Annotated in this window: 99 protein-coding genes and 2 pseudogenes (2 of these 101 only partly in view); 11 read left to right on the plus strand and 90 right to left on the minus strand. The window is 39.3% G+C overall.

Annotated features, from left to right (window positions below):
* The 33 genes from QYC40_RS17330 to QYC40_RS17490 all read right to left on the minus strand — a co-directional run.
* Positions 1-216: the beginning of a glutaminyl-peptide cyclotransferase gene (locus QYC40_RS17330; RefSeq protein ID WP_301991474.1), read on the minus strand. Its footprint begins 837 nt before the window's first position; only the first 216 of its 1,053 coding nucleotides appear in the window; the start codon lies at positions 214-216; the stop codon falls past the left edge of the window.
* 1 nt (position 217) lies between these two features.
* Positions 218-403 carry a hypothetical protein gene (locus QYC40_RS17335; protein WP_301991475.1) on the minus strand — a complete coding sequence of 62 codons (186 nt, stop codon included), beginning with the start codon at positions 401-403 and terminating at the stop codon, positions 218-220.
* A gap of 100 nt (positions 404-503) precedes the next feature.
* Positions 504-2,495 (minus strand): DNA primase, encoded by a 1,992-nt coding sequence (gene dnaG / locus QYC40_RS17340; protein ID WP_301991477.1) that lies wholly within the window; start codon positions 2,493-2,495, stop codon positions 504-506.
* A 65-nt stretch (positions 2,496-2,560) separates the two neighbouring features.
* The gene (locus QYC40_RS17345; protein WP_301991478.1) at positions 2,561-4,501 is read right to left on the minus strand and encodes a nucleoside-diphosphate sugar epimerase/dehydratase; all 1,941 of its coding nucleotides are present in this window, start codon (positions 4,499-4,501) and stop codon (positions 2,561-2,563) included.
* A gap of 272 nt (positions 4,502-4,773) precedes the next feature.
* Positions 4,774-7,173 carry a polysaccharide biosynthesis tyrosine autokinase gene (locus QYC40_RS17350; protein WP_301991479.1) on the minus strand — a complete coding sequence of 800 codons (2,400 nt, stop codon included), beginning with the start codon at positions 7,171-7,173 and terminating at the stop codon, positions 4,774-4,776.
* Between the two features lie 9 nt (positions 7,174-7,182).
* Complete coding sequence (locus tag QYC40_RS17355; protein WP_301991480.1) at positions 7,183-7,962, minus strand: polysaccharide biosynthesis/export family protein; 780 nt, start codon at positions 7,960-7,962, stop codon at positions 7,183-7,185.
* Between the two features lie 100 nt (positions 7,963-8,062).
* On the minus strand, positions 8,063-8,500 hold the full coding sequence (locus QYC40_RS17360) for a WxcM-like domain-containing protein (RefSeq protein WP_301991481.1): 438 nt from the start codon (positions 8,498-8,500) through the stop codon (positions 8,063-8,065).
* A gap of 23 nt (positions 8,501-8,523) precedes the next feature.
* Positions 8,524-9,480 (minus strand): glycosyltransferase family 4 protein, encoded by a 957-nt coding sequence (locus QYC40_RS17365; protein WP_301991482.1) that lies wholly within the window; start codon positions 9,478-9,480, stop codon positions 8,524-8,526.
* A gap of 30 nt (positions 9,481-9,510) precedes the next feature.
* Positions 9,511-10,443: an NAD-dependent epimerase/dehydratase family protein gene (locus tag QYC40_RS17370; RefSeq protein ID WP_301991483.1), complete on the minus strand. Its 933-nt coding sequence runs from the start codon at positions 10,441-10,443 to the stop codon at positions 9,511-9,513.
* A 26-nt stretch (positions 10,444-10,469) separates the two neighbouring features.
* Positions 10,470-11,513 carry a hypothetical protein gene (locus QYC40_RS17375; RefSeq protein ID WP_301991484.1) on the minus strand — a complete coding sequence of 348 codons (1,044 nt, stop codon included), beginning with the start codon at positions 11,511-11,513 and terminating at the stop codon, positions 10,470-10,472.
* On the minus strand, positions 11,513-12,646 hold the full coding sequence (locus QYC40_RS17380) for an NAD(P)-dependent oxidoreductase (RefSeq protein ID WP_301991485.1): 1,134 nt from the start codon (positions 12,644-12,646) through the stop codon (positions 11,513-11,515). The genes QYC40_RS17375 and QYC40_RS17380 overlap by 1 nt, the downstream gene beginning before the upstream one ends.
* A 10-nt stretch (positions 12,647-12,656) precedes the next feature.
* Positions 12,657-13,250 (minus strand): DapH/DapD/GlmU-related protein, encoded by a 594-nt coding sequence (locus QYC40_RS17385; protein ID WP_301991486.1) that lies wholly within the window; start codon positions 13,248-13,250, stop codon positions 12,657-12,659.
* Positions 13,247-13,957, minus strand: a complete 711-nt coding sequence (locus QYC40_RS17390; RefSeq protein WP_301991487.1) for a glycosyltransferase family 2 protein — start codon at positions 13,955-13,957, stop codon at positions 13,247-13,249. The genes QYC40_RS17385 and QYC40_RS17390 overlap by 4 nt, the downstream gene beginning before the upstream one ends.
* A 4-nt stretch (positions 13,958-13,961) precedes the next feature.
* Entirely contained in the window at positions 13,962-15,071 is a 1,110-nt protein-coding gene (locus tag QYC40_RS17395; RefSeq protein WP_301991488.1) for a glycosyl hydrolase family 28-related protein, read from the minus strand.
* Positions 15,061-16,236, minus strand: coding sequence for an O-antigen ligase (locus QYC40_RS17400; RefSeq protein WP_301991489.1), 1,176 nt, complete (start codon positions 16,234-16,236; stop codon positions 15,061-15,063). The genes QYC40_RS17395 and QYC40_RS17400 overlap by 11 nt, the downstream gene beginning before the upstream one ends.
* Positions 16,236-17,087, minus strand: a complete 852-nt coding sequence (locus QYC40_RS17405) for a glycosyltransferase (protein WP_301991490.1) — start codon at positions 17,085-17,087, stop codon at positions 16,236-16,238. Before QYC40_RS17405 ends, QYC40_RS17400 begins: the two co-directional genes overlap by 1 nt.
* Positions 17,088-17,090: 3 nt before the next feature.
* Positions 17,091-18,191 (minus strand): glycosyltransferase, encoded by a 1,101-nt coding sequence (locus QYC40_RS17410; protein WP_301991491.1) that lies wholly within the window; start codon positions 18,189-18,191, stop codon positions 17,091-17,093.
* Entirely contained in the window at positions 18,192-19,490 is a 1,299-nt protein-coding gene (locus QYC40_RS17415) for an oligosaccharide flippase family protein (RefSeq protein ID WP_301991492.1), read from the minus strand. It abuts the gene before it with no gap.
* 7 nt (positions 19,491-19,497) lie between these two features.
* The gene (gene wecB / locus QYC40_RS17420) at positions 19,498-20,619 is read right to left on the minus strand and encodes a non-hydrolyzing UDP-N-acetylglucosamine 2-epimerase (RefSeq protein WP_301991493.1); all 1,122 of its coding nucleotides are present in this window, start codon (positions 20,617-20,619) and stop codon (positions 19,498-19,500) included.
* A gap of 9 nt (positions 20,620-20,628) precedes the next feature.
* Positions 20,629-21,489 carry a glucose-1-phosphate thymidylyltransferase RfbA gene (gene rfbA, locus QYC40_RS17425; protein WP_301991494.1) on the minus strand — a complete coding sequence of 287 codons (861 nt, stop codon included), beginning with the start codon at positions 21,487-21,489 and terminating at the stop codon, positions 20,629-20,631.
* A 25-nt stretch (positions 21,490-21,514) separates the two neighbouring features.
* Positions 21,515-22,366 carry a dTDP-4-dehydrorhamnose reductase gene (rfbD, locus tag QYC40_RS17430; RefSeq protein WP_301991495.1) on the minus strand — a complete coding sequence of 284 codons (852 nt, stop codon included), beginning with the start codon at positions 22,364-22,366 and terminating at the stop codon, positions 21,515-21,517.
* Entirely contained in the window at positions 22,363-22,911 is a 549-nt protein-coding gene (rfbC, locus tag QYC40_RS17435) for a dTDP-4-dehydrorhamnose 3,5-epimerase (protein ID WP_301991496.1), read from the minus strand. Before rfbC ends, rfbD begins: the two co-directional genes overlap by 4 nt.
* A 13-nt stretch (positions 22,912-22,924) precedes the next feature.
* Positions 22,925-23,980 carry a dTDP-glucose 4,6-dehydratase gene (gene rfbB, locus QYC40_RS17440; protein WP_301991497.1) on the minus strand — a complete coding sequence of 352 codons (1,056 nt, stop codon included), beginning with the start codon at positions 23,978-23,980 and terminating at the stop codon, positions 22,925-22,927.
* 78 nt (positions 23,981-24,058) lie between these two features.
* Positions 24,059-25,468 carry a nucleotide sugar dehydrogenase gene (locus QYC40_RS17445; RefSeq protein ID WP_301991499.1) on the minus strand — a complete coding sequence of 470 codons (1,410 nt, stop codon included), beginning with the start codon at positions 25,466-25,468 and terminating at the stop codon, positions 24,059-24,061.
* 15 nt (positions 25,469-25,483) lie between these two features.
* Positions 25,484-25,981 carry an adenylyltransferase/cytidyltransferase family protein gene (locus QYC40_RS17450; RefSeq protein ID WP_301991500.1) on the minus strand — a complete coding sequence of 166 codons (498 nt, stop codon included), beginning with the start codon at positions 25,979-25,981 and terminating at the stop codon, positions 25,484-25,486.
* Positions 25,982-26,532: 551 nt separating this feature from the next.
* Entirely contained in the window at positions 26,533-27,381 is an 849-nt protein-coding gene (locus QYC40_RS17455) for a nucleotide sugar dehydrogenase (RefSeq protein WP_301991501.1), read from the minus strand.
* 25 nt (positions 27,382-27,406) lie between these two features.
* Positions 27,407-27,925 (minus strand): winged helix-turn-helix domain-containing protein, encoded by a 519-nt coding sequence (locus QYC40_RS17460; protein ID WP_301991502.1) that lies wholly within the window; start codon positions 27,923-27,925, stop codon positions 27,407-27,409.
* Positions 27,926-28,117: 192 nt separating this feature from the next.
* Positions 28,118-28,624, minus strand: coding sequence for a hypothetical protein (locus QYC40_RS17465; protein WP_301991503.1), 507 nt, complete (start codon positions 28,622-28,624; stop codon positions 28,118-28,120).
* Positions 28,625-28,822: 198 nt separating this feature from the next.
* The gene (locus QYC40_RS17470; protein WP_301991504.1) at positions 28,823-30,556 is read right to left on the minus strand and encodes a lipopolysaccharide assembly protein LapB; all 1,734 of its coding nucleotides are present in this window, start codon (positions 30,554-30,556) and stop codon (positions 28,823-28,825) included.
* Positions 30,557-30,972: 416 nt separating this feature from the next.
* Entirely contained in the window at positions 30,973-31,758 is a 786-nt protein-coding gene (locus tag QYC40_RS17475; protein ID WP_301991505.1) for a tyrosine-protein phosphatase, read from the minus strand.
* 124 nt (positions 31,759-31,882) lie between these two features.
* Positions 31,883-32,872, minus strand: coding sequence for a mannose-1-phosphate guanylyltransferase (locus QYC40_RS17480; protein ID WP_301991506.1), 990 nt, complete (start codon positions 32,870-32,872; stop codon positions 31,883-31,885).
* A gap of 2 nt (positions 32,873-32,874) precedes the next feature.
* Positions 32,875-33,399: an exonuclease domain-containing protein gene (locus tag QYC40_RS17485; RefSeq protein ID WP_301991507.1), complete on the minus strand. Its 525-nt coding sequence runs from the start codon at positions 33,397-33,399 to the stop codon at positions 32,875-32,877.
* 25 nt (positions 33,400-33,424) lie between these two features.
* On the minus strand, positions 33,425-34,705 hold the full coding sequence (locus tag QYC40_RS17490) for a replication-associated recombination protein A (RefSeq protein ID WP_301991508.1): 1,281 nt from the start codon (positions 34,703-34,705) through the stop codon (positions 33,425-33,427).
* Between the two features lie 197 nt (positions 34,706-34,902).
* On the opposite strand from QYC40_RS17490, the gene QYC40_RS17495 reads away from it, so the two are divergent.
* Both QYC40_RS17495 and QYC40_RS17500 read left to right on the plus strand, forming a co-directional pair.
* Entirely contained in the window at positions 34,903-35,997 is a 1,095-nt protein-coding gene (locus QYC40_RS17495; protein ID WP_301991510.1) for a lipopolysaccharide assembly protein LapB, read from the plus strand.
* A 298-nt stretch (positions 35,998-36,295) separates the two neighbouring features.
* A complete protein-coding gene (locus QYC40_RS17500) occupies positions 36,296-38,440 on the plus strand; it encodes a carboxy terminal-processing peptidase (protein ID WP_301991512.1) in 2,145 nt (714 codons plus the stop codon).
* Positions 38,441-39,984: 1,544 nt separating this feature from the next.
* On the opposite strand, the gene QYC40_RS17505 is transcribed toward QYC40_RS17500, so the two are convergent.
* The 6 genes from QYC40_RS17505 to QYC40_RS17530 form a co-directional block, all read right to left on the minus strand.
* On the minus strand, positions 39,985-40,302 hold the full coding sequence (locus QYC40_RS17505; protein WP_301991513.1) for a type II toxin-antitoxin system PemK/MazF family toxin: 318 nt from the start codon (positions 40,300-40,302) through the stop codon (positions 39,985-39,987).
* On the minus strand, positions 40,296-40,544 hold the full coding sequence (locus tag QYC40_RS17510) for a hypothetical protein (protein WP_301991514.1): 249 nt from the start codon (positions 40,542-40,544) through the stop codon (positions 40,296-40,298). Before QYC40_RS17510 ends, QYC40_RS17505 begins: the two co-directional genes overlap by 7 nt.
* A 555-nt stretch (positions 40,545-41,099) precedes the next feature.
* Complete coding sequence (locus QYC40_RS17515; RefSeq protein WP_301991515.1) at positions 41,100-41,540, minus strand: hypothetical protein; 441 nt, start codon at positions 41,538-41,540, stop codon at positions 41,100-41,102.
* A 24-nt stretch (positions 41,541-41,564) separates the two neighbouring features.
* Positions 41,565-42,008 carry a hypothetical protein gene (locus QYC40_RS17520; RefSeq protein ID WP_301991516.1) on the minus strand — a complete coding sequence of 148 codons (444 nt, stop codon included), beginning with the start codon at positions 42,006-42,008 and terminating at the stop codon, positions 41,565-41,567.
* Between the two features lie 25 nt (positions 42,009-42,033).
* Positions 42,034-42,513, minus strand: coding sequence for a hypothetical protein (locus QYC40_RS17525; RefSeq protein ID WP_286650893.1), 480 nt, complete (start codon positions 42,511-42,513; stop codon positions 42,034-42,036).
* Between the two features lie 30 nt (positions 42,514-42,543).
* Positions 42,544-42,945, minus strand: a complete 402-nt coding sequence (locus QYC40_RS17530) for a lipocalin family protein (protein WP_301991517.1) — start codon at positions 42,943-42,945, stop codon at positions 42,544-42,546.
* Positions 42,946-43,134: 189 nt separating this feature from the next.
* Here QYC40_RS17530 and QYC40_RS17535 point away from each other — a divergent pair, with 189 nt between their 5' ends.
* Positions 43,135-45,072: a sensor histidine kinase gene (locus QYC40_RS17535; RefSeq protein WP_301991518.1), complete on the plus strand. Its 1,938-nt coding sequence runs from the start codon at positions 43,135-43,137 to the stop codon at positions 45,070-45,072.
* Positions 45,069-45,698, plus strand: coding sequence for a response regulator transcription factor (locus QYC40_RS17540; RefSeq protein WP_301991519.1), 630 nt, complete (start codon positions 45,069-45,071; stop codon positions 45,696-45,698). Before QYC40_RS17535 ends, QYC40_RS17540 begins: the two co-directional genes overlap by 4 nt.
* 150 nt (positions 45,699-45,848) lie before the next feature.
* On the opposite strand, the pseudogene QYC40_RS18605 reads toward QYC40_RS17540, so the two are convergent.
* From QYC40_RS18605 to QYC40_RS17595, 10 genes and pseudogenes are all read right to left on the minus strand, one after another.
* A pseudogene (locus QYC40_RS18605) lies at positions 45,849-46,287 on the minus strand (recombinase family protein).
* Positions 46,288-47,040: 753 nt separating this feature from the next.
* Positions 47,041-48,549, minus strand: a complete 1,509-nt coding sequence (locus QYC40_RS17555; RefSeq protein WP_301991521.1) for an alkaline phosphatase family protein — start codon at positions 48,547-48,549, stop codon at positions 47,041-47,043.
* A 15-nt stretch (positions 48,550-48,564) separates the two neighbouring features.
* Entirely contained in the window at positions 48,565-50,046 is a 1,482-nt protein-coding gene (locus QYC40_RS17560) for a SusD/RagB family nutrient-binding outer membrane lipoprotein (protein WP_301991523.1), read from the minus strand.
* Positions 50,047-50,051: 5 nt separating this feature from the next.
* Positions 50,052-53,258 (minus strand): SusC/RagA family TonB-linked outer membrane protein, encoded by a 3,207-nt coding sequence (locus QYC40_RS17565; protein WP_301991524.1) that lies wholly within the window; start codon positions 53,256-53,258, stop codon positions 50,052-50,054.
* A 73-nt stretch (positions 53,259-53,331) separates the two neighbouring features.
* Positions 53,332-54,324 (minus strand): FecR family protein, encoded by a 993-nt coding sequence (locus QYC40_RS17570; RefSeq protein ID WP_301991525.1) that lies wholly within the window; start codon positions 54,322-54,324, stop codon positions 53,332-53,334.
* Positions 54,325-54,404: 80 nt separating this feature from the next.
* A complete protein-coding gene (locus QYC40_RS17575; protein ID WP_301991527.1) occupies positions 54,405-55,013 on the minus strand; it encodes an RNA polymerase sigma factor in 609 nt (202 codons plus the stop codon).
* 498 nt (positions 55,014-55,511) lie between these two features.
* A complete protein-coding gene (locus QYC40_RS17580) occupies positions 55,512-55,847 on the minus strand; it encodes a hypothetical protein (protein WP_301993727.1) in 336 nt (111 codons plus the stop codon).
* A gap of 30 nt (positions 55,848-55,877) precedes the next feature.
* Complete coding sequence (locus tag QYC40_RS17585; protein ID WP_301991528.1) at positions 55,878-56,144, minus strand: transposase; 267 nt, start codon at positions 56,142-56,144, stop codon at positions 55,878-55,880.
* A gap of 57 nt (positions 56,145-56,201) precedes the next feature.
* Positions 56,202-56,471 (minus strand): annotated as a pseudogene (locus QYC40_RS17590) (tyrosine-type recombinase/integrase); the annotation flags it as partial.
* A 163-nt stretch (positions 56,472-56,634) separates the two neighbouring features.
* Positions 56,635-58,782, minus strand: coding sequence for a mechanosensitive ion channel family protein (locus QYC40_RS17595; RefSeq protein ID WP_301991529.1), 2,148 nt, complete (start codon positions 58,780-58,782; stop codon positions 56,635-56,637).
* A 1,229-nt stretch (positions 58,783-60,011) separates the two neighbouring features.
* Between QYC40_RS17595 and QYC40_RS17600 the strand changes: the two genes are divergently transcribed.
* On the plus strand, positions 60,012-60,257 hold the full coding sequence (locus QYC40_RS17600; RefSeq protein ID WP_301991530.1) for a hypothetical protein: 246 nt from the start codon (positions 60,012-60,014) through the stop codon (positions 60,255-60,257).
* A 627-nt stretch (positions 60,258-60,884) separates the two neighbouring features.
* On the opposite strand, the gene QYC40_RS17605 is transcribed toward QYC40_RS17600, so the two are convergent.
* Together QYC40_RS17605 and pgi are read right to left on the minus strand one after the other, a co-directional pair.
* Positions 60,885-61,856, minus strand: a complete 972-nt coding sequence (locus QYC40_RS17605; RefSeq protein WP_301991531.1) for a toxin-antitoxin system YwqK family antitoxin — start codon at positions 61,854-61,856, stop codon at positions 60,885-60,887.
* A 366-nt stretch (positions 61,857-62,222) separates the two neighbouring features.
* Positions 62,223-63,869, minus strand: coding sequence for a glucose-6-phosphate isomerase (pgi, locus tag QYC40_RS17610; protein WP_301991533.1), 1,647 nt, complete (start codon positions 63,867-63,869; stop codon positions 62,223-62,225).
* Positions 63,870-63,940: 71 nt separating this feature from the next.
* Here pgi and prfB point away from each other — a divergent pair.
* Positions 63,941-65,024 (plus strand): peptide chain release factor 2 gene (prfB, locus tag QYC40_RS17615; protein WP_301991535.1). Its coding sequence is split into 2 segments (ribosomal slippage): positions 63,941-64,000 and positions 64,002-65,024, totalling 1,083 coding nucleotides; the frame shifts between segments, so codons are not numbered across the junction.
* 227 nt (positions 65,025-65,251) lie between these two features.
* Here the strand turns inward: prfB and QYC40_RS17620 are convergent.
* The 7 genes from QYC40_RS17620 to QYC40_RS17650 form a co-directional block, all read right to left on the minus strand.
* Positions 65,252-66,745, minus strand: a complete 1,494-nt coding sequence (locus tag QYC40_RS17620) for a PQQ-dependent sugar dehydrogenase (RefSeq protein ID WP_301991536.1) — start codon at positions 66,743-66,745, stop codon at positions 65,252-65,254.
* 10 nt (positions 66,746-66,755) lie between these two features.
* A complete protein-coding gene (locus tag QYC40_RS17625) occupies positions 66,756-67,658 on the minus strand; it encodes a Gfo/Idh/MocA family protein (RefSeq protein WP_301991537.1) in 903 nt (300 codons plus the stop codon).
* Between the two features lies 1 nt (position 67,659).
* Positions 67,660-68,985, minus strand: a complete 1,326-nt coding sequence (locus tag QYC40_RS17630) for a M20 family metallopeptidase (protein WP_301991538.1) — start codon at positions 68,983-68,985, stop codon at positions 67,660-67,662.
* 75 nt (positions 68,986-69,060) lie between these two features.
* Positions 69,061-70,776, minus strand: coding sequence for a RagB/SusD family nutrient uptake outer membrane protein (locus tag QYC40_RS17635; protein ID WP_301991539.1), 1,716 nt, complete (start codon positions 70,774-70,776; stop codon positions 69,061-69,063).
* A 20-nt stretch (positions 70,777-70,796) separates the two neighbouring features.
* On the minus strand, positions 70,797-74,321 hold the full coding sequence (locus tag QYC40_RS17640; protein ID WP_260039776.1) for a TonB-dependent receptor: 3,525 nt from the start codon (positions 74,319-74,321) through the stop codon (positions 70,797-70,799).
* A 137-nt stretch (positions 74,322-74,458) separates the two neighbouring features.
* Positions 74,459-75,616 carry a FecR family protein gene (locus QYC40_RS17645; RefSeq protein WP_260039777.1) on the minus strand — a complete coding sequence of 386 codons (1,158 nt, stop codon included), beginning with the start codon at positions 75,614-75,616 and terminating at the stop codon, positions 74,459-74,461.
* Positions 75,617-75,695: 79 nt separating this feature from the next.
* Complete coding sequence (locus QYC40_RS17650) at positions 75,696-76,238, minus strand: RNA polymerase sigma-70 factor (protein ID WP_301991541.1); 543 nt, start codon at positions 76,236-76,238, stop codon at positions 75,696-75,698.
* A 240-nt stretch (positions 76,239-76,478) separates the two neighbouring features.
* Here QYC40_RS17650 and QYC40_RS17655 point away from each other — a divergent pair, with 240 nt between their 5' ends.
* Both QYC40_RS17655 and QYC40_RS17660 read left to right on the plus strand, forming a co-directional pair.
* Positions 76,479-77,192 carry an SMUG2 DNA glycosylase family protein gene (locus QYC40_RS17655; RefSeq protein WP_301991542.1) on the plus strand — a complete coding sequence of 238 codons (714 nt, stop codon included), beginning with the start codon at positions 76,479-76,481 and terminating at the stop codon, positions 77,190-77,192.
* A gap of 98 nt (positions 77,193-77,290) precedes the next feature.
* Positions 77,291-77,890 (plus strand): hypothetical protein, encoded by a 600-nt coding sequence (locus QYC40_RS17660; RefSeq protein WP_301991543.1) that lies wholly within the window; start codon positions 77,291-77,293, stop codon positions 77,888-77,890.
* 12 nt (positions 77,891-77,902) lie between these two features.
* On the opposite strand, the gene dcd is transcribed toward QYC40_RS17660, so the two are convergent.
* On the minus strand, positions 77,903-78,439 hold the full coding sequence (gene dcd / locus QYC40_RS17665; RefSeq protein ID WP_301991544.1) for a dCTP deaminase: 537 nt from the start codon (positions 78,437-78,439) through the stop codon (positions 77,903-77,905).
* Positions 78,440-78,630: 191 nt separating this feature from the next.
* Between dcd and QYC40_RS17670 the strand changes: the two genes are divergently transcribed.
* Positions 78,631-79,269 carry a 4'-phosphopantetheinyl transferase superfamily protein gene (locus QYC40_RS17670; RefSeq protein ID WP_301991549.1) on the plus strand — a complete coding sequence of 213 codons (639 nt, stop codon included), beginning with the start codon at positions 78,631-78,633 and terminating at the stop codon, positions 79,267-79,269.
* Here the strand turns inward: QYC40_RS17670 and QYC40_RS17675 are convergent.
* The 26 genes from QYC40_RS17675 to QYC40_RS17800 form a co-directional block, all read right to left on the minus strand.
* The gene (locus QYC40_RS17675; protein ID WP_301991550.1) at positions 79,266-80,327 is read right to left on the minus strand and encodes an AI-2E family transporter; all 1,062 of its coding nucleotides are present in this window, start codon (positions 80,325-80,327) and stop codon (positions 79,266-79,268) included. The two genes, QYC40_RS17670 and QYC40_RS17675, sit on opposite strands and share 4 nt — an antisense overlap.
* A gap of 32 nt (positions 80,328-80,359) precedes the next feature.
* Positions 80,360-81,130 carry an enoyl-CoA hydratase/isomerase family protein gene (locus tag QYC40_RS17680; protein WP_301991552.1) on the minus strand — a complete coding sequence of 257 codons (771 nt, stop codon included), beginning with the start codon at positions 81,128-81,130 and terminating at the stop codon, positions 80,360-80,362.
* A 2-nt stretch (positions 81,131-81,132) separates the two neighbouring features.
* Positions 81,133-83,652 (minus strand): DUF5686 and carboxypeptidase-like regulatory domain-containing protein, encoded by a 2,520-nt coding sequence (locus QYC40_RS17685; protein WP_301991553.1) that lies wholly within the window; start codon positions 83,650-83,652, stop codon positions 81,133-81,135.
* Between the two features lie 177 nt (positions 83,653-83,829).
* Positions 83,830-84,018 carry a hypothetical protein gene (locus QYC40_RS17690; RefSeq protein ID WP_301991555.1) on the minus strand — a complete coding sequence of 63 codons (189 nt, stop codon included), beginning with the start codon at positions 84,016-84,018 and terminating at the stop codon, positions 83,830-83,832.
* A 230-nt stretch (positions 84,019-84,248) separates the two neighbouring features.
* On the minus strand, positions 84,249-85,631 hold the full coding sequence (locus tag QYC40_RS17695) for an NADH-quinone oxidoreductase subunit N (protein WP_301991556.1): 1,383 nt from the start codon (positions 85,629-85,631) through the stop codon (positions 84,249-84,251).
* Between the two features lie 19 nt (positions 85,632-85,650).
* Positions 85,651-87,099: a NuoM family protein gene (locus QYC40_RS17700; protein WP_301991557.1), complete on the minus strand. Its 1,449-nt coding sequence runs from the start codon at positions 87,097-87,099 to the stop codon at positions 85,651-85,653.
* 19 nt (positions 87,100-87,118) lie between these two features.
* Positions 87,119-89,041, minus strand: a complete 1,923-nt coding sequence (gene nuoL, locus QYC40_RS17705) for an NADH-quinone oxidoreductase subunit L (RefSeq protein WP_301991559.1) — start codon at positions 89,039-89,041, stop codon at positions 87,119-87,121.
* Positions 89,042-89,070: 29 nt separating this feature from the next.
* Positions 89,071-89,400: an NADH-quinone oxidoreductase subunit NuoK gene (nuoK, locus tag QYC40_RS17710; RefSeq protein ID WP_153512829.1), complete on the minus strand. Its 330-nt coding sequence runs from the start codon at positions 89,398-89,400 to the stop codon at positions 89,071-89,073.
* Positions 89,393-89,899, minus strand: coding sequence for an NADH-quinone oxidoreductase subunit J (locus QYC40_RS17715; protein ID WP_301991562.1), 507 nt, complete (start codon positions 89,897-89,899; stop codon positions 89,393-89,395). The genes nuoK and QYC40_RS17715 overlap by 8 nt, the downstream gene beginning before the upstream one ends.
* Before the next feature lie 3 nt (positions 89,900-89,902).
* Entirely contained in the window at positions 89,903-90,430 is a 528-nt protein-coding gene (locus QYC40_RS17720) for an NADH-quinone oxidoreductase subunit I (RefSeq protein ID WP_149527476.1), read from the minus strand.
* 6 nt (positions 90,431-90,436) lie between these two features.
* Positions 90,437-91,477: an NADH-quinone oxidoreductase subunit NuoH gene (gene nuoH, locus QYC40_RS17725; RefSeq protein WP_301991567.1), complete on the minus strand. Its 1,041-nt coding sequence runs from the start codon at positions 91,475-91,477 to the stop codon at positions 90,437-90,439.
* A 12-nt stretch (positions 91,478-91,489) separates the two neighbouring features.
* Positions 91,490-92,506 (minus strand): 2Fe-2S iron-sulfur cluster-binding protein, encoded by a 1,017-nt coding sequence (locus QYC40_RS17730; protein WP_301991569.1) that lies wholly within the window; start codon positions 92,504-92,506, stop codon positions 91,490-91,492.
* A 23-nt stretch (positions 92,507-92,529) separates the two neighbouring features.
* The gene (gene nuoF, locus QYC40_RS17735; RefSeq protein ID WP_301991570.1) at positions 92,530-93,885 is read right to left on the minus strand and encodes an NADH-quinone oxidoreductase subunit NuoF; all 1,356 of its coding nucleotides are present in this window, start codon (positions 93,883-93,885) and stop codon (positions 92,530-92,532) included.
* A 4-nt stretch (positions 93,886-93,889) separates the two neighbouring features.
* Entirely contained in the window at positions 93,890-94,417 is a 528-nt protein-coding gene (nuoE, locus tag QYC40_RS17740; RefSeq protein ID WP_301991571.1) for an NAD(P)H-dependent oxidoreductase subunit E, read from the minus strand.
* Complete coding sequence (locus QYC40_RS17745; protein WP_301991572.1) at positions 94,410-95,645, minus strand: NADH-quinone oxidoreductase subunit D; 1,236 nt, start codon at positions 95,643-95,645, stop codon at positions 94,410-94,412. The genes nuoE and QYC40_RS17745 overlap by 8 nt, the downstream gene beginning before the upstream one ends.
* Positions 95,646-95,659: 14 nt before the next feature.
* Entirely contained in the window at positions 95,660-96,163 is a 504-nt protein-coding gene (locus QYC40_RS17750; RefSeq protein ID WP_301991573.1) for an NADH-quinone oxidoreductase subunit C, read from the minus strand.
* Positions 96,156-96,710, minus strand: a complete 555-nt coding sequence (locus QYC40_RS17755; protein ID WP_149527482.1) for an NADH-quinone oxidoreductase subunit B — start codon at positions 96,708-96,710, stop codon at positions 96,156-96,158. Before QYC40_RS17755 ends, QYC40_RS17750 begins: the two co-directional genes overlap by 8 nt.
* Before the next feature lie 28 nt (positions 96,711-96,738).
* Positions 96,739-97,119, minus strand: a complete 381-nt coding sequence (locus QYC40_RS17760; RefSeq protein WP_301991575.1) for an NADH-quinone oxidoreductase subunit A — start codon at positions 97,117-97,119, stop codon at positions 96,739-96,741.
* Between the two features lie 115 nt (positions 97,120-97,234).
* A complete protein-coding gene (locus QYC40_RS17765; protein ID WP_301991577.1) occupies positions 97,235-98,977 on the minus strand; it encodes a tetratricopeptide repeat protein in 1,743 nt (580 codons plus the stop codon).
* A gap of 27 nt (positions 98,978-99,004) precedes the next feature.
* The gene (locus tag QYC40_RS17770; protein WP_301991578.1) at positions 99,005-99,952 is read right to left on the minus strand and encodes a PstS family phosphate ABC transporter substrate-binding protein; all 948 of its coding nucleotides are present in this window, start codon (positions 99,950-99,952) and stop codon (positions 99,005-99,007) included.
* Positions 99,953-100,231: 279 nt separating this feature from the next.
* Positions 100,232-101,113: an energy transducer TonB gene (locus tag QYC40_RS17775; protein WP_301991579.1), complete on the minus strand. Its 882-nt coding sequence runs from the start codon at positions 101,111-101,113 to the stop codon at positions 100,232-100,234.
* A 27-nt stretch (positions 101,114-101,140) separates the two neighbouring features.
* Complete coding sequence (locus tag QYC40_RS17780) at positions 101,141-101,698, minus strand: biopolymer transporter ExbD (protein ID WP_149527488.1); 558 nt, start codon at positions 101,696-101,698, stop codon at positions 101,141-101,143.
* Between the two features lie 9 nt (positions 101,699-101,707).
* The gene (locus tag QYC40_RS17785; protein ID WP_301991580.1) at positions 101,708-102,364 is read right to left on the minus strand and encodes a biopolymer transporter ExbD; all 657 of its coding nucleotides are present in this window, start codon (positions 102,362-102,364) and stop codon (positions 101,708-101,710) included.
* A 98-nt stretch (positions 102,365-102,462) separates the two neighbouring features.
* Complete coding sequence (locus tag QYC40_RS17790) at positions 102,463-103,296, minus strand: MotA/TolQ/ExbB proton channel family protein (RefSeq protein WP_149527490.1); 834 nt, start codon at positions 103,294-103,296, stop codon at positions 102,463-102,465.
* A gap of 419 nt (positions 103,297-103,715) precedes the next feature.
* A complete protein-coding gene (locus QYC40_RS17795; RefSeq protein WP_301991581.1) occupies positions 103,716-104,066 on the minus strand; it encodes a translation initiation factor in 351 nt (116 codons plus the stop codon).
* Positions 104,067-104,069: 3 nt separating this feature from the next.
* Positions 104,070-104,945 carry a diacylglycerol kinase family protein gene (locus QYC40_RS17800; RefSeq protein WP_301991582.1) on the minus strand — a complete coding sequence of 292 codons (876 nt, stop codon included), beginning with the start codon at positions 104,943-104,945 and terminating at the stop codon, positions 104,070-104,072.
* A gap of 225 nt (positions 104,946-105,170) precedes the next feature.
* Here QYC40_RS17800 and metK point away from each other — a divergent pair, with 225 nt between their 5' ends.
* Positions 105,171-106,424: a methionine adenosyltransferase gene (gene metK, locus QYC40_RS17805; protein WP_301991583.1), complete on the plus strand. Its 1,254-nt coding sequence runs from the start codon at positions 105,171-105,173 to the stop codon at positions 106,422-106,424.
* A 66-nt stretch (positions 106,425-106,490) separates the two neighbouring features.
* On the opposite strand, the gene fabD is transcribed toward metK, so the two are convergent.
* The 4 genes from fabD to QYC40_RS17825 form a co-directional block, all read right to left on the minus strand.
* Complete coding sequence (fabD, locus tag QYC40_RS17810) at positions 106,491-107,381, minus strand: ACP S-malonyltransferase (RefSeq protein WP_301991584.1); 891 nt, start codon at positions 107,379-107,381, stop codon at positions 106,491-106,493.
* Between the two features lie 34 nt (positions 107,382-107,415).
* The gene (locus QYC40_RS17815) at positions 107,416-108,645 is read right to left on the minus strand and encodes a pitrilysin family protein (RefSeq protein WP_301991585.1); all 1,230 of its coding nucleotides are present in this window, start codon (positions 108,643-108,645) and stop codon (positions 107,416-107,418) included.
* Positions 108,646-109,006: 361 nt separating this feature from the next.
* Complete coding sequence (locus tag QYC40_RS17820) at positions 109,007-111,835, minus strand: outer membrane beta-barrel protein (RefSeq protein WP_301991586.1); 2,829 nt, start codon at positions 111,833-111,835, stop codon at positions 109,007-109,009.
* 13 nt (positions 111,836-111,848) lie between these two features.
* Positions 111,849-112,592 (minus strand): hypothetical protein, encoded by a 744-nt coding sequence (locus tag QYC40_RS17825; RefSeq protein ID WP_301991587.1) that lies wholly within the window; start codon positions 112,590-112,592, stop codon positions 111,849-111,851.
* A 412-nt stretch (positions 112,593-113,004) separates the two neighbouring features.
* Here QYC40_RS17825 and QYC40_RS17830 point away from each other — a divergent pair, with 412 nt between their 5' ends.
* Positions 113,005-113,616 (plus strand): ribonuclease HII, encoded by a 612-nt coding sequence (locus QYC40_RS17830; protein ID WP_301991589.1) that lies wholly within the window; start codon positions 113,005-113,007, stop codon positions 113,614-113,616.
* A 30-nt stretch (positions 113,617-113,646) separates the two neighbouring features.
* Here QYC40_RS17830 and QYC40_RS17835 read toward each other — a convergent pair whose 3' ends face one another.
* Positions 113,647-115,343: the 3' portion of a YfhO family protein gene (locus tag QYC40_RS17835; protein ID WP_301991591.1), read on the minus strand. Its footprint extends 787 nt past the window's final position; the window shows 1,697 of its 2,484 coding nt (coding positions 788-2,484); the start codon falls outside the window, past its right edge; it ends in the stop codon at positions 113,647-113,649.

Below are 115,343 nucleotides of genomic sequence, written 5' to 3' on the forward strand. Positions count from 1 at the left end.
TTTTCTATCGAAAATATCTCCATCCACAGAATAAACAACAGAGTCTATCGCTACATCATTGAAGTTTAATTTGAGTTGTAATTTCTCGCCCTTCAAGACCTTCGATCCGGATTTTGGGTTCACAAACTCAAATTTACCTTTTTGTGTTTTACAGCTGTAGATGAATAGGAAAGGTATAGCCAGTACAAATCCAAAGTATTTAAGTTTTAGTTTCATATTAATAATTCAAAAATGCGTCTTTAATATACGTTAATTTCTTATCAATGATGCTGATCAAATCGAATCTGATCTGTCTCGTATAATTGTTCTCAAAAATATAAGCTTCTGCTGCGCGCGATAGTGCTTTCTGTTTGGTGTTCGAGATCAGCGTAAGTAGCGCTCTTTCGAACCTTCTCTTGAACAAAGATTAAGAATATGCCATCCTTTGCAATAATATCAACTTCCAGATGTTTATGACGCCGCTTGCTTCTCTCCTTCATCCCCTATCATTTTGCGGCTATCCATTACTTTACGACAATATTGCCTAAAAGGTTTCCTAGCAATTGCTCCCCTTCTTTTAGTTTCTGATATTTCGCCAATAGAATTTGCAAGTCTGCATCGTCGCTTGTATGCTTCAATTCTTCCCGAATTGTCTGCATTTGAACTTCTATCTTATTTTTCTTGATCCTATAAATAACTTGAATCACGAGGGATTTCAACTGATCGAGTTCCTCCGGCACAAAAATTTTGCGTTTGTCGTCATTCCAACTTGGGCTTAATTCGTATTTGTTGACTACAGAATCTACGGCTAAGGTGGAAACTTCGGGATTCTCATGTGAGAAAAATACTTTGGCTTCAGGAACTTGAAAGTTTTCAGCTTGTTTAGCAAACTCGTCGACAATTAGCTTGCAAGTTTTATCCATAATCTCGATATCGTCAAGACTAGCTAGCAAATAAGGAGCTACCGGGACATCCCCATCACCTTCCCAATGGACGAGTTCTCTGCCATAATTCAACAAAATCCGAACCAACTCCTTTTCAAGTCGAATCTCTGCAGATTCGACTTGAACGGGCTCTGCCGAAGGTGCTTCTGCGCCCATTGCCGCGAGCATCTCGACCGGGAACCATTCTTCGCTGCCAGGAGGCATGTCCATGGCTGCTGCAGCTTGGTTCTGCTGGGCCTGAGCCTCCTTCTTCTCTTTCGAACGCGCCTTTGCCAGGCGAATTTTATTGAGTTCTGATAGAAGAACGCGTTCCTCGATATCTAACAACGAGCTACATTGACGGATATAGACGGAGACTTTAATTTCATCAGGGATAAGTGCGATGCTTTCAACAACCTCACGGATTACCTCTGCACGTTTAATCGGATCTTCTTTCGCATCGCGAAGAAGAATATTTGTTTTATAGAAGACAAAATCTTCCTGATTCTTATCTACGTAAGATCGGAATTCACTGGCGCCAAACTTCTGAATATAGGAGTCTGGGTCATTTCCATCAGGGAAAAGCAGAACCTTTACATTCAAGCCCTCTTCAAGAAGCATGTCAGTCCCTCTCAATGAAGCTTTAATACCGGCTTCATCACCATCATAAAGTATAACGACCTGCTTCGTATACCGAGAAATCAGCTTTATTTGTCCGGTAGTCAAAGATGTTCCTGAAGAGGATACGACTTGTTCTACTCCGGCCTGATGACATGATAGCACATCGGCATAACCCTCTACCAAGAAACATACATCGTGCTCAAGAATTGATTTCTTCGCCAGATGAAGACCATAAAGGACATTGGATTTATGATAGATTTCGCTTTCCGGAGAGTTGACATATTTAGGGACTGTTTTATCCTTCTTCAGTGTCCTACCACCAAAACCAATAACACGTCCGGTTAGATTATGAATAGGAAAGATAACCCGACCTCGAAAGCGGTCGTATAAAGACTTATCGTCGCGTTCTACAGCAAGACCTAGTTCAGTCAAATATTCTTTCGCAAAACCATCCTTTGCCGCCTCATCGACCAAAGAAGTCCAAGCCTCCGGAGAATACCCTAGATCAAACTTTTTGATAATATCATCCCGATACCCTCTTTCGCGGAAATAACTCAACCCAATTGACTGGCCAAGCTCCGTTTCCCATAAGGTATGCTTAAAGAATTTTGATGCCCATTGATTGATTACATAGAGACTCTCTCTTTTATCTTGCGCTGCCATTTGAGCGGGCGAGCGTTCGACCTCTTCAATAGGTATGTTGTATTTGTTCGCGAGGTATCGGATGGCTTCAGGATAGGCATACTTTTCATGCTCCATCACAAATTTTAAGGAATCTCCTCCTGCGCCACATCCGAAGCATTTATAGATTCCTTTATTTACCGAAACGTGGAATGACGGCGTTTTCTCATTGTGGAATGGACAATTGCCAATTAATGAAGTTCCTCTTTTCTTTAAATCGACAAAATCCCCTACTACCTCCTCAATACGAGCAGTGTCCAAAACCTTTTCAATTGTCTCTTTCTTAATCATCTTTGTTGTACAAAGATAACGCTCCTTAAGGGAAATGAAAGGTTAAAAGACGCTAATTTTTGCGCCTATTTTGTGACGACAGCCTCTCCTACATTATCCAACTTGGAGAAGATGGAGTTTTTGGAAATATATTCCGGAACGATTTCTTTAACAAGCTCGACAAGTAACATAGGGTTATGATCCCCCGCTGGCGTCACGACCTGTTTACACAAATATTCAATTTTTTGCTTTTTCAGATCGACATCATCCGTATTGACGCGAGCAATCATAATCTTATTATGGTGAGTTTTGCTGGTATTTTCGTTGTCTGCAAGAAGCTCTTCAAAAATCTTTTCCCCAGGACGAAGACCGGTAATCTCAATATTGATGTCCTCCGGATATTTGTAGCCTTTTAATCGAATCATGCGAATTGCAAGATCAATAATCTTAACAGGCTTGCCCATATCGAACACATAAATCTCCCCGCCTTTTCCCATCACCGCTGCCTCTTGTACAAGCTGGCAAGCTTCAGGAATCGTCATAAAGTATCGTGTGATATCTTGATGGGTTACCGTCAAAGGTCCACCCTTCTTAAGTTGCTTTTCGAACAAAGGAATTACGGATCCGTTAGACCCTAGAACATTCCCAAAACGCGTAACGATGTAGTTCGTGCGGCTCTTACTATTCAGACCCGAAACATAAATTTCAGCGATGCGCTTTGTTGCACCCATGACGTTCGTTGGGTTGACAGCCTTATCGGTCGAAACCATGACGAACTTTTCAACGCCATATTTGTCTGCCATATCTGCAACATTTTTAGAACCCCAAACGTTTGTCAAGATGGACTCGTATGGATTCTGCTCCATCAACGGTACATGTTTATAAGCTGCCGCGTGGAATACAATTTGTGGCCTATATTGCTCGAAAATCGAATCCATAAATTGGCGATCTCTTACATTTCCGACCATGAACAAAACATTTTCCTTTTGGCAACTACTTCTTAGCTCTTGTTGTATATCATATAGCGCTGATTCCGCTTGATCCACAACAATCAGATGTTTAAAGTCTGTGAAAGCAATCTGACGCACTAATTCTGATCCAATCGAACCAGCTCCCCCGGTAACTAAGATTACCTTGTCACGCATCATCTCATGCACAACAGGGTTTTCCAGCTTTATCGCCTCCCGACCCAACAAGTCCTCTATTTTTAAAGTCCGTAATTGTCTGGTCGCCGCTTTGCCACTCAATAGCTTTGCTGAGGTAGGCATAATCTTAAGCTTTACAGGTAGAGGCTCTATTCTAGCAGATATCTTCGAAAGACGTTCTTTATTGTTATCATCCAATGCAATGATGATACTGTCGATCTGTATTTTTTTAACGAAATCGGGAGTCAATCTCTCCATATCGATAATCTTATACCCATTGATCATCTTCCCGATTCTATTCGGATTGTCATCCGCAAACGCCACTACTTTAACCTTTCGTCGAATTTCATTTCTGAACAAGTTTAAAGTCAATGTGCCCATGTTACCTGCACCGAAGATCATTACTCTTTCGACCTCACGTCCGCTAAAGAAAAACTTCTCATAAACTGTTCGGTAAAATACACGTGCAGCTACCAAACAAACTGTCGTAAAAAATGCATGGGTGAAGATAACTGCATATGAAGGTCTGAAGAATACGCTGATTGCATTAGATTCCTGAAAGATACTACGAACGAGAAAGGAGGTAAACATCAAAACAGCAAACGCTGTGAACACAGCTTTGAGCAAACCCCAAGCATCTCTCAATCCCGTTTGACGAACTATCCCACGGTAGGTTTTAAAATAAAGAAAAGAAAAATAATATGTGGCAAAGACGAAAATCGACTTCTTTACCATCAGTTGCATATCAAATCGTCCCTTAAAACTGTTAATGATGAAATTCGACAAGAAATAACAAAAGAGGACAATCAACAAGTCGATTAACAAAATAACCCACCTTGGGCTGTCTTTACGAAAATATCGTCTAAGTGAATTGCTGTTCATTATGTGTCCTAGTTCGAGGTCAATTTACCTTTGTGAATAAAAAATGAGGAAAGAAAAATAAAAACTTACCAAATATGAATAGCTTGGACAAAGTTAGTGCCACGATGCTGAAAAAGCGCAAATTCGGTACATTTCGATTTTAAGAGCGTGATAGTAAAAATCTTCCATGACTCCATTAAAACACCACTAATATTAAAGTTCTTGATGGCCTTTGAAAATAAACACTAAAAAAAAGAGGTAACGAAATGTTACCTCTTTCCTTCATAATATCTCTATTTCTGTTTTCCCTTGAATAACTTAGAGAATTGCTTCATGATTTTCGCTCGTAAAGAAACCGAACTCGAATCAATGTATCCATAGCCGTAGCCATAACCATAGCCATAACCGTAACCACGTGCAAAGTCAACATCATTTAAAACGACCGCCATGTTTTTCAGTTTACCATCTTCGTAAAGCTCCTTAGGAACATTTAAAAGACGCTTATCTAAATAATTCGCACGCGTTACATAAATTGTTAAATCTGCATTTTCAGCAATCAACAATGTGTCAGTAACCAAACTAACCGGTGCCGTATCAACAATCACAAAGTCATAATGCGTACGTCCATAATCAATCACCTCTTTGAAATGACCATTCATTAACAATTCCGCAGGGTTCGGCGCAATATAGCCTGAATAGATAATATCAAAATCATAAGGTGCTGGCTTCTTAATAATAATATTTTCAACCGGCATATCAGAGTTTATCAAGAATTGGGTGATACCTATATTGGTATGTTGTAAATGAGATAATCCTAAATAGTCTAAAACTTTCGGAGAACGGATATCTGCTCCAATTAATAAAACCTTTTTCCCTGACATGGCTAGAATCCTAGACAAGTTCGTTGAAACAAAGGACTTACCCTCTCCTGATGTAGTTGAAGTAACGAAAATAACCGCCGAATCCTTTTTAGTTCCTAGCATGAAAGCAATATTCGTCCGAAGGATACGGAACGCCTCTGCGAGAGAAGATCGGTCATTATCTTTAACAATTGGATCATCTGAGCTTGGCACTTCTCCAAGAATGGGTGCTGCAAATTTCTCTTCAATGTCTCGACGAGAATGTACTTTGTTGTCGAGAAGAAATTTCAGATAAAGAATTCCGAAAGGAAGTAAAAACCCTGCGATTAAAGCTCCAAGTAAAACTAAAGATTTCCGAGGTGATACCGGAATGCTAGATCCGTAAGCTTCATCAATTACTTTGAGAATTGCTGGTGTTGCGGAAGCTTGAATTTCAGTTTCTTCTCTTTTCTGCAATAAAAACAAATATAAAGATTCTACAATCTGTTGCTGTCTTGAAATATCTTTAAAGCCTCGTTCTTGGTTCGGTAATTGACTTAATTTGCCCTCGAATTTATTCTTCTCAGATTGAAGAGCATTCACATTAGACTGTAAAACCTGTCTATAATTAGACAAAGAAGATTGTAAAGAAGAACCTAATTCATTTATATTCTTATTTAAATTTTGAACAACCGGGTTATCTGGAGTTGCTGATTTCAATAAGTCATCTCGTTCTAAAACTAACTCATTATAACTTTTAACAGTTCCCTGTATTGAAGGATCTTCCAATCCGATATTTGACGGTAAAAGGTTACCTTGATTATTTCTTACGGCTCCTCCAACCATATCCGCCAAACGCAATTGCGTTTGATATTCGACCAATCTACGTTCATTTTCGGAAGCATTCTTCATATATAGTTCAGCTTCAGAGCGCATATCAACTAAATTATTTTGATCCTTATAGTCTGCAACTTTAGAGTCAGCCTTCTCAAGGTCATTAGAAATTAATTCTAACCTTGAATCAATAAAATCAGATGTGGCCCTAGAAACTCTTGTTTTATCTTCTGTTACATCTTTATTATATTGCTCAATTAAGGAATTCAAGATTAATTCTGATTTGAAAACATTCTCAGAATTCATGGAAAAATTCACTACAAAAGATTGTTTTTCTTTATTTGGAGTAATTTGTACAATTTTAAGTAAATCATCAACTGTAGTATTTACATTAGAAAAACTAATTAAAAGATCCCCTTGAGCTAAATTTTTAGATTGAGAAAGTAACATAATAGGACCTATAGGACTATTAAATTTTTGTCCAAAAATCACTTCTTTTGAACCGCCACTCTTTTCATCAACAGTTATTTTATTACCTTTCCATTTTATAGCCAATTCAAATGAAGCACTATCAAGTCTTGTATCTTTGGGATTTAAGATAACTAAACGAATAGGTGCTTGAGACTCTAAAACTTCTGACGTTTTTACATTTCCTTTAATATAATATTTTATATTAAATTTATTTAAGTCTACAACCTTTCTAAAAATCCTCCTAGATTTCATCACATCAATTTGGTCAGAAACATAGGCAGATGTTGTACTTCCAATTCCAGTTAGAGAGGCCATTTCAGCTAAACCGGCTAATTCACCTGTTGCCTTATTCTCATCTTGTAAGAGAATTTTTGCAGTTATATTGTAAATTTTATCTGCATAACGTAAATAAATTAATGCCCCAACAATACAGACTAAAACAGATATAACAAACCATTTCCAATAAAAAGCATATTGCTCAAATAGTTGTTTTAGATTTAGCTCTTGTTCTTCTTTCTGTTTTATTTGAGGATAAGGATTAGAGTTCATAAAGAAAAATTATTTTACAATTACTGCAATGATAGTAATAATTAAACCTGCAATTGAAACAAATATGGATGTATTCTGTGTATATTTTGAAGATTGAATTCTCGCATTATTTGGCTCGACATAAACTACATCATTCTGCATTAAATAATAGGCAGGTGAATTTAATGATTCACGTTTAGTTAAATCGATTCGAATCTCATCCTTTTTACCATTTATCTCACGTATCACTAATATATTATTTCGAACTCCATTAATAGTTAGATCACCAGCCAAACCTAAAGCTTCTAAAATAGTGATCCTATCATTAGTTACAGGAAAAGACCCTGGATTATTAACCTCTCCAAGAACCGTTACTTTAAAATTTCGAATTTCCAAACTTATACGAGGTTGATTAATATAAACCTGCACTTTTTTTCGCAGATAATCTATTGCTTCCGTCCTAGTCAAACCCTCGAGCTTAACTTCGCCGATCATAGGAAAATCTATATTCCCATCAATATCAATAGTATAAGTGGGAACAAAAATACTAGAAGTTTGAATATTTCCAGTGGATCCTTGATAAGGGGAAATTGGGTTAAATGGGGCTGTTGCACGAACATCGTCTGCATTAACAGAAATAGCTAAAATGTCTCCTGTTTGTAATTTAGGCACACTTAATTCAAAGGTGTTTTTAAGTAATGTAGAATCCGACTGGAAATAAACCAATTCTTTTCTGTTACCACAAGAATATATACTTAGAATAACCAAGCTTAAAAATACATATCCAATAATAGAACTTAATCTTAACATAGTTTCTTTATTTATCGATTGGTATTAGCAAAATCCTAACCAAAATTGCGTAAAAATACAGTTAAATATAAAATAAATAGCATTTTAATATTCTATTATTTTAGTCCAATCGGTTTACAAAATAGTCAAGTTGCCAAGTGTGATCGTCCAATTTGGCATTATCAATTCCATAATCAGCAAAAACCAATAATTCAGAACCCTCTTCTAATGCTTGAAAGGCAGTCGCATATCCTACTGGAACAGCCAAAACAGAAAGGCCATTTTCTTTTAAAACTACTCTTTCTACAGGTAAATCTTTATTTGCTTCTTCCCAATTATCAATCAACACTAAATCGACTTGAAATTTGCCAGATAGCACATAGAACCATCTCTTTTCAATCTGATGTCCACGCCAACCTCTTACCAAATCGGTATTATTATTTTTGATGATATAAAAACGCTTTACCTCTGACATGTCAAAATCATTAACGAATCGAATTTGACCTCTGACATCCTTTGCTATACCACCAGCAATCTGCTTAACTTTATTAATTCCCATTCTTCTTATCACTTAGATGATTTTTAAACCAAATATTTCCTTTTTACTTTTGTCTTTATAAAAAGATAAATGAAAGATAATATGCTTAATAATGCCACAGCAAACATAATTTGTGTATTATCCGGCAAATCTTTAACCTGAAGAACTAGCAATCCAATAACGAACTGAATAATGCCATAACTCGCAGAAACCCACAACTTATTTACCTTAGCCTCATTGGCCAAGTATTGGTAAAGGTGTGATCGATGCGCCTTAAATATATTCTCCTTGTTCGCCAATCTGCGAATAATGGTCCAAACCGCATCAATACCATAAACTGTTAAAAACAAGATATAGATTAAATTCCCAGTCGATAAAATCAGTAGACCCAAAGCAAATAATAAAATAAATGCGATAGCGACAGAGCCTACATCCCCTGCAAAACACTTCGCCTTATTCCTAAAATTAAAATAGGTAAATACCAATACCCCAAGCATGGTATATATTAGAAAATCCTGATCAATAAAACCAATTTCCATATTGGCGAGCAACAACAAACCACCGACTGCTAAACTGTAAGCAGCAGTAATACCATTAATGCCATCCATAAAATTATAGGCATTGATTACACCAACAACCACGATAAATCCAATTAATAGGAAATACCAAGGCATTTCAAAGAGATCCAATTGATAGGCCATTAAAAGAACTGATGTAAAATGTACTAACAGCCGGATTTTATTTGATAGGGTGAAGACATCATCCAAGAAAGATATAATAGTCATCATCGTCAATCCTAGAAAAAACCCAGGATATTCAAAACCAGAAGTGATAAAATAAGCTAATGCTGCGAAATAAAAAATCACGCCTCCACCTCTTAATGTTACTGTACTATGGGACGATCGTTCATTAGGTTTATCAATAATGTTAAATCGATCAGCTAATTTAAAATAAAGCAGCTCAATAATTAATAAGGTTATAAAAACAATAAAGTAAACCATTTTCAAATCTATTATATTTTTAAACTCTTGTTATTTGTAGGACTCTGAAAATGTTAATATAGTTTTCTCAATTCCTTCTTTAGCGGTTAAGGGCAACTTAGTAATTCTTAAATCTTTTTTAAGTTTATCATTAATTAGAATCAGGTTACCTGTCATTTTCTTTAATCTTTTACTATTTAAAGGAATAGGTATAATATCTCCAATCTTTGCAATTGTATTTACAAATATCTTTGGCACCTTTAGATTAAAAGGTTTCTTATTTAAAGTTTTTGAAATTACTTCAATTATTTCTTTGGTCGACAGTGCTTCATCATCTGAAATATGGTAAAGATTTAATTTTAATTCTGTATGATTTTTTATTATTTGTTCAATAAAAAAATTGAAATTTTGGATAGAGATAAATGAACGTTGGTTTTCGTAGGCAGTTAAAGGATAAGGGATTCCTTTAGCAATAAATTTATAAAGAAGCCCCAGGTTTCCTTTATCTCCCTTTCCATGAACCATAGGCGGCCTCAGAATAACCAATTGTTTTCCATAAGGAAGTTGTTGTTCTAAAAGCCACTTCTCTGCAGCAAACTTCGATTTACCATAAAAAGAAATTGGATGACAGGTTGATCCTTCAACTAATTTGTCTTTTGTACCATATTCTTCAACAGCTGCAATGGAACTAATATGAATAAATAGTTTGGCTTTGGAATTAAGAAATTCTGTAAAAAGCAATTTAGTATATTCAAAATTAACTAAATAGTAATCCTCCTCGGTCGCCTCACCCGCATGATCATGCGCCTTACCAATTAAATTAATAATTACGGACCAATTCTCATTCATTTTTTTTGGCCAATCCAAATGCCTAAGGGATAAGGTATCTACTTGGTATTTCATTTGACCTAAAAATTCAATCAAATTTTTCCCAATAAACCCGGATCCTCCTGCAATTAGAACCTTATTATCTAAACTTTCCATTGATTGGTAATAATTTTATATTGAAATTAAACTTCGCTTATAACCTGATTCCAAATTGCTTTTGATTCCAAACCAAAAATCTCTTCGATCCAACCTGTTAATGACATCGCATGGTAAACCTCTTTAGAAATTTCCTCATACCGCAAGCTAAAAAACTCCTTTGAATATTTAATATCTCTTCTTTCTAACACCCAAATATTATTGGGGTGATAAAAAGGATATTGTTTTATATTGGGATTTGTGGTAATCAATTTTCTTCTAGAACCTAAAACTTCCATGGTACGCATGGTTAATCCATTTTGTCCTGGATGATTAATATCTAGAATAGCTTTTGACTTTTCGTACAAGTTGATAATATCCTGATGTGATAAACTATTAAATGAAATCTTTGATTCATCAAAAGCCTTAAATTCCTTTTTTGTCAGTCGATTAAACCTAAAAAGTAATTTGCTAGGAGAAAAATAAAATGTAAACATTTTTAATCCATTTTTTTCGCACCAAGCTTTGGTCATTTCACTAATACGATATCTATCAGAATGAGCTGTACCCACGAATGCAACATCATATTCCATATTGGCATCCTCAGGAAAGCTCACTTTTGAATAATCATTAGCAAAAAACAAGGGCCTAAATAATAAATTATAGGTCTTTGCATCTGCACTGTCGAATGTGAATTTCCGATCAAAAAATGGAAGAATTTTTAAACCATTTGGATTGTTCTTAAAAGAATCGTAGGTGTAATAAAACAATTTAATTGAAGGATTTTTCTCTTTAAGAAAATCGATAAAAAATACGGGAACTGCTTCCCCTTTTATCAACAAGAAATAATCAAACTTCTTGTCTTTAAATCGTTCCATTAAACTCTTATAATAATTATTGATTTTTGTCTGCATGAGCTCTTTTTTAAATCGAATAATTGCCTTACTCATAAAAGAGTTTGAAGGTCTTTCATCCAATAAAACGACATGTGCTCCCAATCGTTCTAATTCCTCTTTAATTAGAACTTCATAATTAAAAAACTTAACAGAAATCAATAAGATATCCTTGTTCAGCAATCCCGAGCCTTCCATTATTTGTACAATCCCTTCGCTTTCATTTCGTCAATTGACTTCTGATATTGATCTTCTTGAACCTCCTGTGTATTTACCCAATCCGTAAAGTGTTTCAATCCTTCCTCAAAACTTACGCTTGGAACAAAGCCAAGTAAATTATTAATTTTACTTAAATCAGCATAATTATGGCGAATATCACCTAATCTGTAATTTCCAGAAACAGTAATAGGAACCTCAATTCCATAATTTTTAATTAATCCGTTAGCCACGGTTAATACATCTGTTGCTTCTCCCGTTCCAACATTGAAAACTTGGTTATTTGCCTCCTCCTTTTCAATTCCTAAAATGGTAGCAGCAACAACATCATCAATAAATACAAAATCTCTTGATTCTTTACCATCCTCAAAAATATTAATGCCATTTCCATTTTTTATTTGAGTGGAAAAGATCGATAATATTCCTGTATACGGATTTTTCAATGATTGACCTGGCCCGTATACATTCTGATACCTAAAAGCTACCGCACTTATTCCTAATGTCGGGCAAACGGTCATAATCATTTGCTCCTGGTTCTGTTTAGTAATTCCATAGACGGAAGATGGATGAATTTTAGAATCTTCATCTGTCCCAACCAATTGAAGGGCAGTGGATCCTGGGTATTGAACCTCAAATTCACCTTTATCCATATACTCTGCTGATCGATGGGAAGGATAAACTGCACCTAGTTCTTTACTAATATATTTACCTTCTCCATAAATAGAACGTGAAGAGGCAACGACTACTTTTTTAACCTGATGTTGTGTATTAACCAATAGGTCTAATAATAAGGCAGTACCGTTAATATTAACATCAACATACTTTTGCACCTCGTACATGGATTGTCCTGTACCCGTCTCTGCTGCTAAATGCACAACTACGTCTTGACCAATTAGCGCTTCTTTCCAACGCTCAACCTCCGTAACCGAACCTTCTATAAATTTCACCTTATCTTTAATACTAAGAAACAAAGGAGAAGTTTCTTTGGCGTTCTCACCGTGAATTTGTGGAGATAAATTATCAAAAACGGTAACAGTATGCCCTTTAGAAATTAATTGTAGAGCTAAATTAGACCCTATAAAACCAGCTCCTCCAGTTATTAAAATGTTTTTCATATTTCTATTTTTATATTTTTTCCCATTTTTGGGTTTCAAAATTAAACTTCTTTATTGGTTTTGCTGGAGAACCCACAGCAATTACATTTTCAGGTATGTTTCGTGAAACAACTGAGTTTGCTCCTATTATTGAACCTCTTCCAATCGAGACTCCAGGTAATACTGAAACAAATTCACCAATCCACACATTATCGCCTATTTCAACAGGCTTGGAAAACAATGGTCGATCCTTGGGAATTGATAAAGGAGAAGAATCATTTTCATCCCCAGAATAACTACCGTGTGAACAATCAGAAATATAAACCTTACTAGCTAGGAGCACATTCTTTCCGATTTTCACGCTTTCCATTGCTGTAATATGCACATAATCATTCATTTGAAAATTCTCCCCAAAAAACAAAGTCATATTATTGTTTTCCGGATATGCCTCAATGCGACATCCTATCCCTGTCGTAAAACCTTTCGTTACAGAAATAAACTTTTTCCCTCTAACATCAATTGGGAACCGAATAATACGAGCTTCTTTAAAAAGAAGTAGTGTTCGAACCTTATCAATAATTAAACTGAAAACTTTATTAATTGAGTACCTTCTAAATAAACTCATATCCTTTTTACTAATTGATTTAAGGAATAAATCCTTACCAAAATTTTATGAATAAAAGAATTATTGCTTTTTTCTCCACCTGTCGAGGCATTCTTTCCGTGTCTACGATATTTAATCAAAGGTTTATCGATTAACTTAACCTTATAATACTTTTCTCCAACTAGAGCTATCCAATAATCATGCGCACAAAGCTTTTTGTTTTCAGGAAAAGGCAAAAGTTTAGTTAGAATAGTTCGATTAAATGCCATGCAAGCTCCAATATATCGTGTTTTTATCCAATTATTAAAAAACCCTCTTTTTGTACCATTATTTGCGAAATGAGATCCCAAGGTAGGAGCCAAACTACTATCTGAAATTAATGCATCTGAAATTACCAAATCATAATTTTCAAGTTCAGAAAGCATGGTCTCAATTTTATCATCCATCCATACATCATCTTGATCAGAAAGGAAAATATATTCACCCGAAGCATTATTAATCGCATTTTCAAAATTGTTAGAATAACCTCGCTCACCTAAATTATAAATGATCTTAATTCTCGCATCATTATAACGCTCTACTAATTTTATAGTATTATCAGTTGAATTATCATCTGAAACAATTAATTCATCTGATTCCTTTAATTGAGATATAATTGAATCAATCTGTTCTTGAATAAACTCCTCTCCATTATATGTTGCTAAACATACTGACACCTTCTTTCTCATTAAATTATTTTATAATTGTGTTACTATTATCGATAATTTTATTTGATATTCCTCTATTTAAAATAGTTGAGGGCTTATTTTTCAAACTTTTAAAATTATTATCTTTTAACAAATTTGCTTTTGTATTTTGCTCAAAAACTACAGCCTCTGTATTTGAATTCACGACTTCAATTGTACAATTGGAAAATATATTATTATTACTGTAATCTCCAATAAGTATAACAGCATTTCCATTTTCTGTTTTGATATTACTGGCTGAAAAATGACTATCCCATGTAGTGTATAATTTTACAGCTTGCGTATTTTGATTACCTTTGGAATATAACCAACTATTTGAAACTAATAATCCTGCTGTATTTCTAGTTTGTATTGCATACTCTTCGCAAAGATCAATTATGCAATTATTTACTTGCAGACTTAAAGCACCTTCAGATTTCAAGCCAGTTTTTGCACCATATATAAGAACATTAGATAACATTAGGCCTTCTGATCGCTTTTCACTTTTTTGAATTTCTATCCCTATATCCATTGCAGAAATTTGCGAATCAGAAATATGATTATTTACACATTGTCCTGAAAAAACAAAACCCTTTTTAACTTTAGGATTTTGATTAGAATTAATCTCAACATCCACATTACGCAATTTTGCATTCCAAACATTTTGAAACATAATTCCATAATCAACATTCTGAAATAACAAATCAGTTAGCATTACATTTCGTATGTTAATTACACTTAAACCTATATTACCTTGCCCGTAAAAAAAAAGCTTTTCTAGGGTAACGCCTCCAGCACTAATCCTCATTGTATTATTGCTTGTAGATTGTAAAATTGTACTATATTTATCTTCTCCAACAATTCGAACTCCATGTTTAATATTAATTTCTTTGGAGATCAAGTATATTCCAGAAGGTATAAAGATCATTTTTCCTGGATTGTTGTCAATAGCTTTTTGGATAGCAGCAGAATTATCCACAGCACTAGTCCAATTTTTTGCGGGTTTTGCACCATAATCTACAACAGAAATGAAAGTGGAATTTTTATTTTGTGCACAAGAATGTGTAATAATTGTTAAAAATAAAACATAAAATGATATAACTTTTTTAAGTTCCATAATTTGCAAAATTAAGTCGATCTTCTTCTTCTTTTAAACGTATTAATACAACTATTGAAATTAATGTAATTGAAATACCAATCGGATTATTAATAAAAGGATTCGTGAAAGATTGTAAATAAACAAAACCAACACTTAAAACATAAGGCAAAGCTTCTTTTTTAAAAATTTTCAATTGAATATATTTTTTTACTAAGAATACAAACAAAAAAATCCAGAATGAAAGTCCAAATATTCCTTGTTTATGAAATATCTCTAAATATGAAATTTCCATATGTACAGGTCTGATTGGGACACCAATACCAAATCCATGACCTATAAAAAAACTCGGAATAGTAAGTGCATCTAATACTTCATTAATATTAGTTATTCTTATCATATCAGAATCTGATTTATCACCTAATGTATCGAAAAGTAATGGAAGAAAATATATGAAACTAACTACTCCTAAAACTATCGTAATGCTTTTTAATGAAATACTTTTATTTAAGAAAAACACATAATACGCAAACAATAATAATGCGGCAAGAATGAAGCCTCTAGTAAGAGTTAATGCTAAAGCGATGAATAGAATTAATGCAAAGAGCTTATCAAGTTTTTTGATAGAAAGAAGACAAAAGAAAAATCCAATCCCCAAATATAAAAACCCTTTGTATAAAAAGAAATATTCATTCCTGAACATTATTTCACTTCCTTCACTTTGCTGCTCATAAAAGGTTGTAAAATTTAACACTCCTAAAAACAATGCTAAAACTGTTAAAAGATAAATAATAGCCATAATTAAAGATGCTCTTTTAATTAAAAGAGTCACTATTTCAATATCTTTTCTGGTCTTTATATTAATGGCAAAATAATTTATCATAAAAATAAAAAGGAGTGGCTTCATATCTTCTAAAAAGGCTGGAGGATCAGCCCTATTAAAGATGGCAACCAAAAAACTTGTAAGAAGTGTAATAATAAAAAAAGTTTGAATTTTAAAAACCTCACTACTTTTAACCTCCCTTAAAGAAAAAAAAGAAATTATTAAGGCAATTGCGAAAAGAACCATTTTTAATGATAAAGGACCAAATTCAATCATTCTTCCACTTCCACCAATAACAATTTCTATTATTACCACATAGAAAAATAGATCTTTTAATCCATATTTTTTTTCAACAGTTACCATTACTTTGCAAACAAGATTTTAAGGGTTTCTTTCCAATACCCTTTGTTTTTATATCTCAATTGTTTATAGATTCTGAAAATCAGTCTAAGTTTATACAAAAGGTACTGATTTAAACTATCGGTTCTGAAAAACAAATTTTCAGCTTTCACAAAGCCAACATATCTTTTAACGCTCATGTTTTTTTCTAGTCCGTCTTGTACGGAAAGATTTTGAAAAATTTCACAATTAAAAATATTTACAAGTTTTTTTCTCCTATAAACTTCCCTAAAATACCAATGATCTAACATGTCTAGAGGATATAATAAATTAAATTGGTTGATTGAATTCAAAAAATCAATATTTATTAATGTTCCTGAATTAATTCCTGAAATTTTTTCATTCTGAACTCCATAAATTATATCATTAAAAGGTTTAAACCCGCCATTTCTAAGCATTGAAGGAGAAATCAACTTTTCTTTATCAAAAGATTTAACCACAGGAATATTTATTACTACATCTGGATGATTATTTAAATCGAAATTTGCTAATTGATCGAGGTAGTCCGCAGTTATATAAGTATCTTGATCTAATAGAACAAGCCATTTTGATTTTAATTCGACTGCTCTTTTTAACGCAAAATTATAAGCTTCCGCCAATCCTGGATTTTCAGGGTTATGTATATATTCAAAATCCCCAATTGATGGTATTATTTTTATATCTTGAGATTCTACAGAGTTATCATAAATTACTCCATTTAAATTTAAAAAGGAATTATTCTTTAAAATAGAATTATAAGTTTGTGAAGTTTCGAGCTTACAATTATATAAAACAATTATTAAGAATAAATCCGTCCTTCTGATTTTGCTTTCCATTTCTTAAAGTATAGAATTATATGCTTCAAGTGTTGTTTTTGCTGTATTTTCCCAACTGAAGGTTTTCAAAATTTCCATATTGTTCGTTTTTTTTGTATGAGCAAAACTATTCATTACTGCAGTACGAATTGACTGTAAGTCAAGTGGATTTATTGAAATTGCAATTTTCGAAAAATATGTATTATAAGGACTAAATGGATACTCTGAACAAATAATATTACAATTTTGTGAATATGCTTCTAACGAAACCAATCCAGGAGATTCTCTTAATGAAGGTAAAATATGTGAATGTGCATTAGCATAAAAGTCAAATACATCTTCATAAGGAACTTCTTGTACAAAGAAAACATTTCCTCTTTTTTCAGCCATTTTTTTTAATTCTTCATAATATTCTGGAACAAAAACCTTTCCTAAAAAAACTATAGGTATCGTATTATCATACAATAAAGCCTTTAAAACACTCAATTGATTCTTAATAGGCTCAATGCGGCCAACTTGTAACAAAAAATTCTCTGGTAAATTATATTTTTGACTAAATGTCGAACTTAATTTAACGCCGCCAATTTCAGTTGCATTAAAGACAATTTGATAATTATAGGTATTCCTATCTTTCTCCTTAACAAATTTTAAAAGTAAATCATATTCTTCAATTGAGTTTGGTAAAACAACATCACTATTTTCTAAAAAATTCTTACATAACCTTGAAAACTTAGGAGAAGTTAATTTAGAAATTGGATAAAATTTTTGTAAAAGTTTAAGTATGAATATCTCAATATTTAGGATGTTTTCAGAAATTTTAAAAAAATTCAACCTACTAAAATACTGATACGCGGTTATATTATAATCCCAATATATAGGAGAGGAGGCAATTTTAATTTTATGTAATTGAGCCTTTTCAAAGAATAAGCTAGTTTCAGAAAAAGTTGAAAAGTTAAAAATATGACATAGATCATAGTCATTAGTTAAATCACTTGGTTCAGAAACTATATTAATTTGTATATCTGGCTTTATTTTCTCCAAATACTTTTTTGTCATCAACATTTGAACTACATCCCCACCACCTCTAGTTTGATAATCCTTACGAATACAATATGCAACTTTCATTTAAATATATCTTTTTATGTATAAAAACTGAATTAAAGAATGAGCCATATAACTTATTAAATAAGCACCACATAATCCAATTGCACCCCAATTATAAACTACTATAAAAATATAAGCCAATAGGGTAAGTAGGATAGCCCAAATTAAATTAACATAAAACCCTAACCACATTTTCCCTTGACTTGCTATTGCTTGACCAATAACATTATTTATTGTAATAAATCCTGTAGTAATAAACATTAATATCATAGGAAATAATGCATCCTGATATTTCTCACCGTATATAAAAGTTATTAAAGGTGATGCTAATACAAAAACAATCACTAACGAAAATCCAATAATCAAGTTTATTTTCAAATTTTTATTAAAAACGAGCTTATAAGCTTCCTTATCATTTAAATTTGAGGCTAGTAATGGTAAGGCAATTTGGGATAGTGCCGCAGGAATAAACAATATAGTGTTCCTCCATTGGCTTGCAATATCAAAATTTGCCATTTCATTATAACCATTAGGTTGATTCACTAATAAATAATTGCAAAACCAAGTAACTGGGCCTATCATTAATCCTGCTAAAATTGCAGGAAGACTAAATTTCCATAAAACATCAATTTCATTAAAATTATCCTTGTTTAAGATTTTCACCTTAAACTCTGAATAGAATTGTTTTTTGAGAGAAATATAATTTAATAAAAATACAAGAACATAGTTTAATCCAAATGCTAAAACGACTATAGCCAATGAAAAGAAATTAGAAGCTAATATCAAACCAACTGAAGATATCACACCAGCAATTGCATTATTAAAAGATAGATTTTTAAATTTTTCAATCCCTGCTAAAATACCGTTCTGAATACCATTCAAAGAGGAAAAAAACAAAATAAAAGAACTTATTTTAATTTCCAATGATAAATGAGGTGCATTTATTTGTTTAGCAATTTCCGATGAAAACAAATAAACACCTGCAGAAATCAATAAACTAATAACAATAGAAAACAAATTAGAAATCCCAATAATTCTTTCAACTTTTTGTTTATCTGTTGATTTATATTGTGAAATATATTTAGTTGCAGTCATTCCAAGCTCCATTCCTGCAAAAACAGCAAACATCAGAATAGTTGATTTAATAATACCGAATTGGCCATATTCTTCTTTACCTAAATACCTAGCCATTAAGATAGTAGCAATTAATAAGACAAACTTAGAAATTACATTTCCTAATAAAATCCAAAAACTATGGGTAAACATCCTCCTATTCACATCGGAGGATAGTATACTATTTATCTTATCTTTAATACTCATTCGAATATTAAAGGGAGGCTATAAATTCAACAATACGACGACAAGCCTTTCCATCGCCATAAGGATTATGCAATTCACTCATTGCTTGATATCTATTCGAATTATTCAGAAGTTCATCTGCCTCTTTAATAATTTTATTCTTATCTGTAGCTACTAAAATAACAGTTCCGGCATCAACAGCTTCAGGTCTTTCGGTCGTTTCCCGCATGACCAAGACAGGTTTACCCAGACTTGGTGCTTCTTCTTGAACGCCTCCAGAGTCTGTAATAATTAAATAGGATTGTCCCATCAACCAAACAAAAGCCGGATATGCTAATGGATCTATAAGATAGATATTTTCTACATTTGAAAGAATCTCATATACAGGTCCTTTTACATTTGGATTTAGGTGAACTGGATAAATTATTTGAACATCCGAATTATTTTCAGCAATTGTTTTCAATGCTTCACAAATATTAATAAATCCTTGTCCATGGTTTTCTCTTCGATGTCCAGTGACTAAAATCATTTTTTTATTAGGATTTACGATCTGTTTGAGTTGCTTTATTTCATCATTTTCAAAATCAATTACACGATCAGCACTTTCTAAGAGTGCATCAATAACTGTATTTCCAGTAACCAAAATATTCTCTACTTGAATTCCCTCATTTAATAAATTCTCTTCTGCTTTTTCAGTCGGTGCAAAATGGTAATCAGCTATTCTTCCTGTTACCTGCCTATTGATTTCTTCCGGAAATGGCGCTCTTTTATTATGTGTTCTTAAACCCGCTTCAACGTGGCAAACTTTAGCACCAGAATAGAAAGCAGCAATACTTGCCGCCATTGTGGTACTTGTATCACCATGTACATACACATAATCAGGTTTGAAATCTTCTAAAACTGGTTTTAATTCTGTGATAATATCCGCAGTTAGGGAATAAAGATTTTGATTTGGTTTCATTAAGTTCAAATCAAAATCTGGTTTTACCTGAAAAAAATCCAAAACTTGGTCCAACATCTCACGATGCTGTGCAGTCACACATACTTTAGTAATAAAACGATCGTCATTCTGAAATAAATTCGCTAGCGGTGCCATTTTTATCGCCTCAGGCCTGGTTCCAAATATGATCAAATTCCTTTTCTTTTCCATAATATTTTATTATTTGCACACTTTAATTAAATACTCTCCATAACCACTCTTCCTTAATGGCTCTGCAATAGCTTTTAATTGATCAGCGTCAATATAGCCCATACGATAAGCGATTTCTTCAATTGCGCCAATTTTCATTCCTTGACGTTCTTCAATGACTTGAACAAATTGGCCTGCTTGCATAAGGGATTGAATGGTACCGGTATCTAACCAAGCTGTCCCACGATCAAAAACACCAACCTTTAATTTACCTTGCTTCAAATATTCCTTATTCACGTCCGTAATCTCTAACTCGCCTCGATGAGAGGGTTTAATATTCTTTGCAATTTGCACAACCTCATTATCGTAAAAATACAATCCGGGAACCGCATAATTTGATTTTGGTTCTTTTGGTTTCTCCTCTATGGAAACCACCTTTTTATCGCCATCAAATTCCACTACACCGTAACGCTCTGGATCATGAACTGGGTAGGCAAAAACATAACCACCATCAGGATCAGCACAAGATTGCAACAATTTGGACATGCCTGAACCATAAAAGATATTATCGCCTAGGATCAAGGCTACTTTATCGTCACCAATAAATTCTTCACCCAAGATAAAGGCTTGCGCTAGGCCATCAGGCGAGGGCTGCTCTATATAAGAGAATTTACATCCAATTCTGGAACCATCTCCTAATAATTTCTTGAAATTAGGAAGATCATCTGGTGTAGAAATAATCAAGATTTCTTTTATACCCGCCAACATTAAGGTCGATAGGGGATAATATATCATCGGCTTATCGTAAACCGGCATTAATTGTTTAGAAACCGCTAATGTTAATGGATGTAATCTGGTACCAGATCCTCCTGCTAAAATAATTCCTTTCATCTTATGTTTTATTTCGTTCTTATAGTTAGTTTAATTTTGAAATCATCAATTCCAAGCTTGCTCTCCATTCCGGGATTTGCAAGTTATAATCGGACTTAATCTTGCTTTTATCAAGTAAGGAAAATTTTGGTCGCTTTGCTGGGGTTGGGTATGCGGTTGTTGGAATGGCATTAATTTTACAACCAAACTGCTTTATTTCTTTGATGGCTGATGCAAAATCAAACCAACTGATTTCCCCTTCATTACTGTAATGGTAAATTCCAGGCTTCCAATCCTTGGATTCGATAATAGAAACAATGGCATTGGCCAAATCGTATGCATAGGTCGGTGAACCCACTTGATCATTAATCACGGAAATTTCCTCACGCTCAGTCATTAGACGGATCATGGTCTTCACAAAGTTATTACCATAGGTGGAATATACCCAAGATGTACGTATGATAATGGCATTAGGTTCTATACGTTGAATTGCCTCTTCCCCACGCAGCTTACTTAAGCCATATACATTGATTGGATCGACTGCAGCGTCCTCCTTTAAAGCTTGGGAAGATGTTCCATCAAAAACATAATCGGTGGATACAGCGATTAATTTCACCTTATTTGCTGCAGCATATTTGGCAATTTCAGCAGATGCTAGGTGATTTACGGTATCGGCTAATGTTTCCTCTGATTCCGCCTTATCAACTGCGGTATAAGCTGCTGCATGGATGATAACATCTGGATCTAGATTAGCTAATACTTCGCCAATTTTAGCAGGCTCATCCAAAGGTAATTGACTACGATCCAAGAAAACACAATCTTTATCCGAATGAGATTTTAATATCTCTTGAAGTTCGGAACCTAGTTGTCCATTACTTCCTGTGATGACGATTTTCATTGTCCAAAAACCTCCTTAAAGCTAGGTGCCTGCTTATCTTTATCGGAAAGTTGAATTTCTTCCAAAGGTAATTCCCAATCTACGGCAACATCGGCATCAAATGGATGTATACCACATTCTGATTCCTTATTATAGAAATTATCGCATTTATAAAAGAAGGTTGCTGTTTCACTTAACACAGCAAAGCCATGCAGAAATCCGCGTGGAATGAACAACTGTAATTTATTCTCGGCACTTAGTTTTACCGCAACGTATTGACCGTAGGTAGGGGATCCCTGACGCACATCAACCGCCACATCAATTACTTCGCCTTCTAAAACGCGAACTAATTTGGCTTGTGCATGTTCTCCTCCTTGTGCATGTAGACCACGTAAAACACCTCGCGTAGAGTAAGATTGATTATCCTGAACAAATTTCGTTTCTGTACCAGTTAATTTATTAAAGGTAGCCTCATTAAAACTCTCGAAGAAATAACCACGGCTATCTCCAAATACTGCGGGTTCCAAAATAAAACAACCCGCTAATTTTGTTTCTGTAACTTTCATCTTCTAGGTTATTTTAATTTTTATGGTATTGTCCTTCGTAGTATTTCTGATAATCGCCTGAAGTCACGTTATTTAACCACTCTTCATTGTTCAAGAACCAATCAATAGTCTCTGATAATCCTTGTTCGAATGTTACAGATGGCTGATAGCCCAATTCCTGATTGATTTTTGTCGCATCAATGGCGTAACGCAAATCATGACCTGGTCTATCTTTGACAAAGGTGATTAATTGTGCGGATGTACCAGCTTCACGACCCAATTTCTCATCCATTTGCTTACACAATTCCTTCACCAAATCTATATTTTGCCATTCGTTGAACCCACCAACATTATAGGAATCACCTACTTTACCTTGGTGGAAAACCAAATCAATAGCACGTGCATGGTCTTTTACAAATAACCAATCGCGTGTGAATTTCCCATCTCCATAAATTGGAAGCGGTTTATTATTTAAGATATTGTGGATACATAAGGGAATTAACTTTTCTGGAAAGTGGTTTGGACCATAATTATTCGAACAGTTGGTTAATACCACAGGCATGCCATAGGTATCGTGATAAGCACGAACAAAATGATCAGAAGATGCCTTAGAAGCTGAATAAGGAGAATGTGGATCATATGCGGTAGTCTCCTCAAATAAACCAGTTTCCCCTAAAGTTCCATATACCTCATCAGTGGATACGTGGTGGAATAACTTTCCTTCAAAATTATCCTTCCACAATTTTTTCGCCGCATTCAGAAGATTAACAGTTCCAATCACATTGGTCATAACAAATGCCGTAGGATTGGTAATGGAACGATCCACATGCGATTCCGCAGCTAAATGAATCACTCCATCTGGTTTATAGGTTTCAAATACATCAGTTATGGCGTCTGCATCAACAATATCCGCTTTAACAAATGTATAATTAGGTTCGTCTTGTATATCAATTAGGTTTTCTAAGTTACCTGCATAAGTCAGAGCATCCAAGTTAACGATCTTGTAATTCGGATATTTTTTCACAAATTCCCGGACTACATGTGAGCCAATAAATCCAGCGCCACCAGTAATTAAAATTGTTTTTTCCATTTCCTTTTCATTTAGCGTTTTTATAAACGTTTATTGCTTATATTTTAAATTAATATTATATTTTAATTTAGACATTGATTATAATCGAGCATCCACCAAATTCCGCTCCAAAACACCTTTAATATCAAATAGGACACAATTATCCTTCATTAGGCTCTTGATGTTCATGTTACGAAATTCCTGATGAGCAACAGCTAATATTACTGCATCATAATGTATAGCATTTGCCCTTTCTGATTTCAAAATCTCTTCCAGAATTCCCAATCCATTCTGTGTAGACCCTATCTTTCTTTGTTGTAGATTATTTTTTTTAATAGCAGGCTCATTTGCATGTAAAATCTGAATCAAGTCGATATCATATTGTTTAGCAACCTGCTCTTTTTTTGCCCATGGATCATAGACATCCACCTGAACGCCATAATCTTGTAATTCTTTATAAATTTCCACCACCTTAGAATTGCGAATGTCTGGACAGTTTTCCTTGAAGGTAACTCCAAGAATCAAAGCTTTCGAACCTTTTATCACTATATCCTTAGCGGTCATTAACTTCACCACCTTGGAAGCCACGAAACTTGCCATTTGTTCATTAACTCGACGACCAGAAAGAATCACATTCGGCTGATAACCTACCTGAGATGCTTTATGCGCTAAGTAGAAAGGATCCACTGAGATACAATGCCCGCCTACCAAACCCGGCTTAAAGTGCAAGAAATTATATTTGGTGGAAGCGGCATCCAATACATCCTGTGTGTCAATTCCTAGACGGTCGAATATTAATGCTAGTTCATTGACAAAGGAGATATTGACATCCCTTTGGGCATTCTCAATCGCCTTAGCTGCTTCTGCAATTTTTATGGAATCCGTTAAATAAGTTCCCGCGGTAATGATTTGCTTATACAATGCATCTACACGTACTGCGGCTTCTTTCGTAGAACCCGATGTCAATTTCTTTACATTCACTAAGGTATTCACCTTATCCCCTGGATTAATCCGTTCCGGAGAATAACCCACAAAGAAATCCTGATTATATCGCAGTCCAGAATATTTCTCCAATAAGGGCACACATTCCTCTTCTGTACATCCCGGATAGACCGTAGACTCATATATTACCAGATCTCCTTTCTTCAAACAGCTTGCCACCATTTTACTCGCCTTCAATAAAGGGGTCAAATTGGGCACATTAAAACTATCTATAGGTGTTGGGACCGTAATAATATAAATAGAAGCCTGCTTAATCTCCTCAAAATCTGAAGTTAATATTAAACCATTTGATGAATGATTATCTATTGTCTTATTTGTGCTTAGAAGCTCTTGATATTCTTTAAAATCGACCTCCAACGTTTCATCAATACCGTTGCTTAATTGATTAATACGCTTGGCATTAATATCAAAACCAATTACCCAGAATTTTTTTGCAAATTCCAAAGCTAAGGGTAAGCCCACATAGCCTAATCCTATCACTGCAATTTGTTCTTTTGGGTAGTTCATTCAGTAATTACTTATTTATTTATTTCCGTTTTTCTGATTTTCCTTATCTGCCACGATCTTTCTCAATCCCGAGCTCGAAAATCGATGATCTCTGCTGTTGAAATATAGCTCGATTCCTTTCTCTTCACAGTATTTTCTTCCTGTAAAATCACGATCTTTATATTCATCCCCAACGATACGAACATCCAGCTTAAAAGATTTTAAAATATCTTCTAAGTCTTGCTCCGTAGAGTAAGGAACGATCTCATCAACATAAACACATCCTCTTAGTTGAATATATCTTTCGACTACGGTTTGTGTTGGAGCATTTTTCTCTGGTCTATCCAAAGTAGGATCCATTTGCAGACCGCAGATCAAATAATCACATTGTCGCTTGGCTTCCGCTAGCATCATGATGTGCCCTGCGTGTAATAAATCGAACGTACTAAAAGTGATACCTACGCGAGGTCCAGGATTATAATCGTGACGTTTTGCAGCAAAATTTGCTTGCTCACTTTTTTCTATTTCTTTCATAGTATTTATCATTAAGCGTTAAGGATCAATTATTCTCCAATAGCATAATAGACAAAATCTAAACCTTTCTGCTCTTTCCTATGCAACAACTTTCCCCATCCAAAAAAAGCAGGCTTTTTCATAATGCCCTTAATTTTCATCCAACCATAGTATTCAAATTCATCCAATTTTGTAAAAATTGCTATACCGTGTGCATCTTGGCGAACTTCGTAGGATTAACAATTTCTTTCAAAAATTCTTTATTTCATGTTGGGAGCGAGTTTTTAAAAGTTTAAGCCCTTGTATATCTGATGTTTTTGTACTTCTAGTAAACACGATAATTTGCACTTGCTCCTCTAGGAGGTGATAGGCGGTATAAATCGCTGTTGATTATCGTGTATGGTTTGTGTTTTTTTAACGCCCACCCCAGAAAAGCAATTTTCTTGCCATTTACTGTATTAAACATAGATTGCATCATCTTTTCTGCGAATCTAGTTTTTTCGGGAGCACTGAATTTGATTACCGGACCCTTAATAACCAATTACTTCATTCCGGTTATTAAGCCTGGCAATTTATACTAAATTTAATAAATCCTTTTGAAAACACGAGCCCCCAAACCCAACCGATGCTGTTAAAAATTTAGATCCTATTCTTGCATCCTGTCCGATTGTGTTGGCTACCTCGTCCACATTGGCTCCTGTCACTTCGCAAAGTTCCGATATCGAGTTAATGGATGAAACTCGCTGTGCCAGGAAAGCGTTTGCAACCAGTTTTGAAAGTTCAGAAGACCAAAGATTAGTCGTTATGATCCTTTCCCCGGGAACCCATGCCTCATAGATCTGCTTTAGCGCCAGTATGGCTTCCTGATCCTCCCCTCCGATCAAAATACGATCGGGATTATGAAGATCCTGTATAGCGGTGCCTTCCGCTAAAAACTCCGGATTGGAAAGCACATGGAACTGCACGCCTTTTCCTGTATGATCTAATATGCTTTTGATCGTCGCTGCTGTACGAACAGGGATGGTCGATTTCTCGACAATGATCTTGGAAGAAGTTGCGACATCCGCAATCTGCCTAGCGCATAACTCAATAAATTTAAGATCAGCGGCTTGACCTTTACCCTTACCGTATGTTTTTGTCGGCGTATTTACCGAAATAAAAATCATATCGGCATCGACGATCGCTTTATTAACGTCGGTAGAGAAGAAAAGATTTCTACCTCGCGCTTCTGCAAAAACCGCATCGAGACCAGGCTCATATACCGGCAGGTTCTCGAAATTCTCGTCGTTCCATGCATTTATCCGATCCACATTTAAGTCAACAACTGTGACTTGTATATCCGGATTCTTTTGAGCAATTACAGACATTGTTGGTCCTCCAACATATCCAGCTCCAATACATGCTATCTTTTTAATTCTCATGCGAATTTGTACTAATCCTTTATATTTACTTTTGATCTTCTTTCTCAAAAAGAATAATCTGCTGTTGAACCTCTTCTGGCTTTTCGAAGTAAATTTTAATCTTCTTATCCAATAAGGATTCAATCTTAGTTCTCAACTGCGTCAGGTACGCGACATCTACGCCTGTGCCCAGCACCATTACCTCTATTGTCCCAGAATCAACGCCCTTGGCATAATCACCAAGAAGACAAACCTGCTCAATATCGCCCGAGCGTTCCAAAACATATTCAATTGCCTTGTCAATCCCTAAATATTTTCTAACTAGGTTCTGAAGCGAATCAAACAGTGGATGTTGCGTATTTGCTCGATAATAAATTCTTTGGTTTTCCTGATTTCGATTTAGGTATCCAGCATCTGTAAGCTGATTGAGTTCTTTTCTTACCGCATTGGTCGACTCATTAAACTCTTCTGCAATACCGCGTAAGTAGCCCTTATTTGATGCCGAAACAAAAAATTTGATAAGCAATTTCAATCGGGTCTTCGATGTAATTAGCGAGTCTAACATGTGTCAGTGTTGAGCAACAAAAGTACTCAACATTTTGATTAAAACAAATTGTTTAGCTTGTCGATGTATTAAACTTATGTTAACACAAAAATATAGCGGCATGCAAACGATTGATTTCGCATTTGCCTGATAACGAATAGAAAAAGCATCGTAACATGACTGCCCGATGCTCTTAACAACCTAAAAAATGGATTATACTGCTAATCCTTCAATTTTTTCCGATGGATTCGTAAAACTCTCCTCTGAAAACTCCTGTAAGACATAATAAGTAGTCTTTAGGAAAAAATTCTTCGTTCCTTTCCTATCAATCACATATCCTTTTACAAGTACGCTCTCCCTTTGACCTTTATGATTCAACAAAGCCATATTGTGAATTGAAAAGCCAATAGATCTCATCGCACTCTCCGTAGATTTACCGGGAGTTACAAAGAAGTTTAATTTTTCGAATGCATTTACACGGATGTGCTTATTGCTGCTTTGCACACCCGTGATTACAACTTCTTTCACATGTTCCCCGTAGCTAGGAAGTTGAAAAATTATGCATCCGTAATGGGAATGAGAATCCCCATTGTTCCGGTCTAATAATACGCTCACCGTCAAGTCAGCATATTTATCGAAATTGCTGTGAGAAAATCTTCGGTATAGGTAGAAGAATCCAACAGCTAATAGAATGATTACAGTTAATAATGAATAGTTCATTGAGGCCTTATTTGCTTTTATTAATCCTCGAAAGGAGAATAAGTCAAATTTAGACGCAATAATCGATTTTCGGTAATTTAGGGGGGTGGACAATAGGTGGACAAATCGCATAAATTTATTTATCCGATTTTGGGGGATTTATTCGTAAAAAACTATTTATCAACAAGATAAACAAACTTACCTCGCGGGTAGTTCATTTTACACCTGATTTTCTATAATTTCCTGCTTTTTCTTTAGTCTTTGTTTTGCCTTTTTGACAGCTTCTATAGAAACCCCGAGGAGATCCCCCATGCTTCGATTGCTAAGGTCCAATTTCATTAAAGCCAACAGCCTCAAATCATTTTCCGAAAGCTTGGGATATATCGCTTTTTGCCCAATCAGGAAACCGGGATACACGCGATCGAACACTTCTTTGAATTTTATCCAACGCTCATCCGTCATGATATGTGTTTCAAGCATATCACTCAGACTATCGTTGATTTTCTCTTGATAGGCGGGATCCAGATCCTCACCATGTTTCACTTCCAACCTTAATTGCTGGATGGTCACGTCATTTTGTTTGATTGTATTGGTAAACTCTTCCAACGAATCTCTCAGAACTAACAGTTCTTGATCCACTTGATTCTTTTCAAATGCCAAACGCAATTGTTCCTTCTCCAGAAGCGTAGATTTGATTCGCTCTTTATTTCTAGCGCGATTTATCAATAATAAAATAATCACAAAGGTTAAAAGCAATAGAACACCGATTAGCTGATATTTCTGTTGAGCCTGCACTTTCTTCATCTCCGCCGCTGCAACCGCTTGCGAATAACGCTCAGACTCCCATTGCCAATAAATCTTTTGCATCATTTCATAATTCGACTGTTTTGTCAAACTATCGTTGAGCGCGAGATATTCTTGCAGATGGATTAATTCCTTGGGGTTATTGCCCTCGCCATGAGCGATATCCGCAAATGCTTTAGCGATGTCTTTTTTATATTGCAGAAAGTACGGCTTATCTTCTACATAACCTTCCGCCTTGTAGAGCGCCTCCTTAGCATCCTTCCATTGCCTTCGTTGAATATAGACATCGGCAATCGCAATATTTGCCCGCATGGCATCTAAAGGTTCATTAAACTTGTCCGAATACGTGATATTCCGCTGTATCAGCTCCAAACACTTATCAAGATTCCCTCTGCTTCTTTCAAAATCGGCCAAATTACCCGAGATAATTCCTATCCATACCGAATCTTTCGCCTTTTCTGCAACTTTTAACGCATGTTTGAAATAATCTTCGGATTCAGACATCTGAGAATCGCGCTTCAAATAAACGGCCACGGCATTGAACATATCGATCCGCTTCCTGCTCAGCTCTTCGGTATAAGGAATACCCAATTTAAGATACACGATTGCTTTTTTATGATCGCCTATGTAACTGTAAAAGTTTGCCATATAACCGAAGTGAAGAGGAACCAGGGGAATGGTTGCCGACAACACACGTTCATTGAAATCATTTGCTCTTAAAAAGTAAGGAAAAGCTCGTTCTAAGTTTCTGTATGTAAAATAATAATAGCCCCAACGAATGTTTGTCAGCATCTCTAATCCCTCCTCATTCTCGTCAGCAATCGTATTTAATGCTAGTTCGAAATAACGATCCGTTCGATCATTGGGTTTATCAAAAGCAATCGAAAAAGCATCGGCCATCAACATATAATACGCCCACTTTAACTTATAATTATGCTTTTCAATTGCAAAGTGAAGAAGTGGATCTAAATTTTTATGGATAGCTAAAGTGTCGCTTCCGAAATGTACTTTAGACCGCAGCACGCCTTCCAGCATAGCCTTTTCGCCTCTAATATCCAATAAATGAGCGTAGGGATTTTTGCCAGATAAATTTAAGAGGCAGACGAGCAGTAATTGAATACAGGTTAACAGTATCGGTTTTAAATACATTTCTATAAAATTCTCAAAAAAAATTGAAATGACGAAATGGATTTGTTTCGATTCAGTTTAAAGAGTATCGGGCGACATGAGATCCAATGAATCCCGCCCCAACAGTGATCAGAATGGTCTTCTTCATGCAGACAAAATAAAGAAAATATACGGAAGATCCTGAATAAGTCTTCTAACAAATCTTTAATACTTCCATTGAAACAGCAACAGGAATGAAAGTTCTTGATGCCTTTGAAAACAAACCTATTCAGAAAAAACTTTTATGTTTCCGTTGAAACCACCTAAGAATTCAGAGTTCCTGATAACCGTTAAGGCCAGAATCTATCAAACGAAAAAAGAGCCTCTCGGGCTCTCTATATTTTTACCATAAATCCACAATCTGCGTTTTTCAGCAAATTAAGGCTATCTCACGATCCTTAAGCGATTTTTTTTTCCTGCGCTACCTCGAACATGCTCGCATTCTTTATAGGACAATCGCGCAGCAATTCGCACACATCATACTTCGTTACAACGCCCTTAAGAGCATCTAAGTGTCTAGTATGGTGCATATCAGTGCCTACAAAGTCATACATACCAGCACGGATTAATGTTAATGCCGCTGTCTTTACGTGCTCACCGTAGTATTTACTGATAGAAAGTAAATTCAGCTGTAACATACAGCCTGCATTTTTAATCTCTTCAAAAATCTTGAAGTTATTGTGATAGTAGTTATATCGTTCGGGATGGGCCAGTATAGGCTGTAAACCACGCTCCAATAAACTTTTTATAATTGTGAATAAAGCTTTCGATTCCGACAGATATGACATTTCTATCAACACGTATTTATTCGGCATCAAACACAGTTGATCGTTTTCGATGATCGAATCCAATTGATCATCAATCATATACTCAGCGCTATACTTTAATTCAAAATCAAGATTATTATTCGTCAAAGCGGACGTTAAGGACTGATGCGCAGCCTGAATTGTTTCAGGCGTGTTGTTATGAACACCAAACATGACGTGTGGTGTAGATACCGATTTATGGATCCCTAAATCTTTTAAACCTTTGATCAACTCCAAAGACTGCTCGACATCCGGACTTCCATCGTCTATCCCAGGTAATAAATGATTGTGGATATCCCAAGTAATCCAAGAAAGTTTATTCAGATACGTTTTTTCGTTTTTCGTTTTTCCTCCGAATAGATTATTCCAAAATCCCATAGCGTATAATTAAGGTATTTATCGAGTAAACAGGTAGACTGGATAAAGTGAAACCATTGTAAATTTAATTTTTAATTCTTATTTATAGAATACGACGACTGTAAAATAAACGCTACAGTAAATATTAAATTAAGAGAGAATTTCCTTTTTCCAATGATTCGTAAACCTGTTTAACATCTTGCGAACGATTTCTGTCGAGAATTAATACTGCATCCTCTGTATTGATCAACATGCAGTTCGATAAACCCACAAAGACCGTATGCTTATTTGTACCCACAACAATGTTGCCATTCTCGTCTACCGGATGCCCCTTTTCCTTAAGATAACTAAACAAAGAGTCAAACGCTCCCATATCTGACCAACGAAACTTCGCAGGAACGACTTTTATCAGGTCACTACGCTCCAGAACGGCATAGTCGATACTCTTGGATGGGATCAGCAAAGAGTGTTCTTCATCCAGAACTAAGTCTTGCGCATATTCAAAAGCCGTTTCAGCTGCAGAATATAGTTTAGGCTCGAAACGCATCAGCTCCTCTAAGAAAACACCTGCTTTAAAGCAGAATATTCCGGAATTCCAAAGGAAGGAGCCCTTCTTCAGGAAATCGCGTGCAGTTTCCTCATTCGGCTTTTCACGAAAGGCCAACACGGTATTGCCCTCATGTTCGATATAACCATAACCTGTTTCCGGGCGTGTCGGGATAATTCCAAAAGTGGCAATATATCCCTCCTGAGCAAACACAACACCTTGATTGATTGCCTGTTGATAATCTTCTTCTCCTTCGATGAGGTGGTCGGATGGTGTAACAATCAATATGTCATCTGGGTCGGCATGAAATGCAGCAAAAGCAATCGCTGCTGCCGTATTTCTCGGTGCCGCTTCAGCTATAATATCGCTGTTGAATTTACTCAAATAAGGTTCTGCCAAATCCTTATTTTGAATGGACCCTACCAATGTAACTTTCGAAACCAAGGGTTGGTTCCGTTCGACGGTTAATTCAAATAGCGTCTTACCACCAAAAATTGGCAGGTACTGCTTGGGTTTTGCTTTTCTGGAAAGCGGCCATAACCTTGACCCAACGCCACCAGACAATACCACATTTATTATTTTACTCATGATTAACCGATTTTTAAATTGTTTTTTACTTGATCTTTCTTCAGATAGAGCTCCGCTGTAGCCCGCGCATCTGATAATGCATCGTGGTGTTGCAGCGATACCCCCATGATTTCGCAACAGATACTCAGTTTTGTTCTTTCAAAACCTAAGGCACGATATATTTTACTGGTACACTCCCACATTTGCGGAAGCTTTAATTCCTTGTATGATAAATTATAGAAACCCATGGTCTCCTTCAGCACCGAGCGATCTAGCAACTCATCGTGCGCGACCATGGCCTGTCCCAGTATTAAACCTTTGATCTGGGGAAATAGTTCAATAAAAGTTGGCGCATTTTCGGTATGTTTTGACTTAATGCCATGTATTCTGGAAGTTTGCCACATATATTTATTTGCCGGGGGTCTTACTAAACTATAAAATTCATTAGTAATAATCCCATCTACGACATTGACGATGCCCACTGCACAAACGCTACTATATTTCGACGTTGCTAATTCAAAATCTATACTTGTAAATGTATTTGACATATTCGTCTATTAAACGCCCTTTAATTTAATACCCATATTTTCCTTTCCAACGTTCCTTCAAGGACTGTCGCATCTTCTCTTCGGCCGCATTTTTTCCCGGCTCATAAAGTTTAACCCCTCGCAGCTGATCGGGCATATATTCTTGATCAACAAAGTTTCCTGAAAAGGCGTGAGCATACTTATAGTCAGTGCCATAATCCAACTCTTTCATCAATTTTGTTGGCGCATTTCTCAAATGCAGGGGGATGGACAGATTCCCGGTCTGCTTCACCATGGCTTGCGCTTTGTTGATCGCTTCATAGGCGGCATTGCTTTTCGCAGAACTCGCCAAATAGGTTACGGTTTGCGAAAGAATGATCCTGGACTCCGGCCAGCCAATAACGTTAACGGCTTGAAAGCAGTTATTCGCCAAAAGCAAGGCATTCGGATTCGCATTCCCGATATCCTCCGACGCTAAGATTAATAGGCGTCGAGCAATAAATTTAGGATCTTCCCCTCCTTCAATCATACGCGCTAACCAATAGACCGCAGCATTGGGATCCGAGCCCCGAATAGATTTTATAAACGCCGAAATGATATCATAATGCTGCTCACCGGACTTGTCATAACGGATTCTATTTTGCTGCACATGTCGGGCAACGAAGTCGTTAGTGACCGGTTGCTGCGAATGTATGGCGGCTTGACTCACCAATTCTAAGATGTTCAATAGCTTCCTAGCATCTCCTGCTGACAGCTGAAGCAAGGCTTCGTATTCTTCAATTTTAATGGACTCTCCCTTTAGATACTCATCCTCCGCAAGCGCCTTATCAACGATGTGCACCAGATCTTCTTTTGTCAATTCTTCCAGCACATAGACCTGGCATCGGGAAAGTAAAGCCGAAATCACCTCGAACGAAGGGTTTTCTGTCGTTGCACCAATTAATGTGACAGTCCCTCGCTCCACGGCACCCAAAAGGGAATCTTGCTGTGATTTGGAGAATCGATGTATCTCGTCGATGAAAAGTATAGGTTGTTCCTGATTGAACTGCTTAAGCTGCTCGGCCTTTTCTATAACCTCCCTAACATCCTTTACGCCCGATTGAATCGCGCTCAAGCTGTAGAAAGGTCGCTCCAAAGCCTTCGCCACTAAGAGCGCTAAGGTTGTTTTACCCACCCCAGGCGGCCCCCAAAAGATCATCGATGGTATAACCTGCTGCTCAATAGCGTTCCTTAAAACAGCCCCTTCGCCAATAATATGCTTTTGTCCCACATAATCTTCAATAGATTTAGGGCGCATACGTTCAGCTAATGGGATCCTTGTTGTCATAGAAAACAAAACTATTGAATTTTGCTGGTAAAGGCAATGTTTAGTAATCGTCCCGGAGTATATAGGCCAAAATGTGGCTAAAGTTTTACTATATCCAAGAAAGTTACTTTAATATTTTAGGAATCTGACGTTTAATTAACAGTTCAAATTATGAAATCTAAATAGAATTGATAATTTTGAAAAAAGCAATTTAAAGGATGTTTAACAAAGTGCGTGTGCTATTGGCCCTAGGGCTAATAATTTTGATGAGCGGGCTGAAAGCCCAGAGTGATAGTGAGGTATTGGATCCTGCGGGCTTTGTTACAAAGTACAACCCCAAGTTCAAAGGCGTTGGCCCTGAGGTGTATGTGTTACCTGCACCCAGAACCAAAGAAGAAGTTTTAGTAGACTCTTATCAGGAGAAAAAGAGTTTCTATGATTCGATTGCCCGGGAGCTGGACCATCAAAATCTGGTGGAGGAGTTTCAATTAACTTCCAATGCGTCCTATATCAAGCAACAATTCGACCCTTATCCCAGCAGCCCGGAAAAATGGACTGAGCTTATCAATTCTTTAAAGAAGAACAACAATACGCGTCTTGCCGTTGGCTTAACGAATCAGTATGCGCTGGAAGCCATCAAGCAAAAAGACATAAAAAAAGCGATAAGCTTGTTGGGCGACGCGTTAGCTCTAGTTCAGCATACCGAGTTGCGTGAGGAGGCGAGCGTTGTTCAGTTTAATCTTTCAAATGCGCATTTATATCAGGGCAGCTACGCTGATGCTGATGCGCTGCAAGAGCGATACCTACAACAGGCACTCAACAACAAAAGTAATGTCGATCAAGCGAATTCGCTCGTTCGTGTAGCGTTGATCCGTGCATACCAAAAGGAATATAAGGCGGCCGAGAACAGCATCATACGTCGCGCCATCCCGCTTTACAATAAGAGCAAGGATCCGCAAGGCAAAACAAAAGCTTGGATTCAGTTAGCAAAAATATATCAGATCCAGAATAAGCATACCGAGGCGCAATGGTTCTTGATTCAGGCGCGCGAGCTTGCCAAAGCCCGTAATTTTAAAATGGACCTGCCGGAGATTGAGTATATGCTCGGCTATTCGAAATTCATACAACAGAACTATAGTGTAGCAAAATCAGAGCTAGAGCATGCGAAAATACTTGCTGACCAGGAGAATAACAAAGTATTGCAGCTGGCTATTCATGATAAACTGGGGGAGATTGATATGATTATGGGGAATTATGAGGATGCTGCAGAGCATCTATTTCAATATTGGAAACTGCGCAGAGAACTATTTTAAGAATCTAACCATATATTTTTTTTCTGAAAAAAGGCTATTTTCAAAGGATTGGAATCACCCCCCTTACTGATATTCCTCAAAAAAAAGAAAGATATCTCAGTTTTCAGCGGCGATAGCCAAGCTATTAGTCTTAAAAAGTGTTAACAAGCCATATAATGGGTCGATATTTGATAAGTGAAATGATATTTTTACGTTGACACCTCAAACTTTGAATTGAAATTTAACTAAATTTATAGCTATAATCGCTCACGAGGCGATTTAGCGGAAGGTGCTGCTTATAAAGGCACTAATTTATAAAATGAACAATATTAAGAAAACCATCTACATGTTAAGAAATCTCATCTTAGGTCTTTCATTAATCTCTATCGTCGCTTGCGCAGCGAAGCCTCGCGTAGATCTGGAGCAAGAGGGCTTACAACTAAAACCGACAACACAGCATGGCGTAATCGTAAAAGAGGTTGCCAATTTATTGGAAAACTTCAGCTACAAACGCGTTTCGATGAACGATTCTATTTCTAATATTATTTTCAACAATATAGTAGAAGGCTTAGATCAGGGAAGAAACTATTTATTACAGTCAGATATTGACGATTTCCAACAATTCAAAAATACCTTTGGACAGGACTTTAAAGAGGGTGACCTTTCGAGCGCTTTCTACATGTTCAACAAATATTCAGATCGCTACTTACAATGTTTGAACTATGCTTTAGAGCAAGTAGACGCACATCATGATTTTAGCAAAGATGAAAACTACAATAGCTTTCGCGAAAAGCTACCGTGGTTCAAATCTGACGCTGAATTAAAAGATCAGTGGAGGAAACGTGTAAAATATGATCTATTGAACCTGAAGCTCACAGCGGGCGACTCGGTTAAGCTCGATTTGGCGAAGAATAAAGAAACACTACGTAACCGTTATAAGAACCTGATTTCTCAAGCCTCCAAAGCAAATGCTAATGATGCGTTCCAAATTATCATGACTGCATTTACAGCAGCGGTGGACCCCCACACCAACTACTACAATCCATCATTTGCGCAGGCATTTAACGAGAGCATGTCTAATACGTTAGAGGGAATTGGCGCACAACTGCAGATGGAAAACGAGATGGTTACGATCAAGATGATCATCGCGGGAGGACCAGCATTCAAAGACAAAACATTACAGATTAACGATCGTATTGTCGCTGTAGCACAGGGCGACGGTGAGTTTGAAGATATCATCGGCTGGCGCTTAGATGCTGCTGTTGCGAAAATCAAAGGAAAGAAAGGTACCGTTGTACGTTTGAAAGTATTACCAGCGGGCGCAGAATTATCTACTGCACCAAAAATAGTGAGGTTAACTCGTGAGAAAATCGTTCTTGAAGAAGAATCTGCAAAACGTGAGATCAAAACAATCAAAGGCGAAGATGGTAAGAACTATCGTGTAGGTATCATTAATCTACCGAAATTCTATATTGACTTTGATGCTGTACGCCGTGGTGACCAAAATTATAAGAGTACTACCCGTGACGTAAGATTACTCCTAGATAGCTTAAAACAAGATGGTGTTGACGCTGTATTGATGGACTTACGTAATAACGGGGGTGGTTCACTTCAAGAAGCAATCGAGCTAACGGGTCTGTTTATCGACAAGGGTCCAGTAGTTCAAGTTCGCGATACCAGAAACCGCGTTCAAGTAGACAGCGATCAAGAATCCGGTGTTAGTTGGGATGGCCCGTTTGGTGTCATCATAAACCGCTTCTCGGCATCTGCCTCGGAAATCTTTGCTGGTGCGATCCAAGATTATGGTCGTGGTATCATTTTAGGTTCAACATCCTATGGTAAAGGCACGGTGCAAAACGCTGTGGATATGTCCAGATTTATCAGTGCAACCAACAAGCTCTTAATCAAAGCTTCTGGCGAAAAGGATGCTGACACCCCAAATGGGGCACCGGAGTTCGGTCAGATTAATATTACCATGGGTAAATTCTACCGTGTAACAGGAAGCAGTACCCAACACAAGGGTGTTGAACCTGATGTTACCTTCCCCACGCAATATTCCGCAGAGAAATTTGGCGAAAGTTCGGAACCTTCGGCTTTACCTTGGGATCAGATCAAACCATCGACCTTTTCGAAGATTTCCGATTTAACATCGATCAACGCGCAGTTGAACCAGATACACACAAAACGCATGCAGAAGTCTCCTGCTTATACCTTCTTACTCGAAGATATCGCTGAATTCAATAAAGTAGACGCTATGCCTTCGGTAAGCCTAAATGAGTCCAAACTAAAAGCAGAGCGTGAGACAAATCGATTAAAAAATCGCGACCGTATTAACAAGCAGTTGGCATTCCTAGGATTGCCGCTCTGGAAAGAAGGACAGCCGCAGCCAAAATTCGATTATGATTTCGTGCTGGAAGAAAGCGCTAACGTGTTAATCGATTATATCCGTCTAAATAAAAAGTAAGGGATTTATCCATTTTTTTAAGCTTCAACAGAAGCCAACAAAGGCTTATGAACACCGAGTTCATAAGCCTTTGTTTTTGAAGCTTCCGCTCTTTAGGTCATCCGTAACGTAGAGTCCTTTACGATTCTAGGCGAACATCAACACCACATTAAAGTGTTATCCCTTGAATAGAAAAGATGCTTTTTGTGTCCCTGCGAGAAGAATTAAGTTTAATAAGGGAGCATATTTTGCTCGGCGTCTTCTTTCTCATGCTGACCCAATCTGACCGTGGCTATTCTTTCCCGCTGGGCCGTTTCGATTGTCACCTTATTTTCTATCAAGAAAAGTTCCAGCACCATAGAGACTTTACCGGATTGCTCGGCGGAACTGCCAGGCCCAGCGTAGCGGCAGGATGAGCTTTACAATCAAGGATTATCAAAGAGACGATTTCCTAGGTACGCTAGTCAGTATGCCTCCATTCGGGATTTAGCTACCCATGCACCTCCTACAATGAGTATAATTTTAAGGCTGCTGTTGGTGTTGTGCTGTAACCTCTACAGCAATGTATTAAACTTGACTGGGTGAAGGGATGGCCTAGCGGCTTCAATCCAAACTGTCGGTTCTCCAATTTAGGGCGATTGGGCGCTCCACGATTTTCAGCAACCAAATGTATTTACAAGGTTCGCAGGAGTCATGAGTTTCAGCCCCCCCCCGGCCCAGCGACGGGATGTCCGGGAATGATCAGGTTGGAGACTGCAAATCTGGTTACACCCATATATTTCGGCCACATGGGGCAGCTCCATGAACAGCAGCTGGACCACAGCCCTAACGTCGCCACTTACGTTCGAACCGCATGGGGGGGAATAAAAAGCTAGAAGTCGCCCTCGTTTCTTATTGGTATAGCTCTTTTAACAGACAATTGGCATGATGCAAGCATATTCGCTGGGAAACTGTTTTTTGTTACCATCCCTCCGGCGAGAATTTATGACGCGTTAGATCATACCACAATCATGCAGCAGTTTTTCGAAGACCTTTTGCGCAAATACATTTGTTGATTCCACAATGTAATATACTTGCCGAATGCCGATAATGTGCTCATGCGGTCGGGGTAGCCCATAAGCGATCTTCCTTAAAAGTTCCAAATTGGACAAAAAATAAACTTTGTTGCCAATAGCTTGTTCAACTAATAATTCAGATGGATTTATGAAAACAACAAATAATGTTTCTTTAATAGATGCAAAGCGAACGGCCCGCAGGAAAAACCGAGCTAAATGGTTGAAAATACTATATTGTGCCGGACTCTCCGGTTACGCTTTGCAAAGTATAGCTCCATTCCCGCAAAAGATAAAAAAATCTCGTACACCTTAATCATTCTACCCTTATGTTTCTTTCAATCCTATTTGGTCTTCTTTTTATAGCATTGGCGATTTTCATCGTCACCCGCATACGTAATAGCGGCGCAGAAAATCATGAAGGCCGCGGTTCTACCGCAACTAGACCAATATATTGTACTTCTATTCTTTTTATATAGTATTATTACTTCTTCCATCGTTATTTGAGATAAACTAGGAGAACATTTCTAATAAAGTATTAACAACTTGTTTTTGTGTAGAATTTTCAATTTCTCCATGTTTACCCTTTAATCTTTTTTTATCAACAGATCTTATATGGTCTAAAGCAATCTGAGCTTGCTTTCCATCTACCTTACAATTTACGCGCATTGGATAAGGTTTGAGTGTCGATGTAAGCGGTGCAATAATTACTGTGTTTAAAGCATTATTCATTTCATTTGGTGAAACTATAACAGCAGGTCTAATTTTATTAATTTCGGAACCAATGGTAGGATTAAGGTCTATAAAATACACTTCAAATCTTTTTACCATGTCCATTCTGTTTTGTCGAAATCATTATCAAAATATTCTAAAACCTCTTTATCTTTTAAAGAGTTGGCTTTTAATAACATTTCTTCCCAGTTTTTACGAGGTTTTGATTTAACTGCTTCGATAATGATTTTAGAATCCTCGACAGATAAAGAAACTTCATCCGTAACATGGAGCTGGTCAAGAATTTGCTTTCCTATTATAATTCCAAAAGAATTACCGATTTTTCTAACTTTTGTTTTCATACTACTAAAGTTATAACATTATTATAACAATTCAAAATATAATTGTTTTATGTTTTTCTAAGATTATTTGATTTGCATTTGTTTGATTTCTTCGTTTGTGTGGTTATCAAGGATGTTAGCGTATCTGTAAAATGTTGCTCTGGTCAATCCAAGTCCTTTATAAATTTCTTCGGGTGTTTTAGTTAAATCTTCGTTTTGTTAGACATCTTTAATCGTGTTTAGATTACCAACCAACATGCTTTTCATACCTCAAGAATACGTTATCGGCACGTCATCAGACCTCAAATCCAATTGATTGAGCGGCTGCAAGAGGCAAAGAAAAAGACAACGCAGATTCGCAAGGGGTCGAAAGCCATGAACCGAAGAGATGTTCCTTACCTGTGTAACTTTTTCAAAGGTTAGAGCTTTGATAAATGTAAATAAGTAAGAACAGAAAAGCGGGCGTCAAAATAAATTCGACGCCCGCTGTACCCTTCACCAAAACTATTTGGAATGAAACACTAACTTGTGAAACGTAAATGAAAAAACATACTGATGAGCATTTTGAAAATAGAATTAGTAATTTAAACTTTTAGAATACGTTTGGTTAACGATATCGGAAATATCATTTTCGATTTTTCCATTTATTTCCGCCCTTAACTTAATGGTATAAGGAGTGTTATGACTACTCCCGCCAAACGTAACAATAATATTATCGAGAGGTTTTGTAGTTTCTACAATTACTGTTTTATTACCAATCAAAAGTTCATTCTTTATTTGAATAACTCCTTGATTATCTTGTGTTATCCCATTTATCTTCCACGATGTACCCGAAACTTGCCCATTCATACTTCCTGTGAACACAAATGCCACGATGTCTTCCGAGGTAAGTCCAGGAGCGGAGAGAGTAAACTTTGCGGTTTTGCCTTTCTGTACGTCTGGACCGTCATCTTTTGAGCACGAAGTAAATGAGATCATTCCGACCATTACGACTGCGAATATTACTATTTTTTTCATCTGACTATAATTTTTATGTAACGTCTATTTTAATTGAATCTCAATCAATCCTTCCTCTAAAGCCGCAACGTTCTCGTCGTCGAAAATATCTCTTGATTTTAATTGAATGTTGGTCAAAAGTTCTTCCGTAGTACCCGAATGGTTTACGGTAATGGTAGATTTAGCAGCATTGAATTTCATTTTGGTTTCATTTACCCCTTTTACTGACTCCACATTGCCATTGAGTTTTTTTAACTTCGACAAATCGATTCCCGAAATCTGTAACATGGTTTGGTTGGAACCTGCGCCTTGTTTTTTATTGAGGAGCGACCTTACTTTACCGCCTGTTTTAGACGCTTTGTCGGCCGACTGCGCGGCTCTGTCAATGTGATTTACCGCTTTATCGAGTTTATCTAAAAAGCTTTGTGCTTTTGCTCCCGATACACTGATCAGGAACCCGAGAATGGATGTGAAAATAAATTTTCTCATTGTTTTTTTGCTTTTAAATTGATTGTTATTTAATGGTATAGCGTAATCCTAATCCAAAACGAGAAGCATCGAAGTACGTTTCGTTTTCAATAAAAAAATACCGTGGCCGCCAATCCACACTTACCGCGATGGGCGCTTTCGGGATGACAAATTCAACGCCTAGCGGCGCCATTAGAGTGAATAGCGTGGTTCCCCCGCCAAAGGCCACAGAGGGGCCGGCGCCTAGGTGCCATGACAGTCCGTTAACGCCCGGGAAAGCGCTATTGTAACTATATACTCCGTGTACAAAGGTGGCGCCCCGTCCGAATAAAACAGCCGCTTCGCCCGCGTGATTGGGCGTGAAGAAATACTTCGCGTGTGGCCCCACCATGGTACCACCATCGCCCACGTCAATCAAAATTCCCCCACCCAATTTGTATTGGTTGCGTTCCGCTGTTTGCGCCGATACGCCAAGCACAAAAACAAATACAGCCATTAAACATAAAAATGTGATTCTTTTTTGCATACTGCGATTATTTAATATGATTTATTTGGTTTACTTTCTAAATAAAAAGGTGGATGAATTTCCATCGGCAGTAACTGTTAACGATAAATCGTCCCCGATTAATGTAATCGTAATATATTCTCCGACCTCGTCATCCACAACCTGATAAACGTTGCCGTTTTTCTTCCATCCGAACGAGGAAGTATCGGCACTGCAATCTGCACCTGTTTGGGGACTCTTCAACGATAATGTTATCTCCGATTCTGTCACCTTTAAAGTTGATTGGCCATAACACGTCATATTGGTAACATCCACGCTTTCGTTTCCGGCGGTAATGCGCTGCAATTTCCACAACCCCACAAGTGGATCCTGTTCCGAAATTTCATCTTTTGCACAGGATATCAATAAGAGAAATCCCGTTAGCAAGAGAAGTGTCGATATTGATCTTTTCATTTTCTTATGCATTTTATTTTTATGATTTCGTTCAAAGCAAAGTTATAGCCTGCCACAATGCTGTACAATTCTCCGAAATCGGGATTTTTTTCTCCCCTTTTTGGAGGATATTTCTCGACATGATTCTTAATTGTTTGGATTCTAGGGAGGTGCGTTATTATATTTGTGGAAAAAATAAAACAATTCACCATGCGTCTCGTTGTTTTCATGTTTTTGTTTTTGTGGGCTACGCTGCAGGCGTCGGTCGTGTGGTCGCAGGAAACGACGTATGTGGATAGTCTTAATAGACAACTGAAGGAGGCAGCGCGTAGCAACAAGGAGAAGGCGGATATTTACTTTCTTTTATCCGATTTTTATTCCTACAGAGACACCGCCAAAGCGTTTGCGATGCTGGATTCCGCCAACTCTTTCATCGACCCGAAGGATAAACTTTATTACGGCATTCTCACTTTCTACGAAGCGGGTGTTTATTTCGATTTAAATATCGAGAAAAGTCAGCAACTGTATATGCAAGCCGAAAACATGTTGAAAGATTTTTCAACTCCGTTGTCTTACGAATATCGAGCACGTTTGTGGAATAACTATGGTGTCTTGGAGCAAGCCAAAGACAGGCACGATTTGTTTCTGGATATTTTGCTTAACAAATCTATTCCCTATATTCAGAAAACAAACAAGGTGAGCCTGCATGCTTCTTATTTGACCAATGTGAGCCTGGTTCTCTTTAATCAAAAAAATTACCCCAGAGCGATACATTACAGCCAAAAAGCCATTGGTCTTTTGAGGGAAAATGCAATCGAAGACAAGCAACTCGTGTGGGCATACCTAAATTTAGCACATTCTTTCCTGTATTTATCCAAGTCCAACAAAGCGGCTGAAGCCCTGCAAAGTGTCGAAAAAATTATAGATAAGAAGAGCAGAACGCAAGAAGATTACCTGCCCTATATATCCTACTATTACATCATTAAAACAAAATACTACGATTTGATCGGTGACAAGCCAAACTCCATTAAAACGTCAAGAGAAGGAATGGCTTTTTGCGGCAAATACAATCTGAAATCCGATTACAATTCGTTGGCACATTACTTGGGCCATAATCTGTTGCAAACCGGCGGATACGCCGAAGCAAAGAGAATAAGTCTAATGCTTCTCGCGGATGAGATAAATAGCAAGTCGTTGAAGAATAAGGCAAACTCGTTGAAGTTATTATCCGAGGCTGAGCTAAAGCTGGGCAACTACAGATCGGCGTATGACGCACTGAAGCAATTGCATAAAATAAACGACAGTATGGTGGTAAGGAACGAAAAGTTGAGGGTGGAGGAACTCGAAGCCCGCTATAACACCTCGGAACAAGAAAAAAAAATATTGGCGCTTCAAAACAAAACCAAAACGCAAAACATTCTTACCTTGAGCAGCGTTTCCTTCGCGATTTTGCTGCTAGCGTTTTACCTGTACGTCTCGAAACAAAATAAAAAGCAAGCCCGGCAGGAATTGATCTCGATGGCGCAGCAAAAAGAAGTGGAGATATCCAAAGCGCTGATGGAAGGAAGCGAGCAGGAACGTTCGCGCGTCGCAATGGAACTGCACGACGGCTTGGGCGGCAAGCTAACGGGGATAAAAATAAACATCGAGAACATTCTTGAAACCACTCACAACAACGCCCCCCTGCGAAAGGTCGTCTCGCAACTCGAAGAGACAGTGTCGGACATCCGTAATCTCTCCAGCAACCTGATGCCCGTGTCTTTGGTTCTCTACGGATTGGACAGCGCCCTGCGTGATTTTGTGCAGAATCTGCAAACACGAGACACCAAAATCGATTTTTATGCCAGCAACCTCTCCCAACTAACCGACAGGAACAAGCAACTGGCTGTTTACCGCATAGTGCAGGAATTGGTCACCAATGCCGTGAAGCACGCCGGGGCATTGGCCATTTTTCTCCAATGTACGGTAGAAAACAACTTATTGCTCATAGAAATAGAAGACAACGGAAAAGGATTCGACCCCACAACCATTCGCCGCAATATGGGTTTAAGCAACATAGAAACGCGGGTGAAATACCTCAACGGAAAAATGAACATCGATGCGTTTCCCCAAAAAGGGACCTCCATCAGTATTGAATGTTTGATATGAAACGGATTGAAATCATTGTTTGCGACGACCATCCTCTTATTGCCCAGGGATTGAGCAGTTTTATCGGGCAAAAAGAAGACTTAATCATCGTGGCCACGGCAACTACTGCCCGAGAATTGAGAGAAACATTAGCCATCACATCGGCAGATATCCTCTTGCTCGACATTAATTTGCCCGATGGCAATGGGTTGGAACTGTGCCCCGAAATAAAAAAAAAATATCCCGAATTGAAAATACTGGCGTTAAGCAACTTCAACGAGCGAAGCATCATCTTAAGAATGTTGCATAACGGAGCCTCGGGCTATCTGCTCAAAAGCTCATCCACGGCCGAAATTGAAAAAGCCATCCGCAACATCGTCGATGGAAACCTCCATTTCGGCAAAGAAGCGCAAAAAATTCTTACTACCATCACCGCGCAAGAACTCATTGAAATTCCTCCCGTCACTAAACGTGAAAAAGAAGTGCTGAAATATCTTGCCGACGGTCTCACTACTCCCCAGATCGCGGAAAAAATGTTCGTGAGCGCCGTCACGGTCGACAGCCACCGAAAAAGCTTGATGCAAAAATTCGAAGTGAACAAAACAGTCATTCTTCTGCAGCGTGCACGGGAATGGGGCATGATTTAAGAACCACTTTCACAGCTGGGCCTCCAATTGATGAGACTGGCTATATATCCAGCAAGAGTTGCCTATATTTCTGGAATTATTTATTTGGGAGATTTTCATACGCTTTAAGATACCTATAACATGTCGCTCGACTTATTTGAAGACTTTCGGCTACATCCTGAACTGAAGGACTATTACTCGATTCATAAAGGGGTTTAAGGCTTTAATCTTTTTGATCGTATCTTTACTATAACCGGGAGGTCTTCCCCCTTTTCGTCCGCGTGCTCTGGCGGAGGTTAATCCCGCCTTTGTTCTTTCGGATATAATTTCTCTTTCGAATTCAGCTAGGGACGCAAATATGTTAAACGTAAATCGTCCAGTGGCAGTATTTGTGTTGATACCATCTTGTAAGGAAGCTAACATCCAGTTGCTGCATCTTTGTGATTAGATCAATTAGATCTTTTAGAGATCTGCCGAGACGACCTAATTTCCAAACAACAACAGTATCACCTTTCCTTAACTTTTCGAAGAGTTTACTCGTCTTCCATTTTCTAATAAAGAATAATTTCCTTCTTAAAAAATTCAGTGCTGTTTTTGCGCTCGATCTCAGTTAACTTACTAAGATAATTAAAAGCCTCTTTCATTATTAAGATTTATAATTTTATAAAACGTTCGATTTGTGAGACAAATAGATTTTGTATGTGGATACAATGCATATAGTTACAAGCCTTAGCAATACCGAATAAAAATTGATTCTGCACCGAGTTGCGGGATGTTGCTTATGAAATTTGACTCTCAGTGAGAGAGGAATATAAAGCTTCTAAATACAAGTATAGGATCTAACCCAATATAATCCCTCCGTTTTTCACTCCCCTGCCGGCAGTAATTAATGAATCTATTATTAAGTATACTTGCCATTAGGCGATCACCTTAACTCTTAGAGACATAGCATATTGTCCGTTTTAATTAAAAAAACCTACATAGCTAAAAATCAACATACTTAATTAAGGGTGAAAATCGATAAATCGAAATAATATATATGGAAATTATTTACCAACTAGAATGAAAGCTTGAATAATCTAAATGCCAAAGTTTCAATAAACCCTACTTGTTCCGAATTGTAGAATTCAGATATTCAAGTGAATCATAATAAAATCCTTTCCAAATTAAGCTTTTCGTCATAATCAGAAGGTTTTCGTCGTAACCTTGCTGATATATTAAACAATTAATTGATCAATTGTTTGATATCTATACTCCATATCTAAATTAACATTTATCAATACTATAAATCTTAATTTGGATTAGAGTTTCATTTTACTAGAAATCAGAGCAGAATTATAAACAATTAACTTTAGCAAACTAACTATTTTACCCTCCGTCCGTAGTCCAAATATTTATGCCCATCGATTTCGCTAAACTTCAATTCAACTGTATAATTCTTTTCTTTATTCTGTGCGGTTTCGATATACTGCTTTCCCTTATTTTCATCTACATTTTTATTCTTGAAAAATTCAGTAAGCACTCTTCCTTGCATAGAGTGGTTATTTTTAACTCCTAAAACGGTAAACAAGGTAGGCATAATATCAATATAAGATGTAGGGGCCGTGGATTGATACGATTTTTTGAATGAAGGACCATAAAGCACGAGGTTAGTATTAATTTCAAACGAACTAATACCACCATGTCCTGCAGCTCCTCCGCTCTTATTGTATGCCGAGCCTTTATATCCAAATTCATTTGGAACGTCATCCCAACTATACGTTACTAGGATATCCGCGGCGCGATCCGGGTGGTTCCAATGAATGCTTGCAAATGAAAAAGTGCCATCTACACTTCCTTTTAAATCAGTATCATTCTTAGATTTCGTAAAGATTGGACCAATCCAGGGCTGCTTTTGCAATAACTTTACTATCCTTTCCACTTTTGCTTGGTCTTTATCTTTCACAAAGATCGCCCCATCTGCCATTACTATTTTTCCATTACTAAGGTCGTCTCCCAAACCTTCTTCCTCTAGCATGCTTTTAACGGTATGTTCGCCCGCGTATGTTACAAATCCATGATCGGCACTGACTAAGACATTAACTTTGTCTTCCAATCCCTTTTCTTTAATAGCAAGAAGAATGCGTCCTAGCTGCTCATCCATAAATTTTATCGCCTCCAAAGCTTCTGGTGATCCAATTCCAAATCCATGTTGCTTTGAATCCGGTTCTGAAAGCCATACGGTCGTGATATCCGCAGGCTTCTTATCTAAACCAAAAGCCAAAAAAGCATCTACCACCCATTTATGATTCGCAAATTTAGGTTGCTTTTGTGATTCAATAGAAGCTATCGTTTGGAAAACAGAATCTCGGAAAGAAAGCGGAAAAATAAATTCCGGATTAACTGTCCAGCCTTTTTCCTGAGGGTCCTGTAAGAAAGCCTGGCCCGAAGATCCAGAGCTGTACACTGCGAATGTCTTATTTTCCTGTTTGAGTAATTCAGCGGCCGTCAAATTAGACAACAACCCCAATTTGGACTGCTTTTTCACTATTTCCAAATCGCTTTTGTTTCCGGTATTATAATTTTTTCGCGCATCAACATCTGCAATATGAATCGTATTCCCGAGAATACCGTGTTTTTCAGGATAAGATCCCGTCGAAAGCGATGCAGAATTCACTCTCGTCACTGTTGGGAAAACGCTATGGCTATTTAAGGCAACACTCCCTTTATTTGCCAGATCAAATAGATTCGGCATATGCTCCTGATTGATAAAATCGGGTCTCAGACCATCAAAAATGATCAGAATAGACTTCGTTTGAGCGAACAAAGTCGAAAAAGCTGATGCTAAACCTAGGGTACAGCAAATTAAAAACTTGATGATATTTTTTTTCATATGGATAATGTTAGTTTACTTGTTGTCCCACCAAACTTTAATAGTGCAATCGTCACCCCCCATTTGTTGCACCGCGGCTTTTAAGTTCTCCGCGTTCAAAGATTGCAAGTAAGTTGGATAAGGTATTCGCGTGGGGAAAGTCCTAGAAGAAGGTATGCCGGGACCCTTTTCAAGTTTAGGGTATCCGGTTCTTCTGTATTCGAACCATGACTGATAATCTACAAAAAAACCAGCATAGTACTTTTGCAGAAAGATTTGCTCCATCTTTTCATCGACAGTTCCGCCACTCTTATATTTAATAATGGAATGCTTCAGAAAATCTTCAGGAATGTCAACTTTCCATTGTTTTAAAGAAGCTAGAATGGCATTATTGTAATGGTTCTCCTCCGTGTCATTGGTTTTATAGTTCTTCAGGGCAAGCTCCGCTTTCATAAACTCCACCTCCGCATAGGTTTGTAAAATACCCATATTCGAGAAAGTTTTAAGTACATCGCTGAGGTTGGAATTTGCATTTACATCAAACTCCTGTTCTAAGGGATATGCACTGGGGATACCTTGAAATACTGCTTTGTCACCTTTTTTTACAGTCCGAGCCCATAGCTTTAACCGTGGGTCGTTGGTTTCATTTAAAGTTTTTATGAAAAAGGTCGTGAAGTAATCATTGTCTCTCCAGTCGAATGTTCTGGAATTATAATATGGATTGAAATAAGGAAAATTACCTGGGAAAGCCAAGATGGCTTCGTCGGCATTGGATTCAAATACGGGAAAATCTTTCGGTTTATTTAATATTTCTTCAATTTTAGATCTCACCTTCATCTCCGCTTCCCGACCTTGAATCCTAACTAACAACCTTAATTTTAACGAATTAGCAAACTTCTTCCATTTCAACATGTTCGCTGCTGAACTTTGGGCGTCGAAAATCAAATCTCCCCCATATGCTAAAGGCTTATCCGTTTCAAAGAGTGTGTTAGCTTCCGTTAACCAATTCAACATTTGCTCATAAACAACTTGTTGTTTATCAAATTTCGGAAGGAAATTCTTATCCATCCCTTTCGTCGCCTCCAAACATGGAATATCACCATATGCATCAGTTAGAATGGAATACATATAAGCTTTCAACACAAGTGCAATTCCCATATAATTTGGCTGTTCCAACCTTTTCGATATTCCATACAAATCCTCCGTATCTAAGAGCGCTGCATAATAACTTTCCCAAATATTATCTCTACTACGAACATCCCATCGCATAACGCTATTGATATTTGGATTTGCTCGGGGCGCCTGTACTTGCATCAAAATATGGGTGAAGCTCTTCGCTTCATTCATTTTTGAAGTCACAATTCTGTATTGTAATTGACTTAACAATACACCCGGAGTAGCCTCTTTCGGCCGATTTGGATCGGTGTTGAGGTCATTAAAGGTTTTATCGCACGCACTGAAAAGACAAAGTGCAAACATCAAAACGGAAATAAATCTTCTTCTTATGTTCATCATCATAAATACTAAAATCCTATGCTTAAATTAACTCCCATACTTCTAGCCGACGGGAATTGGGCCAGCTCGACGCCCGGCGTAACAGTTCCATTATTTAAATTTCCCCCCTCGGGATCAAATGCCGGAAAGGAGGTGAAATTGAAAAGATCTCTTCCCCAAAGTGATACCGAAGCGTTTGAAAGTTTGAGTTGCTTTAATAGATTAACCGGAAATGTATAGGATAGCCTAACTTCTCTTATTTTTAGAAAGCTGGCATCAAATATATTGGTCTCCACATTACTCATCGAATAATAAGTCGGATAATAAACCAACGCACTCACCGACTTATCATTTGGCTTATACGTCCCATCGGCCTGTGGAACAACGCCATCGCCTACGATTCCCCCTTCGCGTCCCGGAAGAGAAGTCTTCACTTTTCCTAATTCATTAGTTTTATAATTTGTCAAGGAATAAATACTTCCGCCTTTTTGCATGTCCAAAAGGATGTGTAAACCTATAGACTTATAGGTAAAGTCATTACTAAAGCCCATTTTCCAATCTGCAAATGCATTTCCCCATTTCTTTACTTCGGTGTCGAGTTCCGGTAATCCGGCTTCATTATAAATAATCTGTCCAATTTCATTTCTTAGAAATCCACGTCCATACATATCCCCCATTCGCGCTCCTGGGCGTGCTTCGATGGTCACGGCACCAGCATTATTGTAGATAATCTGAGTATTGATTCCTGGGGCCAATTCCTTAACATAACTCCGATTAAGAGCCCAATTGACAGCAGATTTCCATTTAAATTGATCGTTCAAGATGGGTTGCCCATTCAAGACCAGCTCAATACCTTTACTATTTATAAGTCCGGCATTAATCAAGGCACTGTTATAGCCTGAAACGGGATCGACGGGCGTAGCAAGGATTTGGTTCCTACTGTTGTTCATATAGATCGACATATCTGCGCCTACTCTTCCATCTAGGAACCTTAAATCCAAGCCTGCCTCATAACTTGTTGTAATTTCTGGTTTCAAGTTAGGATTAAATAATACCCGTTGGTTGGTTAGGTTGTTACCATATATTTGATTGTAATATCGGGCCGTTTGATAGGGGCTGGTATCATTTCCCACCTGTGCCCAAGAGAGTCGAGCTTTAGCAAAAGAAATAGCTTCCGGCATTTTAAAAAGCTGGCTTAAGATAAAACTGCTGTTCACAGATGGATAAAAAAACGATCGCTCTCCTGAAGGCAACGTACTGGACCAGTCATTCCGTCCCGTAACATCTAAAAATATCATTTCCTTATACGACAACTGACCAAAAGCATATAAACTAGCAATAGCTTTTTCCTGTCTATCGCTTTGCGGTACAACTGGGTCTAAACTGTTGGACAGCTGGTAAATTCCCGGTTGTGCTAATTGGTCGGCATTCATTGATTTCAAATTATAATACTGCGACATATAATTTCCACCTAAGGAAATATTGTACTTAAAATCGGATTCTAACTTAGGAACATAGGAAAGAAGAAAATCACTATTCGACTCGTAATTATTAAGACCCTGTTCACGGTACATTCCTTTCGGAAATTTCGTCATACTAAAAGGCCGCTGTTGAGATCGCTCTTCACTCGAAAAATCTAAACCACTTCTAAGCATCAGGTTTACTGTTGGGGAGAATTCATAAGTTGCAGAAATATTTCCTACAAGATTATGCTTCTTCATTTTATTCAACATTTCATAAAGAATAACATAGGGATTGTCAGGACCAGAATTGAAAGGCCTATATTGCTCTACTCCTTCTTTCCCAGGAACCCAATAGGGTTTAAACCATTCCGGTTTAATATTAGGCGCTGTACCTAATATTAAGAAATACATCAAAGTCTGGTTATTATATCCTGCGGAAGGGAGATTGTCACTTTTATTATTGCTGTAGTTAAATCTACCAGAGACTTTTAGCCTTTTGGATAATTGTTGATTGGCATTAAATAGCACATTCATTCTCTCAAATCCGGTATTCGGAAGAATCCACGTATTCTTAAGGTAAGTAAATGACGCTCTAGCACCATTGATTTCATTTCCACCTTCAACGGATATATTATTGCTGCTTGTTAAACCGCGTTGAAAGAAGCCCGAAATATAATCTTTTTGGGCGACCCATGGGGTTCTTACTGTCGCTATTCCATCGGGCGCACTCGGGTCGTATTGAAAATATTCTTGCCCATTGAATTTAGGTCCGAAACCTCGCCCTGCACCAACAGTTGTACTTGTGTTAGCTCCATCCACGGTATTCCCATAAGAGTAATATTTGTCTTGTCTACCCTCTCCATACTCAAATTGATAATCAGGCCAGCGGTTCACTTCCTCCAAGCTCGTATTCGAATTGACACTAACGCCTATTCCTCTCTCTTTTCGCTTCGCAGATTTTGTGGTAATAATTAGTGCGCCTGCTGCGGCCCGACTTCCGTATAATGCCGTTGCAGCCGGCCCTTTTAACACGGTCACATTATCAATGTCATCAGCATTTACGTTGCTTATATTTGATCCAAAGTCGACAGGGCTATCCTGAGATAAATAAGAATTAAAACCCGTGCCCGTAATCTTACTGCTGAGGGGAACCCCATCTATGACAACGAGCGCTTGATTGTTATTTAAATTTAAAGAGGATTCTCCTCGAAGCGTTATCCTATTGGAACCCATCGGCCCGGCACCAACCCCTTGGATAGTTAATCCCGCAACTTTTCCAGATAAAGCGCTGGTCCAGTTATTCGTCTTCGTTTCTGTTAGTGCTGCATTATCGACCGTTTGGGTAGAATATCCTAGCGATTTATCTTCTCGTTTTATCCCCAAGGCCGTTACCACAACAGCGTCAATATTTTGTATCTCTTCTTGATCAAGCTTGATGACAAGGTTGGTCCGATTTGCTGGCTTCACAATAATATCACATTGTCTTTTTCCTGTATAACCCGTGAAAGACACCTTCACACAATATTTTCCATGAGGCTGAAGTCCTTCAAATACGACTAAGCCATGCTCGTCGGTTGATCGAGTTGTATTAATTTGCAGGTCTGCATTACTTAATAAAACAGAGGAATTACTTAAAGGATTTCCTTGTCTATCGTGGACAAGCACATTCATAACTGCTTTATTTTGCGCATAAATTGGCGCGCAACAACAGAGCATCAAAAGAAGCAAAACGAAAGCTTGATTTCCACGTTTCATTAAAGGTCTAATTTTCATTTTTTTGATAAAATTTGGCATAACATTTCCTCACGGCTATTTCTAGCGGTTCATTAAACAGTTTCTTTAATAATTATTTTATTTTGAGTACCCGTATTTGGCCAGGATGACCTTGATCTTCAAACTTCAAATCATTAGCCAAGCTTATAATTTCCAATATATCGACTAATTGATCGTCTTCGCCAAAAGTACCATAGAACGTCATGTCAACTTCCACGCCTGCATCAATCTGAAATTTTACATGGAAGTTCCTTTCCAATTCCTTAAATACTTTGCTCAACGCAGCATTTTCAAAGCGAAGAGCCGACTTTAAATGCTTTAAATCTGTTTCAGGCTCCGATTTAATTTCTTTTGCAGACCTTTTCTTCTTCATTGACCATTTTTCCCCAGGTTTTAAAGTACCAATGGTACTTAATGCTCCTGCATGATTCTTTCGTTGTAACAAAACAGAACCGCTTATCAACTTGACACTCGTATTTTTTCCATTTTCGCTCACCCAAAATTCCGTCCCTAATGCGGTCGTTAAAATTTGATTCGAGAGCACTGAAAATGGGCGGAAGGTATCTTTCTTCACTTTAAAAAATGCAGTCCCATGCAATTCCAAAGCTCGATCTGTTGTATTGTATTTAGAATTCCATGACAATGTACTCCCTGCAAGTAGGTGCGCCAGTGAACCATCACTTAAGTAAAAACTGCTATCCTTCTGAACCCTAATTTGAAAGTCTTCTGTCTGCTGAATAGCGAGTTGCGGAGATCCTAAGTCGGAAGCTTTCTTCAGAAAATGAAATGACCCTATTCCGAGCAACAGTAAAAATACCGCCGCGACACTGATCCATCTTAAACGGATCTTGCTAATAAACGCTGTTGTCGATTTTTCGGTATCAAATAGCTGCTTATCAATTCGAGCTTTCAACTCGGCTTTCAATCCTGGATGGATCAGTCCCTCACTGTTTGAAACTTCTAATTGCTCCATCCATAACAAAAGCTTTTCTCGCTCCTGTTGATCAATCGTTCCATTGATATAGCCTGATATTAACCGATTTAATTCCTTTTCTTCTCGCTTCATACATTAGAGTAGTTGCATTAAAGACGAAAAGTACCACGCTATTTAAGTTAAGAAATTATGAATAAATTATTTTTAAAAAATTAAGCTTGCTGGACGTACAGTACGAAAAGTATACCGGACAGGAATTCCATATTTTTATGAGAAATTTTTTTCCGAAGAAACTGTAGTGATTTTTGTAATTGGTTTTTGACAGTTTGGGATGATATGTCCAGCTTTTCAGCTATTTCATTAATCTTAAGGCTATCGCGAAATCGTAAATTAAAAACGACCTGCATCCGCTCGGGCATCTGAGTAACAGATTGATCGATTGCAAGCATCAATTCAGCATATTGTTTTTCTATATCTTGTTCAAAGTCAATCTGTTCAACTGTCTCTTCTTGAATCATTTGTTTAAACAGCATGACATGGGATTCCGCTATGCCTTTCTTACGGAAGTACATAAAGATCTTAAAGTACAAAGCCGAGGTTAGATACGGCTTTAGCGCGACTTCTATTTTTAGCTCTGTCCGCCTCTCCCATAAATCAACAAAAAGGTCCTGTAGCAAATCCATAGAGATTTCGACATCCCCAGTTTTCTTTATTGCAAGCGATAATAAATACTCCCAATATAATTCATATAATCGATCAAAGGCACCTTTGTCAGTATTATTAATTTGAGAAACTAACTTTTTGTCGATACAGATTTCCATAATTCGTTAATAATTTTAACTAAGCCCATTCAAATCTCCGTGTTTAATGCAACCGAAAGGTTAAGAAAATATGATTAAAATATTAAGGTATGTCTACGGCGAGACACTATTTGAAGATTTCCCTGCTGCAGTTCGATCCGGTAGTTCTATTTCTAAAAATCGCTGTTCCCCTTCACCACTCTTCCTCCAAACCATATTCAACAACGCCAACTCACTCCCCTTTCAAACCAATGTAAACCCCTATCAAACCCATCTTGAATCGGGTTTGATAGGGGTTTAAATGGTTCCACAAGGTACCCTACTCAAACAGTTCAAGGTCTAGTACATACTAGCAATGCCCTCGAAGAAAAGTCATCCGCATTAAAACAAATAGAAACGATAATTGCAGAAGCGGTAGAAAGCTGCTTACTAAGATTCGACAGGTATTTGAATTAAGTCGCAAACAAGAATTGAGTTACCAGGAAATTGCTGATCAGTTAGCCACCTTCGAAAAAACAGTTAAAACACAGGTAAACAATGTGTTAAGGATTTTAAGAAAAAAAACTTCACCCTTGCTTTACCCGGGCTGGAAGTCGTCTCCTGACCTTTCTGCGACGGTTCATCCCCAAGAGTTGATACACCCTGCGGATTCGTTTGTAGTTCCACTTCAGTCCCTCGTGTCGGATACGTGAATAGTAAAGGTCCTGTCCTTCGGTTGGATACCGATCGGCCAGCTCTCGGAGCTTCGCTATCGTTTCGCTGTCGTCCTTCCTGTTCCTGTAATAATACATCGACTTGGGCGGTTGACAACCTTGCAGGCCCTGCTGATGCTGATCTGGTGCATAGAAATAACATAAGCAGCCATATCCTTGCGCTGGCAGGGCCTCAGAACTTTTTTGAGAGTACATCCTTGAGGATCTTGTGGTCCAGGGCAAGATCCGCATACATCTGCTTGAGACGGCGGTTCTCTTCCTCCAGTTCCTTCATATGGCGCAGCTCTTGGCTGTCCATCCCGGAATACTTCTTCTTCCAAGTGTAAAAGGTGGCTTGGTGGACACCCAACTCCCTGCAGATGTCCGAAGTGCTTTTACCCGATTCATGTTGCTTGATCGCAGAAACGATCTGGCTCTCGCTGATTCTTGTCTTTTTCATTGTACTGTTCTAAGTTACGAATTTTCGCGTTTCAGAAAGTCCGAATTTTCGGGAGGGTTACAATACCTTTTGCATATCCTTACCAACTTTCTCATTGAGTATTTTGGCGTAAATCTGTGTAGTAGCAATATTCTTATGCCCTAACATCTTGCTCAAACTTTCGAGCGGAACGCCCTCGCTCAAAAACAGTGTGGCAAACGTATGGCGTGCCAGGTGAAAGGTTACTTTCTTTTCTTTCAGGCAGTCAATTAGTTGTGATATTCTCTTTAGGCTATCATTACAGACTGTATTTGATGGAATAGGAAATACCTTTCCATCTTTTGAAAATGCGCTCAGATCCTGTCGAGCTCCACCATAACCTTTTTTCCGGGCCGGCATCGAAGATAGATTTCTTCATTATAAGCATCTGTATCGCTTCCTTGTTGCTGTCCAATGACTGAAATCTCTCGTGGTCTAATTGACTCTTCCATGCCTGTTTTTTTTATTTGTACTACGCCGTCGATGACACTTTTAATTCCCGCACGCTGGCGGACTTCTTGATGGCTTCAAGGTATTTGCCGCGGAATACCTCGACCTGCTCACTGGGCAGGGCCACCTGGATAGACAGCAGGTAACGTTGTACATCGACTTGCGTCGTAGTAATGCGCACATGCGCGGTTCGACTGACCTCCTGTTGCGATTTGGCCAAGGTTATCAATTCCTTTTTCCAAGATGGCAGATCCACTGGCTCCTCCACGGACAGCGTCATGTTAAAATAGGTCTCTGAATTGACCAAGGTCCAGTTAACCAACCGCCCGGATAAAAGATCACCGTTTGGAATGATCACCCGAGCCCCGGTATCAGCGACAAGCGTACTGGATCGAATTCCGATCTCAACCACCTGTCCTTTTTTATCGGCAAGCTCCACATAGTCCCCAAGCTTAAAGGGCCGCTCAAAAATTAAAATAATACCCGAGACGAAGTTATTGACGACGTTCTGTAGCCCCAGTCCAATTCCTACGCTAAGGGCTCCGATGATCACGGTAAGCTTATCCAATCCTAAACCCAACATCCCCAAAGCCGCCAAGAATCCAATCACCACAATGATCAAACGAAATAAAGGCAGCAGGGTGAACACCGAGCCGCGTTGAGCAGAACGGCCGCTTGAGACGAAAGTCCCTAGAGAACGCTGAAGTTTATTGGCTAGCCAGAGTACCACTCCCGCAGTAATCACATCGCCATAGCCTATATTCATCCCTGCTATGGTAAGTTGCCTTTGAAGAAATTGTCGTAAATGCCGCCATGCCTCACTTGATAGATGAAGGTTCGACAACAGCACTACTAATACCAGTGCGAGGCTACAAAGCACGATGATCCGATCCAGGCTCCGTAGCGCTTTGTTCTGGTCCATATGTGCGAAAAATGAGTTACTACGCGGTCTATCGAACTTGCTTTCAAGGTCATGAAGAAGCATATCCCGGAATGTCCTTAACGAAAGCGCTTGGACCAAACCCAGCGTGGCCGTTAAGCTGGCGATGCGCGCAACGTTAAGGTAGCCCAGCACATTGAGAAGCACACTGGCCATATGGCAGCCGATGAGTAGCCAGACGATAGCCATCGGCAGAAAGCCGATAGGATTATCTCTGTCAGTTTTCTTTCCAAAATTCCACAATACAATGATACCAACCACATTGGCCAAGATGGCAGTTCCTTGTATTACCGGACCTTCATGCAAGAATAAATTCGTCAGAATAAGCAGCAAATAATAAAAAAATAGTGCGTGAATTACGCGGCGCTTAAAGCTCGATAATTCCTTATAAAGCAGAAGATACATGATAATAAAGATGACGAAGAATACGATCTCTAACGTCCATACGGGGATCGTCGGATAGGATAAAGGAAAGAGGATGAGAAAAAGCAACGCCGTTTTGAGAATCGGAATATGCAGGGGCTGGCTCTTGTAGAGCGGAAGCTCATCCTTTTGCCTGGATGTTCGCGCTGCTTTGTAGATCCAATAAAAATATAAGAAACTCAGCAACAAAAGGACGAATTGTCCATGCCATGCCGACAAGGAAAGCAGGGGTGCACTCACCCCGTCCTTGGTTAGATTCTTATCGGCAACTTTCTTAAGCCGTGGAATCCATAGTTCCCTAGGATCCTGCCTGGATTCACGCAAAAGGATTTCTTCCCGCAGCTTATCAAAAAGTTTGAGCTGATGGCTGATTTCGCTGATCAGATAATTTGCTTCCCGCTCCATCAGCAGCAAGGAATCCTTCCTGTCGGTTTGTTGCACCGAGGAATCTGCGATTTGCAGTTTAGGTCTGCCTACACTATCTCGCAATATTCCGCTACTACTCGCCCGTGAGAGCGTCTGCTGGAAATTCCGCATGTCTGCATACAGGAATTGAAGCTGCCTTATCGCCGTGTCCACTTCACTCTTTTGCGGCGTGGCGCGCTCCCAGGCTTGATTGCGTTTAATGCTATCCAACGTACGACCTTTCTGTGCAATAAACGTTTTCCAGTTGGTGAAGTTATCCCCTCCCGAAAGGCTGTCTACTCTAAAGATAGAATCCTGTTGCTGTCCGCTAGCAAGCGTAAAAAGCAATAACCAAAATATAATCAAAATCATCGGTTTAACGATGCGAACTAACAAATCCATATACGGTATCTTTATAGGTTCTAAACTGCATGCTTCCCACATCCATCCCCCCCTTACGCCAACGCTGACACAGCACACTCTAAGGATAACACGCTCAAGCGATAAATCGTTCGATGGAATTAATTTGGTCTTCGTCTACTTATCAGCCTACGGCACTGCCAGTGCTATAGGAATTGTTTTGAATTTCTGTGAAAAGCTGATCGGGGGTGCATGGGTTAAAGGGAAGAGGTAATGGAGGGGCAACATCATGAAATTATAGTTAATACTTATATACTCTTCTGGGAAAATATAAGTAAGACTTATAAAGTCGCATCAAGTTTATTAAAATCATCGATTTCCACCTTCTGTAAAGTCTTCATATTTTTGATCAGGAATAAAAAATGGTTTTAAAACAAATACCATGGACTACTCTAATGGAGACATCATCAACCGTCCTTTCCATAACTGCGCCTTAAAGGCAACTGGCAGCGCAGTAAGAGCACCCCGAAACAAACATTGGCGGCCTACCCCAGTAGCCCTGTAGGTCTTAAAGCAGCAATCGAAACAAATAATCCAATGGGAGTCGAGTTTGATTATGCAGAGGCCTTTCAAAAGCTTGGATCGAGAGGGTCTTAATTAGGCGCTAAAATAATTGATGACCGACTCTCAGGACCGGTGACCCGTAGATTTCAGGCACTACGGTGGCTTGTTCATCCCAATGGCATGGTATAACGAAGGTATCTACTGCTTTCATTCGGACGAGGCGGCGCCGGCGCCGGACAACAACGATTCGCTCCGTTAAACTCGTCGGCTCATAATGTATCTGTTGACAAAGTAGGACACATTTTGTGACCAATCAACAAACATATGGAAGTCAGATTTCCGGGACGGGCTTGGTTATATTGATAGAAAACATGGCGCGATAATCCATGGAATTTAAACCCATCGGTTTCGCTGCCGAACGTCCTTTACACACATGGTGCAGAAGGTGTGGTCGAAGGAATCATGCCGATGCAAAACCACAGTTCCAGCATGTATAAACATCAAAAAAAAACGTATTTATCGAAGACCAGCGGGAGCACGGATCTTGGATCTTGCAACATCCAGCAGGGCAACGAGTTGTCTTTTTAGCGTATCTTCCATTAGGTCACCCTACGCAATTTTGGAGCACGCTGGAACTCCCTATGGAGAGGCTCGGCGACCTAACAAGAGAACAACTTAGGGCTTTAGCTGTTATCCCATAAAAACCTATGACAACAATCAAAGACATCACCACCTTTTGCGAAACAACCAGTGCGGGCGTAAGGGGAGCTGAGTTCACTGGGACCTCTCAAACGGGCCGGATCATTCGTGGCTACCTACAATTTTATGATGACCGTACCAACTTTGAAATCTTGACGCCCAATTTAAATTCGAGCAAGAACAAAGCGATTATTTGGCAGTACTTGCTAAATCAGTACCCAAAGCCGTGGAATGCCGAAAACACGCAGTCTTAATTTCCGGAAAACCGCGGTGCCCAGATCCCCAGAAATCGCGCAAATCAAGAGATAGATGAATGCAATATATTTCTCTAATAGCGGCAGGAGACGAACCTCTGACCAACTGCCAAAACTCAATTTCGATCTCAGCTTTAGAGCAATACAGAAATGTTACAACCCGAACGCCCAGCAACCCTGATTGATGCTCCCAAGTGGGCAAAAAAAAGTATCGCATAAAAAAAACTTTGTATTATTGTCTAAGAGAGAATAAATAAACGCTTAAGAATATGTCGGGTAGAATGCGCAGCAATAGAGTTCCCAATAGCGACCAATCTTTATAGTAGTTAATTTAAAAAAGAACTTAGTAAAAAGATCGTCTTTTTGGCAATCACCTCTGCATTAAGTTTTCCTTGTTGGTAATGGTTAGTTAAAGCGTTCTGATCAATCGTCACTTTCGTCTGCTTCGACTTTTTGTTGAGTCTTTCCGTTGATTAACGGCTCTATTAGTGTATGAATGATTCTTGCTAGTGCAGGACCTGTTTTCGAAGTTGTTCTCGTCAAAACGAAAATCTCGAAAGCATTTGGGTTTTGTTATCATAGATCCGGTAATAAGAAACTCCTGAAAAATGGAAACGGCCGACCAACTTACAACGAAAAAGGATTACAGTCCTTACTGAGGCTTCTCATCAGTTCTTCAATTATCTTCCTACCCTCGGGTTTCACTCTAAACCAAGGGCTTGTGGAATTCGTTTCTGAGGAAATATGATAATCCCCGTCAAGATATCTGTAGTAGATTACATCCTCCGCGGAATACTTAATTTCACCTTGATCCTCGATCTCTAGCAAGGAGGTTGGAAATTTTATTACATTTTCACCGGTTTCTCCGATGGTTTTATGGAAAATCTGAACCTCGCACTCGGTTACTACAACTTCTGTGACTGCGTTAATATCCTTACTTGGTGTTACGTATTTTTCTAACTGCTCTCGCAGCTGTAGGCGTCTGGTGTCGGGCTTTCCGTTTTTGAAAAAGACCAAGGGATCCCCCTCCACTACACCTCCTGCATACTTTTCGACACTTCTCAATTCGCCGGTTTCAAAAAACAGTTTTGCTTCGCCTTCTATTCGATCATTCACGTATTGCATAACCCACTCGACATTGCCATTGGCGTGGTAAGTTTTCAGCTCACCATGTTGCATATCATCTAAATAGTGGGTTATCGCTTTGAGTTTCCCGTTCTCCGTATAAAGCCTACCCTCTCCATGCATTTTTCCGCCTTTCATAGTCGTAACCGATTTAAGCTTGCCATTCTCATAGTTCGTCTTTATCTGCCCCTCGGGTTCTCCGTTCTTCATATAGGCAATAGACTTTAAATTGCCGTTCTCGAAATAGGAAAAGGCTTCCCCTTCAATCTTCCCATTTACATAGCTACGAATGATATATGGGTTCCCATTTTCGTAATAATGAGTCCACTTCCCTGCGTTTTGTCCAGATGGTGTTTTAAAGCCCGAAGTTTTTAACTGACCGTTGTCGTAATATTCTGTATATTCTTTGTTTTGGGCAATGGACACGAACGTCAGCAACAACAATGCTCCTAGTAGGATCGCTTTTATTTTCATATGATGTACTTTATAGAGTCCTTTTTGCGACCGCCTATTTATACTGATCGATATTTGGCTATAGCTGGTCTATTTCATCAAAATTAGAGCTAATATTTTTCTTGGGAAATACCTAAGTTTAGGTATAAATAGTTCTCCTGAACATCATCAGGGCTATCATATAAACCCAATGGTTTAGGGATTTAAGGCGTGTTTTTAAATAAACCCTCTCATGTTTTCATTCAAACAGCAACAGGGATGAAAGTGCTTGATCACCTCTGAATACAGACATCGTTAGAAAACAAAAGCCAACCCGCTATTTGGGTTGGCTCTAAAAAGAATTTTTATTATTCCGGAGAGAACGAAGGGTTGCTTGTGATACGCAGTTTATCTCCAATTCTTATATTGATTGATCAATCCATTTGTTGAGGAGTCATGGCTTTCAATGTTCTCATTTCCTTTTAGCTCTGGTAGAATCTGATTCGCAAGTTGCTTTCCGAGCTCTACGCCCCACTGGTCAAAACTGAAGATGTTCCAGATTATCCCCTGAACAAATATCTTATGTTCGTACAATGCAATTAGGCTTCCTAGAGATTCCGGTGTTATTTCTTTTAGCAGGAAAGAATTAGTAGGTCTATTTCCTTCAAATACCTTAAAGGGTTTCAGCCGGTCGATTTCCTCGTTGGATTTTCCTGCCTTTTCCAGCTCCGCCACGACTTCCTCCTCAGACTTGCCGTTCATAAGGGCCTCTGTCTGTGCAAAGAAATTTGACAGCAAGAGCTGATGATGGTTTCCGATGGGATTGTGTGAAATAGCTGGAGCGATAAAGTCGCAAGGTATTAATTTCGTTCCTTGGTGGATCAATTGATAGAAAGCATGTTGTCCGTTTGTTCCGGGTTCACCCCAGATTACCGGCCCGGTTTGATAATCTACGCGCTTACCATTGCGGTCGATGTATTTTCCATTGCTTTCCATATCGCCCTGTTGGAAATATGCTGCGAAACGGTGCAAATATTGGTCGTAAGGAAGGATGGCGTGACTTTCAGCTTCGAAGAAGTTATTATACCAAATGCCCAGTAGAGCCATCACAACTGGGATATTCTCTTCAAAAGGGGTGTTCTTAAAATGTTCATCAGCTTCATTCGCACCTTTCAGTAAGGCTTCAAAGTTATCGTAGCCCACCGATAGGCAGATCGATAGTCCAATTGCCGACCAAAGGGAATAGCGCCCTCCTACCCAATCCCAAAATCCGAACATGTTTGCCGTATCTATTCCGAATTCCGACACGCCCGTATCGTTGGTACTCAATGCGGCGAAATGCTTCGCAACATCCCTATCCTTCGCCCCAGATTTGAGGAACCATTCCTTAGCGGTATTGGCATTTGCCATAGTTTCCTGCGTGGTAAAGGTCTTCGATGCAATTAAGAATAAGGTAGTCTCCGGATTTAGATGCTTGATGGTCTCAGCGATATGTGTTCCATCGACATTAGACACAAAGTGCACATTCAACCGAGTTTTATAGGATTTCAGTGCCTCTGTGACCATTACTGGCCCCAGGTCTGAACCCCCAATGCCTATATTCACCACGTCGGTAATTTCTTTACCGGTATAGCCCTTCCATTCACCAGATATAACACGCTGCGAGAATGACTTCATTCTTTGCAACACCTCGCGCACCAATGGCATAACATCCTCTCCGTCTACCAAGATCGCCTTATCCGACTGGTTTCGTAGGGCTGTATGTAATACTTGCCTTCCTTCGGTTTCATTGATCTTCTCGCCGTCGAACATCGCCTTGATCGCATCTTCCAATTTACATTCTCTTGCCAATTGTACTAAGAGTGCCATCGTCTGCTCGTCTATTCTGTTCTTGGAATAGTCAAAAAGAATGTCCTTAAGGTATAAGGAGAACTTTTCGAAGCGCTGTGGATCTTCCTTGAACAGCTCTTTCAAGTTCTTTTCGTTTATACTGATATAATGGTCTGCTAAATAGCTGAAAGCTTGGGTTGTTGTAAAATCTACTCTTGGTAACATAAAGTTCAAGTTTTCCTCAAATATAAGGATTACAGGAAAGGTATCCTCAAATTTATATTATCTTTGTTCTTATGACCAAGGAACAAATTCAAGACTTGAGGGATCGACTTACTTCCCTAAGGAGGCATCTTTGACATCGATGCGAAGAAAGCGGAAATAGACCGCGAAACACAGATTACACTACAACCTGATTTCTGGGACGACCCCAAAGCGGCAGAAAAAGTACTACACGGCATTAGGAACAACAAGGTATGGACGGATCAATTTGATGCTGTACAGAACTCTGTTGATGATACGGGTGTGCTGTACGAGTTTTTTCAAGCCGGCGATGGCACAGAGAAGGAATTGGAAGAGCAATACCAAGTGGCGTTAGCCGATATCGAGGAGCTGGAGTTTAAGAACATGCTCAGTGCGGAGGAGGACCAACTGGATGCCATCTTGCAGATTACTGCGGGTGCGGGTGGTACGGAATCTTGTGATTGGGCGGCAATGTTGATGCGCATGTATATCATGTGGGGCGAGAAACACGGCTGCAAGGTAACCCAGCAGGATTACCAAGAGGGTGATGTAGCGGGCATTAAGTCGGTTACACTACAATTCTCGGGGAACTTCGCATATGGCTATCTTAAAGGTGAGAATGGGGTGCACCGTTTAGTGCGCATCTCTCCATTCGATTCGAATGCCAAACGTCATACGTCCTTTGCATCGGTGTATGTTTATCCTTTGGTCGACGACAATATCGAAATTGAGGTGAAAGATTCCGAATTGGAATGGGATACTTTCCGTTCAGGGGGTGCTGGTGGTCAGAATGTGAACAAAGTGGAGACCGCGGTTCGCTTACACCACAAACCAACGGGTATCATCATCAAAAACCAGGAGTCGCGTTCGCAACTACAGAATAAAGAGAATGCTTTGCGCTTGCTGAAGTCTCAGTTATACGAGATTGAAATGCGTAAGCGTCAGGAAGCAACGGCCGCAATCGAGGGCTCGAAAAAGAAAATCGAATGGGGTTCGCAGATTAGGAACTACGTGCTACATCCGTATAAACTTATCAAAGATTTGAGAACAAGCTATGAGACTTCAAATACACAGGCTGTATTGGATGGCGACCTGGATGAGTTCTTGAAGGCTTATTTGATGGAGTTTGGGGGGTAGTAGTAGGTAGTATTTAGTAGCTAGTATTAAGGCCTTGTGTGGGAATTAGCGTTCAGATATGAGATTATAGATATTTACGCTGGAGGGTTAAATTTTTTCTATAGGCTCGAGTATATTGAAAATGGATATGAGTAATGCCAATAGATGAGAATTCATTTACTGGCATTAAATATATTAAGCTTTTTTTGATACGTGAGATAGAAAAATTAACCAGTAATCAATGCGTATTACCTTGATTTTGCAATTTCTTGTATTGTAATTTCATCATTGATATTATTGATTGAAGATCTAACGTAGGTAACAATTTCTAATATTTGTTGGTCAGTGAGGAATCTGAAGTTAGGCATGGTATACTCTCCCTTTTTTGATCCATTTAACAACAAGTTTAAAAACCCCTTCTTGTCTAATATTACTTGTGAGTTTTTTAAGGATGGATAGATGTTTTTTAATCCCACACCCTTTCCTTTGTGACAGGAAAAACAAAATTGTTGATACAGAACCTCTCCTGCTGTGGCACCAACATTCTGGCTTAAATCATTGGCTTGAAGAGGGTTTTTAACAGCTTTTTTCACTTTACTAATTCTCAGAATTCGATCATCACGCTTCGATGGGCTTGTCATGGGATTCCAATCATGATTCGTGGTACATATATAAATATCCCCTTCCGGTGATACGCAAATATCGCGGATTCGGCCGAATACTTTCTCCAAATACATCTCTTCCTTCACAATAGTATCCCCCTTGTCATTTAATTTCAAAACACGCAAACCCTGTCCTTTAAGCATCGTTAATAAAAGACTGTTTTTCCATTCCGGAATATTGTCAGAATCGTAGTAGTCCATCCCTGCAGGTGCAATTGTTGGTGTCCAACTAATAAGCGGTTCGACAGTAGCGTGTTTATTTTTAAAAGCAATTTCGATCTCATTGTCTGCTTTACCTTCAATAATTGGAAAACCGTAATTTCTTCCAATTTGAATCAAGTTTATTTCATCTTCCGTAGCATCTCCATGTTCAGAAGTGTAAATTCTGCCCTTAGGAGTAACCACCATTCCTTGCATGTTGCGAAACCCATATGCGTAAACATATGAATTAGGAAAGGGATTACCCCTAGGAATATTTCCGTTCAAGTCCAAACGAAGAACCTTTCCATCGGGACTGGCTAAATCTTGTGGAGCATCGTATTTTGCTTGATCTCCAGTTGCCCATAAGATACTATTATTTTGATAAAAAGCTAACCGCGACCCAGAATGGCTTCTCCCTGCTTTAAATTCCAATAACACCTTAGGGTTTATGAGCGTATCGCCTTCAATGGTATAGCGCTCAAGGATATTATACCTTACGCTGTCTTCTTTGATTTTTTTATAGTGAACATAGAGATATGGAAAATTCTCTTGATCTGGATGGACCAACATTGCCTGTGCCCCTTCTGGCCGATTTCCTATCGGCAGGCGAAATACTATTTTTTTATCCCCCGTTCTTGGATTAATCTTGGTAATGTGCCCCCTTTCTTCACTGACCCAAATCCAGTTATCAGGTCCCCAAACCAATTCCCAGGGTACCACTAAACTGTCTGCAACAATACTAACTGCAAGTATCGTTGAATCCAGTTGTATATTTTCCTCAACAGGTTGGTTGAAACGTTCTTTTTGGGATCCATTACAAGCACAAATTCCGCTTGATAGTATAATAGCGAATACCCTCCATAATAAGTGTGTTTTCATAATTCAATTATTAAATCTTTGGAAGATTTACCTTACTTCCATTTCGAAGTTTGCTTTCATCGGCAGCAATGGTGAATGCAATAATCTTTAAGGTTTCTTTTAAAGTGACTGGCGGATGGCCTGTTTTGAAGAATCGTAGTATTGCACTTGCTAGATTATCGTATCCACTAAAATGACCAAGCTCCATATTTTCTTTTGAACCATGCACAACCCCTCCGAACCCTGACACTCCCTTTCTAAAGCCCCTAAAAGTTCCAATTTTTCCATTATCCCACTCCCCTACTACCAAGTCGAAATCAGATGTAAAAGTCCTTTGAACATATCTGCAATCCTCGCCCAATATGGCAAATAACATTTCAATTCCATGTACTCCATACCATAGCAATTCTGGTAGATTTGGTTCCAGTTGTGCGGGACTAAATGTGTGAACACCTAAAATATCTCCTAGATCATAATCATCGATATTTGCAATAGTTTCTATAAATCTCAAACTGGAAGAGGAAAATATGGGTATAGCGTATTTCTCAGCAGCCTCAACTATTGCCAAAGAATCATGCCACGTGCCGGCTAATGGTTTATCAATAAACATAGGTTTACCAGCGCGCATTACCATTAAAGCTTGCTCCAAGTGCACATGACCATCGTTACTCGTAAGAATAACAAAATCCACTTTTTCCAACAATGAATCAATCGAGAGAATAACTTCAACACCAAGCTCCTGGATTTGTTGAGTGTACAAAGACACTTTCTCGATCCTATAGGGTAAATTTTTACTGCCTTTTGGATAAGCAGCAATTACTTCAAAACATTCGCTTTCGGGCAGTTGTCCTAGATTAATCGCTTTTGTTAAAGCGACAGCATGCATAGAATCAAGTCCTATGATCCCTATTTTCTTTTTCTTTTGAAGCGTCATTTTATTTATTCTTTTCTAATAGAACTAATACAGAATACGCCATACTTAGGACCGCAGTTTTTAGACTTGGATCCAACACAGGAGAAAATTTGCTAGAATGGACAGGGAAATTGAATACCGAACCATCAATCGTTGAGGGCTCCTGAGAAGTTCCTACAGAGTATATCAACGTTGGAATTCTAGGTTCTACCATAGTATAATTACCGAAATCCTCTCCCACCATCTCCTGTTTCAAAGAAACAATGTTTTCCTTCCCTAAAACTTTCCCCAATTCCTGCGCCAAAAGATTTGTCAACTCTGGATTGTTGTACACAGAGGGGGTATATTGATTATTGACATTAACTTCTGGGAAATCGCTTTTCTCAAGGCCACTTGCAAAAGCTACTCCTTCTGTCGTAGCTTTAATACGGTTTATTAAAAACTCGCGACTTTCCTTTCCAAAGGACCGAACAGTGAGTTTCATCTCCACTTCGTTAGGAATTACGTTTCCAGCTGTTCCGCCGTGAATCGACCCAACCGTAATTACGGAAGGTGATTGAATTGGCGACACCTCTCTAGAAATTATCGTTTGCAATCCGAGCACTATCTTCGCTGATATAACAATAGGATCTATTGCCGTGTGCGGAGATGCTCCGTGCCCACCCTTCCCTTTCACTCTTATTGAAATATTATCGACGTTCGCTAATGCATATCCCGAGCAATACCCAATGGTCCCTGCTTTAAGACTAGGATTCACATGCAAAGCTAACGCGTAATTAGGCCTAGGAAATCTGTCGAACAAACCGTCCGCTATCATAGCGCGAGCTCCAACACCAATCTCTTCAGCAGGTTGTCCCACAAATACTATAGTTCCTTTCCATGTCGATTTCATCTGCATCAATACCTTCGCGACTCCTAGCCAAGTGGACATATGAAAATCATGCCCACAAGCATGCATAACCGCCGTTTCTATGCCATTCTTATCTTTCATCCTTATGCTACTAGCATAGGACAAGCCTGTTTCTTCTTGAATGGGTAAGGCATCCATGTCAGTTCGTATCATTATAGTGGGTCCCTCTCCGTTTGACAAGAGCCCGACAATTCCATATCCGCCAATATTACTTGTGACCGAAATACCTATCTTCTTTAGCTCGGCTGACAAGCGTTTTGAAGTGTATGCTTCTTGTAAAGAAAGTTCTGGGTTTGCATGAAGGTCCTTATATATCCTTTCTAATTGAGGAAAACTACTACTAATTAGATTTCGAAGCTCATCTAAATGCTTTTCTTGACTATGTGCATGATATTGTATTAAACCAATGATCAATACAGTTGCAATAAATTTCTTCATAGCGTTAATTGATATTACATCTATTAATATTCGTTCAAAAACGGCTTTGACAAGCTTCTATTGAACAATTCTATATTAATCCCATCCAGGGTTCTGTATTAATTGTGGATTTAAAGTTATTTCACTCATAGGGATAGGGTTTAGGTAATCTCTATCAAGCTTGAAACCATATCCAGAAGGAAGTCTAGCCTTAAACGGATCAAGGAATCCATCTTCGTCAACAGGAAAGCTTGGAGTATTTGCAAATTGAGATCCCTTTGTTCCTTTAGGTCTTTTTCCAACTATCAGCTCATCTGCGGCTGCCCATCGGGCAATATCATCCCAGCGCAAGTTCTCAAATACGAGCTCGATTTTTCGTTCTCTTCGAATCTCATTCATCAAAGGCGATAAAGCCGGGAAATCCCAATTTGAATCGAATGGAATACGATTAAGCACTAAATCAGGCATCCCAGCTCTGTTTCTGATTTTGTTTATAGACATATCGAGGTCAATTTGAGAGGCTTGCCCTAGTTCAGCTTTTGCTTCAATATAATTAAGCAAAACTTCCGCATAGCGGTACTGTGCTGTGGGGGTTTCTTCGAAGTTTAGATGGTGGTAGGCCATAACAGGGTTATAGTCTTTCCGCCTTACATAACCTGTTGGTGATGAAAAAGTATTGCCAGTATACATTCTTAGGTAAACCTCCTGCCATTTCTTTACATTTCCCGTCGCATCGATCTGCCAATCCAATGAGGGGTTAAAAATAGTCTGCATCATTCGCGGATCTCTATTTTCCGTTTCGGTGCTAATGTTATTGTAACCTTTAAAAAGCGGGCTTGATGATATCGGCTTACCATCAACACATAAGTAAGAGTCGGCAAATTCTTTAGTTAAACCAAAGCCTCCAGGGACTTCGAGTGCACTTAATTTATTGTGGCTATGAATTCCAAGTGCAATATTCATCTTGGTCCAAAACATAACCTCCGTATTAGTCGCATATTCTCTAAGGCCGAAAAGATTAACGTAATCAACCTGTGGCTTCCCCGTTGTATAAATTGAGTAAAGCCCTGAATGCATAACTTGTTCTGCTGCTTGAACAGCCTTCTCAAAATATTTATTCGGATTGGGATTTTCTACTCCGAACACCGTGCCGTTGTGATACTTTTGCCAAGTTCCTTCGTATAATGCTACTCGTGACTGAAAAAGCAGGGCCACCCACTTATTGATTCTTGTACTTTCGTCTAACTTGCTTTCACTCAAATACATTACAGCACTGTCTAGATGCGTGATTATGTTATCTGCTACAATATTTCTAGCGGTACGTTTTTCGAAAAGCTCAGGTGAATCAGTCGTCAATACGTTATCTAACCATTGGACGTCACCAATGCTTTTTAACAAATTAAAGTAGAAAAATGCCTTAAAGAAATGTGCTTCACCAACGTATTGCTTGTATGTATCAAAATCACCCTCAACGTTTCTATATTGTTGAAAAAAGTAGTTAATACTACGAATGTTCGTATAATTTAATGCTGCCGCGCTGTTAATCGTTCTATTTCCTTCTAGACGAGCGTCGATACTATTTTGTGTCAAGTAAACATCTGTCCCCAAGTCACCTCCAGCCTGTGTCCTTACATTGAAATTTCCTCTTTCATAGTACTGATTTACATACAGTTTCAAATCGTTCGGCGTTTTGAAAAATACAGGTTCGGAAATAGCATCTAAAGGATATCTATCTAAAAAGTCGCCTCTTTTGCAAGCGCTCAGCACTGCTATTGCTGCAATTAATACGAAAATATATTTATGTAGTGTCATGTTATTCAGATTAATATATTCTAAAATGTTAGGTTTATCCCAAATGAATACATTTGATTAATTGGGTAGATTTCGCCCATATCAACCCCTCCATCTCTCGGATTAGATGCAACCGCAGTTTCAGGTTCATAAAGTTTCGGAAGCGTCGAAAAAGTCAATAGATTTTCTGCAGAAAAATAAATTCGCGCACGACTTACGAAGACTCGGTCTAAAATATTTTTAGGTATCGAATAACCTATTTGCAGATTTTTAAGGCGAATGTATGAAGCGTTTAATACATAACGACTCTGGTCACGAATATTCTTAGCTCTTTCAGCAGAGAAATAAGGTTTTGGAAAATATGAGTTGGTGTTTGGTCCAAACATATTCGTCTCGTCTGCTGGGCGCCAATAATCAAGCATTTTACCCCCTTTGAAAACCCCGGAAGTATTAGGAGCTGCCATAATACCCCAAAAATACTCAGATGTCGTATTGGGAAGGAAATCACGCTTTCCTATCCCCTGCCAAAACATATTAAAATCAAATCCTTTCCAATTAATTCCTGCCGACAAAGAATAAAAATATCTTGGAGCAGTGTTCGCGATAATTGATAAGTCCCCATGGTTGTTGAGCGTTCTATCACCTTCGTCAATTTTACCATTCCCATCTAAATCTTTATAGATGATATCTCCAGCTCCCCATCTCGAATGATAAAAAGATTGATCTGGCATATTCTCATCCGCGGACTGCATGATACGGTCTGTTGTTAATCCCCACACCTCTCCGTATTCTTTTCCAGCATACCAATTATGGACTAATCCCGCTTGATTATAATATTCCAATATTTTTGTTTTATTATCCGCAAAATTTGCTTTCAGATTATAGCTCACTTGTTCCGAAATCCTATCATTCCATGCCAAAGTCAACTCATAACCTTTTGTCGAAAGTTTAGCATTATTGCTTTGAGGCAATGATGCTCCTAAAGTAGCTGGGAGTTGGGCAGTAGGGCCGAGCATATCGGATGTTATACGATTGTACCAATCAAATACTAAGTCTAATCGACTGTTCAGTAATGATACTTCCGCACCTAGATTGAGCGTAGTAATTTTTTCCCATGTTAAATCTGGGCTTAAGAGTCTAGGAGCATTAGCATATAATGGAATTTCATTGCCGATGATATATCCAGGGTTTGTTGAATTATCGGTTATCCTTCTGTATTGGATTGGGATAGTTGGTAAATAAAGATAATTAGCAACATTTTGATTCCCTAATGCACCATAAGAACCTCTCAGTTTGAACGTATTCAAATAGGGTTTGATAGGTTCCCAAAAATGCTCTTTCGATATATTGTAGCCTGCTGAAAATGAAGGGAAGAATCCCCACCTTTTTCCAGGAGCGAAACGTGAAGAGCCATCATAACGCGCACTTGCTTCGAATAAATATTTTTCATCAAAATTATAGTTTATACGTCCAAATACACCTTGTGTAGCCCAATGATCCATAGCATCATCTAAGGTAAAGTCCCCAGTAGCAGTACTGATTGACGGCACTTGATCCGTAATCAGATTTCTTTTAAACCCGTATAGCCCTTTTGATTTATCAACGTCTTCCTCGTATCCAACCAAACCTTTCAGGTAGTGTGAACCTATATTCCGTTCGTATGACGTGAACATACTTAATAAGTTATATTGCCCTTGATGTAAAGCGGATCGATAGCCCGAAGCAGCCTCTCCAATATTTCCAGTCGCTCCATTAGGAATCGGCACGGAAACAGGCAATGGATTTTGGGTGTTTGATCCCCAGCGATAGTTATATTTGTAGGAAAAACTGGTCTTCCAACCTTTCAAAGGTTCTATCTCAGCTCCTAAATTAAGCCATAAATCATGGTCTTCAGTCAAGATTCTCCCACCCTTATCCAGAACTAATACTAACGGGTTGGAGATACTTCCATCAATATTATACATTGGCATCGTTGGCCAAAAATTGATAAACTGAGACCAAGTGTATGTTCTTTCTAAACCAACCATACCCAGCGGGAGATTATTATTACTTCTTCCATATCTTGAACTAAAATTAAAAGAAAGCCAATCTGCCACTTGAGAACTCACATTAGCGAGGATGTTGTATCGCTTATAGCCGTCATTTCCCCATGTTGCGGCGCCAGGTTGGTCAAAGAAACCGCTACTTATATAAAACTGATTTTTCTCGCTTCCTCCACTCAGATTAACATTATGCTTTTGTTGCAGAAATGATTTTTTGTAGTACTCTCTCGTCCAATTATAATTGGCATTTCCATCCCATCTTCCCCTCCAAAGGTTGTACGGCGGTTTTGCAGGATCATACTCGGTCAAATAAGTTCCGTCTATATATCCTTTGATTCTCTCAAGTTGCTCTTGTCCAAACGTTGGTGTAATTCCTGCGTTCGTCGCTGCTTGATTGAATGCGGTTGCATAAACCAGTGAGCTTTCCATATTAGGAACATAAATGGGCACTGTGGCAGACAAATTGTTGCTATATTCTATACGAGTTGGTTGGTTCTTTGCGCCCTTTTTCGTAGTTATTAGCACCACTCCAAAAGCTGCACGCGACCCGTAAACCGCTGATGCTGAAGCGTCTTTTAAGATAGAAATACTCTCCACGGTTTCTGGGTCTACAAGATTAACATTAGATTCGACACCATCTACTAAAATTAGAGGCGTAGTATTTCCTGAGATTGACCCAACCCCTCTAATTTGCCATTTTTGAGATGCCCCCGGTTCTCCACCTAGACTATTTAATGAGATGTTTGTATTGGGAGCCGCCCCCTGAATCAGCATTGATATATTAGCTGCGGGTCTATTCGCTAATTCTTCCTTCCCAACAACATCGACCGCACCGGTTAAATTTACTTTTTTCTGTGTACCATAGCCAATAACAACCACTTCATCGACTTCTTGTTCTGCAACGACTAGAGTAATGTTTTTTCTACCGAAGTCTTTAACTGTTATTTTAATGCTTTTATAGCCTAATAAAGAGAATTGCAATTCATCGTTGATAGAAACGTTATCAAGATGGAAGGCTCCAGATTCATCGGATGACGTTGTGCTCCCATTCGTCAGGTTTCGTACCGTAACACTCGCAAGGCCTTCTCCCCCTTGCGCTTGAATCATTCCAGAAAGGAGGCGTTGTGTTGTTTCATCCAGAGCAATCTCAGTTTTCTTGGCGATAGCTCTCTTAAGCACAACCGTGCCTTCGTGAAGTGAATAAGTCAATGCTTGTCCTTCGAGTAGTTTGTCCAATACTAATTTTAATGGAGCATCCTTTAAATTTAAGCTTACCATTTTTGTGTTGTTAAGCAACTCTTCCTGATAGATAAAGCGATAACCCGTTTGCTTTTTAATCGAACTGATTGCCTTTTCCAACGTGTTATTGGAGAGATGGAGAGTTACAGTCTGAGCGAGTCCTTTCGACAACACATTTAGACTGCAAAAAACGAGAATTAAGATGGTCAATTTCATCACAAGGATAATTTTGAATAGCGTGTGCCAACGATGCGAACATCGTTGAATTGATAAGATATTATCCATACCTTTGGTTAGATTTTGGTTATAAAAATGTTAGTTCATTCAATGTGGCCATATCATTTACTGGGGGTATGAGGGTACCTCCAGTTATTTAGCCTAAAATTTCATTTAATAGTTTTGTCTCATAATTCTTTTATTTTTTATTTCACAATTAAGCTTCTATCAACGATTTTGAATTGATACCCAGTCAGATCAGTGAGAACAGCACAAACCGTTTCTATAGAAGCACTTTTTTTTAGCCCTCCTTTAAAGCGTTTGGTTGTTAATCGCGATCTTATGTCTAGGTTTACGTTATACCATCTTGCTACTTCTTCCAACACTTCCTTTAAATTTTTACTGTCAAAATAGAAGTACCCATCTTTCCATGCCAAAGCTTCTTCAATGTCGGCCCTCTTCAACAATATTTCCCCTTGTCCCGTAATGGTGGCATACCCCGGGTCTACCAGCTGATGTCTCCCCTCACTATATACTTTTATTTTGCCCTCCGTTAATATAGTCTTGGTTCGGTTTTCAATAAGATGTGTATTCACATTAAATGTTGTACCCAAGGCTTCAATTATTGTGCTCCCTACTTCTACGCGAAATGGCTTTGCCTTATCGACAGCAATTTCGAAAAATGCTTCACCTTTCATCCGAACCCGTCTTTCTTCTCCAACGAAAGCCGTTGGAAATATTAGCTCAGAATCGGAGTTCATCCACACTTTCGTCCCATCCGCAAGAACTATTTTATATGTCCCTCCGATCGGAACTTTTAGCGTATGGTTATCATTTGTGGCGCGGGTCGAATTTTGATAATCTAAGGTAGTTTCACTCCTGGATAATTTCATTTCTCCGTCAATTAAACTATCGCTTTTCGAATTTGTTAAATCTACAATGGTTCCATCTGAAAGAATTAGCAGTGCTTTATCTTCACCTGGGCTTATCACTGCCTTGGCATTCTCCATCGGGGAAGCGCTTCTTACCGATTGATTATTTAAAAAGACTGTTAACGCTAGAGTACTTATAAGAATAATCGAAGCTGCAACCACCCACAAGCGAAAATTATTTCGCTTTCTTTCACGCCCCATTTCCTTTTGCTTTACAACGATTTCGTTCCAATGACTTTCGTGCGAGAAATCTTTATATGCTGATAATTTTCGACTTACTTCACCGAGTTTAATATCTTTTTGCTCGAACCACTTATCTAAATAAGGATATTTTGTTCTGAAATTCGATAGCTCTTGAAATTCATCTTTCGACAATTCATCTGTGAGAAAACGACTGACTAGCTCAGCAATTCTAAACTGTTCTTGATTCATGTGTCTTTCATAATTTAAGTTCTCTCCCCCTCTTCTAAAGATTAAGACACACGTGTTGGGAAAAAGGATGAAAAGAAAATTATAAAAAAATTAAGAGTATATTTTTTAATAACACTAGGGTAGGAGAAAGTCGAGCCCGTAGCAGCTCGAGCGATCTTTTCTTTTGTGTTTTTATTGTGTTTATAGAAACACCGAATAGTTCTGCCACTTCACTGTTTGATTTACCCTCTAAATATGTTAATCGACAAACTTCTTGACAACCTTTTGGCAAAGATTGAATTGCGAAATAGAGTTGGCTGAGAATTTCAGCGTTTATCATTGCATCTACAACGTCTTCGTCGGAAACTTCATTAAAGGAAGTGGCACGATTATAATTCTCAATGATTTTTATGTGCCTAACATAATTCAATGACGCATTTTTAACCGATCGATACAAATAACTTTTCGCGGATGTACCATTTTGGGGAACTTCCAATCTTTTATCGAGAATTTTCGCGAAGATATCTTGAACGATGTCCAAAGCTGTATCACGACATTTTACAAAATGCCATGAAAATTCAACCAACGAAAGAAAGTACTGATCGAAAAGTTCCTTTATATGAACTTCCAAATTGGCTCTCATAATTTTGTAGAATAGTTTAGGTTATTAATCAAATTTAAATAATACAACTTGTATTGACAAAAAATTTGGTGCTTTGGTTTTCGTAAACTCGTTAATCTACACTTCTTAGAATAGATTACCGATTTCCTTTGATATAAGCTTTCATCGTTCAAAACAATCTCAATGGCGGCTTTAGGGTTCTATTTACTATGAGTCTTGTATATTAAGGACATTAAAGGACTTTTTTGTATTTTTAGTCATATGGGTAAGGAAACGATAGGCGATAAAATAATAGATTTCAATCTTAATTTGAATTATGATGGGCCATTGCCTCCGGGGTTTCAGGTCATCAATCCTTTTCGGGATAATCCTTTAGCAGTAGATGTGATGAAGACTTTTTACCGCAAATTCTATGGGGATCATTTCAAGCGTTCTTTTATCATCGGCATCAATCCGAGTCGTCATGGTGCAGCGGTAACCGGAATTCCATTTACTGACACTAAACGACTTGCATCGGCATGTGGGATTGTGATGCCTTCTGCTCATACGCATGAGATTTCATCGGTCTTTATGTATAAGGCGATCGTTGCTTATGGCGGTGCACACGCTTTTTATCGGGATTTCTACATTAATTCGCCGTTCCCCCTAGCAATCGTCAGACAACACGGAAATGTCTGGCTGAACGCGAACTATTACGATGATCCTGAACTATTTGACTGCCTTCGACCCTTTATGATAGATAGTATGAAAAGACATATCAATCTGGGTTTATACACGAAGGAAGTGTATGTACTAGGAAAAAAGAATGCACAGTTTCTGCAGAAATTGAACAAAGAGGCCGGCTTATTTAATCGTACGGTTATTTTAGATCATCCCCGCTATATTCAGCAATACAAGTCAAAGGATGCAGAACTATACATCGACGGATACCTGCAAGCCTTTTCGGCGCATTTCCAAAATCAAAAAGTCAAATAGTGGAGGTCTTGCGTGGCGCATTAACAAGGTGTCAGGAATTCATTCTGATTTAAAGCCAACCAAATTAGTTTTAAGCTTGTTCTAAAAAGAAAACAAGCATGAAACATCATATTCCACCACAGGTTAAGGGTAAGAAATTAGATATCGATGAATTTATAGAATTCGAAAAAAGTATCGAAGCGAAAGCATTTTATTTAAAGGCGAAGGATCGACTGCTCAATATCAGCAATTGGTTTGCTATTGCGAGTCTTCCGGCTTCTAGTTTTGAACATTTGGATCGCCATGGAAAACCTAGCAATCAAATGCCCCAAGAAGGCGATTTTATTAAGATTGATATTCCGGGTCCAGGTCTATCGAGCACGGGCGGTTATGATTATGTTCGCATCGAACAAATCAGTGAGAGCAACACCACAGGCAGCGAAACGATTACGATGACTGTACGCCCTAGCTCGAACCCCGACGATTCGGACGACGAGGAAACCAAACATTTTTTCAAAAGTCTGGCAACCTCAAGTTTTCAAATCAATCGCGTGGGCAAGACTGTACACGCGTGCTATTATGGTCGCAATGAAGTTATCAACCTGGAGATGGACTCACTCGTCGATCGGATAAGAAACCTTTTTGTTGCCCTCAGTGCCAAACTAGGCGCATCCTATCCGCAGTGGAAAGCACTTGTTAATGGATTTCTAAAACGGTAGGAAGTTTCTTTTTTAAAAGGCATTCTTCCACATCATACTCTCCACCGGTCGGATTGTTTTGTTATTGTATTTTGCGTTTCCTTTGCTATTGTAGAATGTTTCAATATCACCTTCAACAACGAAGTAGATCAATTGACCGATTGGCATTCCGGCATAGACACGCACGGGTTGTGCTACAGATATTTCAAGTGTCCAGGTATTGCAGAAGCCCACATCGCCCTTTCCTGCGGTTGCATGAATATCAATTCCTAAACGTCCGGTACTAGATTTCCCTTCTAAGAAAGGTACATGCCCATGCGTTTCGGTATACTCTAGTGTCACACCAAGGTACAGCGTTCCGGGTTGCAGCACATAACCCTCCTCTGGAATTTCAAAATGTACAATTTCATTGTGTTTCTTGGCATCCAGTTCTTTGTCTTTATATGTTGCTAGGTATTTACCTAAGTGAACGTCGTATGAATTTGTGCCTAGGCACTTGCGATCGAACGGCTCGATAACAATCGTTCCATTGTCGATTTCCTCTAAAATTCTTTTATCTGATAATATCATAAGGGCAAGCTAATCTGCTGTTCATTAGCAGGATTCAAAAATACACTATTCGCAGACAGCACGCAAATTTAGGATGATAGTTTTGTTTAGCCAGTTTGTGCCGAGCGGCTATGGACAAAATCATATTTTATTAAAACCATATAATACTGCTGTTGTTATGCAATAAAGCTAAAATCTTATACATTTGATTTATGGCATTAGCATATTTAAAAGAGATTGATTCCGAGAGTCGCATTGCTTTGTGGAAGATTGAGGAGACAGAAGCTGAGTTATTGAAGCATCTGCAACTGGACGAATCGGAACAAAAGAAGCTGAAGACATTGGCCAAGGGCAAGCGTACGCTGCATTGGCTTGCGACTCGGGTACTACTGCGCTATCTTTTGCAAACAAAGGATTACATCAATTGTCCTTCTGATGCTAATGGAAAACCTTATCTTCCGGATTATCCGTATGAGATTTCCCTCACCCATTCCTATGATTACGCGGGCGCTATGCTGAGTACAAAAGGATATTGCGGGATAGACTTGGAGATCGTGAAAGACAAGGTGATGCGAATCAAGGAAAAGTTCTTGAAGCCGGAGGAACTTGCTTTTATTACTGGGGACGAACAAGTGAACCAGCTATATGCATGCTGGTGCGCAAAAGAAGCTGTTTATAAGCTTCAAGGCAATAAAGGCGTCTCTTTCCTACATAATATCACGATAGATCCTTTTGTCTATACTCCACAGGGAGTCATGACGGCCCACCTGGAGAAGGAAGGTGAAAGCAGTCCTTTCCAGGTGTACTACGAACGATTCAATGAGTATATGCTAGGCTATGTGGTAGCCTAGGCTCCCGAATCATCCAACTGATCTTGAAGTGTGTCTCTTTTCAGGGATAAGCGTTTATTTCCCTTATAAATCCGCACGGCAATCAAGAAATAAGCTAATAGCAGAGGACCATACACTAAACCCATTAGCCCAAAAAGTGGTATACCGATGATAACTCCGATGACGGTGATGATAGGATGTATATCGCCTACGCGCTTTGCGATAATCAACCGTAATACGTTGTCGATATTGATCACCAGACCGAATCCCCATATCAAGAGTCCAACCCCTTGCCATGTTTGGCCATTAGCAAGCAAAACCAGTGCTGCCGGAACAAAAATCAATGGTGGACCTAATAAAGGGACGAAAGACAGAATCGCACAGATGACGCCCCAGAAAATGGGATCTTTTGCACCAAATATCGAAAATCCGAGCGCGAGACAAGCTCCCTGGATGATAGCGATAATGGTCTGACCGATAATATTCGCGTAGGTAATGTTTTTAAGCTCCTCTCCGAACACGACGGCGTTCTCATCATCGAAGGGTAGATAGTGGATTAAACTACCCTCAAATCCTCTGTAATTAACAAAAAGGAAGTAGAGAATAAAATACATAACGGTAATAACGAGGAATGCATTTGCCGCTCCACCTAAAGCTGAGGTAAGCAAGCCACCAAGATAAGAGGAGCTGGCCTCCAACTGCTTCTCCAGCAAATCGGGCTGTCCGAGCTTATCCCCTACAAAATGGTCTACTGCCTCCATAATTTTCCTCACCCATTGTGGGTTCTGTTGGAGTTCAACGGCTTTGTCAAACAGCATCTTACCAATACCAACAAAGGGCAATACAATGATGATAATGGAGAGGATAATAATGAATACTGAGACTAAGGGTTTTGGCCACCTCCACTTCTCAATCAAGAAGATATTGAGGTTTCGAAACAGGGTATACATGACCATGGTCCCTAAAAATGCGCCAAATATTCCTCGTGTTGCATAGAGGATAATGCCACCTAAGATGATGACAATTAGCAGGATAATAATATTTCGCTCTTTCTGCGAGAAAACGTCATTGTTACTCATAAAATCAGGTCTATTTTATGAGTAACAATAAATTAGAAATTTGGTTTTCTTTTCTCTAAAAATGCGGTCACTCCTTCTTTAAAATCTTCTGATCCGAAGCTTTTTCCGAAGCTCTCGATCTCTATCTGATAGCCGTCTATTGCTTTTTCAAATCCTGCATTTACCACATGAATTGCTGTTGCAATCGCTGTTTTCGAGCGTAGGTAGGTTTTTTGGAGGAACGCTTCAGCAGCATTCAATAATGCATCTTGTGGAACTACTTTATTGACCAATCCCCATTGATAGGCATCCTTCGCGTCGATCATATCTCCGGTAAGGATCATTTCCAAGGCTTTTCCTTTCCCTACTAACTGCGTTAGGCGTTGTGTTCCTCCATAACCTGGAATTAAGCCCAGAGATACTTCTGGCAGGCCCATTTTAGCATTTTCTGATGCCAATCGCATGTGGCATGCTAATGCCAACTCTAGTCCTCCTCCCAGCGCAAAGCCGTTGATCGCGGCGATGACCGGCTTTGGGAATGTCGATAGGCTGTCCATCAACTCATGTCCGAAAGCAGATAATTCCATGGCTTGTTCATTGGATTTCTCCAGAAACTCCTGTATATCGGCACCCGCCACGAAGGCTTTCTCTCCGCTTCCCGTTAGGATTACCCCACGGGTGTTATCATCCTTTTGTAATTCGTGGAATACCGCTTTTAGTTCCGCAATAGTCTCGTAATTCAACGCATTGAGTTTTGCTTCACGGTTGATTGTTACATAGGCTGTATATCCCTTATGAGATAATGATAGGTTCTGATAGCTCATAATTAAAAATTGATATTAATAGATACCCTAACTCTTTCTTTTTCACCATTTGGTAATCCTTGATAAGTTAGGCGTTTTACATATTCCACCCGCAAGAAGTTTAATATATTGTCGATTCCGACCGATCCTTCCCAGTAGGGTGCTTTATTCAATACCTGCGTCATGGTCTGCCCTTCGTTATTTTTGTCAAATTCAACGACCTCATCACTAAGATAAGGGTTATTATGGTCACTTATTTTTCCGTAGAACATATTTGCTCCCCATATTTCTCGCAGATTCAGTTTCTTCAGAAACGGTACTTTATTAAACAGGAAACCTTGTAGCTCATGTGAGAATCCAAGTTTAAGGTATTGATCGGCTGCAAATTCCATTTGGTTCATCATGCCATAATCTATGGCATGTCGATCATCTGGTTGTTTTACATTTGGCATCTCCAAGAGCGTATAAGGCAGAGTGCCCCAGATCTTTCCGCCAGTTAATTTGACATCTGCGAATCCCAATTGATTTAGAAAAAACCGCTTGGAGGCCGCTAAGGAAACTTTCTCATAGGCATAGCTGGTATTCCAAAAGCCATCCAGGCTTCGCGTGTATTTGACATTGAACACCGGGTATTTTTCTTTGATCGTTCTTCTTGTCAAATTTCGATAATAAAACTTCTCGTATGGTGCCCAACGTAGGTCAACATGTACCTCATTGCTGTTGACCTCGGTAATCAATTCGTCTGGATTTCCTGAATTCACCAGCCTTAAATCGCCAATGGTATTCCTGCTCTGGTGGGTAAAACCCGTCGTTATACTGATATGATTTCCAAATTCGACGACATGCTGTAACTGATATCCCTGCGTATCAAACCATTTTGTTGGTCGATTCTTACGAATTGAACGAAAGAAACTATCACCTTTGAGAAAAGAAAGCTGTTGGCCGGGTTCCATAATATCGGATTGCACAGTAGCTTCTAAATAGTGCGCTGGAAAAGTCACCACTGACTTTCCGTTTAACGAAACTGCTGACTTTAGGTAGTATTTTAGCTTTTGATCGTCTGTCCCGTAGGCCATATAGCCTTCGAAAAATGCTTTATCCGTCAAGTCTTGGGTTGTTCGCCCTCCTATCCTGACACGATTTCCTTCAATATTATTTCGACTATAGAGGTATTCCAAGGGGCCTAATTCGAATTTACCCAGGTTGTAATAACCCTGCGCAATGAGATATCCCAGGCCGAGCATGGTTTTAAAGCTCTTTTTATTGTTAAGCTGTTCAATGTTGTCGTAGGTTGCCTGTTCGAACCCATTGAGTGCTACGGGTCGACGGGTTGCTACCTGATCTGCCTGAGGCTGTACTGCTATGGGCGCACCAAGAAATGTTCCTTCGGGTATTTCTGCCGGCAGTTGGTAATCTGTATGTACGCTCAACCTATCCGCAAATACCGCATCCCCTCTTTTTGTTCCGAAGGTGATAAATGCATGGGCCGTATCGAGCAGCATCACGCCCTCTTCATTCTTCCGGTAGTGAAAGCGTAGTTCCCCCTGATTGATCCAGTTGATGTTCGCATCCTTGTCAATCGAGAGGAATGCTTTCTTAACCGCATAAGAGCCATCCATACTGACCTGTAGCTTTCCCTTAAATAAGAGGTCCGTGCTATTCCGAGGTTCAAACGCCAGTTGTATAAAGTAACCCTCTTTGTTAAAGATGGTATCGAGGATATAATACTTATAGTACAGTTTCCCATTATCAGCGATGGGGCTGAGAAACTGTTTATTCAGAATAAACACGCTTTCATCATATACGTCTATGGGTTGAAAAATATAGTTCAGATAGGACTGTATATTATGATTGTTGATATAGCGTTTGTCGAACTCCGTTTTTTTCTGACTGTAAACAATCTTCTTGTATTTGGACGGATTCTTCTTGTTATACACTTTAGCGTTGCTCTCTTCCATAAATAAGGTTAGGAGCTTCTTATCTTTAAATTGGGTCGTATCGAGGTTATTGAATACAAAGTTGAGATCGGAAAGTCCGAGTTTGAAAATAGGCTTCGGATTGACCATACCGAACTTAAGCTTATCGTATTGTTCAAAGGATAAACTATCTTTTCCACGCAGTCTGTTTTGATTTTTGTGCCGAACCACGAGGTCAATCAGCTCAACGGCCTTGTTGTTGCGGTTTGTATACTTCCCGCGGTGGGTAATAGAAATCTCTTCAATGGTATTGGCTTCATCGTCCAACGCCAACAAAATGGATGTATCCTGCGTGCTTATTTTTTTATGGAGTATCTTATAGCCCATTGCTCTAACTTCAATCTGGTATTCGCCAGGTTTTAGTTGAAGGACGAAATTGCCTAATGAATCCGAAGATGTAGCTTGCTGGTCCTTTAAACAAAGGATTGTTGCACCGGGCAGTGCTTTCTTGCTTTCACTATCAATGACCTTTCCTCGTATAGGAGATTGTGCATATACTGCGGTACTGTTACTTAGGGTATAAAAGAATCCAAAGAGCAATAAACATACTAATTTAACAATCCGCATAATCAACATAGAATGTTTATAAAGATACAATTTGTTGTGAAAGTTCAAATTATTTAACAAGAAAAGTATCGGAAATTATATAGCCCTTCGGCACAATAAGTTAGGATTATTGCCGGTTACCGCCCACAAATTTACCGTAGCCGTAGGGGTTGGAATGTTAAGAAGTTGTTATTCTTTTTATTGTGCTGGTTCTGTCGGCAGAATGATGTCGCTGCTATCGCTTGACAACGTGTCAGTTGGCGCTAAATTTGGATCCAAGGTCACCGAATCTTGCGCTGTCGTCGAACCGGTTGGCACCTTTTTCTCTTGACAGGCCGACAATGATAGGATTGCTAATGCACTTAAAAAGATAGAAAATACTTTCATGTTTGTTTTGTAATATGCTTCTTGGTAGATAAACAGATTAATCCCGTCATTGTTGCATGAATAACAATAAGGGGTATTTTACGGAAGAGGACTGGGTATAAATACCTGAAATAAATGTTTCCGCTGAAACACAACTAAATATCAAAGTTCTGGATCCTAAATGAAAATAGAGGTTTTCAGAAAAAAGCCCCGATAGAAAACTATCGGGGCTGCATGTTTTATTTCAGTTTTTAAATCAATCGGATAATCAGATCTGGATAAATACCAATCAGAATGGTTAAGATTACAGCTAATCCGAACACAAGCTGGAAGTTCATTGGAAGTTGTAGCTTGGATTCTTCCTCGGACTTCATAAAGTACATATGAACAATCACACGGAAGTAGTAGAAGATACCAATTGCGGCATTGATTGCTGCTAAGATCAACAACACGGTATGATAATCGTTCATTACCGTACTGAACATCATGAACTTACCGATAAATCCAGCAGTTAAAGGAATACCAGCAAGTGAAAGCATAGCAATGGTAATTGCAAATGCTAATCCTGGATTCTTCTTGCCTAAACCGTTGAAGGATTCGAATTGATCCGATCCAATATGACGTTTTACCAGAATCAATGCTCCAAACGCAATGATCGAAGAAAGACCGTAGGCAACTGCATAAGTTAAAATCCCCGATGCGGATGTTGCGCCAATGGAAAGAATTGCAAACAACATATAGCCAGCATGCGAGATACTGGAGTATGCCATCATACGCTTAAAGCTGGTCTGCATTAATGCCGAGATATTCCCTACGAAAAGTGTAATGATTACAATCGTCAATAAGATGGGTGTCCAGAATTCATTCAACGGAATTAGAACCGTGCTGAACAAACGGAGGAAACCTGCGAAAGACGCAATCTTCACCACCGTGCTCATGAAGCTGGTGATTAGGATTGGCGCACCGTCATACACATCTGGTGTCCAGAAATGGAAAGGTGCAACGCCGACTTTGAAACAAAGTCCCACCAACATCAATAGGATACCTCCATAAAATAAAGGAGATATGCCAGTCGGATTATTGATAATGTAGTCTTTTAAAGCGGTGAGGTCGAACGTTCCTGTTGCGCCATACATTAGCGTAATTCCGAACAATAAGAAGCCTGTAGAGAAAGCTCCCATCAGAAAATACTTCAACGACGCTTCGTTTGACGCCTTATCTTTTCGACGAATACCTACGAGGATATACAAAGCTACCGACATGATCTCTAAGCCGATAAACAACATCGCGAAATTATGGTATGCACTAACCAATAACGCTCCGGTTAAGGAGAAAATAATCAGTGTATAATACTCCGCTATGTTATCGGAGAAGCTATTGAAGTATTCTTTAGAAAGAAATAAGATCAATATTGTCAAAGAGATACATACCATGGAAAATGATAGTGCAAAATGGTCAAATAGAACCATTCCTTTATACAAAGTAACCGCCTCAACATTCCAATAATACACCTCAAACGCCAATGCCCCCAGTAGTCCTAAGATGCTTACAGGCAACAATGCATTCTTTGCTTTGAACAAGCCCAAATACAAAATAAGAATACCTAATAAAGAAAGCGTAATAATCGCACCCATAATATATTGTTAACTTGTTCTATTTAATCTGTTGTAATAATTGATTAACCGATGCTTCGGAGATATTCAATAACATGTTTGGCAAGATACCAATTAGAATAACCAATGCAACGATCAGTACTAATACTAATACTTCTACTCCTTTTATGTCTGTTACAACCATATTGGTGTCGGAGATATTCCCCAACATGGTTTTTTGATATAGGCGTAACATATAAACCGCACCTAGAATCAGTGTAGTTCCGCCAAATACTGCGAACCATACGCCATGATCGGTGTAGCTGAAAATCCCTTTTAATAAAAGAAACTCACCGATGAATCCATTTGTCAAGGGCAATCCAATAGCACCCATAATGATAATAAGGAAACATGCTGCCAGAATTGGCATGCGCGATGCAAGACCTCCTAAATCAGCGAAGTTTCTAGAGCCAGTACGCTGTTGAATAATGTCAATGACAAAGAATAAACCCACAACGGAGATACCGTGGTTTATCATTTGAATGATAGCACCTTGCAATCCCTCTTGTGTCAAAGAGAATATCCCAGCTGAGATTAAACCTACGTGCGCAATCGAAGAATATGCAATTAGGCGTTTAGCATCATTCAACTTAAAGGCAATCAGTGATCCATAGACTACGCCGATGATACTTAATATCATAGCGAATGTACCGTATTGCGCTACTGCTTGTGGTGCAAGCGGAAGCAACCATCTCAACAATCCGAAAAGCCCCATTTTCAACATGATACCTGAAAGCAGCATGGTACCTGCGGCAGGTGCATGGGTATAGGTATCGGGTTGCCAAGTATGAACTGGGAATAAAGGGATCTTAATCGCAAATGCAATAAAGAAAGCCCAGAACACCCAAGTTTGAGACCCTTCTGTTAGGGATAGGTTGGTCAGTGTTGCCCAGGATAGATCATTAGTTCCTGTTTGTTGATATAAGTAGATAATCGCAATCAACATCAATAAACTTCCGAAGAAGGTATAGATGAAGAATTTTAGATTCACGCGAATACGATCTCCTTCGCCCCATAATGCACAAATAAAATAGATTGGAATAAGCGCGGCTTCCCATCCTACATAGAAAGAGAAAGCATCCAAAGAAACAAATACCAATACTAAACCGGCTTGCATAAAGGATATCAGGGCATAGAAATTCCCTGATTTATTATGTGCGAAACTTGCCAATATGATCAAGGGGATCAATCCGTTGGTTAAGATGACCATCGGCAGGCTAATTCCGTCGATTCCGATTTGAAAGTTTATGCCAAGACTCTCAATCCAAGAGAAAGATTGCGCAAATTGAATGCTGGCATCCGGAATGAAATTGCATATGAAAGGGATGGTCAATCCCAGTTGTAATAGCGACAAAAGCAATGCTGCCCATCTTGCAGATGAGGATTTGATAAATGCTAGGATAATAGCACTTATAACAGGTAATAGCAGCAGTATAAAAAGGTTATCCATTGATTCCTAAATTCTTTTACTAGACGGTAAATAATCCATACAACATGATCGCAATAACGCCTATTACCATCATGAAAATATAAAACCCAACATGGCCACTTTGTAATTGTCTGATTCCCTTTCCAGAAGAAACAAACATCTCACCTATTCCATTCACCAGACTGTCAATACCTGATAGTTCGACTATGCGGTGTAAGAATTTAGAAAGACCATTCAAAGGGCGAACAAAGAAAGTATTATAGATCTGATCGATGTATAGTTTCTGGTAAGACAAGTTATATAAGCCTGTTGTCGGCGCTTCAGCATCCGCGACAGGGATATCATTTTTCTTCACATATTTATTATACGCGAAGAATGCCATCACAATAGCTCCCACTGCGGAAGCTCCCATCAGGATAAACTCTGTTGAATGTTCCATGTGGAAAGGTTCAACGATCGCGTTCGTTTGCTGAAATACTGGGCTTAGGAAATTGGCTAACCAATGTCCGCCACCTAATGCTTCCGGAATATTTAATAAACCACCGACTACCGATAAGATAGCCAATACGATTAAAGGAACCGTCATCTGCCACGGCGACTCATGTAAATGATTCTTTTGATCTGTCGTTCCTCTAAATTCGCCGAAGAAGGTTAAATATAATAAGCGGAACATATAGAATGCAGTGCACAATGCGCCCAAGAAACCTAAGACCCAAAAGATTGGATTGGCAGCGAACGCATGTGCTAGGATCTCATCTTTTGAAAAGAATCCTGATAAAGGAGGAATCCCAGCAATAGCGATGGTACCAAGCAACATCGTTACGTAGGTAATCGGCATGGCTTTTTTAAGCCCTCCCATAGAGCGCATGTCTTGATCATTGCTCATCGCATGGATTACCGATCCTGCACCTAAGAATAATAAGGCTTTGAAGAATGCGTGCGTTAAAACGTGGAAGAATGCGCCGGTAAAGGCTCCTACGCCTAAGCCTAAGAACATATATCCTAACTGAGATACCGTTGAATAAGCTAATACTTTCTTAATATCGTTTTGTGTAATTGCAATAAAGGCTGCAATTAAAGCTGTTGCTATACCTATGATTGCAATGATCTGCATGGTTACTGGGGAAAGAGTAAACATGATGTTCGAGCGCGCAATCATATAAATACCTGCTGTAACCATCGTCGCTGCGTGGATCAGGGCAGATACCGGTGTTGGTCCGGCCATCGCATCCGGCAACCAGGTAAACAATGGAATCTGTGCGGATTTACCAGTTGCAGCAACAAATAATAATAATGTGATAGTCAATAAGGTGATATCCCCCATTGGTAATTTGCCTGCTTCTGTAAATACTGCACCGTATTCTAAAGACCCAAAGTTGAAGATGATAAAGAACATCGCGATCAGGAATCCTAAGTCTCCGATTCGGTTCATCACAAAGGCTTTGTTCGCTGCTTTCGCATAAGTACTGTTCTTATACCAGAACCCTATTAATAGATACGAGCAAAGTCCAACGCCCTCCCATCCGATAAACATCACGAGGTAATTTGATCCTAAGACCAATAGCAACATGAAGAATACGAAGAGATTTAAGTAGGAAAAGTACTTGCCAAAGCCTGGATCTCCGTCCATATAGCAAGCAGAATATAAGTGAATCAGAAATCCTACGCCTGTGATGATCAATAACATGATTGCACTCAGGGGATCCACCAAGAATTTAATGTCTACGCTAAAGTTTCCAACGGTAAACCAATTGAAAATCTCTTTTACAAAAATGCCGTCTTCCCCTAACTGCCTCGCTTCGTATACTTCTTTAAATACACCACAGCTTAGCAAGAAAGACGTTAATATAACACCACAACCAATTATTGAAATCAATGGCTTTGGGAAAGTATTTCGCAACAATCCCACAATCACGAATCCTAAAAAGGGAATTAATGGTATGGCCCAAATTAATTCTATCATATCTAGTTTCTATCTAAATGCTTTTCTAATTACCACCTTAATTTACTTAAGGATTCTATATCCACCGATTTCGTATTTCTATATACCATGATGATGATGGCTAGCCCCACAGCTACTTCTGCCGCTGCAAGAGCCATAATAAAAAACACGAATACTTGTCCGCTGGGATCTCCGCGATAAGCAGAAAAAGCAGCTAATAATAGGTTCACTGAGTTCAACATGAGCTCAATCGACATCATAATAATGATGACATTACGACGAATGAGTACACCGGTTACTCCGATCGCAAAAATAATACTGCAGAAAATCAAATAATGATTTAGGGGAATCCCCTGCATATTTTGAATAAGACTATCCATTTTGTTTAACTCGTGTTTCTTTTTTCGCTAATAGTACGGCTCCCACCATCGCTGTCAATAGCAGGATCGAGGAAATCTCAAATGGTAAAAGAAAATCTCTAAAAAGGACTTTCCCCAAGTTCTTCACTAAACCAATGTTCTCATGTCCCTGCACCATCTCGTTGTTAGACTCCAATAGGCGAAACGCGCCTAAGAATGTTACGATAAGACACATACCTGCTACAACACCCATAATCTTTACCAGATTAGAACGCATCGGCTCGGTATCTTTATTTAAGTTTAACAGCATGAGCACAAAAAGGAATAGTACCATGATAGCACCCATGTAAACAATAAAGTTTACAGCGGCGAGGAACTGTGCATTAAGTAAAATATAATGAACGGTAAAAGTTGCAAAGGTTATCACCAGGTACAAAACACTATGTACCGGATTCTTTGTGAAGATGGTCATCAACGCAAAGAATATAGATAGGAATGCTACAAAATAAAATATCGTCATCTCTTAGTTAGTAATTGGTTGTTGATTTAATTTCGTGATATCGAACTTTGGTTCCAACAACTTATCTTTTCCATAAATAAAGTCCTTACGTAGATAATCGGCTGTTACGTGCTTTCCATCCAAGTAAATCGCTTCCTTAGGACATGCTTCCTCACATAATCCGCAGAAAATACAGCGCAGCATATTGATTTCATAAACCACAGCGTACTTTTCTTCGCGATACATCAGCTCTTCACCTTTCTTACGCTCGCCGGCTGTCATCGTGATAGCTTCTGCAGGACAAGATAAGGCGCATAATCCACAAGCTGTACAACGCTCTCTCCCAAGTTCATCACGCTTTAACGAATGCTGTCCACGGAAGTTTTTAGAGTAAGGTCGAATCTCTTCAGGATACTTAATTGTCGGAATCTTCTTGAAAAAGTGCTTGATCGTAATGGATAAGCCCTTCGCGATCGCCGGCAAATATATTCTTTCCCAAAAGCTCATCGGCTTTTGTTCTAATACTTTCTTTCTATTCGATAAGGATTGCATACCAAATTATTTAAAATATTCATCAACAACAATTGTTATTACCCCGGTCAATACGATATTCGCAATCGCAAGAGGTATTAACATTTTCCATCCTAAATTCATTAATTGGTCATATCTGAACCTTGGCAAGGTCCATCTAATCCACATAAAGAAGAAGATAAATCCGAAAATCTTTAAGAAGAATACCAAAACACCGATGATGGTAATCCAGTTTTCAGAAAGTCCCAAGTCATACATGAATGGGAAGTTATATCCTCCGAAATATAATGCGGCCATCAACGATGAAGACACGAACATATTAATATACTCCGAGAACATATATAAACCAAGCTTCATTGAAGAATACTCCGTATGATATCCACCAACAAGTTCGGTTTCACACTCAGGAAGGTCAAAAGGCACACGATTACACTCCGCGAATGCACAAACCATAAAGATTAGGAATCCCAATGGCTGAACCCAGATATTCCAGTTTACAAAACCAGATTGTTGAGCGACAATCTCACCTATAGATAAGGTCTGAGTGACCATCAAAAGAGCAATAATCGACAGTCCCATAGCGATCTCGTAAGAAATACTTTGCGAAGCAGCACGAATAGCTCCCATTAGCGAGAACTTGTTATTAGATGCCCAACCACCTAGCATAATGCCATAAACACCTAATGCAATAACACCGAAGATGTATAATACCCCAATATTGACATCTGCAACTTGTAGCGATATCGTATTATCACCGATCGTTAGATTTTGTCCCCAAGGAATTACGGCCGAACTGATACAGGCGGTAATAATGGCCAAGGTTGGACCGAGTACGAATAAGGCTTTATGCGCCCCGGCAGGAATAATCTCTTCTTTAAAGAAGAACTTACCACCGTCACATAAAGGTTGTAAAATACCTGCAATACCCGCTCTATCAGGTCCGTAACGGTCCTGCATAAAGCCTGCGATCTTCCGCTCAGCTAAGGTAGAGTACATGGCAATGACCAAAGTGATTACGAATATAATAACCACTAAAATTAATTTTTCTAAAATAAAGGCTGTTTCCATCTTCCCTTCCTATTACTTTAATTTTTCAGATCGCGCTAGCTGTTCCACATTGGCTTCCTTCAATTGAGGATTATCCTTAATTACAGCTGGTGGATTAAATGCATAATAATGGTTTGAAGCAATTACAGACTGATCGCTCACATCGGTTGGATGCTCTAAAACCCAATCATCGGTATGTTTCTTCTCAAAACGACAAGTATTACAGATGAACTCATCTACCTCATCATACTCATCTTTTCTACCCGTCACACGAATAACATCGGTTCCCTTGTACCATAGTGTTACCTTTCCGGAACAAGTCGGACAATCACGATGTGCATCTACAGGTTTGGTAAACCATACTCTATTTTTAAAACGGAAGGTCTTATCCGTCAATGCCCCAACAGGACAAACGTCAATGACATTTCCGATAAAGTCATGATCTAAGGCATTCTCAATAAAAGTAGAGATTTCAGCGTGGTCTCCGCGATAGATGACGCCATGCTCACGTTGACCTGTGAGTTGGTTAGCTGTATACACGCAGCGGTAGCATAATATACATCTGTTCATGTGAAGCTGAATCTTATCGCCAAGGTCTACGCGATCAAATGTTCTTCTTTCGAATTCATAGCGCGTATTTACCGATCCATGCTCATAACCAAGGTCCTGTAACTTACATTCTCCCGCTTGATCACAAACTGGACAATCCAAAGGATGGTTGATTAACAGCATTTCCACCACTGCTTTTCTCGCCTCTACCACGTCTGGAGACGTAATATTCTGTACCTCCATACCGTCCATCACCGTTGTTCTACAAGAAGCAACAAGCTTAGGCATCGGGCGAGCGTCTTTCTCTGAACCCTTACTTACTTTTACCAGGCATGTGCGGCACTTACCGCCACTGCCTTCTAATTTAGAATAGTAACACATCGCTGGCGGTACAATATCCCCACCAATTTGACGTGCTGCATTCAATATAGTCGTTCCAGGATCCACTTCAATCGTGATTCCATCGATACTAACTTTAAACTTTTGAATTTCTTCTGCCATCGTCTCGATCTTTAAAATAGCTGCTACTGAGTCACCGGTTCTAATGGATCAGCATAATGAGCTAAACCATAGTTTCTTTGTTGAGACTCTTGCGGATTAAGAATATGCCATTCAAATTCATCTCTAAAGTGACGAATGGCGGCTGCCACCGGCCATGCCGCAGCATCCCCCAATGGACAAATAGTATTCCCTTCAATCCTACGTTGAATATCCCATAAAAGATCAATATCCTCTAAACTACCATTACCCGATTCTATCTTATAAAGTAGTTTTTCCATCCAACCCGTTCCTTCGCGACATGGTGAACATTGTCCACAGCTCTCATGTCTATAGAATCGCGTATAATTCCAGGTATTTCTCACAATACACTGATCTTCATCGAATGCGATAAATCCACCAGAACCCATGGCTGTTCCACTAATGAAACCTCCATCAGCTAAAGATTCATAGGTCATCAGACGAGGATTGCCGTTGATCGTCTTGGTTATTAGATTTGCGGGTAAAATAGGCACGGAAGAACCTCCTGCAACGACAGCTTTTAATCGCTTGCCGTTAGCAATTCCTCCACAATATTCATCCGAGAAGATAAACTCTTCAACCGGAAGCCCCATTTCGATTTCGTATACCCCAGGCTTTACTAAGTTTCCGGAAGCCGATATCAATTTGGTTCCCGTACTTCTTTCGATACCAATCTTCGCATACTCCTCGCCCCCATCATTAATAATAGGAACAGTTGCAGCGATAGATTCAACATTGTTTACAACGGTAGGACATCCATATAAACCAGCTACCGCAGGAAACGGAGGTTTAATGCGCGGATTACCGCGTTTCCCCTCTAAGGACTCCAGCAAAGCTGTCTCTTCGCCGCATATATAGGCTCCTCCTCCAGGCTGAACATAGATTTCTAAGTCATAACCCGTCCCAAGGATATTCTTTCCCAACCAACCCGCTTCTTTTGCCTCTTGAATCGCCTTTTCCATAATGCGAATCTGCGGCATCATCTCGCCACGGATATAGATATAGGAGGTATTTGCTCCTAATGCATAACTAGAAACAATCATACCTTCAAGCAAAGCATGAGGAATATGTGTCATTAAGAACCGGTCCTTAAAAGTACCTGGCTCAGACTCATCTCCATTACATACTAAATAACGTGGAACACCTTCCGGTTTTGCTAAAAAGCTCCATTTCATTCCTGTCGGGAATCCTGCACCACCACGACCACGAAGCCCTGATTTCTTTACTTCTTCCACAACATCTTCTGGAGACATAGTCTTCAAAGCCTTCTCAACAGCACGGTACCCACCCTTTTCCCGATAAACGGCAAGTGTATTGATACCTGGTACCTGTATATGTTCTAATAATAATTTACGTCCCATATGCTTAAGCCTCGCTTTTCGCTTTTTCCTTTAATTCGTTAATAAGCTTGTCTACGCTTTCCTCCGTTAGGTTTTCGTAGAATGTGTAGGAAGGACCAATCTGTAATACTGGCCCGAAGCCACAAGCTGCCAAACATTCTACGCCTCGCCACGAGAAAAGACCGTCCGCAGTAATCTCGCCTTCCTTAACGCCCAATGTTTTTTCAAGATGCCCCATGATTCTTTCTGCACCCACTAGGCAACAAGGCCCAGTACGGCATATCTCTAACAGGTACTTCCCTTGCGGTTGAAGCAAGAACATGGTATAGAAGGTTGCTACTTCGTAAACTTCAATCGGCTGAATATTTAAAAACAACGCTACTTTATCCATAGCATCCACACTCAACCATCCGTATTCTTCCTGAACTAAATGAAGTATAGGCAGAAGTGCAGACTTTTGTTTATCCGCGGGATATCGGCTCACTACATCTGAAAACTTGTTCAATAGTTCTGCCGAAAAATCGACAATAAGGTTTTCTTTAACACTAAGCATCTAATTCTCCTGCTATAACATTTAAACTACTCATATTAATAATCGCATCAGAAATCAACATGCCGCTGCTCATTGGAGCAAACATCTGGTAGTTGATGAAAGATGGTCTTCTAAAGTGCAAGCGATAGGGTGTTCTACCACCATCATGAACCAGATAAAATCCAAGTTCGCCATTTGCACCTTCCACAGCATGGTAAACCTCATCTTTTGGAGCATCCCATTCGCCCATCACAATCTTAAAGTGATAGATCAATGCTTCCATATTGGTGTACACCTGCTCTTTTGGTGGCAAATAAAAATCTGGAACATCCGCATGAAAAACGCCTTTCGGCTCTTTTTCAATCTTTTCCAAAGCCTGTTCGATGATACGCATCGATTGCCACATCTCTTCATTACGTACCATGTAGCGATCATATACATCTCCGTTGGTTCCTACCGGAACATCAAAATCAAATTCCTCATAGGAGCAATACGGCGAATGTGCTCTCACATCATAATCCACGCCAGTAGCTCTCAAAATCGGACCTGACCAACTGTAGCTCAACGCTTCTTCCGGAGTAACAGCCGCTACATTCGAAGTACGTTCAACGAAAATTCTATTTCTATCGAAAAGCTCTTGGAACTCCTTCAATACCGGAGGAAAACGAACCAGGAATTCTCTGATCTTTGCAAAGGCAACATCATTGAAATCACGCTCAAAACCGCCGATACGACCAATATTAGTCGTTAATCGAGCTCCACATATTTCTTCGTATATTTCATAAATAAACTCGCGCTCTTGCATCACATACAAGAAACCCGAGAAAGCACCTGTATCAACACCCAAAATACCATTACAAATGATATGATCGGCAATACGGGCAAGCTCCATCACGATAACGCGCATATACTGCACACGTTTTGGAATCTCAATATCCAACAGTTTCTCCACCGTCATGTGCCAGCCCATATTGTTAATAGGCGACGAACAATAGTTCAAACGGTCCGTTAAAGGCGTAATCTGATAAAAAGGGCGGTGCTCCGCAATTTTCTCGAAAGCACGGTGGATATAGCCAATGGTCGAAACACCACTTACAATTCGCTCGCCGTCGATTTGTACAACGTTCTGAAACACACCATGCGTAGCAGGGTGTGTAGGACCGATATTCAGGGTTATCAACTCGTCTTGAGGATCATTATCCTCGAAAACAGGGCTGTTTGTTGAAATACGGGTTATTGGTTTACTCATGATAGCGAATTCACTTAACGTCCAAAATAAAAGTCCTTCTTATCTACACGGTTCGGATCCTCTAATGGATATTCCTTACGCATAGGAAAAACACCTAAATCATCCATATTCAAAATTCTTCTTAAATCCGGATGACCTTCAAAATCAATCCCGAAGAAATCGTAGGTCTCACGCTCCATCCAATTTGCACCATTCCATAAAACAGTTGCAGATGGAATGCTTAGATTTTGCTTATCTAAAAACACTTTAATACGAACTCGAACATTGAATATCAAACTATGAACATGATAAACAACAGCAAATGCCTTTTCCAATTCCGGATAATGCACAGCCGTGATATCAGTCAAATAGATAAATTGCAGAGCATCATCTTCCTTCAGTAAACGAAGGACTTCAATAATATCTGCTTTATCTGTTACTATGGTTAGTAGGCCCTTCGGCTCTGCTACATGCAGAATCTTATCACCGAACTGCGCCTGTAGCTTTTCTAATACTTGCTGATTTGTCAACTTATCCATTGTCTGTCGCAATTCCGTATTTCTCCAAGAGTGCTTTATACTCCGGAGTATTCCTTCTGTTTAACGATTCATTTTTCACGATATCCTGAAGGCGCAACACGCCATCTAAGATTGCTTCAGGACGTGGAGGGCAACCTGGCACATAGACGTCAACAGGAATGATCTCATCGATCCCCTGCAAGACAGAATAGGTATCAAAGATACCACCGCTGGAAGCACATGCACCTACAGCAATAACCCAACGAGGTTCTGCCATTTGTGTATACACCTGCTTCAGTACTGGCGCCATTTTCTTAGCGATAGTTCCCATCACCAACAGCATATCGGCCTGGCGTGGAGAGAAACTCGGCCTTTCCGCACCAAATCGCGCTAAATCATATGTACTACCCATCGTAGCCATAAACTCGATCCCACAGCAGGAAGTCGCAAATGGAAGCGGCCATAGAGAGTTAGCACGCGCTAATCCAATGGCTTTATCCAACGTCGTTGCGAAAAATCCTGCACCTTCAACACCCGGAGGCGCATCTGATAAGGTAATATTGCTCATTTCAGTTTTTTTTTAAGGAAAGTTCAGATTAATCCCAATCCAAGGCTTTCTTCTTGATGATATAAATAAACCCTAATAACAGCAAGCCCATGAAAACAAACATTTCAACAAGACCCTGCCATCCGAACTCTCTGAAGTTCACTGCCCAAGGATACATGAATATAACCTCGATATCAAAAATCACGAATAGAATTGCGACCAAGAAGTATTTAATAGAGAAGGGCTGTCTGGCATTCCCAACAACCTCGACCCCTGACTCAAATGCGCCAAGTTTATTTTCAGTCCTAACCTTAGGACCAATAAGGTGCGTACCGATGATCGTCGTCACTCCAAACCCCACTGCTACAAATAATTGGATTAAAATGGGTAGATAATCGATTGGTGTGCTCTGACCTGCTAGTTCATTCATACCTTTAGCTTAAAGTTTATTAGTAGTCTAACAAAAATATAAAAATAAGTCATAAAAAAAAGGGACTCTTGTCACCAAAAGCCCCTTTTTGTTTATTTTGAATGATTATAAATTACTATTGATTTAGTACATCAACCATTTGTTTTGCGAATGGATCCTCTGCATTGATTTTCAACGATTCAGCAAAGTGAGTCTTCGCTTTAGCTGTATCACCTTTCAAATATGCATAGTAACCTAAGTAGTTATGAGCATCGCCAGCGTATGCTTTTTGAGCATCTGTCAAGTTTGTGCTAGCTGCAATCGCTGCTAATAACTCCGTAAATGAACCAACGAACAATCCTTTAGCGTTCTCCGCATCGTGAATCACGTTGTCTAAAGCTAATTCAGATAAGCCTTTGAAGTATAATGCATTCACTTTATACTTGTCAATAACCTCTTGTTTTGTCGCTTTAGCTACTAAATCCAATGATTTAACAGCCGATTCTAAGTGAGGTTTTGCCTCTTGGAATTTAGCCGCAACAACTTCTGGAGTAGCTTCGCCTTCTGGAACACTTACTAATTTCGATCCTACACCGTACTCTCCTGTACCCATGTAGTAGTTAGAATCGTAGTAGTAATCAGACTCTGGGTTTGAAGCTGGGAAAGCAAATAACTTTCTAGCAACTTCCTCTTCGCCATCTTGTAATTTAGCGAATGCAGTTTCTGCTACTTCCTCATCTAAGTTCTCATCTTCACTTTGTTTCGCGATAGCGATCTTAAGATCTGCATTTCCTTGAGCATCGTTACCTGCAATGATTTCATTCATCCCTTTGATTAAGTAGTCACGCGCGATTAAACGGCTAGTATCTACTTTAGAGAATAACTGATTCATATACTCTAAAGATTTTGCATAATCTTTATCCTGTAAGAATGAGATATATCCTAAGTAACGGAATACTTTCGCATCCACGCCTGCTTGATTCGATAACTGTTGAGAAACTGTTTTCAATTCATCGTAGTTACCCGAATAAACCAAGAAGTCAGCGTAACGTACTTTCGCGTCAAGGGAAGCATCACCTGTTAAAGACAAGTACTTTTTATAGTTTTCTACTGCCTTTTGGTTAATCTCACGATATTGATCTTCTGGTGCTTTCTTCGAAGATAAGTAGTATGTCTCCGCTAATTCACGGTAGATCGGACCATATTCAGGGTTCTCACCTGCTAGCGTCGTCAATTGCTCTAACACCACGTCATATGCTTGTGCACGACGAGAGATGATTGCCTGACCAATTTTAGGTGCCAATAACTTATCATTTAACGTTAAAGCGTCACGGTAAGCTACGTATGCTGGGCTACTCTCACGTAAACCTGCATAAGCATCTCCTAAAGCTGTAGGAACTAACGCGTCTTTAGGACCGCCTTCTTTCGCTTTTGTTAAATACTCAACCGCTTTTTTGTAGTCCGGTTTAGGAGCATCAATGTAAGCTCTACCGATGTAGTACAATGGTAAATAATCTTTCTTACCAAGGCCAGTTGTAGCTTCAGTAAATTTCGACTCAGCGCCAGCAACATTACCTTTTTCCAACTCAACAATACCCAATCCGACAACGTTTAATTTCTCTTTTGGAGCGTTTGTTACACCTTGTTGAAAAACATAAGCAGCCGAATCAATCTTATCATTCACTAAGTGAATTTGACCCAAATAAAAATAGTTCTCACCATCTTTCGCTTTTTTCTCTACTAGTTGCTGAAGCATGCCCTTAGCTTTATCATATTGCTCCGCTTCGATAGCAGCTTTTGCGTCTTTTAAACTTTGCGCACTCACTGTGCCTACAGCACCCGCTAACAAAAGACTTAAAAATAATTTGCTGTTTGTCATAATCTATTATTTACTCTTTGTTATAAACTAATTTATATTATCCCTAATAATAATTTCTCTACCTGGCATCGTCGCGGGCAGTAACCCCGACTTTAACACGATACGTTGCCCACGATCTCCTGTTAAGAATGCCGAAAATCCTATTCCTAATCCCAAATTGGGTTGATAGTTCAGAACGAAAAACTCCGACTTAAGCGGGTACTCATCAGTGGCAAATGTAGTCTGCGATGGCTTGAAATAACCACTTGAACCCTGTTTTTCGTCATTTTGAAGGCTTAAGATACGAATTTTATTTTCTTCTCCAAACTTCCTACGGTAATCTAAATATTGACCATAAGACATCGCCCCTATCGCATTGCTATTCTTCAATAGGTACTCGAAAACCTCTTCCGTATTCTTTAGCCCCTTTACTGAAACACCTGAAACCTTATCAATGTTTGTTAATTCTTTCACACGTCGCAGCGTACTTGAATTTACATTGTCGAAAACCAGCGTTTTGGACTTCAATTCCCCAGTCAACAATGAAGATAACGTTTTTAAATCCATCGAAGTATCCGCTTCAGCAATATTATTTACAAAAACTACGCCATCATAAAATATCGGATAAATTCTGGGCTTAATTGATCGCTGATCGAAACCCGCCCCCTCTTCCTTCGTCAATTGTCTCGCCAAAACAGCTAAGGCTGCATCTCCTTTTAATAAGGCATTGATGGCCTCACGCTCCGGCAGGGGTATCAGATTAACTTTCGCATTGACGTAGCTGTCCTTAAACACCTCCACTTGCTCCAACATAATCGGATAGATCGCTTCATCGACAATGACAGACATTTCACCCGTTAAGATATCATCTTTCGCTTCAGGTGCTTCCTTAGTAGCTTGGTCTCCACTCTCGCCCGACTTTCTTTGCGAACAGGATGCAACCATAGCAAATCCTAAGAAAAGCATAATAATACGATATATGCGATGCTTTTTCATATAACAATTAGATTGAAAAAATGCGCTAAGGATTAATTAATTCCTAAAATTATTTTGCCACAGACGAGCAAAACGCAAAAATGAATAAACAATTAGGAGCACGCCAAATAGCGTTTTATACGTCGGGTCGATTGGAATCGGGAAATTACCCCAGAATATAATCAGGATGCCCAATACGAAATAAAAGGCGAACATGACTAGTCCTAAAATGGACAGAAATCGCTGTGTGGGCGATTTCTGTCTAAAGTTATTTCTTGTTGAATGATTCGACATATCGAATTACATTTGTGACAAGTCTAAGCGCAAAGGAATAGAATAGCGTACAGGAACTGGACGACCGTTCTGAATACCTGGGCTCCATTTTTTAGATTTCTTAAGCGTATTGATCAATGCTTGACCAGTACCGTAAGATAAATCTCTGTTAATTTTGATGTCTGTTACATTTCCAGACTTATCGATTACAAAGGATGCTTCAACTGTTCCTTTTACCCCAGCATCAATCGCCGCTTGTGGATAAGAGTAATTGTTTTGTACCCATGTACGGAAGGCATTAACACCTCCTGGATATTCTGGTTGTACTTCGATGGCTTCGAAATCATATACTTTATTAGCATCACCACCTTCTACACCTTTTGTACTACCTGTAATCGCACCTTCCACTTTTTTCGGGCCGAACTCACCTGTAGGAACCCCAGCAGCGCCAGGTGTACCTTTCAATGTGATACGCGCAGGAGTAGCGTTTTTCTCTTTGATCTCTTCCTGAGATACAACTTCCTCTTTTACTTGTCTCGCATCAACAACCTTCGGCTCTGGGAAACGGATTAAGTCTTCCGCCGGTGGCTCTTCAGCAATACGTTGAGGAGGTGTTTCTTCTTCAGGAATTGGCTCTTCCTCTTCCTCAGGCTCAGGAATCTCTAAGTCCTCCAAGGTTACCTCAGTAACTACAGGAGCTTCCTCAACTTGTTTCTCAGGAAAAATCTTGATATCGAAAGCCTTTACGGCTACGAATAAAAGAACAACTGCCGATACAGAGAATAAAGCGATATTTGTTGCAACCGGTGCATACTTACGTAATGCATAAGCTCCATACTCTTTATTTCTATTCTCGAAAACGACGTCAAGCCATTCTTTCTTAAATAAATCTAGTTTTGAACCTATCATGTTTTTCCAATTTTTTTATCCTGAATATTAGTCGTTATAGATTCCATTAGATTTTAAAACTTCAACCTCCTCAGGCTTGATTTTAGAAATCATATAACGTTTAATATCCGTGATTTTCATTTCATCTAATATATCAACGAGATTACGTTGAACTGATTGATCACTTGGACGAATAACGACGATTAAGTCCTTACCCTGCGCTACCTTTGGAACTTGTGCTTTCTTCTCTAAAAGAATTTTACGAATTCCTTCTTTACTGTAATCAACTACAGTTGGAGGGGTAATCGGTTTTTCCAATTGACCATAATACCAGGCAATTTTGTTATCTGAGCCTAATAGCAAAGTGATTGAACGGTTATCCGCGATATCAATCTCTGGCTGTTTTTCGTTCCAGTCTTTGTTCTTATCAGGCATCGCAACGTCCATTGCTTGTGGCTTATTCAAAGATGTTGTAAGCATGAAGAAGGTAATTAGAAGGAACGCTAGATCCACCATCGCGGTTAAATCTACACGGCCTCCGTTTTTCTTCGACCTTACCTTACCACCTTTTTTGCCACCACCGGAGTCTTGATTTAATTCTGCCATTTTACCTTATTAATTTTCCTGACGTAAACCGGTAACAAAACTAAATTTGTTCTGCTTTTGATTTCTCAGGGTTTCAATGATCAAATTCATTATTGAATATTTCTCCTCAGCGTCTGCTTTGATTGCCACTTTCATCGGTCCCGGATCCGTCCAGTTTTTAACTTTAGTCTCTTGGTCACGATTAAATTCTACCGTAGCTAGACGAGCTTGCTGTACCCATTGGTACAACTCGTTTGAATTCGCTTCCGTACTATCCACAGGAATACCTGGTTGGATATCTTCCGTACGTTTATCATTCTCTAGCGAAAGTAGGGCACGCAAATTCTTGATAGGAACACCGAACTCGTCTAATCCTTTAAACTTCTCATAATCTTCGTCCGAGAATCCGATGCCGTATTTTGCAGACATGTTCTTTAAAGTTATTTTTCTAACTTCTGGGTTTTTCACCCCAAAGAACACTTTTCCTTTGTTACCCACTGTAATTACTGATAAGTTATCATCTGGTAACTTGTCCAGTGTAGTCGACGCAGGCGTATCTACTGGCATTACTTCTGGCTGACGCGCAGTTGCAGTCAATACGAAGAAAGTAAGAAGTAAGAAAGACACGTCACACATCGCCGTCATGTCGATGGTGGTACTGGCTCTTTTTACTTTTGCTTTTCCCATTTCTTTACTTCTTTAAATGAATACTCTATTTCGTTCTATTATAATGATGATTAACAGTTGAACATTCCATAAAAAATTTTCAACTTTTTTAAATCATCTTATTTGTGGTTCGCAGCGTATGTTTGTACGATTGAGAAACCAGCCTCGTCGATAGAGTAAGTTAATGTATCGATCTTAGAAGTTAAGATGTTGTAGAAAATAATAGCGATAGTTGATGTACCGATACCTGTAGCCGTATTGATTAGGGCCTCAGAGATACCGTTTGCTAATTTAGCTGAATCTGGAGCACCACCTGTTGCCAATGCCGAGAAGGCCTTGATCATACCTGTTACTGTTCCTAATAGACCTGTTAAGGTACCGATAGATACTAATGTTGCGATAACTGTCAAGTTTTTCTCTAACATTGGCATCTCTAATGTTGTAGCCTCTTCAATCTCTTTTTGGATAGCTAATACTGATTTCTCAGTGTCTAATCCTGGATGTGCTTCAACATCTTTGTATTTTAATAAACCAGCTTTGATTACGTTTGCAACAGAACCTTTTTGTTTGTCACACTCTTGAATAGCGGTATCAATGTTACCAGCTCTTAATAAACCTTGTACTTTTCTTACAAAGTTTCCTACATTTCCAGTTCCAGAAGCTTTACCGATAACGATGAAGCGCTCGATTGAAAAAACCCATACCATTAAGAATAATCCAAGAAGAACTGGTACTACGTATCCAGCGTGGTAAACCATCCCGAAATAGTTACCTGGTTTTGGTTGGTTCTCTGGGTTGTTGTCGATAAAGTTGTTAGGATCACCCATTACAAACTTGTAAACCAAGAAACCAATGATTAAACAAATGATAATTGCTAAACTCGCAAATAAATTACCCGCATTGCCACTGTCTTGTTTAGCTGGGGCTGTTGTAGTTTTTGGTGCGTTTGCCATTTTTACTAATTTTTAGATTTTTTACTGTTGTTTAATTATTAAGTTAAATTCAATTTAATGCAATCCAAATGCCGTTATATTACATTAATTCAAAACAAATATAGCATTTTATGTTAAAAACAAAATTAATTTGAAGATATCTGATTGTACACCTTTTTGAGGTCTGTTATGTTTTCATTGATATGCTTCAGCAGTCTCCAATCAATGCCTACTCTCTTGTATTACATAACGGTTGAATATTCCTGTCATATTTTTTACAATGAAAACCATTTTTTTTTTGATATGCAAATTATCAAATCGTTAAATGTTAAAATTAAGTGAGCATTCACTCACAAAGAGCTAGTGTCAAATCACTGTCATCGAGCAGAGCCTCTAGACTATTTCTTTGTTTTTTAGCCCTTTAGCAAAGATTAAATCCCTTAACCACCAAATCCCTTGACTTGATATCCCTCCGACTGCAAATATTGGATTATTTTGTCCTTAAACTCACCTTGTATCAATATCTCGCCATCCTTAGCACTCCCACCAACACCGCATTTCTGCTTCAAAACCCTCGCTAAAACGTCTAAATCATCCTGCGAACCAATAAACCCCGTGATTAAAGTGACCACCTTTCCCTTTCTTGCCTTCCGGTCCAAACCCACTTTCAACTTCTGCTTCGAATTGGGCAAAGTTTCTGCCTCCTCCTGATTATCCGACTCTACATACGAGAAATCGTCCGACGTCGAATACACAATTCCTTCAAAACGTTGCTTTTTCTGCTTGCTCATCTCTTAACATATTATATTTAACGCGCGTTCCATCACTTCTATTTCAATTCGCTGCCCTAATTCTTTCGGTTCACCATCTAAATGCACCGGATCTTTCCCCTCTTGCTCAATAACGATATGTTTTCCCGGGATGATCTCGACATATTCGGACTGATCCGCCGTCTTATTAAAAAGATGAAAAATCATCATCGGTAAGGTGTAAAGCGGAAACTTATGGACAATACATACATCCAATAAACCATCCGTAATCGACGCATTCGGAGCAATGTAGGCATTATTGCCATACTGCGGAGAGTTAGCAACGGAAATCATGAAAGCTTCTCGCTCATATTCTTCCCCATCGATTGTCAATTTATATTTCTTTGGTTTATACTTGCTCAATACATTGATTGCCGTCCGTAGATAGCCTACTGGCCCTCGAAAGGTCTCATTCGCAAATTTATCACTTACGGAAGCATCGAAGCCTAAACCCGCAATGTTAAAAAAACGATCCTCCCCCACCTTAGCACAATCAACCGCAACCGAATCAAAGCGATTTAATCGACGTAATGCCGCAGATTCATTCATAGGAATACCTAAATACAAGGCCAAGCCATTACCAGAACCCTCCGGAATGATGCCCAATGGCGTATCGGTACCCGCCAATGCAGAACCGATCTCGTTGATCGTTCCGTCTCCGCCCACCGCAATCACCGCATCATACTTTTCTTCTATTGCTTGAGTTGCTAGTTCATAGGCGTGATTTACATGATTCGTCGTCTTAAAAGTAGGCTCGAATCGAGTGAGATCCAGCACCTCTAAAACCTGTTTATTGAACGCTGTTTTCTTCTTACCTCCTGATATTGGGTTCACTACAAACAGAATGCGTTTTTTTGTCATTTCAATATCTAAATTCTGCTAAAGATAATAATTTGAACGAAATACTTTTTAAATATTGCAAAGTATCGTAGCTTTGTGCCACACAAAATGTGGACTGATTTGCATTTTGCATTATTATAATGTAAATGGGAGATTGCAACCACAGTAAAAAAGTGCTAAAACTATCTTTATCCGTGTTTTTCCACTCGCTGTAAAGTCTTTTTCCCCCAATTCGTTTGAATATTTATGGCATATTTATTTACTTCCGAATCTGTATCTGAAGGACATCCAGATAAAATCGCAGACCAAATTTCGGACGCTCTAATTGACAACTTCTTAGCATGGGACGAAGATTCTCGTGTCGCAATTGAAACCCTGGTAACTACCGGACAGGTAGTATTAGCTGGTGAGGTAAAATCTAAGATATACTTAGATGTACAAAAGATCACTAGGCAGGTAATTGAGAAAATCGGCTATACCAAGTCGGAATATATGTTCGAGGCAAACTCCTGCGGAGTTCTATCAGCGATTCATGAGCAATCAGCAGATATTAACCAAGGCGTTGATCGAATCAACAAACAAGAGCAAGGCGCAGGCGACCAGGGTATCATGTTCGGTTATGCGAATAATGAAACAGATAACTACATGCCTTTGGCGTTAGATATCTCGCACCGTTTGTTGTATGAGCTTGCAGCACTTCGTCGTGAAAATAAAGAAATCACCTATTTACGCCCTGACGCAAAGTCGCAAGTTACCTTAGAATACGACGACAATCACCAACCTATCCGCATCGACACGATTGTGATCTCGACACAGCATGATGACTTCGCTTCGGAAGCAGAAATGCAGGAAAAAATTAAAACAGATATCGTTAATATTCTGATCCCACGCGTTAAAGCACAATTGAAACCAGAACTTCAAGCTTTATTCAACGCAGAAATAAAATACCATATCAACCCAACTGGAAAATTTGTCATCGGTGGACCTCATGGCGATACAGGCTTGACAGGCAGAAAGATTATCGTTGATACCTATGGTGGTAAAGGTGCGCACGGTGGCGGTGCATTCTCCGGAAAAGATCCTTCAAAAGTTGACCGTTCCGCAGCTTATGCTACCCGTCATATCGCTAAAAACTTAGTGGCTGCCGGTGTTGCAGATGAAATATTGGTGCAGATTTCCTACGCGATCGGCGTAAAAGATCCAATGGGCATTTATGTAAATACCTATGGCACATCCAAAGTCAACAAAACGGATGGCGAAATTGCTGAAGTGATTGCGCAGCTATTCGACATGACTCCATACGGCATTGAAACAAGATTAGGTTTAAGAAATCCGATCTACGCTGAAACAGCTGCTTATGGACATATGGGAAGAACACCAAAAACCGTAACTAAAACGTTCGAAAACTCGAATGGTGAATCAAAAACAATGGAAGTTGAGTTGTTCACTTGGGAGAGATTAGATTATGTTGATAAAGTAAAAGCTGCTTTTGGAATCTAAAAGAAGCATAACAATAAATAAGAAAGGCTGCATCAGGTGCAGCCTTTCTTATTTATATAGAAATTTCTATTCTCCAATCTTTGCTGAAGCTGTAGGAATCTGGCGATCTACTTTCTTTACTAAGCCTTGTAAAACAGTACCTGGACCAACTTCAACGAAGCTTTCCGCACCATCGGCCAACATCGTCTGTATCGTTTGAGTCCATCGAACAGCACCTGTTAATTGCGCGATTAAGTTTTCTTTAATAGCTACTGGATCTTGATACGGAAGTGCATCCACATTTTGATAGATCGGACATACAGGAACTTGAATCTCCACGTCCAGAATAGCATCCTGTAATTCCTTTTTTGCTAGCTCCATTAAAGGTGAGTGGAATGCTCCACCTACGTTTAATTTAAGCGCACGTTTCGCTCCAGCCTCCAATAATAACTCACAAGCCTTATCAACACCGGATACAGAACCTGAAATGACCAATTGTCCTGGGCAGTTATAGTTTGCAGGAACAACGATATCGTCAACCTCTGCACATTTCTCCTCAACAATAATATCCTCTAATCCTAAAATCGCGGCCATTGTTCCTGGCTCAGCCTCCGTCGCCTTCTGCATCGCATTAGCGCGCTTTGCAACCAAACGCAAACCATCCTCAAAAGTTATTGCACCAGCAGCAACCAATGCCGAAAACTCACCTAAAGAGTGTCCTGCAACCATAGCTGGTTTAAAGTCGTCGCCCAATGCTTTAGCTAAAATAACCGAATGTAAGAAAATAGCAGGTTGTGTTACTTTCGTTTGTTTAAGGTCTTCTTCTGTTCCATTGAACATGCTATCCGTAATGCGGAAACCTAAAATATCATTAGCTCTTTCGAACAAGGCCTTCGTTTCTTCATTTAAATTGTACAAGTCCTGGCCCATGCCAACAAACTGAGCTCCCTGTCCTGGGAAAATATAAGCTGTCTTCATATGGAATTCTTTATTTAGCAAATATAAAAATAAGTTAATCTTCGGGCACAAAAGTCAATGAGGATAATTTATCGTCCGCAAATAGGTCTTGGGAAATTCCATGGATCTCTCCCACCGTAACGGCATCAATCTTATCAAAAACCTCTTGTAATGAAATAACACGATCGTAATCCAACAGATTTTTGGCCTCGGCAATAATCATGCTCATCCGATTCTCCTCCGCCAATGCGATCTGTCCTTTGAATTTTGTCTTCGCCCGTTCGAGAAAACTGGCGCTCAGCGGTTGCTCTTTCAGCTTATTCAACTCTTTATGGATCAGTTTCAGCGCTCGCTCTGCCTTTTCCTCGTCCGTGCCGAAATAAATACTGAACAACCCGGTATCACTATACAGCGTATAGTTGGACTCGATGGTATAGGCAATACCGTATTTCTCACGAATATTTAGATTTAGAATGGAAGCCATTCCAAAGCCCCCTAAGAGACTATTTAATAAAAGTAGGCCTGTCTTCCGATCATCGTATATGCTGTAAGCTCTGCTGCCTAGAACGCAGTGCACTTGATTAATAGGTCTTTCCAGCTCCACTTTTGTGGCTTTCCCAAAAGAAAGTTCTTCTCTAGCATGATCCCACTCATATACCTGCACCTGCCCAAATAGCTTATTCGCCAACTTTAATACCTTCTTTTCATCATAATCCCCCGCAATGGCAATAACCATTTTTGAGGTAGCATAATGCTGGGCGATAAAGGTCTTGATGTCATCCTGTACAATTCCTTTTAAATCGTCTTCTACGCCCAAGATATTATGGCCTAGTCCAGAACCTTTAAAAATTAGGTCTTCGAAATCATCCATAATCGATTCCTCCGGACTATCCAGGTAGGACGCCATCTCATCCAAGATTACCCCTTTCTCCTTCTCCATTTCATCCTCCGGAAAAAGCGAGTGGAAGATGATATCTTCAAACAAATCCAGCGCTCTATCCAAATATGGATTTAAAAAGGATGCCTGTATACAGGTATATTCTTTGGTCGTATAGGCATTGAGGTCTCCCCCAACCGCCTCCAATCGATTTAATATCTGGTTCGTCGAACGACGCTCTGTTTTCTTAAATAAAAGATGTTCAATAAAATGTGCTGTACCGAACTTCCCCATCTGCTCATGCCTCGACCCCACATCCACAATCAAACACGCATGCGTAATCGACGACGCCTGCGGATGTAATAATATCCGCAAACCATTATCAAGCTGGAAAATTTTATGATCCATAGTTAGTGCAAAGGTAGGGAAATAGTAGTTAGTATTTAGTACTTAGTATAAAGACCTATAGCGTAATATCCTGTCAATCCTAACATCTTCCTTTCTTGGTTCAAAACAACACGCCTGATCCTATCAATCCTTACATCCTTCCTTTCTTGGTTCAAAACTACACGCCTGATCCTGTCAATCCTTGCATTCTTCCTTTCCTTGTTCAAGAGAACTCTCTCTTCCTGTTTAATCCAAAAAATCAAAATAGTACTTAGTATTCCCACCCTAGGTCTAACTACTAAGTAATAAATACTAACTACTAACCAAAAAAGCGGCCCCAATATTCTTGGAAGCCGCCTGTTTTCATAGGTGTTTAATATGTTTACATTCTTGGTCTACGCATACCGCCGTGGCCCATATTGTCCTCGACTGGTGCTATACCAGAGAATTTCTGTAGTTTAAAGGTGAAGGTCAGCATAAAGTAGCGACCTAAGCGGTTCGTCTGTCTATCCAATAACATGCTCTCCTGAACAGTTCTGGATAGGTTCGTTTGCTCATTCAATAAGTCAAATGCCTGTAGGCGTACCGTTCCACGTTGCCCTTTCAATAGCTTCTGTTCGATATAAGTATTGATGATGAACGGATTGGCACTTGTTAATGGACCGTAGCCTGAGTTGAACGACTTCGACAAGTCGGCACCAAAAATCGTTGTCGGCGTAATATTTACCGATCCGATTAGCGTAGGCGTCCAGGTAGATACGTTATTGTTGTTGGTACCCATGCTATTTCTAGTATGGTTGAAGGCATAACGAACGCCCGGGTTGATCTCTAAATTCTCAGAAGGGTTATAACGGAACATCAAACCTTGGTTAAATACCCAGTTATTGGCAATATTCTTCGTCCCTGTCGTTTCTTCTAGGTCCTGAGATATATATGAGATGTTCTTATTGTATGAAACCCCCCCCATCAACATGATGTTGTAGGTTTTCTCTTTCAGCGATTTTCCATAATGGTAGAATGAACTCACATTGTACACAGGATCCGACTCATTCAAATACTGCGTCTGAGAAATCATACCCAAATTTTCAATTCTCTGTCTTTTCACATAAGAAACAATACGATCGGTCGTCAAGTTACCATTCATCATTGCAAAGAAGGTATTACCCTTTTGGAAGTCCCCTGAACGGTATCTCATCATCACGCGATGTCTGAACTCCGGATTCAAGTTCGGGTTACCATAGGTAATATTCGTTGAGCTATTTCCAACCGCATAAGGAAGAATCTGGTTTAACGTAGGCTCATTCGATTGTCCTGAATAATTGATGCTGATGTTCTTCTGACGAGAGAACTTGTACTCAAATCTCGCAATTGGCATCCAGTTTAAATTTGTACGATCGATCACTGCGCTAGCATCATCGCTGGAAGCATCTCCCAACATTTTGGATGGCTGTACTGCAGCACCTAAGGAATATTTGATCTTATCATTCTCGTAGGCGTAGCTTGCACCAAAACGATGTGTAGTGAAGGAATAATCCTGATCGTAATGATAGTTCAACATACGTTCCGCAGTGTTCGGCAATACATTGTCAGCCGCATCAAAAGCATCTTGATATTGTTTATTATCGTAATTGTTCTTGTTGAAATCGTACGAAATCTCGATTTTACCGTGTTGCGAAATAGGCTCCAGATAGGATAAACTAGCACCTGCATTCCAGCTTTTATTATTCAATTCTTGAACCGTGCGCTCATAGATCTCGCCCAGTGTAGAGCCCTGTTCATTCGGATCGTTGATTAAACGCTCAAGTATACCTTGATAGTCTTTCGAAGTTGAGGCATTATCGTAGTTAAAGTTCATGAACAAGTTGCGCCCTTTATCACTTAATTTACGATTGTACAATCCACTGATACCAAAGCGCGGTGCATCGCTGAACGAGCCTTCAGTGCGCGTATCAGAGTTATCCAACAGCCCATTCTCGTCGAAAAATCTACCAAAGGAAGAAGAGTTGGCATCCGTGCCGTTGAATCCAAATTGCGGGGTAATCTTCACATAATCCTTGTCGGAGATATTCCATTCCAAATTACCTTCGAAACGATGGCTCGACAGGATGTTGTTGGCCGTAGAATCAGAATATTGATCCTGCGTTCCATTTTCTACAAAATATTGCGTCAAGCTGTTTGTCAAAAGGTCATTATCATCGCGACCGTATGAGTAGCTACCATATACTTTCAACTTATCCGAGAAGTCGTGACGAATGTTGACCCCGATGGAACCGGCATTCGTAAGTCCGGAAGCACCTCCAAACATACCGCCTCCGCGGCCGCCACCACCGCCCATACGACGACGTGCACCACCTCCCATAGTATTGAAGTCAAATAAAGGAGCATTGATGTTATTCAAGTTTCCTAGAACAGAAACCTGTGATTTATCAGTCATACCCATCCACATTCCGGTAGCCTGATAACGATCTTCCGTACCATAACCTGCACGAAGCGTCGTCATATAGCCCTTATTGTATTTGGGATCGATTTGAATATTGATGATCTTCTCCGAATCGCCCGATTTATTACCGGTGATATTTGCCATATCACCATAGTCGTCTACCACTTGGATTTTCTCGATAATATTCGCTGGAAGGTTCTGCGTTGCAGTTTTCACATCGCCACCAAAGAAATCCTTTCCATTGATACGAACTTTGGTCACCTGCTCGCCCTGAGCCGTTACATTTCCGTCCTTATCAACCTCAACGCCTTGTAATTTCTTCAAAGCATCTTCAGCAACAGATCCTTCGCGAAGTTTTAAGTCTTTTGTGGAGTACTCTACTGTATCTCCCTTTACTTGCACGGTCAATACACCTTGCACAACAACTTCCTCAATCATGTTCGAATTCACTTTCAACATGAAGGTCGGAACGCGAACTTCAGTCTGTCCCTCTGGAAAGTCTACTTCCTTCTCGGAAGCATCAAATCCAAGGCTGCTTACGCGTATCTTAAATTTTTGCGCTTTCACATTTTCGAAGGTATAAAACCCCGCCTGTGAGGAGCTGGTGCCCATCGAATCAGCATCCGCGATTAATCTTACTGATGCACCGGAAATAGGTCTCGACTCCGTGTCGAGCAACATTCCCTGCACGACCCTTTTCGTTTGTGCATAGCCTGTTGTGCCCATAGCAAGCAAACAAACAAATAAAAAGGCTCTTACAATTCTATCCATATATTGTGTTTTTCTAAGTCTCATTCAATGGTCCGACAATCCAAATCTCCGTTTTTGCAGCATAAGGAATGCGAACCGTCGGTGTCGAAGGCACTCCATAGATACCCCTATTCTGTTGGGGCCTATTGCGCAATGCCTTCTGCAATATTGCATATTGATTATTCAGCTGTACTTGAATCGCTACGGTCTGCTTTGGATCTTTTAAGCCAATCGCATCAATAGGGATCTTTGCCTCATAAATCAGTTCGTTATCCGGGGTCAATTTCGCAATCGCCTGTACGCCATAGGTATTTTCAAAAGACAACAAGCCATCAACGATGCGTTGAAACCCTTTGACACCATAGCCACGACTACGCTTGATTAATTCCTCACGGACATTCATGTTTTCATAATTGTCATCTTGCCGTATCGCGCGACGAGATTCGCTATCCGGTATCGGAAAAACCAATGCCGCCCCCTCTTTCTTCTTTCCGTCCTTATTAACGTTGATAATAAAGCCATTCCGCACGGCTTCATATTGCAGCATCTCGTTCTTTACCTTGATCGCCGCGTATATAAAGTCCGCATCGTTGCTGACCGCAAAACTCCAGCTGGAGTCCTGATCCATCGGCGTCAATTTATCCGTCCATTCCGCCAGATCAGCATCTATTGTAACAGGAAATGTAGGCACTAAGCGGTATTCTTCCTTTTTCTTCCGCTGCGCAAAAACACTCGCACATACGAAAACTAACAGGGTACAAATAATCGTTCTTTTCATGAGTCTATTTTGTAAGCTTTTTTGACATTAGAATACTCAAAATAGTTTACTCTGCCTATATTTCAATGCAAAGAAAATTATAAGAAGTGTAAATAAATGTAAACGAAGATGGATAACAGAGAAGTTACATTTGAGGATAGATATTAGATTTTAGATATGAGACAACAGACCTATGACGGATTATAATAGTTCGTTTTTTGTCTTGAACCAGGAAGGGACGGTTGTTTTGAATCAGGAAAAAAAGGATAATAGGATTGACAGGATTCTGCTAATCCTATTATCCTTCCTCCCCTGGTTCGAGACAATATCATCTTTTCTTTCTTGGTTCAGACTAGATATCAGACATTAGATTTTAGACCTACTCTAATATCTAATGTCTGATATCTAATGTCTAAACCTTATCTTTACCCCCATGGAAAACCCTTCATGCTTATTATCGACTTTTCAGCGGGATTTCATAGAGGCTGGATGTGATGAGGCTGGACGAGGATGTCTTGCAGGGCCGGTTTTTGCGGCGGCAGTAATCTTTCCGCCGGATTATCACAATGCGGTATTAAACGATTCGAAGAAATTATCAGAAAAAAAGCGCATGGCCTTACGGCCTATTATTGAGCAGGAGGCGCTAGCCTTTGCAGTTGCTTCGGTATCGGCGGCGGAGATTGACAAGATCAATATCCACAAAGCATCCTACTTAGCCATGCATAAGGCGATAGACCTGTTGAAACTGAAACCCGAATATCTTATTATAGATGGGAATAAGTTTATCCCTTACCCCGACCTTCCATATAGCTGTATCGTCAAAGGCGATGGGAAGTACCTTTCTATCGCGGCGGCTTCGATCTTAGCGAAAACCTACCGTGATGAGTATATGGACAATCTGGCGATTGATTTTCCGGACTACGATTGGTTGCAGAACAAAGGCTATCCTACAGTAAAGCATCGAGACGCAGTAATACGCCTCGGCTTGACGCCACACCATAGAAAAACCTTCAGAGTTTCGGATCCGCAATTGGCCTTATTCTGAAGGTTTAATAAAAAAATCTTATAATATGACTTAGCTTGCTTTAACGGCAGGCTTCTTTTTGTTGTGCTTATAGCCCATCCATGCCGCAAATCCTAAACCGATCACCAAAATAACCGAGGCTATTAAAGAGATGATATTCGAGATACGCATCGACTCTGGCGCGAATACAAATTCAACCTTATGATTTCCGCCCGGTAGTTTTAATCCACGTAAAACATAATCCGCACGAATGATTGGCGCTTCTTCTCCATCAATATATGCTTTCCAACCTTTATCATAGAAGATTTCCGAGAACACTGCGAATCCTTCAGTAGGCGTGCTGTATTCATATTTCAACGTATCCGGATGGTAAGATACTAGGTTAATTTGCGCATTTGGCGAATTAGCAATTCCTTTGTCGTTGAATTGGTTCTTGAATCCCTCATTTACCACCGCCTCTTTACGAGGATCGATGTTTCCTAATGTGCTCATTTCCTCGTTATTGCTCTTCACGAAGGTCACCTTGTCTACAAACCAGGCATTCCCTAACGCTGAACTACGACGCTGAATACGATCTGAATTGTTAGAAGGGTCTTTTGTGATGACATAACGAACGTTCAACATATCCAAAACATCTTCGTTGAGCGTGTTATTAAACTGATTTTCAATCAGCTCCTGAAAACGCATCAATTTGGCAGCATGGTACCCGCCGATACTCTTATGGAAGTATGACGCACTTGCATCCTGGAACGGGCTAGTCGTTAAATCGAATACACGGTACGACAAATCTTTATCCATATGGATCAATTGATCGACCTCACGCTCCGGAATAGGCTTGTCATAAATGCTCTTGTCGACAAATGCATCGTTATTTAAATAACGCTTGTCTACCGTCCATAGGTCAACCAAGGTAATTACTGCGATTGCCGCAATTAAGATGGTCGCTGAAAGTTTTTTCTTTACGAATGCCCAAACCAAGCCAATCGTCAAAGCTACGATGAGGAACGAACGCCAAGCATCCTTCGATGCTAAGTCTGCACGGTCTTTCAATAAAGCATTCGACAAATCGTTTGCAATATTCTGGTCTTGCACCATTTGCTGCAGCTGCGCAACGTATTGCTGATGCTGAGAGGTACGTAAGTCTAGTATACTCGGCATCAAGGCAACTAATAGACAGACCGCAGCAACAGCGCCACCCGTATAAAGAATTGTTTTATCGAGTTTCGGAATCTCAGATCCGCGAACGATTAATTCGTTGATTGCCAATACCGCAAGTATCGGGATCAATACTGCCGGAATCACCAAGATCGATTCAACCGCTCTAAACTTGTTGTACATCGGGAAATAATCGAAGAACAAGTCCGAGATTAATGGGAAATGTCTACCAAAGGATAGCAATATCGCTAAAACCGTAGCGGTTAGTATCCACCATTTTAGACGGTTTTTAACGATAAACAAACCTAATATTGCAAGAAAGACAATACCTGCACCAAAATACCACGGTCCTGATGTAAAGGATTTCTCGCCCCAATAGGTCGGGAAGTAGCTTCTTGCCATCTGAACAGCTTCGGCTTGTGGCGCGCCAACTTTCGTTAAGGCTTTTACCACATTTGATTTCTCATCCAATACGCCTGAAGAACGACCCCCATAAGCATTCGGAATAAGGAACGTGATGTTCTCACCGATACCCTGGCTCCAAGCATAAGCGTACTCTTTATCTAATCCGGATCCTGCATTTCCTGAATCAT

It is taken from the genome of Sphingobacterium sp. BN32 (genome assembly GCF_030503615.1).
Classification (GTDB): Bacteria; Bacteroidota; Bacteroidia; order Sphingobacteriales; family Sphingobacteriaceae; genus Sphingobacterium.

Coding starts and splice junctions, on each gene's coding strand:
- dnaG (WP_301991477.1), bottom strand. CDS start 2,495: ATGATTAAGAAAGAGACAATTGAAAAGGTTTTGGACACTGCTCGTATT.
- QYC40_RS17345 (WP_301991478.1), bottom strand. CDS start 4,501: ATGAACAGCAATTCACTTAGACGATATTTTCGTAAAGACAGCCCAAGG.
- QYC40_RS17350 (WP_301991479.1), bottom strand. CDS start 7,173: ATGAACTCTAATCCTTATCCTCAAATAAAACAGAAAGAAGAACAAGAG.
- QYC40_RS17355 (WP_301991480.1), bottom strand. CDS start 7,962: ATGTTAAGATTAAGTTCTATTATTGGATATGTATTTTTAAGCTTGGTT.
- QYC40_RS17360 (WP_301991481.1), bottom strand. CDS start 8,500: ATGGGAATTAATAAAGTTAAGCAGATTGCTGGTGGTATAGCAAAGGAT.
- QYC40_RS17365 (WP_301991482.1), bottom strand. CDS start 9,480: ATGGTTTACTTTATTGTTTTTATAACCTTATTAATTATTGAGCTGCTT.
- QYC40_RS17370 (WP_301991483.1), bottom strand. CDS start 10,443: ATGGAAAGTTTAGATAATAAGGTTCTAATTGCAGGAGGATCCGGGTTT.
- QYC40_RS17375 (WP_301991484.1), bottom strand. CDS start 11,513: ATGGAAGGCTCGGGATTGCTGAACAAGGATATCTTATTGATTTCTGTT.
- QYC40_RS17380 (WP_301991485.1), bottom strand. CDS start 12,646: ATGAAAAACATTTTAATAACTGGAGGAGCTGGTTTTATAGGGTCTAAT.
- QYC40_RS17385 (WP_301991486.1), bottom strand. CDS start 13,250: ATGAGTTTATTTAGAAGGTACTCAATTAATAAAGTTTTCAGTTTAATT.
- QYC40_RS17390 (WP_301991487.1), bottom strand. CDS start 13,957: ATGAGAAAGAAGGTGTCAGTATGTTTAGCAACATATAATGGAGAGGAG.
- QYC40_RS17395 (WP_301991488.1), bottom strand. CDS start 15,071: ATGGAACTTAAAAAAGTTATATCATTTTATGTTTTATTTTTAACAATT.
- QYC40_RS17400 (WP_301991489.1), bottom strand. CDS start 16,236: ATGGTAACTGTTGAAAAAAAATATGGATTAAAAGATCTATTTTTCTAT.
- QYC40_RS17405 (WP_301991490.1), bottom strand. CDS start 17,087: ATGGAAAGCAAAATCAGAAGGACGGATTTATTCTTAATAATTGTTTTA.
- QYC40_RS17410 (WP_301991491.1), bottom strand. CDS start 18,191: ATGAAAGTTGCATATTGTATTCGTAAGGATTATCAAACTAGAGGTGGT.
- QYC40_RS17415 (WP_301991492.1), bottom strand. CDS start 19,490: ATGAGTATTAAAGATAAGATAAATAGTATACTATCCTCCGATGTGAAT.
- wecB (WP_301991493.1), bottom strand. CDS start 20,619: ATGGAAAAGAAAAGGAATTTGATCATATTTGGAACCAGGCCTGAGGCG.
- rfbA (WP_301991494.1), bottom strand. CDS start 21,489: ATGAAAGGAATTATTTTAGCAGGAGGATCTGGTACCAGATTACATCCA.
- rfbD (WP_301991495.1), bottom strand. CDS start 22,366: ATGAAAATCGTCATCACAGGAAGTAATGGACAACTAGGTTCCGAACTT.
- rfbC (WP_301991496.1), bottom strand. CDS start 22,911: ATGAAAGTTACAGAAACAAAATTAGCGGGTTGTTTTATTTTGGAACCC.
- rfbB (WP_301991497.1), bottom strand. CDS start 23,980: ATGGAAAAAACAATTTTAATTACTGGTGGCGCTGGATTTATTGGCTCA.
- QYC40_RS17445 (WP_301991499.1), bottom strand. CDS start 25,468: ATGAACTACCCAAAAGAACAAATTGCAGTGATAGGATTAGGCTATGTG.
- QYC40_RS17450 (WP_301991500.1), bottom strand. CDS start 25,981: ATGAAAGAAATAGAAAAAAGTGAGCAAGCAAATTTTGCTGCAAAACGT.
- QYC40_RS17455 (WP_301991501.1), bottom strand. CDS start 27,381: ATGAGAATTAAAAAGATAGCATGTATTGGAGCTGGATATGTTGGAGGA.
- QYC40_RS17460 (WP_301991502.1), bottom strand. CDS start 27,925: ATGTTAGACTCGCTAATTACATCGAAGACCCGATTGAAATTGCTTATC.
- QYC40_RS17465 (WP_301991503.1), bottom strand. CDS start 28,624: ATGAACTATTCATTATTAACTGTAATCATTCTATTAGCTGTTGGATTC.
- QYC40_RS17470 (WP_301991504.1), bottom strand. CDS start 30,556: ATGTATTTAAAACCGATACTGTTAACCTGTATTCAATTACTGCTCGTC.
- QYC40_RS17475 (WP_301991505.1), bottom strand. CDS start 31,758: ATGGGATTTTGGAATAATCTATTCGGAGGAAAAACGAAAAACGAAAAA.
- QYC40_RS17480 (WP_301991506.1), bottom strand. CDS start 32,872: ATGAGTAAAATAATAAATGTGGTATTGTCTGGTGGCGTTGGGTCAAGG.
- QYC40_RS17485 (WP_301991507.1), bottom strand. CDS start 33,399: ATGTCAAATACATTTACAAGTATAGATTTTGAATTAGCAACGTCGAAA.
- QYC40_RS17490 (WP_301991508.1), bottom strand. CDS start 34,705: ATGACAACAAGGATCCCATTAGCTGAACGTATGCGCCCTAAATCTATT.
- QYC40_RS17495 (WP_301991510.1), top strand. CDS start 34,903: ATGTTTAACAAAGTGCGTGTGCTATTGGCCCTAGGGCTAATAATTTTG.
- QYC40_RS17500 (WP_301991512.1), top strand. CDS start 36,296: ATGAACAATATTAAGAAAACCATCTACATGTTAAGAAATCTCATCTTA.
- QYC40_RS17505 (WP_301991513.1), bottom strand. CDS start 40,302: ATGGTAAAAAGATTTGAAGTGTATTTTATAGACCTTAATCCTACCATT.
- QYC40_RS17510 (WP_301991514.1), bottom strand. CDS start 40,544: ATGAAAACAAAAGTTAGAAAAATCGGTAATTCTTTTGGAATTATAATA.
- QYC40_RS17515 (WP_301991515.1), bottom strand. CDS start 41,540: ATGAAAAAAATAGTAATATTCGCAGTCGTAATGGTCGGAATGATCTCA.
- QYC40_RS17520 (WP_301991516.1), bottom strand. CDS start 42,008: ATGAGAAAATTTATTTTCACATCCATTCTCGGGTTCCTGATCAGTGTA.
- QYC40_RS17525 (WP_286650893.1), bottom strand. CDS start 42,513: ATGCAAAAAAGAATCACATTTTTATGTTTAATGGCTGTATTTGTTTTT.
- QYC40_RS17530 (WP_301991517.1), bottom strand. CDS start 42,945: ATGAAAAGATCAATATCGACACTTCTCTTGCTAACGGGATTTCTCTTA.
- QYC40_RS17535 (WP_301991518.1), top strand. CDS start 43,135: ATGCGTCTCGTTGTTTTCATGTTTTTGTTTTTGTGGGCTACGCTGCAG.
- QYC40_RS17540 (WP_301991519.1), top strand. CDS start 45,069: ATGAAACGGATTGAAATCATTGTTTGCGACGACCATCCTCTTATTGCC.
- QYC40_RS17555 (WP_301991521.1), bottom strand. CDS start 48,549: ATGAAAAAAAATATCATCAAGTTTTTAATTTGCTGTACCCTAGGTTTA.
- QYC40_RS17560 (WP_301991523.1), bottom strand. CDS start 50,046: ATGATGATGAACATAAGAAGAAGATTTATTTCCGTTTTGATGTTTGCA.
- QYC40_RS17565 (WP_301991524.1), bottom strand. CDS start 53,258: ATGAAAATTAGACCTTTAATGAAACGTGGAAATCAAGCTTTCGTTTTG.
- QYC40_RS17570 (WP_301991525.1), bottom strand. CDS start 54,324: ATGAAGCGAGAAGAAAAGGAATTAAATCGGTTAATATCAGGCTATATC.
- QYC40_RS17575 (WP_301991527.1), bottom strand. CDS start 55,013: ATGGAAATCTGTATCGACAAAAAGTTAGTTTCTCAAATTAATAATACT.
- QYC40_RS17580 (WP_301993727.1), bottom strand. CDS start 55,847: ATGTTATTTCTATGCACCAGATCAGCATCAGCAGGGCCTGCAAGGTTG.
- QYC40_RS17585 (WP_301991528.1), bottom strand. CDS start 56,144: ATGAAAAAGACAAGAATCAGCGAGAGCCAGATCGTTTCTGCGATCAAG.
- QYC40_RS17595 (WP_301991529.1), bottom strand. CDS start 58,782: ATGGATTTGTTAGTTCGCATCGTTAAACCGATGATTTTGATTATATTT.
- QYC40_RS17600 (WP_301991530.1), top strand. CDS start 60,012: ATGACAACAATCAAAGACATCACCACCTTTTGCGAAACAACCAGTGCG.
- QYC40_RS17605 (WP_301991531.1), bottom strand. CDS start 61,856: ATGAAAATAAAAGCGATCCTACTAGGAGCATTGTTGTTGCTGACGTTC.
- pgi (WP_301991533.1), bottom strand. CDS start 63,869: ATGTTACCAAGAGTAGATTTTACAACAACCCAAGCTTTCAGCTATTTA.
- QYC40_RS17620 (WP_301991536.1), bottom strand. CDS start 66,745: ATGAAAACACACTTATTATGGAGGGTATTCGCTATTATACTATCAAGC.
- QYC40_RS17625 (WP_301991537.1), bottom strand. CDS start 67,658: ATGACGCTTCAAAAGAAAAAGAAAATAGGGATCATAGGACTTGATTCT.
- QYC40_RS17630 (WP_301991538.1), bottom strand. CDS start 68,985: ATGAAGAAATTTATTGCAACTGTATTGATCATTGGTTTAATACAATAT.
- QYC40_RS17635 (WP_301991539.1), bottom strand. CDS start 70,776: ATGACACTACATAAATATATTTTCGTATTAATTGCAGCAATAGCAGTG.
- QYC40_RS17640 (WP_260039776.1), bottom strand. CDS start 74,321: ATGGATAATATCTTATCAATTCAACGATGTTCGCATCGTTGGCACACG.
- QYC40_RS17645 (WP_260039777.1), bottom strand. CDS start 75,616: ATGAATCAAGAACAGTTTAGAATTGCTGAGCTAGTCAGTCGTTTTCTC.
- QYC40_RS17650 (WP_301991541.1), bottom strand. CDS start 76,238: ATGAGAGCCAATTTGGAAGTTCATATAAAGGAACTTTTCGATCAGTAC.
- QYC40_RS17655 (WP_301991542.1), top strand. CDS start 76,479: ATGGGTAAGGAAACGATAGGCGATAAAATAATAGATTTCAATCTTAAT.
- QYC40_RS17660 (WP_301991543.1), top strand. CDS start 77,291: ATGAAACATCATATTCCACCACAGGTTAAGGGTAAGAAATTAGATATC.
- dcd (WP_301991544.1), bottom strand. CDS start 78,439: ATGATATTATCAGATAAAAGAATTTTAGAGGAAATCGACAATGGAACG.
- QYC40_RS17670 (WP_301991549.1), top strand. CDS start 78,631: ATGGCATTAGCATATTTAAAAGAGATTGATTCCGAGAGTCGCATTGCT.
- QYC40_RS17675 (WP_301991550.1), bottom strand. CDS start 80,327: ATGAGTAACAATGACGTTTTCTCGCAGAAAGAGCGAAATATTATTATC.
- QYC40_RS17680 (WP_301991552.1), bottom strand. CDS start 81,130: ATGAGCTATCAGAACCTATCATTATCTCATAAGGGATATACAGCCTAT.
- QYC40_RS17685 (WP_301991553.1), bottom strand. CDS start 83,652: ATGCGGATTGTTAAATTAGTATGTTTATTGCTCTTTGGATTCTTTTAT.
- QYC40_RS17690 (WP_301991555.1), bottom strand. CDS start 84,018: ATGAAAGTATTTTCTATCTTTTTAAGTGCATTAGCAATCCTATCATTG.
- QYC40_RS17695 (WP_301991556.1), bottom strand. CDS start 85,631: ATGGGTGCGATTATTACGCTTTCTTTATTAGGTATTCTTATTTTGTAT.
- QYC40_RS17700 (WP_301991557.1), bottom strand. CDS start 87,099: ATGGATAACCTTTTTATACTGCTGCTATTACCTGTTATAAGTGCTATT.
- nuoL (WP_301991559.1), bottom strand. CDS start 89,041: ATGATAGAATTAATTTGGGCCATACCATTAATTCCCTTTTTAGGATTC.
- nuoK (WP_153512829.1), bottom strand. CDS start 89,400: ATGGATAGTCTTATTCAAAATATGCAGGGGATTCCCCTAAATCATTAT.
- QYC40_RS17715 (WP_301991562.1), bottom strand. CDS start 89,899: ATGACGATATTTTATTTTGTAGCATTCCTATCTATATTCTTTGCGTTG.
- QYC40_RS17720 (WP_149527476.1), bottom strand. CDS start 90,430: ATGCAATCCTTATCGAATAGAAAGAAAGTATTAGAACAAAAGCCGATG.
- nuoH (WP_301991567.1), bottom strand. CDS start 91,477: ATGGAAACAGCCTTTATTTTAGAAAAATTAATTTTAGTGGTTATTATA.
- QYC40_RS17730 (WP_301991569.1), bottom strand. CDS start 92,506: ATGGCAGAAGAAATTCAAAAGTTTAAAGTTAGTATCGATGGAATCACG.
- nuoF (WP_301991570.1), bottom strand. CDS start 93,885: ATGGGACGTAAATTATTATTAGAACATATACAGGTACCAGGTATCAAT.
- nuoE (WP_301991571.1), bottom strand. CDS start 94,417: ATGCTTAGTGTTAAAGAAAACCTTATTGTCGATTTTTCGGCAGAACTA.
- QYC40_RS17745 (WP_301991572.1), bottom strand. CDS start 95,645: ATGAGTAAACCAATAACCCGTATTTCAACAAACAGCCCTGTTTTCGAG.
- QYC40_RS17750 (WP_301991573.1), bottom strand. CDS start 96,163: ATGGATAAGTTGACAAATCAGCAAGTATTAGAAAAGCTACAGGCGCAG.
- QYC40_RS17755 (WP_149527482.1), bottom strand. CDS start 96,710: ATGAGCAATATTACCTTATCAGATGCGCCTCCGGGTGTTGAAGGTGCA.
- QYC40_RS17760 (WP_301991575.1), bottom strand. CDS start 97,119: ATGAATGAACTAGCAGGTCAGAGCACACCAATCGATTATCTACCCATT.
- QYC40_RS17765 (WP_301991577.1), bottom strand. CDS start 98,977: ATGACAAACAGCAAATTATTTTTAAGTCTTTTGTTAGCGGGTGCTGTA.
- QYC40_RS17770 (WP_301991578.1), bottom strand. CDS start 99,952: ATGAAAAAGCATCGCATATATCGTATTATTATGCTTTTCTTAGGATTT.
- QYC40_RS17775 (WP_301991579.1), bottom strand. CDS start 101,113: ATGATAGGTTCAAAACTAGATTTATTTAAGAAAGAATGGCTTGACGTC.
- QYC40_RS17780 (WP_149527488.1), bottom strand. CDS start 101,698: ATGGCAGAATTAAATCAAGACTCCGGTGGTGGCAAAAAAGGTGGTAAG.
- QYC40_RS17785 (WP_301991580.1), bottom strand. CDS start 102,364: ATGGGAAAAGCAAAAGTAAAAAGAGCCAGTACCACCATCGACATGACG.
- QYC40_RS17790 (WP_149527490.1), bottom strand. CDS start 103,296: ATGGCAAACGCACCAAAAACTACAACAGCCCCAGCTAAACAAGACAGT.
- QYC40_RS17795 (WP_301991581.1), bottom strand. CDS start 104,066: ATGAGCAAGCAGAAAAAGCAACGTTTTGAAGGAATTGTGTATTCGACG.
- QYC40_RS17800 (WP_301991582.1), bottom strand. CDS start 104,945: ATGACAAAAAAACGCATTCTGTTTGTAGTGAACCCAATATCAGGAGGT.
- metK (WP_301991583.1), top strand. CDS start 105,171: ATGGCATATTTATTTACTTCCGAATCTGTATCTGAAGGACATCCAGAT.
- fabD (WP_301991584.1), bottom strand. CDS start 107,381: ATGAAGACAGCTTATATTTTCCCAGGACAGGGAGCTCAGTTTGTTGGC.
- QYC40_RS17815 (WP_301991585.1), bottom strand. CDS start 108,645: ATGGATCATAAAATTTTCCAGCTTGATAATGGTTTGCGGATATTATTA.
- QYC40_RS17820 (WP_301991586.1), bottom strand. CDS start 111,835: ATGGATAGAATTGTAAGAGCCTTTTTATTTGTTTGTTTGCTTGCTATG.
- QYC40_RS17825 (WP_301991587.1), bottom strand. CDS start 112,592: ATGAAAAGAACGATTATTTGTACCCTGTTAGTTTTCGTATGTGCGAGT.
- QYC40_RS17830 (WP_301991589.1), top strand. CDS start 113,005: ATGGAAAACCCTTCATGCTTATTATCGACTTTTCAGCGGGATTTCATA.